Source organism: Bacteroidota bacterium (genome assembly GCA_030706745.1).
GTDB lineage: Bacteria > Bacteroidota > Ignavibacteria > Palsa-1295 > Palsa-1295 > PALSA-1295.
The window spans coordinates 115,344-230,686 of the sequence record JAUZNX010000001.1 but is presented as its reverse complement, the minus strand read 5'-3'; the positions used below and the strand labels follow the sequence as shown (position 1 = coordinate 230,686).

General features: G+C 53.5%; 114 protein-coding genes, 1 tRNA gene and 1 pseudogene (2 of these 116 cut by a window edge). 75 read left to right on the top strand and 41 right to left on the bottom strand.

Annotated elements, in window-relative coordinates:
* From Q8902_01090 to Q8902_01040, 11 genes are all read left to right on the top strand, one after another.
* A protein-coding gene (locus Q8902_01090; GenBank protein ID MDP4198149.1) for a hypothetical protein crosses the window boundary here: on the top strand, positions 1–535 show its 3' portion. It extends 305 nt beyond the left edge of the window; only the last 535 of its 840 coding nucleotides appear in the window; its start codon lies off the left edge, out of view; its stop codon occupies positions 533–535.
* Between the two features lie 232 nt (positions 536–767).
* On the top strand, positions 768–1,928 hold the full coding sequence (locus Q8902_01085) for an ABC transporter substrate-binding protein (protein ID MDP4198148.1): 1,161 nt from the start codon (positions 768–770) through the stop codon (positions 1,926–1,928).
* A gap of 75 nt (positions 1,929–2,003) precedes the next feature.
* Positions 2,004–2,909, top strand: coding sequence for a branched-chain amino acid ABC transporter permease (locus Q8902_01080; protein ID MDP4198147.1), 906 nt, complete (start codon positions 2,004–2,006; stop codon positions 2,907–2,909).
* A 125-nt stretch (positions 2,910–3,034) separates the two neighbouring features.
* Positions 3,035–4,021 (top strand): branched-chain amino acid ABC transporter permease, encoded by a 987-nt coding sequence (locus Q8902_01075; protein ID MDP4198146.1) that lies wholly within the window; start codon positions 3,035–3,037, stop codon positions 4,019–4,021.
* A gap of 3 nt (positions 4,022–4,024) precedes the next feature.
* On the top strand, positions 4,025–4,528 hold the full coding sequence (locus tag Q8902_01070; GenBank protein ID MDP4198145.1) for an HIT domain-containing protein: 504 nt from the start codon (positions 4,025–4,027) through the stop codon (positions 4,526–4,528).
* Between the two features lie 77 nt (positions 4,529–4,605).
* Positions 4,606–5,421, top strand: coding sequence for a hypothetical protein (locus Q8902_01065; GenBank protein ID MDP4198144.1), 816 nt, complete (start codon positions 4,606–4,608; stop codon positions 5,419–5,421).
* The gene (locus Q8902_01060; GenBank protein ID MDP4198143.1) at positions 5,418–5,642 is read left to right on the top strand and encodes a hypothetical protein; all 225 of its coding nucleotides are present in this window, start codon (positions 5,418–5,420) and stop codon (positions 5,640–5,642) included. Before Q8902_01065 ends, Q8902_01060 begins: the two co-directional genes overlap by 4 nt.
* 173 nt (positions 5,643–5,815) lie before the next feature.
* Positions 5,816–6,193, top strand: a complete 378-nt coding sequence (locus tag Q8902_01055; protein ID MDP4198142.1) for a helix-turn-helix transcriptional regulator — start codon at positions 5,816–5,818, stop codon at positions 6,191–6,193.
* A gap of 154 nt (positions 6,194–6,347) precedes the next feature.
* On the top strand, positions 6,348–6,902 hold the full coding sequence (locus Q8902_01050) for a hypothetical protein (protein ID MDP4198141.1): 555 nt from the start codon (positions 6,348–6,350) through the stop codon (positions 6,900–6,902).
* Positions 6,903–7,078: 176 nt separating this feature from the next.
* On the top strand, positions 7,079–7,453 hold the full coding sequence (locus tag Q8902_01045) for a response regulator (protein ID MDP4198140.1): 375 nt from the start codon (positions 7,079–7,081) through the stop codon (positions 7,451–7,453).
* A 12-nt stretch (positions 7,454–7,465) separates the two neighbouring features.
* Positions 7,466–7,951 (top strand): GNAT family N-acetyltransferase, encoded by a 486-nt coding sequence (locus tag Q8902_01040; GenBank protein MDP4198139.1) that lies wholly within the window; start codon positions 7,466–7,468, stop codon positions 7,949–7,951.
* Positions 7,952–8,240: 289 nt separating this feature from the next.
* On the opposite strand, the gene rseP is transcribed toward Q8902_01040, so the two are convergent.
* From rseP to Q8902_01025, 3 genes are all read right to left on the bottom strand, one after another.
* Complete coding sequence (gene rseP / locus Q8902_01035; GenBank protein MDP4198138.1) at positions 8,241–9,668, bottom strand: RIP metalloprotease RseP; 1,428 nt, start codon at positions 9,666–9,668, stop codon at positions 8,241–8,243.
* Positions 9,669–9,836: 168 nt separating this feature from the next.
* A complete protein-coding gene (locus Q8902_01030) occupies positions 9,837–11,024 on the bottom strand; it encodes a 1-deoxy-D-xylulose-5-phosphate reductoisomerase (protein MDP4198137.1) in 1,188 nt (395 codons plus the stop codon).
* A gap of 199 nt (positions 11,025–11,223) precedes the next feature.
* Positions 11,224–12,450, bottom strand: a complete 1,227-nt coding sequence (locus Q8902_01025) for a PP2C family protein-serine/threonine phosphatase (GenBank protein ID MDP4198136.1) — start codon at positions 12,448–12,450, stop codon at positions 11,224–11,226.
* 62 nt (positions 12,451–12,512) lie between these two features.
* Between Q8902_01025 and Q8902_01020 the strand changes: the two genes are divergently transcribed.
* Positions 12,513–13,937, top strand: a complete 1,425-nt coding sequence (locus tag Q8902_01020; protein MDP4198135.1) for a hypothetical protein — start codon at positions 12,513–12,515, stop codon at positions 13,935–13,937.
* A gap of 51 nt (positions 13,938–13,988) precedes the next feature.
* Here Q8902_01020 and Q8902_01015 read toward each other — a convergent pair.
* From Q8902_01015 to Q8902_01005, 3 genes are all read right to left on the bottom strand, one after another.
* Positions 13,989–14,061 (bottom strand) — tRNA-Gly (locus Q8902_01015).
* On the bottom strand, positions 14,052–15,452 hold the full coding sequence (locus Q8902_01010) for a DUF2851 family protein (GenBank protein MDP4198134.1): 1,401 nt from the start codon (positions 15,450–15,452) through the stop codon (positions 14,052–14,054). Before Q8902_01010 ends, Q8902_01015 begins: the two co-directional genes overlap by 10 nt.
* A 32-nt stretch (positions 15,453–15,484) precedes the next feature.
* Positions 15,485–17,551, bottom strand: a complete 2,067-nt coding sequence (locus Q8902_01005; GenBank protein MDP4198133.1) for a prolyl oligopeptidase family serine peptidase — start codon at positions 17,549–17,551, stop codon at positions 15,485–15,487.
* Between the two features lie 161 nt (positions 17,552–17,712).
* On the opposite strand from Q8902_01005, the gene Q8902_01000 reads away from it, so the two are divergent.
* From Q8902_01000 to Q8902_00990, 3 genes are read left to right on the top strand one after another with little or no spacing between them, the layout of a single operon-like run.
* Positions 17,713–20,097: an ATP-dependent DNA helicase RecG gene (locus Q8902_01000; GenBank protein ID MDP4198132.1), complete on the top strand. Its 2,385-nt coding sequence runs from the start codon at positions 17,713–17,715 to the stop codon at positions 20,095–20,097.
* A gap of 48 nt (positions 20,098–20,145) precedes the next feature.
* A complete protein-coding gene (locus Q8902_00995) occupies positions 20,146–21,108 on the top strand; it encodes a hypothetical protein (GenBank protein ID MDP4198131.1) in 963 nt (320 codons plus the stop codon).
* 51 nt (positions 21,109–21,159) lie between these two features.
* Positions 21,160–21,909 carry a hypothetical protein gene (locus Q8902_00990; protein MDP4198130.1) on the top strand — a complete coding sequence of 250 codons (750 nt, stop codon included), beginning with the start codon at positions 21,160–21,162 and terminating at the stop codon, positions 21,907–21,909.
* Between the two features lie 18 nt (positions 21,910–21,927).
* Here the strand turns inward: Q8902_00990 and Q8902_00985 are convergent, their stop codons facing one another.
* Complete coding sequence (locus Q8902_00985; protein ID MDP4198129.1) at positions 21,928–23,001, bottom strand: hypothetical protein; 1,074 nt, start codon at positions 22,999–23,001, stop codon at positions 21,928–21,930.
* 229 nt (positions 23,002–23,230) lie between these two features.
* Here Q8902_00985 and Q8902_00980 point away from each other — a divergent pair, with 229 nt between their 5' ends.
* Positions 23,231–23,563 (top strand): hypothetical protein, encoded by a 333-nt coding sequence (locus tag Q8902_00980; GenBank protein MDP4198128.1) that lies wholly within the window; start codon positions 23,231–23,233, stop codon positions 23,561–23,563.
* A gap of 153 nt (positions 23,564–23,716) precedes the next feature.
* Here Q8902_00980 and Q8902_00975 read toward each other — a convergent pair whose 3' ends face one another.
* A complete protein-coding gene (locus tag Q8902_00975) occupies positions 23,717–24,427 on the bottom strand; it encodes an SIMPL domain-containing protein (GenBank protein MDP4198127.1) in 711 nt (236 codons plus the stop codon).
* Positions 24,428–24,672: 245 nt separating this feature from the next.
* Here Q8902_00975 and Q8902_00970 point away from each other — a divergent pair, with 245 nt between their 5' ends.
* From Q8902_00970 to paaD, 8 genes are all read left to right on the top strand, one after another.
* The gene (locus tag Q8902_00970) at positions 24,673–25,764 is read left to right on the top strand and encodes an ATP-grasp domain-containing protein (GenBank protein ID MDP4198126.1); all 1,092 of its coding nucleotides are present in this window, start codon (positions 24,673–24,675) and stop codon (positions 25,762–25,764) included.
* A gap of 29 nt (positions 25,765–25,793) precedes the next feature.
* Complete coding sequence (locus Q8902_00965; GenBank protein ID MDP4198125.1) at positions 25,794–26,714, top strand: hypothetical protein; 921 nt, start codon at positions 25,794–25,796, stop codon at positions 26,712–26,714.
* A gap of 57 nt (positions 26,715–26,771) precedes the next feature.
* Complete coding sequence (locus tag Q8902_00960) at positions 26,772–27,344, top strand: TetR/AcrR family transcriptional regulator (protein MDP4198124.1); 573 nt, start codon at positions 26,772–26,774, stop codon at positions 27,342–27,344.
* Between the two features lie 2 nt (positions 27,345–27,346).
* The gene (gene paaA, locus Q8902_00955) at positions 27,347–28,339 is read left to right on the top strand and encodes a 1,2-phenylacetyl-CoA epoxidase subunit PaaA (protein ID MDP4198123.1); all 993 of its coding nucleotides are present in this window, start codon (positions 27,347–27,349) and stop codon (positions 28,337–28,339) included.
* 164 nt (positions 28,340–28,503) lie between these two features.
* Positions 28,504–29,385, top strand: coding sequence for a hypothetical protein (locus Q8902_00950; GenBank protein ID MDP4198122.1), 882 nt, complete (start codon positions 28,504–28,506; stop codon positions 29,383–29,385).
* Positions 29,385–29,801 carry a hypothetical protein gene (locus tag Q8902_00945; GenBank protein MDP4198121.1) on the top strand — a complete coding sequence of 139 codons (417 nt, stop codon included), beginning with the start codon at positions 29,385–29,387 and terminating at the stop codon, positions 29,799–29,801. The genes Q8902_00950 and Q8902_00945 overlap by 1 nt, the downstream gene beginning before the upstream one ends.
* Before the next feature lies 1 nt (position 29,802).
* Complete coding sequence (gene paaC, locus Q8902_00940; protein MDP4198120.1) at positions 29,803–30,552, top strand: 1,2-phenylacetyl-CoA epoxidase subunit PaaC; 750 nt, start codon at positions 29,803–29,805, stop codon at positions 30,550–30,552.
* A complete protein-coding gene (gene paaD / locus Q8902_00935) occupies positions 30,552–31,031 on the top strand; it encodes a 1,2-phenylacetyl-CoA epoxidase subunit PaaD (GenBank protein MDP4198119.1) in 480 nt (159 codons plus the stop codon). Before paaC ends, paaD begins: the two co-directional genes overlap by 1 nt.
* Positions 31,032–31,045: 14 nt before the next feature.
* Here paaD and Q8902_00930 read toward each other — a convergent pair whose 3' ends face one another.
* Complete coding sequence (locus tag Q8902_00930) at positions 31,046–31,840, bottom strand: hypothetical protein (protein MDP4198118.1); 795 nt, start codon at positions 31,838–31,840, stop codon at positions 31,046–31,048.
* Positions 31,841–32,089: 249 nt separating this feature from the next.
* Between Q8902_00930 and Q8902_00925 the strand changes: the two genes are divergently transcribed.
* Positions 32,090–32,764, top strand: a complete 675-nt coding sequence (locus Q8902_00925) for a hypothetical protein (GenBank protein MDP4198117.1) — start codon at positions 32,090–32,092, stop codon at positions 32,762–32,764.
* Positions 32,765–32,799: 35 nt separating this feature from the next.
* On the opposite strand, the gene Q8902_00920 is transcribed toward Q8902_00925, so the two are convergent.
* The 6 genes from Q8902_00920 to Q8902_00895 form a co-directional block, all read right to left on the bottom strand.
* Positions 32,800–33,231: a hypothetical protein gene (locus Q8902_00920; GenBank protein ID MDP4198116.1), complete on the bottom strand. Its 432-nt coding sequence runs from the start codon at positions 33,229–33,231 to the stop codon at positions 32,800–32,802.
* Positions 33,232–33,464: 233 nt separating this feature from the next.
* Positions 33,465–34,628: an ADP-forming succinate--CoA ligase subunit beta gene (sucC, locus tag Q8902_00915; GenBank protein MDP4198115.1), complete on the bottom strand. Its 1,164-nt coding sequence runs from the start codon at positions 34,626–34,628 to the stop codon at positions 33,465–33,467.
* 401 nt (positions 34,629–35,029) lie between these two features.
* Entirely contained in the window at positions 35,030–38,374 is a 3,345-nt protein-coding gene (locus Q8902_00910; GenBank protein MDP4198114.1) for a hypothetical protein, read from the bottom strand.
* Positions 38,375–38,377: 3 nt separating this feature from the next.
* Entirely contained in the window at positions 38,378–41,644 is a 3,267-nt protein-coding gene (locus Q8902_00905; protein ID MDP4198113.1) for a T9SS type A sorting domain-containing protein, read from the bottom strand.
* Between the two features lie 366 nt (positions 41,645–42,010).
* On the bottom strand, positions 42,011–43,657 hold the full coding sequence (locus Q8902_00900; GenBank protein MDP4198112.1) for a hypothetical protein: 1,647 nt from the start codon (positions 43,655–43,657) through the stop codon (positions 42,011–42,013).
* A gap of 31 nt (positions 43,658–43,688) precedes the next feature.
* Positions 43,689–44,795, bottom strand: a complete 1,107-nt coding sequence (locus tag Q8902_00895) for a hypothetical protein (GenBank protein ID MDP4198111.1) — start codon at positions 44,793–44,795, stop codon at positions 43,689–43,691.
* 252 nt (positions 44,796–45,047) lie between these two features.
* Here Q8902_00895 and Q8902_00890 point away from each other — a divergent pair, with 252 nt between their 5' ends.
* The 4 genes from Q8902_00890 to Q8902_00875 all read left to right on the top strand — a co-directional run bounded on the left by Q8902_00890 (position 45,048) and on the right by Q8902_00875 (position 48,886).
* Entirely contained in the window at positions 45,048–45,653 is a 606-nt protein-coding gene (locus Q8902_00890; GenBank protein MDP4198110.1) for an RNA polymerase sigma factor, read from the top strand.
* On the top strand, positions 45,650–46,147 hold the full coding sequence (locus tag Q8902_00885) for a hypothetical protein (protein ID MDP4198109.1): 498 nt from the start codon (positions 45,650–45,652) through the stop codon (positions 46,145–46,147). The genes Q8902_00890 and Q8902_00885 overlap by 4 nt, the downstream gene beginning before the upstream one ends.
* A gap of 141 nt (positions 46,148–46,288) precedes the next feature.
* Positions 46,289–48,226 (top strand): OmpA family protein, encoded by a 1,938-nt coding sequence (locus Q8902_00880; protein ID MDP4198108.1) that lies wholly within the window; start codon positions 46,289–46,291, stop codon positions 48,224–48,226.
* A gap of 39 nt (positions 48,227–48,265) precedes the next feature.
* Positions 48,266–48,886 carry a class I SAM-dependent methyltransferase gene (locus Q8902_00875; GenBank protein MDP4198107.1) on the top strand — a complete coding sequence of 207 codons (621 nt, stop codon included), beginning with the start codon at positions 48,266–48,268 and terminating at the stop codon, positions 48,884–48,886.
* A gap of 25 nt (positions 48,887–48,911) precedes the next feature.
* On the opposite strand, the gene Q8902_00870 is transcribed toward Q8902_00875, so the two are convergent.
* Complete coding sequence (locus Q8902_00870) at positions 48,912–49,958, bottom strand: hypothetical protein (protein ID MDP4198106.1); 1,047 nt, start codon at positions 49,956–49,958, stop codon at positions 48,912–48,914.
* Positions 49,959–50,165: 207 nt separating this feature from the next.
* On the opposite strand from Q8902_00870, the gene Q8902_00865 reads away from it, so the two are divergent.
* The 4 genes from Q8902_00865 to Q8902_00850 all read left to right on the top strand — a co-directional run bounded on the left by Q8902_00865 (position 50,166) and on the right by Q8902_00850 (position 55,563).
* Positions 50,166–53,426 (top strand): S41 family peptidase, encoded by a 3,261-nt coding sequence (locus tag Q8902_00865; GenBank protein ID MDP4198105.1) that lies wholly within the window; start codon positions 50,166–50,168, stop codon positions 53,424–53,426.
* Between the two features lie 141 nt (positions 53,427–53,567).
* Entirely contained in the window at positions 53,568–53,906 is a 339-nt protein-coding gene (locus tag Q8902_00860; GenBank protein ID MDP4198104.1) for a YciI family protein, read from the top strand.
* 64 nt (positions 53,907–53,970) lie between these two features.
* Complete coding sequence (locus tag Q8902_00855) at positions 53,971–54,279, top strand: YciI family protein (GenBank protein ID MDP4198103.1); 309 nt, start codon at positions 53,971–53,973, stop codon at positions 54,277–54,279.
* A 3-nt stretch (positions 54,280–54,282) separates the two neighbouring features.
* Positions 54,283–55,563, top strand: a complete 1,281-nt coding sequence (locus Q8902_00850) for a sigma-70 family RNA polymerase sigma factor (protein ID MDP4198102.1) — start codon at positions 54,283–54,285, stop codon at positions 55,561–55,563.
* 1 nt (position 55,564) lies between these two features.
* Here Q8902_00850 and Q8902_00845 read toward each other — a convergent pair whose 3' ends face one another.
* The 5 genes from Q8902_00845 to Q8902_00825 all read right to left on the bottom strand — a co-directional run bounded on the left by Q8902_00845 (position 55,565) and on the right by Q8902_00825 (position 59,432).
* Positions 55,565–56,326 carry a carboxypeptidase-like regulatory domain-containing protein gene (locus Q8902_00845; protein MDP4198101.1) on the bottom strand — a complete coding sequence of 254 codons (762 nt, stop codon included), beginning with the start codon at positions 56,324–56,326 and terminating at the stop codon, positions 55,565–55,567.
* 4 nt (positions 56,327–56,330) lie between these two features.
* Positions 56,331–57,089, bottom strand: a complete 759-nt coding sequence (locus tag Q8902_00840; protein MDP4198100.1) for a carboxypeptidase-like regulatory domain-containing protein — start codon at positions 57,087–57,089, stop codon at positions 56,331–56,333.
* Positions 57,067–57,876, bottom strand: coding sequence for a hypothetical protein (locus Q8902_00835; protein MDP4198099.1), 810 nt, complete (start codon positions 57,874–57,876; stop codon positions 57,067–57,069). Before Q8902_00835 ends, Q8902_00840 begins: the two co-directional genes overlap by 23 nt.
* Before the next feature lie 168 nt (positions 57,877–58,044).
* Positions 58,045–58,728 (bottom strand): hypothetical protein, encoded by a 684-nt coding sequence (locus Q8902_00830; GenBank protein MDP4198098.1) that lies wholly within the window; start codon positions 58,726–58,728, stop codon positions 58,045–58,047.
* 53 nt (positions 58,729–58,781) lie between these two features.
* Positions 58,782–59,432, bottom strand: coding sequence for a hypothetical protein (locus Q8902_00825; GenBank protein MDP4198097.1), 651 nt, complete (start codon positions 59,430–59,432; stop codon positions 58,782–58,784).
* A gap of 118 nt (positions 59,433–59,550) precedes the next feature.
* Between Q8902_00825 and Q8902_00820 the strand changes: the two genes are divergently transcribed.
* The 5 genes from Q8902_00820 to Q8902_00800 are packed head-to-tail and all read left to right on the top strand — an operon-like array spanning position 59,551 to position 62,089.
* A complete protein-coding gene (locus Q8902_00820) occupies positions 59,551–59,889 on the top strand; it encodes a metalloregulator ArsR/SmtB family transcription factor (protein MDP4198096.1) in 339 nt (112 codons plus the stop codon).
* A complete protein-coding gene (locus Q8902_00815) occupies positions 59,873–60,418 on the top strand; it encodes an SRPBCC domain-containing protein (protein MDP4198095.1) in 546 nt (181 codons plus the stop codon). Before Q8902_00820 ends, Q8902_00815 begins: the two co-directional genes overlap by 17 nt.
* Before the next feature lie 4 nt (positions 60,419–60,422).
* A complete protein-coding gene (locus Q8902_00810) occupies positions 60,423–60,911 on the top strand; it encodes an isoprenylcysteine carboxylmethyltransferase family protein (GenBank protein ID MDP4198094.1) in 489 nt (162 codons plus the stop codon).
* Positions 60,912–60,933: 22 nt separating this feature from the next.
* Positions 60,934–61,398, top strand: coding sequence for an SRPBCC family protein (locus tag Q8902_00805; protein ID MDP4198093.1), 465 nt, complete (start codon positions 60,934–60,936; stop codon positions 61,396–61,398).
* A 19-nt stretch (positions 61,399–61,417) separates the two neighbouring features.
* Positions 61,418–62,089 carry a dihydrofolate reductase family protein gene (locus Q8902_00800; GenBank protein MDP4198092.1) on the top strand — a complete coding sequence of 224 codons (672 nt, stop codon included), beginning with the start codon at positions 61,418–61,420 and terminating at the stop codon, positions 62,087–62,089.
* Positions 62,090–62,118: 29 nt separating this feature from the next.
* On the opposite strand, the gene Q8902_00795 is transcribed toward Q8902_00800, so the two are convergent.
* From Q8902_00795 to Q8902_00780, 4 genes are all read right to left on the bottom strand, one after another.
* Positions 62,119–64,590 (bottom strand): choice-of-anchor D domain-containing protein, encoded by a 2,472-nt coding sequence (locus tag Q8902_00795; GenBank protein ID MDP4198091.1) that lies wholly within the window; start codon positions 64,588–64,590, stop codon positions 62,119–62,121.
* Between the two features lie 263 nt (positions 64,591–64,853).
* A complete protein-coding gene (locus tag Q8902_00790; protein ID MDP4198090.1) occupies positions 64,854–65,819 on the bottom strand; it encodes a helix-turn-helix domain-containing protein in 966 nt (321 codons plus the stop codon).
* Between the two features lie 155 nt (positions 65,820–65,974).
* Positions 65,975–67,543, bottom strand: coding sequence for a tetratricopeptide repeat protein (locus Q8902_00785; protein ID MDP4198089.1), 1,569 nt, complete (start codon positions 67,541–67,543; stop codon positions 65,975–65,977).
* Entirely contained in the window at positions 67,533–68,198 is a 666-nt protein-coding gene (locus Q8902_00780) for a hypothetical protein (GenBank protein MDP4198088.1), read from the bottom strand. The genes Q8902_00785 and Q8902_00780 overlap by 11 nt, the downstream gene beginning before the upstream one ends.
* Before the next feature lie 242 nt (positions 68,199–68,440).
* Here Q8902_00780 and Q8902_00775 point away from each other — a divergent pair, with 242 nt between their 5' ends.
* The 11 genes from Q8902_00775 (at position 68,441) to Q8902_00725 (ending at position 74,334) form a co-directional block, all read left to right on the top strand.
* A complete protein-coding gene (locus tag Q8902_00775) occupies positions 68,441–68,887 on the top strand; it encodes a VOC family protein (protein MDP4198087.1) in 447 nt (148 codons plus the stop codon).
* Between the two features lie 184 nt (positions 68,888–69,071).
* The gene (locus Q8902_00770) at positions 69,072–69,461 is read left to right on the top strand and encodes a VOC family protein (protein ID MDP4198086.1); all 390 of its coding nucleotides are present in this window, start codon (positions 69,072–69,074) and stop codon (positions 69,459–69,461) included.
* A 35-nt stretch (positions 69,462–69,496) separates the two neighbouring features.
* Positions 69,497–69,679, top strand: a complete 183-nt coding sequence (locus Q8902_00765) for a hypothetical protein (GenBank protein MDP4198085.1) — start codon at positions 69,497–69,499, stop codon at positions 69,677–69,679.
* 34 nt (positions 69,680–69,713) lie between these two features.
* Complete coding sequence (locus tag Q8902_00760; GenBank protein MDP4198084.1) at positions 69,714–70,589, top strand: VOC family protein; 876 nt, start codon at positions 69,714–69,716, stop codon at positions 70,587–70,589.
* Between the two features lie 53 nt (positions 70,590–70,642).
* Entirely contained in the window at positions 70,643–71,062 is a 420-nt protein-coding gene (locus tag Q8902_00755; protein MDP4198083.1) for a YciI family protein, read from the top strand.
* A gap of 51 nt (positions 71,063–71,113) precedes the next feature.
* Positions 71,114–71,539, top strand: a complete 426-nt coding sequence (locus tag Q8902_00750) for a VOC family protein (GenBank protein MDP4198082.1) — start codon at positions 71,114–71,116, stop codon at positions 71,537–71,539.
* Positions 71,540–71,619: 80 nt separating this feature from the next.
* The gene (locus Q8902_00745) at positions 71,620–71,856 is read left to right on the top strand and encodes a hypothetical protein (protein ID MDP4198081.1); all 237 of its coding nucleotides are present in this window, start codon (positions 71,620–71,622) and stop codon (positions 71,854–71,856) included.
* The gene (locus Q8902_00740) at positions 71,856–72,257 is read left to right on the top strand and encodes a type II toxin-antitoxin system VapC family toxin (GenBank protein ID MDP4198080.1); all 402 of its coding nucleotides are present in this window, start codon (positions 71,856–71,858) and stop codon (positions 72,255–72,257) included. The genes Q8902_00745 and Q8902_00740 overlap by 1 nt, the downstream gene beginning before the upstream one ends.
* Positions 72,258–72,347: 90 nt before the next feature.
* On the top strand, positions 72,348–72,680 hold the full coding sequence (locus Q8902_00735) for a metalloregulator ArsR/SmtB family transcription factor (protein ID MDP4198079.1): 333 nt from the start codon (positions 72,348–72,350) through the stop codon (positions 72,678–72,680).
* 71 nt (positions 72,681–72,751) lie between these two features.
* A complete protein-coding gene (locus Q8902_00730) occupies positions 72,752–73,588 on the top strand; it encodes an arsenite methyltransferase (GenBank protein MDP4198078.1) in 837 nt (278 codons plus the stop codon).
* 311 nt (positions 73,589–73,899) lie between these two features.
* Complete coding sequence (locus Q8902_00725) at positions 73,900–74,334, top strand: hypothetical protein (GenBank protein MDP4198077.1); 435 nt, start codon at positions 73,900–73,902, stop codon at positions 74,332–74,334.
* Positions 74,335–74,395: 61 nt separating this feature from the next.
* Here the strand turns inward: Q8902_00725 and Q8902_00720 are convergent, their stop codons facing one another.
* Complete coding sequence (locus Q8902_00720) at positions 74,396–75,283, bottom strand: hypothetical protein (GenBank protein ID MDP4198076.1); 888 nt, start codon at positions 75,281–75,283, stop codon at positions 74,396–74,398.
* A 25-nt stretch (positions 75,284–75,308) separates the two neighbouring features.
* Positions 75,309–77,126 carry a single-stranded-DNA-specific exonuclease RecJ gene (recJ, locus tag Q8902_00715; GenBank protein ID MDP4198075.1) on the bottom strand — a complete coding sequence of 606 codons (1,818 nt, stop codon included), beginning with the start codon at positions 77,124–77,126 and terminating at the stop codon, positions 75,309–75,311.
* Between the two features lie 433 nt (positions 77,127–77,559).
* Here recJ and Q8902_00710 point away from each other — a divergent pair, with 433 nt between their 5' ends.
* Positions 77,560–78,177, top strand: coding sequence for a hypothetical protein (locus tag Q8902_00710; protein ID MDP4198074.1), 618 nt, complete (start codon positions 77,560–77,562; stop codon positions 78,175–78,177).
* Between the two features lie 128 nt (positions 78,178–78,305).
* On the opposite strand, the gene Q8902_00705 is transcribed toward Q8902_00710, so the two are convergent.
* Positions 78,306–79,277, bottom strand: a complete 972-nt coding sequence (locus tag Q8902_00705; protein MDP4198073.1) for a hypothetical protein — start codon at positions 79,275–79,277, stop codon at positions 78,306–78,308.
* 169 nt (positions 79,278–79,446) lie between these two features.
* A complete protein-coding gene (locus tag Q8902_00700; GenBank protein MDP4198072.1) occupies positions 79,447–80,487 on the bottom strand; it encodes a hypothetical protein in 1,041 nt (346 codons plus the stop codon).
* A 335-nt stretch (positions 80,488–80,822) separates the two neighbouring features.
* Between Q8902_00700 and Q8902_00695 the strand changes: the two genes are divergently transcribed.
* The 15 genes from Q8902_00695 (at position 80,823) to Q8902_00625 (ending at position 95,836) form a co-directional block, all read left to right on the top strand.
* Positions 80,823–81,632 carry a hypothetical protein gene (locus Q8902_00695; protein ID MDP4198071.1) on the top strand — a complete coding sequence of 270 codons (810 nt, stop codon included), beginning with the start codon at positions 80,823–80,825 and terminating at the stop codon, positions 81,630–81,632.
* Between the two features lie 113 nt (positions 81,633–81,745).
* On the top strand, positions 81,746–82,495 hold the full coding sequence (locus Q8902_00690) for a hypothetical protein (protein MDP4198070.1): 750 nt from the start codon (positions 81,746–81,748) through the stop codon (positions 82,493–82,495).
* Between the two features lie 62 nt (positions 82,496–82,557).
* Positions 82,558–83,778, top strand: coding sequence for an ABC transporter permease (locus tag Q8902_00685; protein ID MDP4198069.1), 1,221 nt, complete (start codon positions 82,558–82,560; stop codon positions 83,776–83,778).
* 98 nt (positions 83,779–83,876) lie between these two features.
* Entirely contained in the window at positions 83,877–84,074 is a 198-nt protein-coding gene (locus Q8902_00680) for a hypothetical protein (GenBank protein MDP4198068.1), read from the top strand.
* A gap of 154 nt (positions 84,075–84,228) precedes the next feature.
* Positions 84,229–85,011, top strand: coding sequence for a glucose 1-dehydrogenase (locus Q8902_00675; protein ID MDP4198067.1), 783 nt, complete (start codon positions 84,229–84,231; stop codon positions 85,009–85,011).
* A gap of 37 nt (positions 85,012–85,048) precedes the next feature.
* Positions 85,049–85,432, top strand: a complete 384-nt coding sequence (locus Q8902_00670) for a hypothetical protein (protein ID MDP4198066.1) — start codon at positions 85,049–85,051, stop codon at positions 85,430–85,432.
* A gap of 8 nt (positions 85,433–85,440) precedes the next feature.
* Positions 85,441–86,229 carry a 5-deoxy-glucuronate isomerase gene (locus Q8902_00665; GenBank protein MDP4198065.1) on the top strand — a complete coding sequence of 263 codons (789 nt, stop codon included), beginning with the start codon at positions 85,441–85,443 and terminating at the stop codon, positions 86,227–86,229.
* Positions 86,226–86,882 carry an RraA family protein gene (locus Q8902_00660; protein MDP4198064.1) on the top strand — a complete coding sequence of 219 codons (657 nt, stop codon included), beginning with the start codon at positions 86,226–86,228 and terminating at the stop codon, positions 86,880–86,882. Before Q8902_00665 ends, Q8902_00660 begins: the two co-directional genes overlap by 4 nt.
* 4 nt (positions 86,883–86,886) lie before the next feature.
* Entirely contained in the window at positions 86,887–87,519 is a 633-nt protein-coding gene (locus Q8902_00655) for a bifunctional 4-hydroxy-2-oxoglutarate aldolase/2-dehydro-3-deoxy-phosphogluconate aldolase (GenBank protein ID MDP4198063.1), read from the top strand.
* Between the two features lie 16 nt (positions 87,520–87,535).
* Positions 87,536–88,573, top strand: a complete 1,038-nt coding sequence (locus tag Q8902_00650; GenBank protein MDP4198062.1) for a glycoside hydrolase family 88 protein — start codon at positions 87,536–87,538, stop codon at positions 88,571–88,573.
* A gap of 122 nt (positions 88,574–88,695) precedes the next feature.
* Positions 88,696–90,414 (top strand): metallopeptidase TldD-related protein, encoded by a 1,719-nt coding sequence (locus Q8902_00645; protein ID MDP4198061.1) that lies wholly within the window; start codon positions 88,696–88,698, stop codon positions 90,412–90,414.
* Position 90,415: 1 nt separating this feature from the next.
* Positions 90,416–92,206, top strand: coding sequence for a metallopeptidase TldD-related protein (locus Q8902_00640; GenBank protein MDP4198060.1), 1,791 nt, complete (start codon positions 90,416–90,418; stop codon positions 92,204–92,206).
* A 193-nt stretch (positions 92,207–92,399) separates the two neighbouring features.
* Positions 92,400–93,593, top strand: a complete 1,194-nt coding sequence (locus Q8902_00635; protein MDP4198059.1) for a glycosyltransferase family 4 protein — start codon at positions 92,400–92,402, stop codon at positions 93,591–93,593.
* A gap of 20 nt (positions 93,594–93,613) precedes the next feature.
* A complete protein-coding gene (locus tag Q8902_00630; protein MDP4198058.1) occupies positions 93,614–94,816 on the top strand; it encodes a hypothetical protein in 1,203 nt (400 codons plus the stop codon).
* Between the two features lie 39 nt (positions 94,817–94,855).
* Positions 94,856–95,836 (top strand): glycosidase, encoded by a 981-nt coding sequence (locus Q8902_00625; GenBank protein MDP4198057.1) that lies wholly within the window; start codon positions 94,856–94,858, stop codon positions 95,834–95,836.
* Between the two features lie 8 nt (positions 95,837–95,844).
* Here the strand turns inward: Q8902_00625 and Q8902_00620 are convergent, their stop codons facing one another.
* The 6 genes from Q8902_00620 to Q8902_00595 form a co-directional block, all read right to left on the bottom strand.
* On the bottom strand, positions 95,845–96,825 hold the full coding sequence (locus Q8902_00620) for an efflux RND transporter periplasmic adaptor subunit (GenBank protein ID MDP4198056.1): 981 nt from the start codon (positions 96,823–96,825) through the stop codon (positions 95,845–95,847).
* A 102-nt stretch (positions 96,826–96,927) separates the two neighbouring features.
* Complete coding sequence (locus tag Q8902_00615) at positions 96,928–97,167, bottom strand: hypothetical protein (GenBank protein MDP4198055.1); 240 nt, start codon at positions 97,165–97,167, stop codon at positions 96,928–96,930.
* A gap of 313 nt (positions 97,168–97,480) precedes the next feature.
* Positions 97,481–98,659 carry an acyl-CoA dehydrogenase family protein gene (locus tag Q8902_00610; GenBank protein ID MDP4198054.1) on the bottom strand — a complete coding sequence of 393 codons (1,179 nt, stop codon included), beginning with the start codon at positions 98,657–98,659 and terminating at the stop codon, positions 97,481–97,483.
* A gap of 113 nt (positions 98,660–98,772) precedes the next feature.
* Positions 98,773–99,291 carry a DUF494 family protein gene (locus Q8902_00605; GenBank protein ID MDP4198053.1) on the bottom strand — a complete coding sequence of 173 codons (519 nt, stop codon included), beginning with the start codon at positions 99,289–99,291 and terminating at the stop codon, positions 98,773–98,775.
* A gap of 123 nt (positions 99,292–99,414) precedes the next feature.
* A complete protein-coding gene (gene ybeY, locus Q8902_00600) occupies positions 99,415–99,864 on the bottom strand; it encodes an rRNA maturation RNase YbeY (GenBank protein MDP4198052.1) in 450 nt (149 codons plus the stop codon).
* Positions 99,865–99,867: 3 nt separating this feature from the next.
* A complete protein-coding gene (locus tag Q8902_00595; GenBank protein ID MDP4198051.1) occupies positions 99,868–100,359 on the bottom strand; it encodes a hypothetical protein in 492 nt (163 codons plus the stop codon).
* 92 nt (positions 100,360–100,451) lie between these two features.
* Between Q8902_00595 and Q8902_00590 the strand changes: the two genes are divergently transcribed.
* The 7 genes and pseudogenes from Q8902_00590 (at position 100,452) to Q8902_00560 (ending at position 106,267) form a co-directional block, all read left to right on the top strand.
* Positions 100,452–101,168, top strand: a complete 717-nt coding sequence (locus Q8902_00590; GenBank protein ID MDP4198050.1) for a DNA alkylation repair protein — start codon at positions 100,452–100,454, stop codon at positions 101,166–101,168.
* The gene (mutS, locus tag Q8902_00585) at positions 101,162–103,867 is read left to right on the top strand and encodes a DNA mismatch repair protein MutS (protein MDP4198049.1); all 2,706 of its coding nucleotides are present in this window, start codon (positions 101,162–101,164) and stop codon (positions 103,865–103,867) included. The genes Q8902_00590 and mutS overlap by 7 nt, the downstream gene beginning before the upstream one ends.
* 40 nt (positions 103,868–103,907) lie before the next feature.
* Positions 103,908–104,076 (top strand): annotated as a pseudogene (locus tag Q8902_00580) (type II toxin-antitoxin system HicB family antitoxin).
* Between the two features lie 14 nt (positions 104,077–104,090).
* Positions 104,091–104,321: an addiction module protein gene (locus Q8902_00575; GenBank protein ID MDP4198048.1), complete on the top strand. Its 231-nt coding sequence runs from the start codon at positions 104,091–104,093 to the stop codon at positions 104,319–104,321.
* The gene (locus Q8902_00570; protein ID MDP4198047.1) at positions 104,318–104,452 is read left to right on the top strand and encodes a hypothetical protein; all 135 of its coding nucleotides are present in this window, start codon (positions 104,318–104,320) and stop codon (positions 104,450–104,452) included. The genes Q8902_00575 and Q8902_00570 overlap by 4 nt, the downstream gene beginning before the upstream one ends.
* A gap of 355 nt (positions 104,453–104,807) precedes the next feature.
* The gene (locus Q8902_00565) at positions 104,808–105,473 is read left to right on the top strand and encodes an SHOCT domain-containing protein (protein MDP4198046.1); all 666 of its coding nucleotides are present in this window, start codon (positions 104,808–104,810) and stop codon (positions 105,471–105,473) included.
* Positions 105,474–105,580: 107 nt separating this feature from the next.
* The gene (locus Q8902_00560) at positions 105,581–106,267 is read left to right on the top strand and encodes a hypothetical protein (GenBank protein MDP4198045.1); all 687 of its coding nucleotides are present in this window, start codon (positions 105,581–105,583) and stop codon (positions 106,265–106,267) included.
* Positions 106,268–106,273: 6 nt separating this feature from the next.
* Here the strand turns inward: Q8902_00560 and Q8902_00555 are convergent, their stop codons facing one another.
* Positions 106,274–107,233: a prohibitin family protein gene (locus tag Q8902_00555; protein MDP4198044.1), complete on the bottom strand. Its 960-nt coding sequence runs from the start codon at positions 107,231–107,233 to the stop codon at positions 106,274–106,276.
* A gap of 222 nt (positions 107,234–107,455) precedes the next feature.
* On the opposite strand from Q8902_00555, the gene Q8902_00550 reads away from it, so the two are divergent.
* Entirely contained in the window at positions 107,456–107,773 is a 318-nt protein-coding gene (locus tag Q8902_00550; GenBank protein MDP4198043.1) for a hypothetical protein, read from the top strand.
* 18 nt (positions 107,774–107,791) lie between these two features.
* Here Q8902_00550 and Q8902_00545 read toward each other — a convergent pair whose 3' ends face one another.
* Genes Q8902_00545 through Q8902_00535 form a run of 3 tightly spaced genes read right to left on the bottom strand, consistent with a single transcriptional unit; the run spans position 107,792 to position 110,138 of the window.
* Positions 107,792–108,415, bottom strand: coding sequence for a hypothetical protein (locus Q8902_00545; GenBank protein ID MDP4198042.1), 624 nt, complete (start codon positions 108,413–108,415; stop codon positions 107,792–107,794).
* 10 nt (positions 108,416–108,425) lie between these two features.
* Positions 108,426–108,815: a VOC family protein gene (locus Q8902_00540; GenBank protein MDP4198041.1), complete on the bottom strand. Its 390-nt coding sequence runs from the start codon at positions 108,813–108,815 to the stop codon at positions 108,426–108,428.
* Between the two features lie 9 nt (positions 108,816–108,824).
* Entirely contained in the window at positions 108,825–110,138 is a 1,314-nt protein-coding gene (locus Q8902_00535) for a YCF48-related protein (protein ID MDP4198040.1), read from the bottom strand.
* A 244-nt stretch (positions 110,139–110,382) separates the two neighbouring features.
* Here Q8902_00535 and Q8902_00530 point away from each other — a divergent pair, with 244 nt between their 5' ends.
* On the top strand, positions 110,383–112,443 hold the full coding sequence (locus Q8902_00530; protein MDP4198039.1) for a T9SS type A sorting domain-containing protein: 2,061 nt from the start codon (positions 110,383–110,385) through the stop codon (positions 112,441–112,443).
* A 15-nt stretch (positions 112,444–112,458) separates the two neighbouring features.
* On the opposite strand, the gene Q8902_00525 is transcribed toward Q8902_00530, so the two are convergent.
* Both Q8902_00525 and Q8902_00520 read right to left on the bottom strand, forming a co-directional pair.
* Positions 112,459–113,511, bottom strand: coding sequence for a DUF1028 domain-containing protein (locus Q8902_00525; protein ID MDP4198038.1), 1,053 nt, complete (start codon positions 113,509–113,511; stop codon positions 112,459–112,461).
* A gap of 39 nt (positions 113,512–113,550) precedes the next feature.
* Entirely contained in the window at positions 113,551–114,363 is an 813-nt protein-coding gene (locus tag Q8902_00520; protein ID MDP4198037.1) for a T9SS type A sorting domain-containing protein, read from the bottom strand.
* A gap of 162 nt (positions 114,364–114,525) precedes the next feature.
* Between Q8902_00520 and Q8902_00515 the strand changes: the two genes are divergently transcribed.
* A protein-coding gene (locus Q8902_00515) for an FAD-dependent oxidoreductase (protein ID MDP4198036.1) crosses the window boundary here: on the top strand, positions 114,526–115,343 show its beginning. It continues 1,063 nt past the right edge of the window; 818 of the gene's 1,881 nt are visible here — the first part of the coding sequence; it begins with the start codon at positions 114,526–114,528; its stop codon lies off the right edge, out of view.

Sequence of the window (115,343 nt, the reverse complement as noted above, 5' to 3'; positions counted from 1 at the left end):
CGATCGATCATTACACCAATTTCGAAACGTTGTCTTCGGAAACAGCGATGTCAAGAACAATGGATTGAGCAGTGTGGGTGACGGTTATCAATTTACATTTGATTCAATACCCTTTGTCTTGGATTCGCAGTCGGGGATCATAACGACGCTCGGACATTATTCCGGTTTCATTTCGGCATGGGCGCAATATTCGGAGAAACATGCTAATGGTATGGAGCAGGGAGGATGGAGTTATCAGGGATATCTAGGCGACAGCATTTCAATTCAAGTAATACCGATTCCCTCAGCCTCGGTGATTCGTCAGGTGGTTAGCATTCTGGGTATTTCAAATGACGGTCCCGATTTGCTCAGGGTTTCTTTCCCGGAAACCCAATCACCAAAAACCTTCTTGATTATCAATGTCCTCGGACAAGCAATGAAGACCATGCCAATTCCTATTGGAGAAACAAGTCTTCAAGTTTCAGTCTTTTCGTTTCCTCGCGGGTGCTATTTCGCACGGCTTGATAATCAACTGCTGAAGTTCATGCGTGAGTAGGAGCGTAGCTTAGTCATCGGGGGGCTGGGCACTCGTTTGCTTCCTACGTGAACCGACAACTCTATAATATACGACAGTTCATATTTCTGCGCCCGTTTTAGCCGCCCAGGCCCGTTTCCGCCGTATATTTACAGGACTTTATATTGACCACCCCCTGCCCCCTCCGGCAACCGGAGGGGGTGGCCTTTGACTCGCAAGAATGACACTGAACCAGGTATCGGGACGATCTTTTGTGCGTTCACTCGCTTTGTTGTGCGCTTCGGGCGCGTTTATCCTTGGCTGTAAAACTACGGGCGGACCGGCGGGCGCGGAAATTCCGATCGGCGAATTTGCATCGCTGACAGGCGGCACGGCGACCTTCGGGCAGTCGGTCCACAACGGCGATGTGCTCGCTGTCGATGAAATTAATGCCGGTGGCGGCGTGCTCGGCAAGAAGCTGAACCTGCTGACCGAAGACGATCAGTCGAAGACGGAAGAGGCTGTCGCGAGCGTGCAAAAGCTGGTGAATGCGGATCACGTTGTCGCGCTGCTCGGAGAAGTTGCCTCGAGCCGCTCGATGGCCGGTGCACCAATCGCGCAGCAATCGCACGTGCCCATGATCACTCCGGCCTCGACGAACGAGGATGTGACCAAGAAAGGCGATTACGTTTTTCGCATTTGCTTTATCGATCCATTCCAGGGACAGACCATGGCCCGCTTTGCCTTGAACTCTCTTGGCAAAAAGCGCGCGGCGGTGCTCATCGATGTCAAACAGGATTATTCCGTCGGACTCGATGAAGCATTCAAGCATACGTTTTCCACGAGCGGCGGCACGATCGTCAGCGAGCAATCGTATTCGACCGGCGATAAGGATTTTCACGCGCCACTTACGAGCATCAAGGGCAATCAGCCCGATGTGATCTTTGTCCCGGGATATTATACGGAAGTCGCACTGATCGTTCGTCAGGCGCGCGAGCTTGGCATCGAGTGCCCGATCCTGGGCGGCGATGGATGGGATTCGCCGGAACTGACGAAAGGTTCTGAAAAGGAATTCGGCAACACGTTCTTCTCGAATCACTTTGCGACCGAGGATCCCGACTCGACGGTCCAGAACTTTGTGAAGAAGTACGAGGACAAGTATCATTCGATGCCAGATGCGATGGCCGCATTGGGCTACGATGCAGCGCGCATCCTTGTCGACGCGATGAAGCGGGCCGGCTCGACGGACTCCGCCGCACTCCGCAAAGCGATCGCCGAGACGAAGGACTTCCCCGGCGTGACAGGCCACATCACGATCGATCCGAACCGCAACGCCTCCAAGCCGATCACGATCATCAAGATCGTTGACGGCAAGTTCCATTTCGCGCAGCGGATTGGACCGCAAGGCGAGGCGCTGACCCCGTTCGCTCCGTGATCCTGGTGCGATTTTGTCATTCCCGCGGTCGCGGGAATGACAGATAGGGAATCTTCGTAATCCAAGAAAATACACGTGCAGCTTCTACAGCAACTCGTCAATGGTGTGAGTTTAGGCGCGATCTACGCGCTGATTGCGCTTGGGTACACGATGATTTATGGTGTGCTCCGGTTTATCAATTTCGCGCATGGTGATGTGTTTATGGTCGGCTCGTATGTCGGCTATTTTGCGGCCACAGTTTGGGTCTCCCATTTGTTTCCGGTCGGGACGCTGCCGAATACGATCCTCGTGTTCTTGCTTGCAATGGTGATCTGCGCGGCGCTCGGCGCAACGATCGAATTCCTCGCCTATCGTCCGCTCCGCAATCGACCCAAGCTCACGGTACTCATTACCGCAATCGGCGTATCGCTGTTTCTAGAATACACCGGCCAACTGGTGTTCGGCCCCAATCCTCGCGGGTTTCCGGCGATTATCAAGAACCACCCGATCGTGCATACGGCATCGGTCACAATCGATACGGTGGAAGTCGTCGTGATTGCTGTTTCACTGGCGCTGATGCTTGCGCTCCGCGTCGTCGTGATGAAGACAAAGATCGGTACTGCCATGCGGGCCGTGAGCTTTAATCAGCAGGCGGCGAGCCTGATGGGCATCAATATTTCGCGGGTGATCACGTTTACGTTTATCATTGGCAGCGCGCTTGCCGGAGCGGGTGGAGTGCTGTATGCGTCGCAGTATCCTTCGATCGAGCCGCTCATGGGTATTCTGCCGGGCCTCAAGGCGTTCGTCGCTGCGGTGCTCGGCGGGATCGGAAATATTCCCGGTGCGGCGCTCGGCGGCATGATCATCGGCCTCGTCGAGACGTTTGTCTCCGGCACCGGCGCTTCGACGTATCGAGATGCTATCGCTTTCGCAATCCTGATTGCAATATTGGTATTTCGGCCAAGTGGCTTACTCGGTAAACGCGAAATCGAAAAGGTCTAGATGGTAATGAGTAACGCGTAAGCCATGAAGGAATGGCGCATTACGCGAATCCATCCTGAGAAAAGGCAAAACATAACCCGACTTCCGCGCGTTACGCGTTACCCATTACGCGTTACGGATTCAAAATGAGATCCTACCCCGCCTTGCTCCTTGCTATTGCCGTCATCATCGGCGCGTCGTTCCTGACGCCGATGCTGAATACGTATATCCTTGGCAGGATTATGTATATCGGCATCATGATTTCGATGGCGGTGAGCTTGAACCTGATCAACGGATTCACGGGACAATTCTCGCTGGGTCATGCTGGTTTCATGGCGATCGGCGCATATACCTCCGCCGTCGTGACCACGTGGGCGAGCACGCACGGTGGCGCAATTGCGGTCGGTAACGATCCCGCCATGTTTCTCATCGCACTCTTGCTCGGCGGAGTGCTCGCTGCTGTCGCGGGTCTCGGTGTCGGTATTCCGAGTCTTCGATTGCGTGGTGACTATCTGGCGATCGTCACGCTCGGGTTCAACGAGATCATCCGGGTGCTGATTCAAAATTTAGATTTCAAAATTGCCGGTGTCGATTATATTGGTGGCGCGCGAGGCTTTAGCGTGCTGCCGCTGACCACCTTCGTGTGGGTCTTTATCACCGCGGCGATCGTGGTGTTTTGCGTCGAGAATCTGGTGAATTCCACCTACGGTCGTGGCTTCCTTGCGGTGCGCGATGATGAAGTCGCCGCCGAAGCGATGGGTGTGGATACGACCAAATTCAAAGTCCGCGCGTTCGTAACCGGAGCATTCTTCGCCGGCGTAGGCGGCGGACTGTTTGCGCATTCCAACTACAATATCACGCCACTGGATTTCACCTTCCTGACTTCGATCGACATTGTGGTCATCGTAATCCTCGGCGGGATGGGTTCAACCGTCGGGGTGATTCTGGCGGCCATTATTTTGACGACGCTTTCGGAATTGCTCCGCTCGGTGCCGCAATATCGCATGATCATCTATTCGCTGCTCCTCATTATTCTGATGATCACGCGACCGCAAGGGCTACTCGGTCCAAAGACGATGGACAAGTTATTCAAGCGCCGCAAAAAGCAAGATCTCTCTCCAATTGAAGCTTAGAGAATGGAACAGCTCTTCTCTCCGTGGCGCAGTCAGTATATTGCATCCTTCGCGAACGAGTCGAACGACGATGGATGCGTGCTCTGCGCTGCATACGAATCCAGGAATGACGAGGAGTCACTGATCCTGCACCGAGGTTCGGATGCATTTGTTATTATGAACCGGTATCCCTATAATAGCGGACACCTGATGATCGTCCCAGTGCGGCATACCTCGGATTTTCAGGCGCTCACGCGCGCGGAAGAACTCGAGTGCCTGGATCTGATCAAGGTATCGGAACAGGCACTGGCGGAGTTATCCAAGCCCCAAGGATTTAATATCGGCATGAATCTTGGGCGTGTGGCTGGAGCGGGAATCGACGATCACCTTCACTGGCATATCGTCCCGCGCTGGAATGGCGATACGAATTTCTTTCCGGTGCTTGCCGACGTAAAAGTTGTAAGCGAAGATATGCACGCCCAGTGGCGGCGATTACGAGACCTGTTTTCCAAGGCAAAGCTACAGTGATTCCGAAGAAACCGGACGAATGGCAGTAACTTTGTACGCATTCGAGAGTTCTTATCAGTAGTGGTTATTTAACGGCAATGAAACTACCTATCTCGATTCTTCTCCTTTTTGCAGTGGTTTGCGGTACTTCTCTGCAATCGCGGGCGCAGATGAAGCCACTCAAGCTCATCACATACGATTCACTCGCGACGGACTCGGTGAACACGAATGGCATCGATAACCCCAGTGACGTCATGGGGTTCAACTATCATTCGTATGTTGTGCTCGCTACGGCCGGCGACTGGGTGTTCGCGAAATTCTACCACGGCAGCGACACGGCAGTCACCTTCCAGGTTGGCTCCACGATCGAATTCTACTGGCAACGGTCCACAGGCGATTCTTCGCGCGCATGGTTCATCCTTCGTCACTATGCGGAGAACTGGTTCAATCCCGATGGACCGGGTGACACGGTCTATATTACCCAACCCGCGACCAATACCCTGCAAATGTATTCGATGCCCGTGCTTCACGCCGGCTTTAATACGGTCGAGATTCATCGAGATACGGCGTCTGCCGCACATCCGGTTTTTATCAATGCCATCGTGCTTAAACAGCATGGCACGCTGGATTCCGGCTCACATGCGACAGGTGGCGTCAGTGAGCCACTCGCATCCGGCAATAGCTTCGTCTGCTTCCCGAATCCATTTATTGCCTCCTCCGGAACGACCTTGCATCCAACTTCGAGCGACGCCCGCTCGACTTATATCGTGATGGACCTGTTGGGCCGCGAAGTGCAACGGATCTCCGCCGATGGCGACGTTCGTCTGCGGCTCGATGCTCCGGGGACTTACTTCGTCCGACGTCGCGTCGGTAGCGAGTGGGTGGATGCGCCGCTGAGAATATCCGCACAATGAGCGCCGAGCTACTCCGCGCGGTGCTTCCGCGGCTCGCACTGTCAGTGCTCTTTCTCGCGGGTTGCGTATTCGCGTATTTCGAAAGTGTTTATCTCGGCGATCAGGCGCGGATGATCGCCGACTCCCGGATTGAATTCTGGATGTGGGCATTCCGCCTCGTGGCGGCGGCTTCGTTGGTCATGGCGGTCGGCTTGGCCGCAACATTGGCAAGATTCTCATAGACTTTCCTCCCCCGAATTGGCGTGGATTTGTCCAATATTTCATAATTTCACTTCGTTTCTGTTCAAAAGCTGAACTTATATCTCTAATTGATGGTATATTTGTCCGAATAGCAAAAAAATAGCTATTTCTGGCTGAATGGATACATTCAGTTGAGCTTTTCTACCAAACGCTTATGCCACAAGAGACACAAGGCGAACGCCTTCGCCGCGCACGAGATGAGCGGGGACTCAAGCAAGGTTATGTCGCGAAAACCGCGAACATTACTCAGGCTCACCTAAGCCGCATCGAAAACGATGAGTCGGGAGTGACGGACCACACGCTCAAACGCATTGCCGTAGCGATCGGGGTGCCGTTCGAAGATCTCGTCGTGCGCAAAGATCCGACGAAGGATCCGGGGCCAAGTGTGATTACGATCGAGGACGCACTTTCGAGCGAAGCCTCGATGATCCGGTTCTTGAATGGCGAGCGACCGGATAAGGAAACACTCGACTGGGTCCGCCGCTCGCTTGCGGTTATCCGCTCTGAAGTTCGCCGACGAAAAGAGTGGTAAACCTGGATTACGCTGATTATTTTCTGATTAACATGATCGACGGTTTTTTTGCGATAGCAGACAGACTCCAATAGAAGGCCATCAGCGAAATCAGAAAATAACCAGCGTAATCCAGGTTTTGTGCGTATCTTAGAGTATTCTTTGATAGGCACCTATGCATCCTGCGCTCCTGACCCAGCGCGAATCGATCCTCTCGTTGGCCGATGAGATTCGCGCCTCCTTCGATCCGTTCGATATTGATTTCGCCGCGCTTGCGTCCGGCATTATTCTCATTCGCACCGATGGACCCGTCGGCAAAGATGCAGGCTTCGCGCATATCGAGTATGTGCTGCGTCCGGCCAGCATCGAAAGCATTGCGCATCCTGGAGAGTCGGTTCGTGTTTGGGGCGCGAGCCGAAAGATCGCAGTCCGCTCGATTGCCATAAACCGAAATGCAGGTCTGCCCGAAGGTGAAATCTTCTGGCATGAGTACTATCATCTCTTCTTTTCACCGCGCGGCATCCAGCACGGCGAACAATTCGTGCATCAGTATTCGACCGAAGGCGCACTGCACTTTCGCGAAGAGCGCCGCGCCGATGAGTTCGCCGCCGCCATGCTTGTGCCTTCGCTTGCCGGCTGCGAAACTATCAGCGATATTATGGAGCAGCATGCTGTGAGCGAACGACTCGCAAGTGTCGCGGCCAGAATCTGGCAGCATCACCAGCTCTAGCGTCGAGCAAACCGTGATGCGTGGCAAGCGATAGTTTTCCGCGTCGGCGAGTACAGCTCGCCAGTGCACGTTACTCCGGAACTCTGTTCACTCTCTTTGATTTGAGGTATAGCGCTTCTTCTTTTCTTAGCTTTGTTCTGGCTTTATAAACCCTGTTATGTGACGAGGCCTTTGCCATGTCTCCAAAAATTAGAATTCTCTATGTGGAGGACCACGCCGATACACTCCACACTATTAGTTATGCCCTTGCACGTCAGGGCTTTGAGGTTTTGAACGCCACGTCTGTCGCGAGTGGAATTACAGTTGGCATCGCCGAAGAATTCGATATTCTGGTTGCTGACATCATACTGCCGGATGGCGATGGATGGGATGTGCTCAAGACGCTTCGAGAAACCAAGTCCTTCCCGGCAATCGCATTAACGGGCCACAGTCAGGGACGCGCCGAGATCCTCGCGCATGGGTTCGACCTCTGTGTCCTCAAGCCTTTTCATATCTCCACGCTGGTTGCTGCGGTCATGGATTTGTTCAGGGCTTCGGAAAGTCAGCACTAGAAACCATCTTCAATGTTACGACCAATGCCTGCGATCACGATTCGCCCCGCCAGAAAAGAAGATTCCGCGCGGCTCGCGGAGTTCATCCATGGGCTTGCAGATTTTGTGGGGGATGAGTGCGTCGTGACACCGGAGGCGATCGAGCGGCATCTATTCAGTGAGCGTCCGGCTGCGGAAGCGTTGATTGCCGAGTACGATAGTAAGCCCGAGGGCTTCGCACTCTTTTTTCCGACGTTCTCCACATTCCAGGGTCGTCCGAGCCTGTATCTCGAAGATTTCTTTGTCAATCCCAAGATGCGTGGCAAGGGGGTTGGGCTTGCCATGCTGGTTCGCCTGGCGCAGATCACACAGGAACGCGGGTATTGCCGTCTCGACTGGGCCGTGCTCGACTGGAACACGCGAGCCGCCGATTTTTATAAGCGCCTCGGCGCCGAAGCCATCGAGGAATTTACGATGTATCGCCTGACCGAAGAGGCGCTGGCAACGCTTACTGCGTAGGCCGGTGAAAGTGCAGGGACGTGCCGCGCACGTCCATACGATTATTTGCAGAATTCATCCAAAAATTGCGATGCCGGATGGGTCGAACCTCGTTATATTAGGTGGAGGGGGTCCTCTTCGTCAATTACGAATTACGAATGGGCTCAATATGGGCCTATTGGCAATGGGAAAACAGATAACTACCTATGAGACACACCATAAGTCGTTCATGAAAAATTTCCCAAAACGTAATATAAAAATATATAGCGTGTCTGAGGGAATTGGCTAAGCCCAGTCAGCGGAATCTGGGTTAAAGGCTTCGGATATCGTTGATGACCATAAAGAGCATCAGCGAAAGGAGAATTGCCACTCCGACACGTTGGAATCCGAGTTTGAACCGCTGCGAGAGTTCGTGACCGATCACGGCTTCGACCAGAATGATGAGCAAGTGTCCACCATCGAGCGCGGGAATCGGCAGGACGTTCAGCATCGCGAGCGATAGCGACAGCAGCGCCATAAAGAGCACGAAGGACTCGAAGCCGCCCTGCGCGCTTTGGGATGCCAACTGTGCAATCTTGATCGGACCGCCAAGGGCATGAGAAACAGGCGTCTTTCCTGTGATGACCGTGCCGATCATTTTTACTGTGAGCGCGGCATACGTGGAAAGCTGAGTCCACCCAATTCCAGCGGCTTGCGGGATGGAATAATCGACGTGTTTGCGGGGCCCAGTGTAGGGGGCGCCCATCACTTGAATGCCAATCTTGCCGGTGGCATCCGGCGTGATAGTTGTCGACATTACCTGTCCTTCACGGCGCCACTCCAACGGAATCGGCTTCAGCGGATTGGCACTGATGTGCGCGATGAGCGATTCCGATCCAGCAACGGTGTCGCCCTCGATGTGGGTGATGACATCACCAGCTTTAAGTCCCGCATGTTCTGCAGGAGTGTTCTTCAGGACTTCGCCAATACTCGGTGGACCGTAGCCGATTGGTGTCAGTCCGAGAGCAATGGCAATATCATCTGGCGAAGCCATCTTCGCTGTGTGATACGCCACTTCGAACTCGCGACCATCACGTGTGTATGTGATCGCAAAATCCTTCCCGACATGCTGGAGAATGGCATCGCGGCCAATCTCTTCCCAGTTGTCGACCGGCTTGCCATCAATGGCGACAATTTTATCACCGGGCATGACACCGGCAGCTTTCGATTGCGAGGCATGATCGACCGAGCCAACGGTCGTGGTCATGCGCATGTCTTCACCAATTGCGAAGTTATGTCCGGCGAAAATGCCCCATGCCAGGAGCGTATTCATAATCACGCCGGCGAGAATGACGATCGTCTTCTGCCACCAGGGCTTCGCGCGGAATTCCCAGGGCTGAATTTCGGCGGGGAGTGCCTCGCTCTGAGTTTCATCGATCATGCCCTCGATTTTAGCATATCCGCCGATGGGCAATGCGGAAAGGCGGTAATCGGTATTGGCGGTGAGCTGAATTTCCGTTTCCGGACGGAGTCCTCCGAAGGTGAGTCCGTCGATCTTATTCCACCCAAAGACACGCTGGCCCATGCCGATGGAATAGATCGGTACCCGCATGCCAAAAATGCGGCCGGCGATAAAATGACCGAATTCGTGAACGCTAACAAGTACGAAAATCGTAATGACGAAATAGAGGATCGCGCTGAGCACGCTAAGCGTGGGCGCGAGCAGTGTTCCGATTTCGCCGAGGATGAAATGTTCCAAATGTTACGAAAGGTGACTAAACTAATGTCTGATTACATGTCAATACGAGGAGGGCGAAACCTGACGATCCCTCTCGGGGAAGCAAGAGTTCGGGTGAGCGTTTTCTACTCAATTGTCTCTCCTCGCAGCCACGGCATGTCCGTGCGCTACTAGATTATCGAAGCAGTGCTACGTTAGGACACTGAAAGTAGTTTCGATGAGTTCCAGCGCCATTCCACGGGTCCGCGCGTCACAGGCGAAAATACGCTCCAGAGCGAGATCGGCACTTGCGCCAGAAAGCGCATTGGCTGTCAGGCCATCGGCCATTGTAAGGGCAGCCTGGATGAGCACGGGAATATCGGCAAACCGCAGTTTCCCGTCCAGAAACGCCTGAACGGCGACTTCATTTGCGGCATTCAGGATACACGGGAATAACCCGCCTTGCTCACCTGCCGATCGCGCAAGCTTTAGCGATGGAAATCGCTCGGCGTCCGGCGGCTCGAACTCGAGTGGACCGCAAGTGGCAAGATCGAGTCGGTCGTAGGCAATTGGCAATCGGTCCGGGGCCCCGAGCGCGTATTGGATCGGCAGGCGCATATCCGGGCGGCCAAGCTGTGCTTTCATGCTGCCATCGACAAATTCGACGAACGAGTGAATGATCGATTGCGGATGCACCACGATATCGACCTTCGAGATCGGCACATCGAACAGCCAACGTGCTTCGATGACTTCGAGTCCCTTGTTCATCAGCGTTGCCGAGTCGATCGTGATCTTGCGACCCATGACCCAGTTCGGATGCCGCAAGGCTTCTGTGACCGTAACGGATTCCATGCGTTCACGCGACCACGTTCGAAACGGGCCACCACTGGCAGTTAAGATGATGCGATGAATGCTCTCGGGTGTTTCGCCAAGGAGACACTGATAGATTGCAGAATGCTCGGAGTCAATCGGAAGAATCTCGCTGCCGGTGCGTGCGGCCAGCGGTGTGATTACTTCGCCAGCCACAACGAGCGACTCTTTATTCGCCAGGCAAATCCGCTTGCCTTGCTTGATCGCTTCAACCGTTCCGGCGAGTCCCGCAAACCCGGAGAGCGCACCCACGAATGTGTCGTAATCGTTGCGAGCAGCGATCTCGCGCAAGCCTTCCGGACCTGCGAGAATTTCGCAGTTCGGACGCATCGCGCGCAGACGCTCAGCAGCAGCAGGATCTGCAACGGCTACGGCCTTCGGACGGAATTCCGCAATCTGTTCGGCCAGCAATTCAACCCGACTGTGCGCCGCAAGATATTGCATGTGAAATCGATCGGGGCTACGACGAACGACGTCGAGCGTGTTGACGCCGATGGAGCCAGTCGAGCCAAATAAGGAGAGAACCACGATTTCGCTGATTAAGGGGATTATGTGGACAGTCTATCGGATTGTGAATTCAGAGAACACGAGTTCGCTGAGGAATACGCCGTCAAAACAATTTTGGAATAGTGATGTAGATAAATCCTTAAGGATGACAACGTCCCGACAATTGTCTGCAGTTGGCAACCATGGTTGCTACATCCCCTTAAATCCGGGTAGTCATGGTTCAAACCCTAATTGCTAGAACCGTAATGTCATCTTCGATCGTAAGTTGTGGAGATGCAACGATTCGCTCGAGTGTCCGCTGCAAATCGCCACGCAGCGCCGGGTGTTGCAGCAGTTCTTCAACGCCTTTTGCACCCACGAACTCCCCACTATACCGGGCTTCGGAGAGCCCGTCGGTATAGAAGAAGAGCAGGGACCCTGACTCGAGTTTGTAGTTCCGAGATTCATACGGGAACGTCGCGATGATTCCAAGCGGAATACCAGTGCTTTCCATGCTGTGCACGGTGCCGTTCGGCATGGCAATCGCAGGATTCGGATGGCCGCACACGATGGACTCGATCTCATGAGCATCAACATCCAGCAGTGCAAACGCGGCGGTGATGAACCGCTCGGGTGCCGTGCTTTCGGTCATGAGCCGATTCAGTTCTTTGACGACGTCGACCAGACTGAGCTGTCCCTTTCGGAGCATTGCCGCCAGGGCACGGAGTGCGGCCTGTAAGTTCGACATCGTTAGTGCTGCTCCGATGCCCTTGCCGACTACATCCGCAACACAAATCAAAATGCGATTCTCGCCCAACTGGATAGCATCGTAGTAATCGCCGCCGACCCACTCCGAAGGTCGACTAACTGCCGCAAGTTCTGCACCTGAAAGTTGTGGCAGAGTCTGCGGCAAGAGAGACTGCTGAATCTCGCGGGCAAGACGCAGTTCGGATTCAATCCGCTCGCGCTCGACGGTAGCCTGTTTCTCGCGCTCGAATAGCAGCGCGTTCGTCAGGGCGATCGAAGTTAGTGTGGCAAGTGATGCGAGATAGGTTGCTTCGGATTCGTCACGCAGATTTGGGTTGATCGATTTTCCAAGTCCGAGAACACCAAGATAGCCTGCAGTATGGATCGTGTCAGTGCCATTCGCGCCTACCAGTGGCACGAGCGTATAGGGGCGGGTCTTGTCAGCGAGCATTCGATCGAAACCATCGCCATCCAATTGCTTTGGCAAATCCTCATTGCTGAACCCGGCAAGTGCGACACGCTTGAAATCGTGACCATCATGTTGTATCGCCAGGTACGCGAATGCCTCCTTGATCAGCGACGTCCCCATCACGGTGCGGAGTACGCTACGGACAATGCCCTCCAGCCCAAGATCGGGCGTCAGAGTCCGCGCGAATTCGAGCAACGATGAGAGCGCATAGCGCTCTTGTTGCAGTTCTGTGGCAAGATCTGTGGAACCCATGTTATATTCGAGGAGTAATAACCATTTACTGCGAAAGCAGTTCGTCGCTAATCCCTTGTCCTATGAATCGGACCCTCGTACTAGCCGCTTTCATCAGTTCCTTGTCCTCGCTTGCCTCCGCGCAAGATACCGCATGGCATCCAACCATAGAATTTGCCCTTTCAGGTGTTCTCCTGAAACACGCTCCGGCATATCCACCAATCTTAAACGCGAAAGCTATCCCCGCGGTGATCCCAGAACCGTATGGTCAGGGGCCATTCGGTCCAACGTATTATTATAATGCCACCGACGCACCGCTCTATCATGGGGCACAGGAACTCGATCTCTTCGCCAATGGGACGATCTTGCCGGGCATCCATCTTCTTGGTGATATCATCGCAGAGCATCGTGGGTCGTCGTACGGAGTTTATTCGACAAAGAATATTATCGTTTATCCACGAATCACGTTCGCGTTGGATACTTCTATATTAATTCTTGCGAACCACTTCGATTTTCACATCACCTCCGGCAATTTCACAAACCTCAGAGCACTCAATGGCCTCCTTCTCTACAATGTCGATGCAACAGGTACTATCGGACACTTGGGATGGCATTCGTTGCATCTCAATTACTACCACATGGGTGATATGTTCGAAGGCATTGGCCTGAACGCGAACGATGCCATCGATTATACTATAAGTATGGACGATGTGCCGATACCTGGCGGCTGGCGGTCTCGGGTTGAGGGAGGATTGTTCCGCTACGATAATATATGGCACAAGCAGACTTGGGATACGCGATTATTAGATACGGTTATCCGTGGCGATACGGAGGAGTTTATTCTGACTCATGCCACGCCGGTACCATTTGTCATGGGCAATACCGGCTGGACCCTTGCCACAGGTATCGCCAACGACAGTCTCCATTTATATTCTGAATATCGATATCGCAATCCCCTGTCGCCAGTTGGCACGCTTGTTTCGAAATCAGCATTGCTCGCTGGAGCGTCGGATCATTTCAAGTCCGAACGATTCTCGCTTCAAGCGTGCGCGGAATATCGCTACTATGGCGCACTCTTCAACGACAATTATATCAACGAGGACGTGAAGTATCGCAGTGGTGGGTACGGTGCCACGATTGGGCCATATCTCTACCCGCTCACGCAATTCTTCCGGCCATTCAGTCAGTGGGCGGTCTTCACCGAATATCAAGGCCGCGATGTTGCCGGTTATAACCTGCAACTCGACTCGAAGTGGTTCTTTTACGACAGGTTCGCGCTAAACACATCGCTCGATCTCAACCTGATCAAACCGGCAGAACTATCGGCAATTATTTATCCATTCTACAATGTCGGCTTCTCGTGGGAGCCTGCGAAGAATACGGGCCTTTTTGCCTCGGCAACAAATCGGGAAATGAACCTCGACAAACATTACCCGACTCTCTACTTACTGAAAGATCCTTCCTTACAGCTCGAGGTGCGGTTCAATTTCGATCAGTCCAGATACTAATGAAAAAGCCGCTCATTCGAGCGGCTTTCAAGCATGATTGCACATGCGCAGAGCGGGAGACGGGACTTGAACCCGCGACATCAACCTTGGCAAGGTTGCACTCTACCAACTGAGTTACTCCCGCGATATTTTGCCCTTGTTCCATCCCTTTTCAGAAAGGCGGTGGCCAACAGGGCACTCAGAACAGCGGGCCGTATCGCAGAAGTTTCGCTTCAGCAGCAGGGCGCCTTGTTCGGAGCGGACGTTCACAACGCCTTCGCCTTCGAGAAGTTCCTGGCGAATGACATTCAGATATTCGGCACTGCTCCGGGTACGTGATTCTCCCCATTGATTGCGCAGCCACTTTTCACTTGGGGATGTGGCGGTGGACGAAGCAGACTGCCTGCTTGCCCCCTTCTGTGACCGTGCCTGTGCAATTCTCGCAGGCAGCACCACATTCAGCCAAATCCCCGAGGAGCGCTCCTCGCCCAGAAGTGATTGTGCCTCCGTCAAGGGAGGTGTTGCGAAAGATGACCGTCGCTCCCAGAATGGACTGTCGCCAAGGGTCACAGTTGGACCACCTGCAAAGAAATCATCGCGGAAATCCCATTCTGGTCGACCAAAATATTTCTCCGCCAGCAACGCGGCAAGCGCAAGCCGTCGACGTGGACTGTTGGCCGGTCGAATCCGAAAAAATGCCCAGTCGTTTTCCGCAAGGGTTTCGGGCAAACTCAGCACGACCTGGAGCGTATGCCACCGAGACTGAAGGTCAAGAAGATATTCGTTCGCTTCTGCGTCGAATGCCTCGGAAGGCTTCGCGAGCAATCCGGCAGCACCGAAAAACAATGCTTCGTATGTAAGCCGCAGTTGCGGTAACGAATTAGCTCGCACGAACTGCAGGTGCTGGAGCGGCACGAGTGCCGAGAGCTCCCGAAACGGTATACGGTTTTGAGAATACCCGAGCGCGTCCATCGTGAGTTGATAGACGCGTTCGAGGATGGTAGATGTACTGATGATTTCGGAATCTTGCAGAGCCACGCGATCGATGAGTTCGTCCAATCGCGCCTCGCCAAAACTCTCGATCACCTTGCGCTTATAGCGCATTGGTACGATCAGGTTGTGCGGAAAGCAAGGCAGCTCCGGCGATCGATCATACATCTTTCGAAAGAGCGCATCCCACAGCGCAGTCTGGTCAAGCGCGAGATTGGACGCCAGCACGAGCGTCGGCACTGGCGGTCCGGCCTCGAGTTCTTCACCATTGAGTACAACATGCAACACGACATTGGAATACCGCGCATCGGTGTGATGCTTGTGCTCGTGCCAGCCGCTGGCATTGGTGTGGAGTTCTACATCACCCGCGATCGCAAGGCTGTCAATTGCGATCCGGGCACCGAGAAAGTCCGGTCCGCCGCGGTGCTCGTTCTCGCGGCCTATCTCGAGGATGGAGAGCGGCGAGCCATCGGCCAGCACGAGTGGCCGGACGAGAAATGCCTCGTGGTCTTTCCAAATCTCGCGCTGAAGATATTCCGGGATCATCTATTTGGAGGATGTATGGTTCTTGCTGGCCATCATGCTTTTGTGCAATTCATAGCATGAAAGAGGAACGCAAAATCATCAGCGGTCTGCCCGATGAGGCTCGAGAGAGGTGTACCAGCACCGTGACCGGCTTTTGTCGCGACCGAAATGAGAACAGGCGCCGACCCTGCCTGGCATTCCTGCAAGCGGGCTGTGAATTTGAATGAATGAGCAGGAACGACCCGGTCGTCATGGTCGGCAGTTCGAACGAGCGTGGCGGGATAGTTCACCCCGGGCTTGATATTGTGCAGCGGCGAATATCGATGAAGATATTCAAATTCATCAGGATTGGAGCTAACGCCATATTCATAGGCCCAGTCCCATCCTACGGTGAACAAATGATAGCGAAGCATGTCCAGCACACCAACAGATGGAAATGCAACGCGACAAATGTCAGGCCGTTGTGTCATGACGGCGCCGACCAACAAGCCACCGTTTGAACTTCCTTTAATTGCTAACCGATCGGGAGACGTGTATCCAGCTTGAAAGAGGTGCTCAGCGGCTGCGATGAAGTCATCGAACACATTCTGCTTCTTCCACTTCATACCGGCTTCATGCCATGCTGCTCCATACTCGCCACCCCCCCGAACATTTGCCTGTACGAAGATACCGCCCTGCTCGAGAAGGGCGATAATCGCAGAGCTGAAGACAGGCTTGAGGCTATTATTGAAGCCACCATATGCCCTCAGAATCGTTGGATTCTGACCGTCGAGCTTCAAGTCATTCCGATGGACCACGAACATGGGCACTCGCGTCCCATCGTTGCTTGTGGCAAAGATTTGTCTTGTTATGTAGTCATCGATGCCAAACGGCACATTAGGCTGCAGGAAGACGCGCGAAACATTGGCGGTGATGTCATACTCATAGATCGTCCGTGGTGTTGTGAAATTGGAGAACTCAAAGAGCACCGTCTCATCCCCTTTCCTACCATAGAATTCGGATATACTGCCAATCCCAGGAAGATCGACATCGTACAACAGTGTGCCATCGAGCGCGTATACAACGGCGTGATGCGATGCATCCTTCAAATAGGTCACAATGAGCTTGCCGCCTGCAACTCGTGCATCTTCGATGGCTTCGTCTCTGGCAGGTACGATCGTACGCCAGTTGGCGGGATCGCTGTCGGCTGGATCCGCAGCGACGATTTTTGAGGTTGGCGCTCCATGGTCCGTTAGGAGGATGATCTCGCCATCGACCTCTTCCAACGGGTTAAAGATGTGCCCCGGCTCCGTACAGTATGGCTCAAACGATGCACCCGGCATCCGCGAGTCCCGAACGTAGAGAAGATTTCCGAATGCCGTGCCTTGCCAAACGAGAAGAAACTGCAGCGTTTCATCTGCTGTGGCACTTACCAAAAGAACCTGCTCCGGTTTCGACGGATTCTCATACACCAGCATGTCATCGCACTGCTCGGTGCCGAGGCGGTGGTAAAGAATCTTTGGGCGTTGGGTCAGGCTGGTGACCAAACCCGTGAGGTCGGCTGGTGCGCGATCGTAAGCGCAATAGAAAAATCCATCACGATGCCATGCCGGTGGGCTGTAACGAACTCTCTCGATTCGATCTGGAAGGTCCCGACCGGTTACCAGATCCCTAACGAATATCTGAGTCCAGTCCGAACCTGAGTCTGATACGGCATAGGCCAAATAACGCTTGTCACGAGAATATGTAACCGACGCCAACGCTTTCGTCCCATCCTCCGAGAAGGTGTTCGGATCGAGACAAACGCTCGGCGCCGAATCTCGATCATTTTGGACACAGAGAACAGGCTGATTTTGAAGACCTTCATTACGCAGGAAGAAGTACCGGTCGCCGATCTTGCGAGGCTCGCTGTATCTTGGATAATTTAAGAGCTGCTCAATGCGTCGACGCAATGTATCGCGGCCAGGAATCGCCTCGAAGTAGGACTCCGAAAGTGCATTTTGCTCGCGTACCCAAGCGGCCACCTCTTCTGCGCTCTCAGCTTCAAGCCAGCGGTAGGGATCGTGGACGATTGTACCAAAGTAATCGTCATATTGCTCGGTCTTGCGGGTCTGGGGATACTGCATTGTGCCGGCGGTCATGCTTCAAAAACATCTAAGATGAACTCTAACCACAGGTTGCGTGCGTTGGGTTCGTCGTGCAAGAAACATCAGAGTAACACTGCACCCTCTCGCCCGCGCGCCTGTTATCGAAACACATGGTGGAGGCCGCGCAAGCAAACGCATCTCACAGTTCAGCCCGCATGGAGGACACGCCCGAGGCGGCGCTGACATGGGCTATCCAAAAGTCCAAACTCGGGCAAGTCGAAGGTGCGCAGCGCGGAAGCCTTGCCTTGCGTAAAGAGATGGCCGTGGCGCTTCGATCTGTTCCGCGGTTGGGCACCAAGAAGATCGACGCGTTGATCGAGGCGGGATTTGAAAGACTTGAAGACTTGGCCTTCCATTATCCCGGCCGCTATCTCGATGCACGCCAACTGGTGCCGCTGAAAGAGTTGCGCAAATATCTGATGAAGCCGGTCAGTGTGCGTGGCCGCGTGCTTGCTTCCTCTGTCATTCCGGGACGCCATCGCGCCCGCGCGGCAATTGCGTTGCAGGATGATTCCGGCGGTGTGTTGCAACTCGTGTTCTTCGATTATCCCGAATGGCGCGCGAAGATGTTTCAGAAGGGACAGCAGTATCTCGTTGCCGGTTACGTTGGCATGTTTAATAGCACGCTCCAAATCGTACAGCCTCCATTCGTCGAGCACCTGGAACACCCCGAAGAGTTTATCGAAGGGCAGATGCTTCCGCTCTATTATCTCTCGAGCGCACTACGTAAGTCCGGATTTCGCGACAAGCAATTTAGGGAGATTATCCACACGGCAGTCCAATATTGCGAGTCACAGGGCCACTTCAAGGAGATCTTGCCGCGCGAGATATTGGAGCGGGAGAACCTGATCGGCCGGCCCGATGCAATCATCGAGGTGCATCATCCACAAAGTCCTGACCGATTAGAGGACGCACGCCGAAGACTGAAGTATGAAGAAGTATTCTTCCTCCAGTTGCGGCTGGCCGTCGAGCGCCGTCGCGTGCGGAGTGCCGCGAAGTCGGTCTTGAAGATCGATGTGTCGCGATTGCTTTCCGCCCTCGATGGTCAACAGGTAATCGATCCGGGTCCCGCCGAGCAGCTTCTGGTAACGTTGCCCTATCAGTTGACAGGCGACCAGAAGCAATCACTGCGCGACATTCTGAATGATATGTCGAAATCCGGCGGGCGCAACTACCCGATGAACCGCCTGCTGCAAGGGGATGTCGGCAGCGGCAAGACGATCGTCGCACTGCTTGCAATGTTGGCCGCCATCGAGCAAGGCTATCAGTGTGCGTTCATGGCGCCCACCGAAGTGCTCGCGCAACAGCACTATGCAACGCTCACCAATCTGCTGAAGGATACATCCATCGAATGTGTACTCCTCGTTGGTGGACAGGGCGCGAAGCTTCGCAAGAGCACTCTGAACGCTATCGTGAGTGGCCAGGCACACATCGCAATCGGTACCCACGCGCTGATTGAAAAAGGTGTGCGCTTCGAGCATCTCGGATTTATCGTCACCGATGAACAGCACCGCTTCGGAGTCGCGCAGCGCAAAGCACTGATCGAAAAGGCCTTCCATGATCACAATGCCCGAGTGGCGGATGAAAGCACTGTACCTTCATCCCTTATTCCTCGTACTTCATCCCTGCCGCCTGTGACTCCCGATGTACTTATCATGTCCGCCACACCCATCCCACGCACGCTGGCGCTAACGCTATATGGCGATATGGCCGTGAGTACCATCCGCGAAATGCCAGCCGGACGGAAGCCGATCAAGACCATGCTCTTTTTCGAACATGATCACCCCAAGATTTATGAGGCGGCGAAGCGACGGATTCGCGAACGCAACGAGCAAGTCTTTATTGTCTACCCCCTGCGTGAGAAATCCGAGAAAGTCGATTCCGAGGCGGCGGAGAAAGCATATGAGGTCCTGCGACACGGTGAGTTCAAAGATGTCCGTGTGGGGCTGGTGCATGGCAAGATGTCCGGCGCGGACAAGCAAGATGCGATGGAGCGCTTCCGCGACCATGCCTTTGATGTGCTCGTGGCGACGACGGTAATCGAAGTCGGCGTGGATGTTCCAAATGCGACCGTGATGATTATCGAGCATGCCGAGCGTTTTGGTCTGGCACAGCTTCATCAGCTTCGCGGCCGCGTTGGCCGTGGGAGCGCAGACTCCGCTTGTGTGCTCGTCGCAAGCGAGAAGCTTTCACCCGACCAACATGAGGGTTCGATGGAGACCAGCGAGCAACTCGAGCAATCTTCGCTCGCGCTCGAACGACTCAATACGTTGGTCCGAACGTCGGATGGCTTCGAGATTGCGAAAGCTGATCTCGCGATCCGTGGGACCGGCGAGATTCTCGGCGTCAAGCAGTCGGGTAAAGTCATGTTGAAGATGGCAAACCTCACGACCGACATCGCTATCGTAGAGCAGACGCTTCGGGATGCCGATGCGCTCGTCCATGAGGATCCCGAGCTACGCGAAGTTGGGCACGCGGCCACGCGGAATGAATTTCTTCGCCTCTATCGGGATGCCGAATCCTATTTGCATGTTGGATAGTTCTATACGTGCTGTGATTCTTTGGCCCGGATCGCGTTAAACAATGCCATGCTCCTGTTGCGGTTGAAAAAGCCCCTGCTCATTTGTTTCGTGCTCTCGCTGGTAGCACTGGCGATCTTGCTCTGCTCGCCGCATCGGATTCGGTTGGCGGTCGGATCGTACGTATCCATCGATTCTCTGGAGGTCATGCGGGCAGGGCCGCTCGACAATGATGCCATGCGATTTCTTCCGGTCATATCTAATGAAATGTTTCCTCGGCAGGATGCCACTGATGCCATTGCCATTCTGACTGTGTTCGATCGCTCCCATCCGGCAGTCGTGGGCGATGCGTTGCCGATGTTGGACGATCCCGATAGTTGCTTGCGCGCGCTCCAGCAGTCACGAGCGATCCATTGCTATAATGTCGATATTGGCATTGCGCGACTGCTTGCGCGATTTGGTTTTTACACGCGCTTATGGGATTTGGCAGGTAGGGACGGACTTGGCGGCAATGGACACAATCTTATCGAAGTGTGGGATGCGCCGGCCCAGTCATGGCGAACAATCGACCCCTACTATCACTGTTACTACACCATCGGTGCGAGCGATACTCCCGCGGGCTTTGCGGCGCTAAGGCGCGCATTGGTGGCTGGGGATCCATCGGTGCGAGCCATTCGGTACTTCGAATATCCGAACGAGCGGACTCCCGTGCGCGTCGTTTCCGAACTTCGGTTGCTCGTGCCGTGCTCGATCCTGCATGCGAACAACGACTTTGCTTGGCGCTATGCCCATCGCTATGGAGGCCTCACGCCGCTTGCGCCACTCCTTGACCGGTTGCCACTCCGCGCCGCGCGAGGCGCGCGCACCATGATGCTTGGCGCGAGGGACGCGCGCTATATCGTACAGGATGCTTACAGCCCGCACTTCGAGTTTAGCCTGATCCATTGGAGTGCGCGTGTGCTGCTCGGCCTCGTTCTATTGAGTGGACTCCTATTGATCCTTACGGCGATTGCGCGGAAGCGGCGAAGATAAAACCCGCTGCCCGAAGAGAAACCTCGTCAGAGGAATGCTCGTTACTCACCCATGCGTAAATCGGTTATTGGTTTTTTCGTCCTTTTCATATTTCCTTCGATCGTTCTGGCTCAAGGCTCTGGCGGCGTATTTATTCAGCCGCAACAACCAATTCGGATTGCCTCCGATGAGGGAACTCTTGCATTCGAACGGCCCAAATTGGATTTTGCGCCTCAAAGCATTGGTATCGAAAACTGCGCGAATGTGTCTCTCACAAACACGACCGATCATCCCCGTCTGTTGACGCAGCTCCGCTCGATGGACCCGCGCCATTTTTCGATTTCATCTCCATCGGCCGAAATGCTGCCGATTACGGTCGGTGCTAATACAAGTTTTTATATCAACATCTGCTTCAAAGCCGAAGAAACGAAAGCATACGCCAGCAAGGTCATAGCAATTTTCCAAAGCGATACGGTGCTTCTCACGCTATCTGGCAAGGGTGTGACGCCGCCCGAGGTAATGAAGCTGCCGGATGACGCCGCCATCACCGCTGTCAAGTTCAAGAAGCATCAATGGACGTTTCAGTTCGGTCTGAAATCTCGAGCCTATGTGAAGCTGACTCTCGAAAATATGACCGGCAAAGTGGTTCGGACATTCCCGTTCGAAGAATTAAAAACGCCGGGATACTATGAAGTGCCGTTCAATGGCAAGTCCGATGCTGACAAGAAGCTCGAGAAAGGAATGTACGTTCTGCGTCTCGAAGCCACCGATCCATCAAATGGAAAGAAGATACATTCCTCAAAAGTGGTGACAATCAGGTAGACTGAAGGCGTTAAGCGCTTAGTTCGAACGCGGCAACAGCGCGATGTGAATGGTGTCCTGAAATTTCATATCTCGCGTCGCAAACCGATCGCAGGATTGTGATTCCGTTACCTCGGTCATGGTTCGTTCATTCACTGCTTGCTGTGCCATGTTGCCATGTGTGCTGGCATCCAGATAATTGAGGATGTCATCCGTTGTAGGCAACGGCTTTGACTTTGCATCGGTCGGCACGAGCAGCGATTGTGTCGCAAGACTCCGGAGCAACTTCGGCCAAAGAGCCGCAAATAGCGAGTGGCTCGAATAAATATCGCCGCCTATGATATGGCCGTCAAAGACATAGATCGAGCCGCACGTTGCCGGATGATCGGTAACGATCTGAAGCAAGTCGGCTTCGAACTGGCGACGTTCAGAGGCAAGCGAAGGATGTTCCAGTGTCAGTTCAAGACTCGTGGGCGAAGTATTACGAGTGACGCTATCTCTCAACGAGCGAGTCAGTCCGGATTGAACGATTTCGACGTCCTTCCAGATGGCCTCCTGAGCTGCATCGACAACCTGATGGAATTCCGGCAATGCACTGAGGGATGAGAAGAGTCGTGCCTGCTCGGGATCGGGCGCAGTCAGGCCATTGAGATGAGGAGTGAGAAGTTTGGCAGTAAGCTCATGTTCCGCTATCTGGCGAAGATGCGGGACCGGGGCGATTTCTGGTGAAGCACTAAATGTTTCGATCGGTTCGACACCGCGCTTCGTCGATCGGCCTTGCTCAACACAATAGACATGAAGTTCGCGGGATGTATCGTGAGCGGCAACAATCATGTCACTGGCAAGCATGCGGTCCTGTTGCCCTCCTTTGATGATCTCACCGGACTGGATGAACAAATCGGTATCGGAGCAATTCTCGATCCAGAGCGTCTGACTATTGTTCTCGTGGAGGATAACCCGCCCCGACCGCAATGCGGCATCGAGTGTAAGATAGTGTTGCTGCCCGCTTTCAGGTAATTCAATCAGGTACACCGCAAGGCGACCATGCTGGACCGGGCTGCGGACAACGAGCGAATCATCCGAAGCTCGAAGACTGAAGGGAATAAGCAGCATCCAGAAAAAAGCTAGCAGTTCCTTTCCAATTCGAGCCCGAAAAGACAAAGTGCCCATCATGAACCTTCAACCACAGTCAGAGTATTGAAGAATCCCATTCATGATTTCGCAAGGCTCAACCCTATTGTATAAATGAAAGATCAGGAGCTTTACAGACAGAGCGATTGGCGTTCCGTTTGCATCCAATGATCCAGCTTCCGGTTTCCAGTTGATCGAGAAGCGCAAGCACATGAAAGCCTACCAACTATCTCGAAACGGTCGCAAATATCCTCTGTTCATTTTGGATACCGGCGGGCTGTTCTTGACTACTCTCGAGGAATTCAAACGCTCCTATGGACTTCATCGGTTGGACAGCCGAGAAGCCAAAGACTATCTGAATATACTGACGGATAGCCGAATGAGTCTATCCAAAGATAGAACGCGCCTGGATTTGAAGTGCAATCCAATGACGGACGATCTTGCACTAATCTTCAGTGAGTGGCTGACAAAGAAACCCGGGTTCCGCGCGGTCCCGGACATTGCCAAGGGGATACCGATCGAGGAGTTTGAATTTCCGTTCTGAACCTGGATTACGCTGATGATGCGGATTGATTATTGGATGAGCGTCTGAAGAATATCGGCGATTATCTTTCTGCTTTAGCGTAATCTTTCGGAGGACGAGTGCATATCCCTGAAATCATTCCGCGCAATCGGCATCATCAGTGCAATCCTGGTTCTATTTGAGTTCAAATACTACTTTAAGTTCTGCCTTTTCACTCATGGTGTTGGGCTGCGGAGCCGTCGCGCGGGACTCCCGTCGCTCTTCTTCTTCGCCGCGTCCAGCCGGCGCGGCCTTGGCGGCATCTTCGGTTTCAGATACAGAAACGATATCACCAAGCGTCTTGCCCATCTCTTTCGCAATGCCGGCGGCTTCCTTGCGAGCGTTTGCGATGGCGGCCTTAACGGCTTCGCCATGCAAGGAATAGCCGCCGCCACTCGAGAAACTGCCAACGGCAATTTGCGATGCTCCACTTGCCGTTGCGAGATCGATCATCCGAGCAAGATCATCGACATGATCGAGCGTGACTTCCAACGGCGTATCAATGCGATAGCCGATAATGCGAGTGCCATTCTGTCCATACTCATAGTTCGGGGTCAAGTGAAATGGCTGCTCGGTGATATCCTGCGCAGCAATACCCGCTCCCTCCAGTGCCTTCTTGAGACGTGCGACGACATCGTTTTGCCGAACAAAGAGGCCGGTGGCCGTGACATCACCGCTCGAAACGGTCAACGCAAGTGTGACGTGATCGGCAACGGCGCTTGAAGAGCCGCTGGCAAGGACCGTCAGCGTTCGATCCTGCGCGCTGGCGGTACTGGAGAACTCTGTTGTGAAGATCGCTGCGATCAGCAGACCCAAAAAGATTTGACAATAAAGCCGTGTATGCATGGGCGTTGTGTTAAACGAGTTTAGTATGAGCAATAATGGCTAACGAGTAACGAGACACAATTAATCGCATTGCCAATTCACAAATTTACATCGAAATCAAGCGCCACGTATTAAAATGCCATTCATCGATGGCGAGGGAGAGTGTACATGGCGCATCGATCGTTAATGATAACGCGAACGGTTCAAACTATTTTCTGATTTCACTATCTGTAGGAACGTACTCAATTTTAGAACATCTTTAACCCTTGGCTCGTCAGACCGTCGTTGCACTTCTTTATAACGATATCCCATCCACGCCTGCCGCGGAGGATCGATCGTCCGCGGATGCACCGGTCGATCTGACCGCCGAAGCACTCGGGTTCACGCCGTATTTCGATCTTGAAGATATTCCCGCCGAGCAGGAATATGCGAATATCGAAACGGCGCTCGTCGATGCTGGCTATAAGGTTGCGAGCTATAACGTGAAAGATCGGTTCGAACGGCTGTTTAAGTTTCTTGCGCGCCGCAAAATCGATGTGGTCTTTAATCTCGTTGAATTCTTCCATGGGCGTCCCGAGCAGGAGATGAACGTGGCTTCGTTCTATGAGTTACTCGAGATTCCCTATACTGGCGCGCCACCGTTCACGCTCGCGTTATGTCAGAATAAACCGCTTGCGAAGGCGATCCTTCGCTCTCGCGATCTGCCGACGCCGCGCTCGATCACCATTCGCACAATGGATGATTTCAAGTCGCGGCATAACCTTCATTATCCACTGATCGTCAAGCCCGCTTGCGAAGATGGCTCCGGAGGCATCGAGAACGCGAGTATTGTTAGTTCGATGAAGGCTCTGAAGGCACGTACCGAATTCGTCCTTGAAGATTTTAAGATGGACGTGCTGATCGAAGAATATATCGAAGGTCGCGAGTTGAACGTGGCTGTGCTTGGTAATGGCGCTTCGCGCCGCGCGTTGCCGATCTCCGAGATCACATTCGAAGACATGCCCGAGCACCTCTATAAAATCGTTAGCTTCCAGGCGAAGTGGGATACGCTCCACGAGGCATACCACAAGACAATCCCTTCATGTCCCGCCGATCTGCCACCGGAAACAGCCAAGCGTGCCCAGGATCTGGCCATGAAAGCAACCGACGCACTTGGCACCCGCGACTATGCGCGCGTCGATATGCGGATGAATAAAGATGGCGAGTTGTTTATCCTCGAAGTCAATCCAAACCCGAATCTCTCCGAAGGCACCGGCATCGCTCGCAGCGCCAAGGCCGCGCGGATTCCCTTCAAGGATTTGCTCGGCACCATCGTCGAGAGCGCGCTGGAACGGGCGAAGCATCGGGAAGCGGCGTAACTTTCTCGGGTGTCTTGGGTTATTGGGATATGAGACGATGCATTCTGTGTGGACTTGTTCTTTTCCTTCCGGTCGTCCTGCTTGCAAGGACAGAAGCTGATTCCCTAAAACCGCACCCGCACATGAAGTGGGTTGCGCGAGACTCCAATGCGCTGTGGGTTCACGCCGGACCAGATACTGGGCGCATCATGCTTTCGATGAAGCCATATGGCGCCTTTATGGGGCATGTTATCTCCCGAGATTCGAATTGGGTCGTTTTGATTAATGAGTCTGGCCTCAAACAGGAGATTCAGGCTTCGCATGTTAAAGGAGTTTCGGATTGGAAGGAAGTATCGGATACCGAATTCTACAAGCCCATGATGCTTCGACCCATTCAGCATCCGAGGTTAGAAGCCTATTTCGCTCCAGTGCTTATGGGTGGGATGTCGCTGCCGAACTCGGGAATGAAGGGCGAGATCGGTTGGGAGGCAGTCGGGATTTTGGGTATTCGCATTCCGAGCATTCTCGGCCACTTTTTAGGTGAGTTCGTTGCGGCCGGTTATGAGACACGAGCATTTTTCAATGAGAGGTCTGCTATCGATACTGGCTGGATATTGCAGTATCTTACTCTCACGCCGGGCTTGAGCTATCGCGGACTTGTAAGTCTTGGTCTTTCGATCGAGTGGCCAATTAATGGCAAAGCGATCACCCACATTGGAAGCGATCCTCTCTCGACTGCGAAATACGCGGGCGCTTCACTGATGAATGTTGTATTGGAGCCGAGACTTGTGATCGGGCTCCCACTTGCCACGCACGACGACCATGCTCTTCTGTTGCTGATTGCTGGCGGTTATCCTCTCACCGGCGTTTTTGGCAGTGAAGATTTCATACACGGATTGCGCTTGCCGGAAGTCTCTGTCGGAATTAGCTATGTGTTGCCGCTTTTCTCACGGTTCACTGGCTTGCTATAGATTAGAGAACCATTTTCCAGCCCCCTGGTTTGTAACTAACTAACGTTAGTTATTGTCGTGAAAACTGTCGCCAGAAGAGATCAGATTCGCCTGAAAGCTCAGACATTGTTCCGCGAGCGCGGATACAGCGCGACATCCATGCGCGATCTTGCCGATGGGATCGGGATCGAGGCTGCGAGCCTCTACAATCATATCGGTTCGAAAGAAGAAATCCTCCGCGACATTTGCTTCGCAATGGCCGAATCATTTTTTGCGGCAATCGAGCCCGTGATGCGTAGCTCGATCGATCCAAAGGAAAAGCTCCGCGCTGCGATGGAAGCTCACTTCGGAGTGATTACCTTTAACGCGGATGCCTCCGCCGTGTTCCTGCACGAGTGGCGGCACATGGGCGAGCCCTACATCACCGATTTCAAATTGATGCGGCGCCGGTACGAACGAATGTTCCGTTCGATTCTTGAAGAAGGAATGGATCGCGGCTTGTTCAGACGCATCGATCCAATCCTCGCAACCCATACCCTCCTTTCCGCGACCAATTGGACATACGAGTCGTATCGCACGCAGCGGAAACCCACTCTGGAAGAGCTGAACCAGATCACCACAATATTGATCGAAGGAATAATCGCCAGATAACTATGTACGGAAACGCCTACATCGAACCAGATGCAAAGCCTGCTCAGAATGGACAGGCCGAAGATCCCGCTAAGTTAGCCGAGTTCGAAGCTCGCATTGCGCGTGGCGAAAAGATCGAGCCGGACGACTGGATGCCCGCGGAATATCGCCGCCAACTTCTGCGCATGATCGAGCAGCACGCCCATTCCGAGATCATCGGCGCGCTGCCGGAAGGGACGTGGATCACACGCGCGCCAACGCTCAAGCGCAAACTCGCGCTGATTGCCAAAGTGCAGGATGAAGTCGGGCACGGGCACTTGCTCTACTCCGCCGCCGAAACGCTCGGCAAAACGCGCGAGGCGATGATCAACGATCTCATTTCGGGCAAGTCGAAGTATAGCAATATCTTCAACTATCCCGCGAAGACGTGGGCCGACATTGCCGTGATCGGCTTTTTGGTCGATGCCGGCGCGATCGTCAACCAGCTTGCAAACGCGAAGGGCAGCTACGGCCCATACTGCCGCGCGCTTGAGAGAATCTGCTATGAAGAGTCTTTTCATCTCAAGCAAGGCTACGATGCGTTCGTCGCGCTGGCAGTCGGGACGCCGGTGCAGCGCGAGATGCTGCAGGACGCGCTGAACCGCTGGTGGTTTCCGCCGATGATGCACTTCTTCGGTCCGCCGGACACGATCTCGGTCCACACCGAAAAGCTGATGCGCTGGAAAGTGAAGATGGCGAGCAACGAAGAGATGCGGCAGGACTTCATCGAGCAGTATGTGCCGAAGATTTGGGAGCTTGGAATGACACTGCCCGACCCCGCACTCCGCAAGGACGAAGCGACCGGCAAGTGGGAATACACGCAGCCCGACTGGGATGAATTCTTCCGCGTCATCAATGGCGATGGCCCGTGCAACAAGGAGCGCCTGGCCGTCCGCCGCTACGCCGAGGAGAACGGCCGCTGGGTCCGCGAGGCGCTAATGAGTACGACGCAGAAACGGATGGTACCGTACGCCTAAGAGACATGCGGCTGGCTTTGCTCATATCTTGCAGTTGTGCCTTGCTACTTGTAGCAGCCAAAACACGTGCGCAACAATGGCCTGAACATGTGGAGCCTGGGATAGACTTCTTCAGGCTTAATCCTAACGTTATCAAATGGGTCCGTTCACATCGATTGCAGTGGGTGAGAAAGATTGAAAAATGGAATCGGGCCAACTTAATCGATACATCGCAAACTACATTTGAGATTGTTGGCGACACCATCATTACAACAACAACAGAATCGCACGGTACATACCGGTCCATCATGAAGTTTGATTCGAACGACACTGTCCGTTATGAACACGCTTTGGGGACCGGTGGAGGAAGCATCGCAACGTACGATTCTTGGGGCAGGCACCTTTACGAGGAGAGCTGGGTCACCGGCGGCAGTCCTCTGATTACAGCATGGCAGTATTCTTTGTCGGGTAATGTGCTCACGATAAAGGATAGTAGCAAGATGTCTCATGGCATCGAGATTCAATATTATGGTCCGCATCATAGAATTGATAGCAGCATACAGATGCGGAAGGACAAGACGCTAAAAGACAGGGAACATTGGAACAAGTGGGACTTCATCGAAAAGCGCAAGAACGTGTTTGATGCGGACGGTCACTTAGTTCTTTCATACTTGTATCATACAAGGCCCTCCAGGCCAGATCGAGTTGATAGCATGTTCTATTACTCCAATGGGGCACTTGTCAGGACAGTCACTTACGAATTGAAGTGTTCGGACGATAACTTGCTTCCGCCTTGCCTCTGCGAGGAGGCCAGATATGATGAGCGCGGTAATTACATTTTTTCTGCCCACCTGTCCGGACGGTATTCGGATTGTGGTTCAGGATTAGATACTTTCACGTCGTCGTATGCTTACGATTCTGCAGGTCGCCCACTGACATGGGATGCTGGTTACGAGCGAAATGAGTACGTTTGGAAAGATAATCAGCCTTTGAGCGAACGGACGTTCGATGAAAAGGGTGAGCTACGCTGTGAGCAACATTTCGAGTACGACTTTTTGAAACAGTAATGATACAAAGTCTTGACCCCCGCATCCGCCGCGCCGATTTGGAGCACTCACCTGCTTCCGGCGGCCTCGAGCAGAACGAGCATTGGGAGACCTACGCGATCTTCCATCAGGATAAGCGCGGCGCGGCACACGAGTTCGTCGGCATCGTCCACGCGCCTGATCCGGAGTTGGCGCTCGTCTTTGCAAAGGAGCAATTCGGCCGCCGCAAGAAGACGGTGAACCTCTGGGCTGTCCGCTCGTCGGACATCTACACCTTCCAGCATGAGGACGACGATATGTTCGCGACCGCGCCGGAGAAGACCTACCGCGATGCCTCCGGCTATCCGGTCCGCAAGCGCATCAACAAATATCTCGACGAAATAAAGCAACTCGCGGCGAACAAGTACCTTGATATGATGGAAAAGGAGTCTGGCTAACATGAGCGAAGCGATCAAAGACCTACTATACCGGATGGCCGATGACGAGCTGGTGCTCGGCCATCGCAACAGCGAGTGGACCGGACTCGGACCAATCCTCGAAGAGGACATCGCGTTCAGCTCCATCGCGCAGGACCAGATCGGTCACGCAGTCGCGAACTACCAACTGCTGCACGAGGAGTTCGGCGAGTCGCTTCCGGACGCCATCGCATTCAGCCGGGGTGAGAGGCAATTTCATTCCTCGCAGTTCACCGAGCTTCCAATTGGCGATTACGCGTTTAGTCTTATACGGCATTTCTTGTTCGATCATGCCGAGATGTTGCGATACGAGATGCTGACAGTATCATCGTTCGCACCGCTTGCCGCGCTCGCTCGCAAGATCAAAGGCGAACTCAAGTATCACGTGCTCCATGCCGATCTTTGGGTTTCCAAACTCGGTCAGGGCACCGAAGAGAGTCGCGCACGCATGCAGACGGCACTCACCGAAGCGTGGCCGTATGCGCTTGGAATGTTCGAGCCGTGCGATTACGAAGAAGTTCTCGTCACTAACGGCGTATTCTCCGGTGAAGATAAGTTGCAGGTACTGTGGCAGGAGACGATCGTGCCGATCATCGAACGGGCTGGCCTCGTGATTCCGACTGCCATCGAGCCGAAGTATGGTGGGCGTCATGGATACCACACCGAGCATCTGCAACCGCTCCTCGATGAGATGACGGAAGTGTATCGGTTAGATCCAGCGGCGATATGGTAATGCAAGCGCGCGATAGAGTCTATGAAGTTCTCGGGACCGTTATGGACCCCGAGATTCCGACGCTCTCCGTTCTCGATCTCGGAATGATTACGAACGTGCAGGTGAGCGATGATGGCGTACGCGTCCGGTTACTACCGACGTTTGTATCGTGTCCCGCGACGAGTTACATCCGCGCGAACATCAAAGAGGCACTCGCGCGCTCGGGATTTCCGAACTCCGAGGTGGAGATGGAGACTGAGCTATCGTGGTCCAGCGATCGTGTCACAGATCGCGGTCGTCAATTGCTCGAAGCGTTTGGTCTCGGCGCGCCAGTGCAAATCGATGGAATGCTCGATCTTGCAGCGATCGAATCGGTAGCGTGCCCACATTGCGGCAGTGCGAACACCTCCATGCAATCGATGTTCGGCTCGACGCTCTGCCGCTCGATCCATTACTGCAACGATTGCAGGCAAGGGTTCGAGCGCTTCAAGCCGTTGTAACAGAGTGTTGCGGCTTATTCGGTCACAATGAATTTCGCACACGTTCCTCCCAAGCGAGCGAAATAACAGCCAGCGCAAAGGTTCATAATCTGAACCGACCCGCCTTCGAAGTTTGCACGGTAGATGATTCTTCCAAGATCATCGAAGATCTCGATCGGTTCGTTCGGTCCGTTGCGTTCAGCTTCAATTTGTACTGCGCCGCCTGCGATTGAAACGATGCGGATACCGCTGTTCGCATTCTGCATACGAACACCACTCGATGCTGTCAACACCTCAAACGTAGTAAGTCCGGAGTCGCTACCGCTGCCACTGCTTTGCGTCAGGTTACCACCGAAGCCCTCAGGACCTCCCGGGTGACTCCAGGAATAACTACTCGTCGTTTGACACACATAGCTTCCGGGATCGATCGTCAGGATTGGACCAGCCGACTGTGCGACTGGCAGACTATCGATCGCGATCGTGAATTGATACGTCTCGCGGTCGGTCGCATAATACGGGCTGCCGCTGCCGGTAATGCGAAGATGGCGTATCGCAGTGGAAGTGCGATCGAAGATGGCGGTTGCGTAGGCGTCAAGTGAGCCGGCGCGTACCGTCTGCGCGATCGAATCTCCAATGATCGACAGGGTATCGCCGAACCACACTGTAAGCGTCCTCGTCTCGGTGCCGCCGTAGACAATGGTATCCCACTTGGACCAGCCGCCCCATGACCCTGTATCATGCATTGTAACCACGGCCTGAAACTGCAGTCGGTCTTGTCCCCGTGCAACGAGGGGGACAATAAGAGCTGATAGTAGCCAGAATGACTTCATAGAAGCCTCCTTTCTCAGCAGAAATAGCACGGGACAACCCCCAAAAGTTGCGTGCAGCAGTTTGGGCTGCAATCAAGGCTTCGAGCGCCTCAAGCGGCTGCAATGATTGTCGATAAGTCGGCTGTTTATGCTTGTGAAATGAATGTGCATGCCTCTCTAGTATTAATCATTTTGGTGGCGCCTCTCGCGGGTTGCAAGCACCATACCACGAGAGAGCATGGGTCTATCGTTCGGTACACAACGGTGGAGTTGAACCCACTCCCTCCGGGACGGTATGACGCCATCTTCTCTTGCTATGAGATTGCAGCCGAGCAAAGGTGTTTCGCGAACGCAACATTTTTTAACGATAGCGGTCGCATGTATATTGATGACACCGCTCGCACATACCATGTTCCACGAACAATTCAAGTCACTTTGAATGGTCACAGCATCAAGGGTTTTGACGAACGTGTTCCGGTCGGATGGCCGGAGCCGCTGAGTTGGAGAATTACTGGGAATGACCGATATCCATCTGTCACTCGCACAATTCAGTCGGACTCGGCAATCGAGTTCTTCTCTCCAAGCGCGGACACTCTGAACGCCTTTGACAGCATTGTCGTCAGATATCATGCACCGAAGAGCATCGATAGTGTTCTGTTTCATTATTCGTACTTCGGTGATTGTGTTTACAAACGTGATACAACGAAGACCGAACATTCCGGACAGTCCTATTACTATAAGGTGCGGAATGAAAGCAACCTGCAGAATGGCGGCAGGTATGTTATCCCACCGCTCAAGGTGTTTGATTATATTAAATCGTTCAAGCCAGAAAAGCTCATGATTCAGATCATGTGGGCGCGCGGTGACAGCGTGCATGTTGGGGATTACGTGTATGGATTCGAAGCTTCGGGCCACAATACGCGTTTCTATAGGCTGAAGCCCTGACGAATATCCAAGCGCGTCAAACCATTTTAGAACACCTACTTCCTTTTCCGTTTGGCCTCTCCAGTGGGAGTCCTGCAATCATACAGTTGAACACTCACGCTCACACCTTTGTCTTTGAACATCAACTTCGTCGGCGTCCAACCCGGAGCTCGATCGATGTTCATCCAGGCGCTGAGGCAATCGGGTGCGCCTTGCACGCACACGTTGTAGTTCACCCCTCGCTTAAATCGGATCTTTGCAATGACAGAATTCGGATTAGCACCACCGTTCTTCCCGCACGAGGTGTAGTTATCCATTCCACCCTTCGCGCCAGGAGTCATCATCACTTGCGCCTGACCGGCATTCAGCGTCGCGATCAACCGAGGATGCGGACCGGTGATCTTGATCGGAAAGCACGATTGTGCTCGAAGGCCACCAGCAACAGCTACGAGCATCGCGACGAGTACTGTGGTTAGTAATACCCTCATTGGCGGTTGAATACTATGTGGATGAAAGCAACCGACTCCCTACCTGCATCTTCCCTCAGGAACTCGCGAACCAGTATGCAATCAAAGCGCACCATGCCAGTACAAACAAAATGATCCCGAACCATGCCGCAACGAATTTCCGCACTTGCGATGATGGCGCATCGCTCGGGATCGTCGTAATCCCGAGCGCGATACTAATCCCGCGAAAAAAACGTGCGGCCAGTCCGATCATCTTACGCGGCCAACGCCGCTGTCACTTTCTTCGCCGCATCGGCCATACCTTTGGCGACCAAGAAATTCATTCCGCTCTTCTGAAGGATCATACCGGCTTCCTCGGCATTGGTACCCTCCAATCGCACCACGATCGGTACGTGCGGCTTCACGATCTTCGACGCCTCGACCACTCCGGTCGCAACACGATCGCACCGGACGATGCCGCCGAAGATGTTGATGAGGATCGCTTTGACATGGGGATCCGAAAGGATAATCCGGAAGCCGCTCGCGACCGTATCCTTGTTCGCTCCGCCGCCGACATCGAGGAAATTCGCCGGCTCACCACCGGCCAGCTTGATGATGTCCATCGTCGCCATTGCAAGTCCGGCGCCATTGACCATGCAGCCCACATTGCCATCGAGCTTGATGTAATTCAGGTTCGATCGCGATGCTTCGACTTCGAGCGGATCTTCTTCCGCAATATCGCGAAGCGCTGCAAAATCAGGGTGACGGAAGAGCGCGTTGTCATCGAAATTTACCTTCGCATCGAGCGCCATCATCTTCGCGTCCTTCGTCAGCACCAACGGATTGATCTCGAAGAGCGACGCATCGGTATCTTCGTAGGCCCGGTACAACGCCTTGAGGAAGGCCACGCATTGCTTGAACGCCTCGCCGCTGAGTCCCAACGCGAAGGCCAACTCGCGCGCTTCGAAATCGCGGAAGCCAACCGCCGGATCGACGAAGATCTTCACGATCTTCTCTGGCGTCTCATGCGCGACCTTCTCGATCTCCATTCCGCCTTCGGTCGAGACCATCACGACATTCTTGCCGGTGCCGCGATCGAGCACGATGCCGGCATAATACTCTTTCAATATATCGACGCCCTGCTCGATGAGCAGCCGCTGGACCTTACGGCCTTCCGGACCCGTCTGGTGCGTGATGAGCGTCATACCAAGAATGCTTTGCGCGAGCACTCGCACATCTTCCAAGGATCGGCCAATCTTCACGCCGCCGCCTTTGCCGCGGCCGCCCGCATGAATCTGCGCCTTGACGACGGCGATCTCCGTCGGCAGCTTCTCGGCCGCCGTGACTGCCTCGTCAACCGTGTACGCGACGTAGCCAATCGGCACCGGCACGCCATACTTTTTCAGAATCTCTTTTGCTTGATGTTCGTGGATTTTCATTCGGAGGTTAAATATTGAGCCGTGCAAAAATACGAACGGAATCGATGCTGAGCCTGGATAGTACGTTTCCTCTTGCAAGAAGCGTCGGACTGCCGTTTCCAAGATAATTTAGCAGCTTGCCCTCTGCAATAGGTGCTCAATGTTAAAGTAATACTTTAATTCTCTCTTTTGAATTGTCATTTAATGAACGCCCAGCCCGCACTCGAAAAGTGAATCTCTATTTCTTTTCAATGAGCCAATGGTGCCCCTGAAGGCAGAAACAATATACGTCACCGAAACCACGAGTGCAAGAAAAATCTTTGCACGGCTGAAGAATTCATGGAAGCACTCGAAAAGCAAATCGCCCCTCTCTGAGGGGCGATTTTTTGTCGGAGCATTTCCGGCGCCGATGTTGAGGTCTGCTACTCTTTTACAAGCTTGATCGTCCGCACTTCGCCGGTGCCGAGCGTGATGCGGAGATAATACGTGCCGGAGGCGCAGCGCGAGAAGTCGATGGGGATTTGGTGCTGGCCCGATTCGAACAGGCCTGCACCCGTTTTTTGAAGCGATGGACATGGCGTATTGTTGCCCATCACATCGAATATCTCCACCCTCACATACTCCGCGTCCGAGAGATCGAACCGAAGCGTGGTTATGTCATGCAGCGGGTTCTCCGATACCGAGTACGACGAGACATGCTTCCCAAAATCCCCGCCGCTCGGAACCCACGCATACTTGAAGTGGATCGCCAATAATGAGTCTAAACCGAGATCCCGCATGGAAGGAAGCGTGGTATCATATGGCACCGTCGTGTCGTTCAACCACGATTCACGCTGAGAATTACGAGTCGCCTTGTATGATCCCCAAAGGAAATGCTGTGCATCACAACTCGTATTATGCATCAGCCAGGCATAAACCGCAAGCGTGCAGTTCTGATCTTTCCAGAGTTGAGTTTCACCAGTATCGCTTGCGTATCCATTAACGGTTGCCGCAATTTCCTGAACGCAAATGCAAAAATAGTAGGGATTCGTGGTATTCAAGTAAAGGACAGATTCAAGCCAATCTCTATATTTGGTATGGAGTCCCGTATCCATTCCCGAAAGCCAACGCGCAGCATCAGTGATCTCCGTGAACACATTGGTTACGTTTGCGTCATTAGAACAGGTCTCGACGAATTGTTTTCCCGAATCGTATACGATTTGCCATTCCTGATATTCGTCATAATGTTGAATTCTCTTATAAAAATCAGCGCAGGAGGCCGAATCAGGAGATGCGGCCAAAGGCTGACTCCCCTTTTTGCCTGCGATGCAACCGGGCACGTACCCAGCATCCGCGGGACAGTTCTTGCCGTTAGGCGGCAGCGATTCAGGGGCAGGTCCGTAAACCGTCGTCCAAGTATTACTGTTGCTTACATCAATGTGAGTACTTCCCAATGTAGCCCACACAACATTTGGGTAGGGCTTAGGGGTAACGGTGGTAGTGGCTGCGGCCCAGTAATTTCCCCCAACTTCCCCGTACCCCTCGGTAGACCCATTCGCATAGATTAGAAAGAATCCGCTTGAACCTGAAATCGAGCTTATTGTAATATTATTCTGGCCCTTCTCTATGTCGAAAGTACCACCTGCAATCGAATGGTGTGGGCATTCTATGCATATTGGCGAACAGAGTTCGGATTCCGCGGAATAATAGCCTTGGGTGCTGAGGCTATTGAATGCTCCAAATGTAGCGGTAAGAGGATCGATGGACATGCGCGCCAGCGATTGGCCGTTGTTTCCATTCTGTACGTCGAGCGCAATTTCCAAACTTGTAGTCAGGTCGTTATAGGTCAGAAACGGCTTATTGTGATCGTAGAGTGCAACTCCGACGTCATTGCCGGTAATGGTATTCAGACTAATGGCTCCGATCAAGCCGTTCGCCACTATCCCAAAATACTCGACTGCACCGTCATAGGTCGTATTTACGATGCCTTGAATTGTATTGCTGCAAAGCACAGAATAGGTCTGTGGCGGGCTACCAATCCACCCACCGACGGCAGGAATGGGAGTTAGGAGCGAAATTCCAGCCGGATAACCGTTATCGGTTATGAGATTTCCGACCACCATCGAGGTCGTGTTCTCCAGTCCGATTGCAGCGTCTGTCCAACCCAGCGTATTCCAGTCGCTAGTCGCTTCCGCTTCGAGTTCAGCATGAAACTGACTCTCCGTGAATGTATTATTGTTGATTTTTGGCGTTACCATTTCTGGGTCTCCAAAGCGGGCAAGGTCGTTCCAGTCAAAGCCCTTCGCATAAACACCATAAGGTTCGTCAACAAACGTAGGCGGGTCCGTCGATAGTGGATTCGAATATGTTCCAAACACGCTGCCAGCGAACTGCTTGAAGTCGTTAGAGGTAACCGCCATAGCGCCATAGGCCGCGTCGAGTGGGGTCTGGTCGTTATCCAAAAATATGCACTTGCCCCGGATCTGATCGAATGAGCTGCCACTGACGGTGAAAGTGCATGTTTGCTCGGGGTCCAACAGGTGAATCTGACTGGCGATGCCAGTGCAGGATTCGATGTCCCAATGTTGTGGGTTTGTGAATACCGGAGATGTGCGGTTCGCGAAGCCAAAATCAAGTTCGCTCAACCCGTTGTGATCCGTGTTCTCGAATCGAAAACCATTTGCATAAAATTGATCGTCACTCGTTCCTTCTACGTAGCCAGGTTTGACCGTCATGATTGCCTGTTTGGAATTCCTAAAGACAGTGATGGAATTCGTACCATCGAACGGAATATTCCCAATCATCGCGCCATTGTATCCACCGACACCGCCCGAGCCATCCCCGGTAAGGAGGGTCCGTCCGAGAAGCGTCAGATGTCCGGTTGCCGATGGATTTGCGGATGTCGCTAATGGATACAGATTCGCCTCAAAATTGACATCAACTTCGCCAGACGGGAAGCCAGAGCCATCGTAGGGTCCGACGATCAACTTGCCGTTCGCGCCGGTGAAAAAATCCGCGCCGCCATGGATGATGAGATGACCGGGGAAATATCCGCCAGCTTCGCAGCCACAATTCGATCCCTGAACGTCGATCGTTCCGCCGCTGTTCGGGCCTGTCGAATTTGCCGTTCCATTCGTGAAAGGAGTGTAAAGTCCCGTTTGCACGGTTGGAGAGGAGTGAGTCGCAATACGGCCATAGTAATCCCACTTGCCATGCACCTCGATGCCCTGCTCGGTGCCTGGAAAGTTAAAGTACACATACGGCATGCTTGCCAGCGTGGAGGTGTTCTCAGCATCGGCGTTGCCAACATAAAGCTTAACGTTGTCGCCAGAAAAATTGAGTTGGCCCACGTATGGATTGAGCGTTGTGACATCGATTGGCTGATATAAGCCGCTATTCACGTCGGTTGTGGAAAAGCCATAATTTGGATCGGTCCAAATGGACATTGTTGGCCACGTAATCTCAGCTTCCACAGTACCGCCGTGCGCCGTGCCATCACTGACGGTGCATTGATCGGTTACCAGCGTGTTCTCTTCGATGTCTTCATCGAACGCGCGGTTCATATCCCGTGCGTAGTAATGAATATTGGTCGCCGTCCGCCAGTGGACGTGAATGCCCATTTGGTTGACCGCGGCAACGTAGCTTGTCACGGGATCCGGTATCAAAACATGGCTCGCGTCCTGCGTAAGCGTCAGGCGCGTATCGGCTGCTAGAGAATCGATGGGCGGGACCGCGCTGCTGGCCGGAGCGAGTCCGGCCAGCGCGAGCGCGATGATAAGTGATTTCATTAGTTATTCTTTCACTAACTTGATCGTCCGCACTTCGTTGTTTGCGGTCGATATGCGGAGGTAATACGTGCCGGGCGGCTGCGAGGACATACCGAGCGGCACGACGCGCTGGCCGCTCTCGAAGATGCCTTCGAAGCCCGCCTTCTGCACCCTATTTCCAAGCAAATCGAATAGCTCGATATGAAGATAAGCCTCGCGATTAATCGTGAGTGAAATGCTTGTCTCATTCGGGAAGGGATTAGCAAGCACATGCGCATCCGCAATGATCTGCGGACCGAGCGCCTCAAAGGATACACCAGCAGCGGCGTCTTGGAGCAGTGAGTCCAAACCCAAATCGTGAAGCGATGGAAGTGTACTATCGAATTTGGCCGTGGTGTCCCTCGCCCAAACCGTGCCATACCACGCGCTGACCTGACCATGACGGGTCATGTCGTACGCCCTGGACCAGCTCGGATCCTTCCCACACCGTGGGTTATCGATAAGGAACTTCAGAATTGACAATTCCGCAGGGGCCGATCCAGGCCAAACGGCAGCTAAGACCGAGATACAATCACAGTACCAGCCGTCGGCGGGGTTCAAGAACCGCTCGGACAGCAACCAGGAACGGAGTTGATAGAGGCTGTCCTGAGTCATGAAGCCGTTCGAATCCGAGCCGTGCATGGTCCGTTGGCCGGCAGCAGATCCAAACGTCTGCCAGGCTTGGTCGTATCCCGCGAGTTCATAACAATGCTGAAGATACCAATGCATGGTGTCATAGCAGAGCAGCCATTGCTGCTGACCATCCCAAATTTCACCCCATCCGCCGGCCAGGTCGCAACTATCCCACACGGTATCGGCAGTTATGGAGAGTGGCACCACGCGGCCAACGGGAAACTGCAGCCCGGTAGTATCATGTGAAAATGGTGCGCCACAATCCAATGGAAATGTATACGAGCTTGCCGAGGTGAGAAAGTTTGTGCCAGAAGTAAGCGTATAGTTGAAATTCGGCCAGTACGTTGCACTGTGAGTATTCGGGTCCTGGCCGCCCCAATAATTGTTTGACGCGTCCCGTAGGATCGTATTGCTCGCCCCGGCAATGAGCGTAGCAGCTGGCCCGGTACCCTGATAAATGTTATTGTCGCCATACTGAGTCCACGTAGCCTGGACCGTACCCGCGTCATTTGGCCCGACGTTAAAATCCGTGCCACCATGGACGTTGAGGATGGCTGGCATGCCGGATGCTCCTTCAAGATCGATAGTGCCAGTCCCGGCGCCATCGCCCGTACCATCCGTAAAGGGTGTACCCGAGCCTGTTTGAATTCCGCTGGAATTATGCGTGGCATAAAGACCGTAGTAATCGAAGGTCGAAGTTGGATTGACCGTCACTCCCTGGTTTGTGCCCAAGAAGTCAAAGTAGAAGAATGGCATGACGGCAAGAGTAGCGTTGCAAGGAGGTAGAGTGAGTCCACCATTACATGGTTCATTTACCGCGCTTCCCACTGTTAGCTTGACTCCATCGCCGACAAATTGTAATTCGCCGACATGCTCATTGTGCAGACCAAGCGCCCTCGGAGAATACAGACCGCTCAATCCGTCTGCGCTCGGTGGCCCATAGTTCGGATCGGTCCAAACGGACATCACTCCAAAGCCTTTGACGGCTGCTCCCACCGCTCCGCCATGCGCCGTGCCATCGGTGACGGTGCATTGATCGGTCACTAACGTGTTCTCTTCGATGTCCTCATCGAACGCGCGGTTCAGATCCCGCGCATAGTAATGCATGTTGGTTGAGGTCCGCCAGTGGACGTGAATGCCCATTTGGTTGACTGCGGCAACGTAGTTCGTCACGGGATCCGGGATCAAGACATGGCTCGCGTCTTGCGTGAGCGTCAGGCGCGTATCGGCTGCGAGGGGATCGATAGGCGCGGGATGGGTAACCCCATTATCCGAACCGCGAACGATTTCAAGCGGCGAAAACGCCGGTGGAGTGGTCTGATACACACAATGGAATTGATCGAACTCGCGCCATGTCGGGATCGGGTCAGTACTGTTATCGCCATTATCATACGGATTGGCGAAGGCGGCGATGGGCTTATCGAGGATCGGCCATCCCGGTGCAGAGGGATTCCCGCTTGGGGGAATGGGCGATGCCGGACTCAGCAGGTCGCCTTCGACATACGCGGCAAAGCCAATCGGCAGATTCGGATTGTCTTCATTGTATAAGATGAGTGTCCCCCCGTCAAAATCCACATTGGCATAGAGGGCGTGGTGCGCTGCCAAACTTCCCGGGACGCTGCTGACCAGGACGCGAAGGTGATTGACAAATCCATACGCTTGAAGCGCGCCCGTGCCCGGCATACGGAATTGGTTCACGACCGGACGGGGGTTGAATGCTCCCGAGCCGTTATCCCATGTGAACCACCGGACCATTCCGCTGGTCGGCAGTGCCGAAATATAGGCAACATCGAAGGCCGGCGTTGTACCGCCGTTGCGGTTCTGGCGCGGGTCGCAGGAAATCGTAGGTCGCACGCCCTGTCCTGCTGATCTCGGCCACGTAGGAAGCGTGGTTTGAGTTGCGAGATCGACGACCGTTACCCAAATTTCGTTCGTCGTAATACCAAGACTGAAGTTCTCCGTCGAGCACCACGCGATATAGAGATATCGAGCATCGGAGGCAACGTCGAACTCGTCTTGATAGGGTAAGGCAGTCACAACTGTATGCGTGTTCGTGGGCGTGCCGGTCCAGGTTTTGACAAGCGGAAAAACGTGAGGTGCTGGCGCCGTTACCACATTCATTGGAGGAGCGGGGTTCGAACAAAACGAAAGCGAAATATCCACGTCGGTGCTTGCGAATCCGTGGACAGCGAAGAACGTGCGGGTGGTCGTTGCGTCGGGCCAGACATAGGATACCGCACCATCCAGGTTGGCCGTCGCCTTCGGCTCTGTCGGCACGACTCCTCCGGCCAGCGCAGCACTTTGCACCACGCCAGGCGGAATGCAGGTTGGATGGTTTGTGGCAGGTTCGAACTTAAGTGACGGCCTGTAAAGGCCATTCGCAAGCAAGTACCAGCCTGCGGGATAGGATGCGCCGTTCGCGGTTGAACTCAGCGTCCATTGCCCATAGGCATTCGCCGCCAGGCAGTCCATGGATAAGACCGGAACGGGATCGGTCGCGCCGGTTGGGCCCCAACTATCACCATCCGCGACCGACTGCTGCCGGAATTGATATTCGGAATTCGATTGTCCTCTTGCCCCGGCAAAGCAAGCAGCAACGAGTGCGAGCGCGATAATCATGGTGCGAACGGATGCAAATGCTGTGCGGAGGCAGTGCCACCCCGAAAACTATTGGCTTTTCTCATGACTCAATATGGTTAGGATGTGAACGAATCGGAACGGGCGGAGGGAGCCGGTGTCAGGGCTGGCGGGAACGCGAAATGGGGCCAGAGCGGGCATCGGGACGAGCGTCGTCCGAAGCAACCACCACAAAGGTACGAAGAAATTTGGAAAGATGTATTCTTTCCAATGATGACTAAATGAAGCCCTAAAGCTTACAGCCCCTCAAAGGGCAATTGTTATTGCTCGCTCGTTAGCATTGCGCTTCGGAATGTGGCTCGCCGAGCATGCGTCGCGCGGCCGATCATGGCTTTTGAGATTCCGGTATCAGCGTTCGCGATCATACCTCACGATGATTCCGCAATCACTGTGCTTTGGAGAGCTCGACAATCGGCTGCTAAGATCGACGGGCTCATTCCGAAGCTCGATCACATGAGGACGAAGCACTGAGTGACGCACGGCCGTGAGGACCCAGGAGGAAAGAGAGTCACGATCGGAACATACTTCCATTTGTGGCCCGGACTTGAGCGGAGCAATTGTCAGAGTACCTCCTGTGTCGAGCGAGGAAATCAGATTGCGGAGAAGGAGTGAATCCTGATGGTGCAACTCTGCAGTAGCTGGTTTAAGAAACAGATATTCTTGTTTGTGAATGCGAGATGCAACCCGATCCACATTCGTAACAAGTTCAAGGCTGTCGCTCACCGAACGCACCGCGCCGTGAGCATCCGTGACAGTCAACTCGGCAACGATAGGAGCGGGATGTGCGGATTCTTTTCCATCACTGCTCCGAAGTTCGATTGCAGCGGACCTCGCGTTGGATTGTGTTGAATCCAGGTTCGAATATTCCGCGAGCATTCGTCCGGCCTGCGTCATTCGAACCGACCATCCTCTAATTCCTGCTTCGGACTCGACAAATCGCGAGGCAGACAAATCAGGGACAATGTAGCTCCGAATGAGTCGAGATTCCGCTTTGGGAATGTGCATCTTTCCGGGAGTTACCGTATATTCTTCAATGAGGGTATCGACCTCGCGAACGGTCGCGCTCCTTGCGGTGACACCATTGATTTCGAGATGGATCGAGGCATGAATGTGATCGGCAGATACAGGCTTCGCAACGATAGAATCTTTGGAGCTGACGATTACAGATCTCTGAATTGGTTTCGGTGCGATGGCCGCGTTCCTGCTCGCGTTCGAGCTGCTCGTACCAAACAGAAGCGAGACGGAAATTCCGGCACTGAAACTCTCGCCGGCATAGCCAGCAAGTATTTCCGTGATGTCCGCCAAGCCAAAGAGCCGAGTCTTGAGAGCGATTCCACCACCAAGCGAAACAGAGTATCCCACAAATGCGGGAATCGCAACCCGGAATGCGCCGGAGCTGATCGCGCTGCCTGTCGCGACGGTATCTCTCGTGCTGCCGTTTGTAAACGTGGCGCCCGATGGAGTGAGTATCTCTCGCCAATCTGTTAGCGCATTCTGCACGCGCAATCCCATCTGCGAGCCGAGACCAACATCCACACTTGGAGAAAGATGGTAGGCTGCGAGGCCGGTTAGGCTCGCAGTCCCATAGCGCGACGAGAGATGAAATTGCTGTGTACCGGGTGTGGACAAGGAATTGTCTGATGAAGTGTAACCGTCAGACGTGAACTCACCAACGCTCGACTCATATTGACCGAGAAGCGAAAGGCCAATGTAATGCGAGAAGAGCGACGCGAAATCCAACTCTGCTCCTGCGCCGAACGTGTGGGCATAAGACGTACCCAGACCGCTCGAGCCAAACCTATTAATGATCGCGCGATGGACATTGAGCGGAGACCCAAACGTGTATGATATGGTAGGTCCGAGCGAGAACGAGTGCAGGCTGTCCTGCTGGGCAATCGATGCCATAGGGGCGCAAATCAGCCAGACCAGAACGAGGACAACCGGCGCCCGTTTCAGGAGCGCCGGAAGTCGAACAAAAAGGTGTGGAGCGGTCAAAGTGTTATTACCTTCCGATGTGATCAACGTTTCACCGAAGCCATATCGGGAAATAACCGGATGCTGCAAGCGTCTTCTTCGAGTGTGTTGCTATATTGATCGAGACGATCGAAGGCGTTACGTCGATCGTCGACGTGAAGTTCTGCGTGTAGACGATCTTCTTGCCGTCCGGCGACCAGGAGGCGAAGGCATTATTAAGCGCATCATTCGTGAGATTGATCTTGGTAGCACCGAGATCCGAGGTGAGCATAATATCTCCCCCAACCGAAGACGAACTACTCGAATACGCAAGGGTCTTCCCATCTGGGGACCAGGTTGGGATGACTCCAGTATCGATCAGGATAGGTGAACTGCCGTCAGAATTCATCACCCTGACGAGCCCGCCGTCGGTGAAAGCGAGTTTGTTGAATTTGGACCAGTCGACAGTCCAAAGACCCAAATCTCCACCGCCAATGACATGTGTCGCAATCGTGGTCGCGGAACTTCCATCTATCGTACTAACCACAAGATTGCCCCACTGATCACTACCGGAATTGTCGAGGAAGGCAATTCTGGTCCCATCTGGCGAGAAGCATGGAATTGCCGCTTGTGCTACAAATGTCGAAACGAAGTGTGGATCCACCGCGACCACGCTGTCTCCGGACGATTGCAGCGTCATGACGAGAAGTCTTCTGCTTCCGGCTGGCGCACCTCCTCGCATCAGTATCGCAACGTGCGAGCCATCCGGCGAAATAATTGGGAATGCCACGAGGGCATCTCCAGAATCTTGATATACAATCGAATTGAGGGTTCCAGCATTGTTGGTTACTACTACGTCATTCACCCCATTCGGCCAAGTTGTGTCCACGGCAATCCAAACGAATCGGCCGTCACCGCAACTCCAGACGCCACTTGTGTTCACCGATGGCAAGGTCGCTTGTAGGTTACGAATAAAACTGCCGATCGAGTCGATGAGCGTTACCGGGCCTAACCCATCTCTAACTCGGATGTCCCCTGCATTATAGACTAGTCGTCCCATGCCTTCATCGGATGTCGAAGAGGGAGGTCCGCCGGGTGGATCAACAGGCCCAACTTTGTCCCGACAGCTTGCGGCGAGCAGCGAAGCGACAAGGAGGAAAAGAAATGTCCGTGTAAACATAGTATGGATTGAAAAATTGAACACTGCGTCGGATGGCTTCCGTCCCCGACCGATTTCGTGCCGCATGACGATTGGGGCGGGCTAATCCTTACACGAAAAACCAATGTAAGGAATGCGTCGCCTCAATCGTCATGGTGACAAGAACCAGGAATAAGGATGGATGCCAGCGCGTTTACATTCGTCGGATTGCCAACCGGACCACATGTTGAGGTCCGGGCATCTCGCGTTCGACTTCTGAAACCTATCCCTTCCATGACTCCCAAGGCCTCGATCGCGATCACCCAGGCAAGTGATGAGGAGTTGTTTCAAGGGTTTTTGTGTGGCGAAGAGCGCGCTTTCACACATCTTTTCGAGCGTCACAACAGAAAAATCTTTTATTATTGCGCAAAGCTCCTCGGAGATCCGCAGGCTGCCGAAGACATCACGCAGGCGATGTGGGAGAAGGTGATCGACATGCGAGCGCAATCGCAACCGGCAAGGGTGCAGAATTTCATCGGGTTGCTCTTCCGAATCGCACGCAACCTCGCACTCGATTATCTGAAGCATCGACGTGTGCAGTCGCCGTTGGATGCGAATTCGGAACTGCTGGGTGCGCGCTCGTCGCACGATGTTGAACTGTCCGGGCAGGAGCAAATCGTGCTGGAGTGCCTCGAAGCATTGCCACTCGGCTCACGAGAGGTGCTGGTCTTACATTATTATAGCGGCTATAGCTTCGAAGAGATTGCCAAATTGCTGGGCAAGAAACCGAATGCGATCTGGACGCGCGCTTCGCGTGCGCGCGCCGATCTTAAAGTATTGGTCGAACGGCGGCTCACGCAGAGGGCGAAGCGGAGCATGCGTGAAAAGGAAACGACATGAAACACGTTGAAGACTCGGATACAGAACGATTGATCGACCGTGCATTCGAGCATGACCGGATGCGCATCCATGAACCCGCGAATACGCCATCCGCATCGCTTATGCAGAAGCTGACTTCTGGCGCGCCACCACCAGTCGCTCGTCTTGGATTGTTTGGGTCGGCGGCAGCGAAGTGGGCGATCGTTCTTGCGCTGGGTTCGGCCACGGCCAGTGTATTGTACTTCATGCTGGGTACACCAACGACATCTCCAACACTTATTCAGACTCCGCACCGCCCGGATGCCGTTATCGAGCGCAACGAATCGCCAACCGGATTGGGTACGAGCACTCCCTCGAAACAACCGATGCAGACCCACTCGTTTAAATCACTCTCGTCCGAGGTTTCCCAACCCTCAAGCTCAACCATTTCCGAAGATAGTCTCCTGCGCCAGCAAGTCGCGCATCCTACTATTACTTCGGCCCTGGACAGCGCTCGTCTGACCATCCATCGATAGAGATGGTCTCGGCCGCTAAAGATTGATCCCGTCTTGCTCTCATTCTCAAGTCTCATGCAAGCACTTGGGATTGGCACGATTTCGGTTGGGTTTGCCGTCTGGAAATATTGAGTTCTTGAGGCACACCTAAACCCTAAACGCATGAAACAGGGAGTCACCTTTATGGCGATCGCGCTGATCGCTGTCGTCGGCTTTTTATCAAACGCAACCGCGCAGAGCTATCCCGGACGATTGTCCTTTGGGTTCGATGCGGAGGGCAACAAGTATTGGGGCAATTTCACCGACAATCAATTCTGGTTTTCGGGGGATGCCTTCTTTCGTTATAATGTCATCGATGCGCTTTCGGTGCATCTGGCTGTGAACGGCGGACAACTTCGCTACAAAACAAACGAACAAAATTTGAAGTCTTATCCGCAGTATTTTGGTCCGTTCGGTGGCGGCGTTGGCACCGGCGTGTATCCGAATACGGGTGGTCAGGTGGCGCGCGAGGAGATCAATGCGATCCGTCACATCGGATATCAGGCGATGCTTTCGGTCAATTTCTTCCCGACTCAGAAATTCGTCCCGTATCTCATCGGTGGAGTGGAATTCCTCAATTTCGAGCCGCGCAATCTCAATCAGCAGCTTGCGCTGCCGAACAACCGCAATAACGTTTACCAAAAGAATGTCACTGGCGGAGTGGCTGGACTGGGATTCGAGATGTACATCACCGATGATGCCACATTCAACGGCAAAGGCTTGCTGCACCTGACCGGCACGGACTATCTCGATGACTTTTCCGATCCCACACCAACGGCGAGCCACGCGCAGGATGTCTTCGCCACGTTCGGCCTCGGCTTCAGCTACTATATCTTCGGCAATCTCGATTCCGATCACGATGGCCTGACCGATGCCGAAGAGCGGAATATTTATCACACCGATCCATTCAATCCGGATACGGATGGCGATGGGCTTTCGGATTATGATGAAGTCAAAAAGTACCACACCGATCCGCTCAAAGCCGATAGCGATGGTGATGGCCTGACGGACCAGGAAGAGATTATGGTCTATCATACCGATCCGCTGAATCCGGATTCCGATGGCGATGGACTGAGCGATGGACAGGAAGTAAAGGCCTATCATACCGACCCACATAATCCCGATACCGATGGTGATGGTCTGAAAGATGGCGAAGAAGTCACCACGTACCATACCGATCCGCTCAATAAAGATACCGATGGCGACGGCTTGACCGATGGCGATGAAGTCCAGAAGTACAATACCTCACCGACGAAGCTCGACTCCGATGGCGATGGACTGAGCGATGGCGACGAAGTGCTGAAATACCACACCGATCCGACAAAGCCGGATACCGATGGCGATGGCCTGACCGATGGGCAGGAAGTGAGCCAGTATCACACCGATCCGCTGAAAGTCGATACCGATGGTGACCGGTTGAACGACGGTGACGAAGTGATGAAGTATCATACCGATCCGCTCAAAGCCGATACCGACGGCGACGGGCTGACTGACGGCGAGGAAGTACTCAATACGCACACCGATCCACTCAAGGCCGATACCGATGGCGACGGCATTAACGACAAGCTGGACAAATGCCCGCTCATCCCGGGCGTCCCGCCGGATGGATGCCCTCCAAAACCACCAGTAAACACCGTGACGAATTTCCCTGGCGTGCTCTTCATCGTGAACACAGATAATTTCGACATGACCGTGCCAGGCACGCTCGAGAATCTCAACCGCATCAAAGCGCTGGTCGATCAATGCAAGGATATCAACGTGGAGATCGAGGGACATGCCAGCGGCGAGGGCGATCCCAAGCGCAATCAAGAGCTTTCGGATATGCGCGCGGCGCGTGTGAAGGCGTGGCTCATCGAGCAAGGCGTCGATTCCAACAAGATCGTTCGCACGGTCGGTTATGGCTCATCGCGACCGCTCATTCCAGAACCCGAAGGTACGAAGGTGACAAAGGGCAAGAAGGGCAAAAAGACCGTGACCAAAGGTGTTTCGGCGGAGCAACTGGAAGCAGCGCGCAAACAAAATCGCCGAATCGCGGTGCGCGTCGTGAAGACCTGCCAGTGATATCGATTGGAGTGGTGTCGGTAATTCGTATTTTTGTGAATGACCGACACCGTTCCTCACAGCAGATTCGATAATGCGTACACCGGCGATGCACCGCCGTGGGATATTCCAGGCCCGCAGAAGGCCTTCGTGGATATTGCCGACCAAATTCATGGCCGCGTGCTCGATTCCGGCTGCGGCACCGGCGAGAACGCGCTCTATTTCGCCGCGCGAGGATGCACGGTGACGGGCATCGACTTCGCGGAACCGGCCATCCGTCGCGCGAAAGAAAAATCACGCGAGCGCGGGATTGCTGTCAACTTCCTTGTTAAGGATGCGCTCACATTGACAGAGTGGGACGAGCAGTTCGATAACATTCTCGATAGCGGCGTCTTCCACGTGTTTGGCGATGTCGATGCGGAGAAATACGTCAGGAGTCTAGCACACGTGCTAAAGCCGGGCGGCCGGCTATTCCTTATTTGTTTCAGCGATGCCGAGCCCGGAACACACGGACCAAACCGGATTCCGAAGCAGATGATCTACGACCGCTTCGGCGCGGGATGGACCATCGAGTCTGTGACTGCGACCCGCTTCAGCGTCCGCCCGGAGAACGATGGCACGACATTCAGCAAGGGCGGACCCCATGCGTGGTTTGCGATCATTCGCAGAACGAACGACTAGTCGCGAGAGCCAGCGCCATACCTGCCTACCTCAACTTGTAGTCTACCAATTCGAAGACATAACCGGGGCGGGAGTTTGGCCGCCAGGGATGTACTGACCGGAGGTAGGTACCAAGGGACGGCGCGTACCATGCCATTGTCGTATCGGATGAATTATACCCAACTGAGCGCACGAATGAGTTCACGTATTGCATCTTGACGGCAGCGAAGGTGCCAGCCGGAACCGTAATGCTCTCGCTTCCAAATGACTGATAACTGTGCGTGACTTGGGTATGAACTCCACCCACAACGGTATCGAGCAGAACGGTTATGATCGGACTCGATCCTGAACTTGCACCCACAGGTATCCGCTGCCAGCACGGATAGGTCCAGCCTTCCGTATTCGAGACCTCCTGGGAGGATAACCACTCGCTGATATCGCCATTCGATTCGTAGTTCACCGTATCGTCCGCGATAAAGTTAATGTCTTTTTCCGCCTGGATAATATCACTGACATTGTTCTTGCCAAACCTGCTGAGGCCAGTGAGGCGAACAGTATTTGTATCGGGCCAGTCCGAGCCGGGCAGTTTCACGCCAGAGCTGTCAATCTCGTAGATATTATAATAGAATATGCTTCCTGCGTTGGGCACTGTGGTCGGACCAGTGGATACGCTATGATGGTATCCACGGCCCTTGAGCGTCAATAGATATGTTTTAGGCGAGCCATCGGTCACGATTGTGTCTGTCGCGCTTTGCGCGAGCGTATCGATGGGCTGGAATCGGTAGCGCACAACGGCCGAAGCGCCGGGCTTCAACGTGATTGCGGCCGTATCGAACAACAGGAACCGACCGTTCGAGAGCGAATGGTGCAGGATATGAATCGTGTCTTTACCGGAGTTGGTGAGCGATATAGTCGAATCGGCAAAGTTGCCGGGCGGTATGTTGCCGAAATCGAGCGTGCTCACAAACGTGAGTGTACCTTTGCCGCCATTGCCGGCGCCACTTCCGGAGTTGGGATCCGTGGGTGTTGGACTGCTGGAGCAGCCGACAAAACACACGACAATAAGAGAGATCAAAGTCAGGCGTTCAATCATAAAGCCAATCAATTTCAGAGCTTCGCGTTTAGTTCAACAGATTCCCCATGAGAAATCGGGTGAACGCTTGGCTGGGCGAATCCATGAAGATATCACGCGCAACAAGTGTGCGGCTTCGCTCGTTAGAGCGTGATCGTTTTTCGAGATGATCCCTGGCCTGATCGGTGATCACGAGAGAATGCGTTCATGTTCTTAGATATTTTTCGGATGAGGCAACTTTATCTCGCGCTCTTTTCCATCGTCATTTCTGGTTCGTCGTTATTTGCACAAACCAGTGCTATAGATAATCATCCCCTATGGATGCGGTATCCCGCGATTTCACCGGACGGGAACACGATCGCCTTCGAATATCAGGGTGACATTTATACTGTGCCGAGTGCCGGCGGGCGCGCAACGGCGATCGTTACGCATGATGCATACGACTTTAGTCCGGTCTGGTCGCCGGATGGGAAATCGATCGCGTACGCCAGCGACCGCAATGGCAATTTTGATGTATTCCTTGTACCCGCAGTTGGCGGCATTTCGAAGCAACTCACAGTTCACACTGCAAGCGAAGTTCCGACGTGCTTTACACCGAACGGCGACTCCGTGCTGTTCTCGGCCGCACGGATGGATGATGTCCACAATGCACAATTCCCCATTGGCGTCCTGACGGAACTCTATGAGGTCTCGACCAATGGCGGCATGCCGCGGCAAATCCTGACTACGCCGGCGCAACTCGCGCAACTGGACCGCGGAGGAAATCGCATTTTGTATCAGGACCGCAAAGGATACGAGAACGAATGGCGCAAACATGAAAAGGCCTCCATCGCGCGCGATATCTGGCTCTACGACCGGTCCACGAACCATCACACAAAACTTTCGAACTTCATTGGTGAAGACCGAAATCCGGTTTGGAGTCCCGATGAAAATGAGGTCTATTATCTTTCGGAGAAGAGTGGTTCGCTGAATATCTGGAAACTCCCGATCGCACACCCAGAACAGACCACTCAAGTCACATCGTTTGAGAAGAATCCCATCCGTTTTTTGAGCATTGCCCGGACTGGCACGATGGCCTTCGGATTCAACGGCGAAATCTACACCCTTCCCGCAGGTGGCACCACACCCACCAAGGTTTCGATTGAAATTATGCCGACGGAGAAATCCAACAGTACCAATTTCTCAACGCTGACATCCGGCGCTACTGAATTCGCGGTCTCGCCGAATGGAAAAGAATTCGCATTTGTCATTCGCGGCGATATCTTCGTGGCCTCGATGGACTACGATGTTACCAAGCGGATCACGAACACCCCCGAGCAGGAGCGGAGCGTGAGTTTCAGTCCGGATGGTCGATCGCTCCTGTATGCCAGCGAGCGCGGTCATAGCTGGAAGATTTTTGAGACAACGATCGAACACAAAGAAGAGCCATATTTCTATGCTTCGACAACACTCAAAGAGACGCCGGTGATTGCGACCGAGCGCGAGTGCTTCCAGCCGCATTATTCACCCGATGGCAAAGAGGTCGCGTATCTCGAAGAGCGGACGAATCTCAAGGTTATCAATCTGAAGACCCATGCGATACGGACAATCATGGATTCGACTCACAATTATTCCTATACCGACGGAGACCAGTGGTACGAGTGGTCGCCGGACGGGAAATGGTTTTTGGTGCAGTTCATCGATCACAACCGATGGTCCAATGAAGTCGGACTGATCGACGCGCAGGGCAAGGGGTCGATCACCAATTTGACGAACAGTGGCTATGATGATACTCATCCGACCTGGTCCAAGGATGGCACGATGATCTATTGGTTCAGCGACCGGCAAGGCTTGCGCAGCCACGGCAATAATTCTGGCGAGACGGATGTGTTCGGGATGTTTCTCACACAGGCGGCCTGGGATCGCTTTCGCATGACGCGAGAGGAATTCGACCTGGCACGGCTGGCCGAAAAAGATACGAAAGATTCTGCCGACAACAAAGCTGGCAAGAAGAAGGAATCGAAAGACTCTTTAGAGAAGAAGAAGGTCCTGGCACCAATTACGATCGATCTGAAAAATATTGAGGACCGCATGGCGCGATTGACAATCAATTCGTCACGGATGTCGGATGCGGTACTCTCACATGATGGCGAGCGGCTATACTACATTACGAGCTACCCAAAGGGTGGAGCGCTCTGGGTCCATATCTTCCGCGATGGCGAAACGAAAATGCTGACGAAACTTGCCGCCGCGGGGGGACAGCTTGTGATGGACGATGCCGGTAAAGAATTGTACCTTCTGAATAACGGCAACATTACAAAGATTGATACCGCCAACGGGAGTGAGAAGCACGTCGGATACAAGGCCGGTATGGAGCTGAACAGCCCGGAGGAGCGCGCCTACATGTTCGAGCACGTCTGGCGGCAAGTACTCAAGAAATTCTATGTTGAGAATCTAAATGGCGTGGATTGGACCTATTATAAGGCCGCCTATTCTCGATTTCTCCCATACATCAACAATAATTATGATTTCGCGGAGATGTTAAGCGAATTGCTGGGCGAGCTCAACGCCTCGCACACCGGGTCTGGATATCGCCCGCCGAATCCCGAACAAAATGCCACGGCATCGCTTGGAGCGTTCTTCGATCAGAATTATACCGGCAATGGCATCCGCATTCAGGAGATCATCGAGCGCGGACCGCTCGATGTGTCTGCTTCCAAGACACGAGCCGGCACGATCATCCGCGCAATTGACGATCAAAAGATCACTCCGGCCGTCGATTTCAATCTATACCTGAACCGGAAGGCCGGCAAACCGACTCGCCTCGCACTCTATAATCCAGAAAAGGATTCATCGTGGGAAGAGATTGTCAAACCAGTCTCGCGAGATGAAGAAGGCGAGTTGTTGTATCAAAGGTGGATCAAGTCGCGACGATTGGAAGTCGATAGCCTCTCGCATGGCACGATCGGGTACGTTCACGTTCGGAGCATGGGGGATGACAGCTACCGTCACGCCTATTCAGAAATTCTTGGACGTGAGAATGACAAATCTGCCATGATTGTCGACACGCGTTTCAATGGCGGAGGCTGGCTGCATGATGAACTTGCGACACTGCTGAGCGGCAAGGAGTATGTCAAGTTTTTTCCGCGCCATCAGGATCTTGGCGGCGAACCGACCGAAAAGTGGTCGAAGCCGTCCGTCGTATTGATTAGTGAGAGCAATTACAGCGACGCGCATTTCTTTCCATATACATATCGCGCGCTTGGGATTGGCAAGCTCGTCGGGATGCCCGTGCCCGGCACGGCGACCGCAGTCTGGTGGGAGACACTTCAAGATAACACCCTCTATTTCGGAATCCCACAAGTTGGCGTGCTCGATATGCAAGGTAAGTATCTCGAAGGCCAAGAGCTGGAACCCGATTATCTGGTCAACAACGACCCGGAATCCGTTGCAAAAGGACGCGATCTCCAATTGGAAAAGGCCGTCGAGGTCCTGATGAAAAAGGAATAGGGTATGAATCGGCAAGCATAGATTCTTGCAGGCTACGCGAATTCTTGTCCGGGTTTTGGCCCGCCGTTCGTTATAGAGATACAATTCACGCTTCCGGTGTTTTCCGGGAGCAGTCGTCTAATCTTCTATCGATCAAAACCTATGAACGAATTCGTACTTCTCTATCGCGGCGGGATGAGCGCGGGCACGCCATCGCCCGAGCAAATGGAAGCAATCATGCAGCGCTGGCAAACGTGGTTTGCAAAGCTGGGTGAAGAGGGCAAACTCAAGGACTGGGGCGCACCGCTTCAGCGCGAAGGAAAGCACGTTGCGGCTGGCGGTGTCGTTACCGATGGTCCATTCACCGACGGCAAGGAGATCGTCGGCGGCTATTCAATCATCAAGGCCCGCGATCTTGCCGAGGCCGCGACGATTGCGAAGGGCTGCCCGGCCTTCGACACTGGTGGCAGTGTCGAAGTCCGGCCGGTTGCTCCAATGTAATCACAGTCAAAGTAATTGTTTGACAACGCTCCCAATTGCGGGAGCGTTGTCCGCTTTTTTGAGCATGAGTGACAAGAAGCATTATTTTCTCAAGCTGAACCCTCCGCGTGCGTCCTTCACGGTCGATATGACGCCGGAGGAACGCGCGATTATGCAGAAGCACGTTGCATACTGGGCGCCTTACGTTCAGGATGGAACGGTCATCGTGCTGGGGCCGGTCTTCGATCCGAAGGGAGGGTGGGGAATGGCGGTCATTGGCGTCGAGAGTGAAGATCAACTCAATGCGTTGCTTGCGAACGATCCCGCGAACGGACTCAATAGTTACGAGGTCTTTCCGATGCGGGCAAATTACCGCCAGCCACTAACATCATAGCCGATGAGCGCCCAGGTCGATGCGGTTGTCGAGCATTTGTTTCGCCAGGAGGCGGGCAAGCTTGCATCCTCGCTGGCGCGCGCATTTGGGCTGTCACGACTCGATGCGGTCGAGGACATCGTTCAGGATACCCTGCTCGTTGCACTCCGCGACTGGTCCTTTCGCGGTATTCCCGAAAACCCAACGGCATGGCTGCATCGCGTTGCAAAGAACAAGGCCATCGATCACATCCGCAAGCGCCATCGTGCTTCCGAAGAACCACTGGAACTCGTGCCGGGCCTGAGAACGGCAGCTTACGCACTCGAACTCGAGCGGGATTTGCTGGCTTGGGCGGACGATCGCTCATCCATTGAAGACTCGCAGCTTCGAATGATGTTTGTCTGCTGTCATCCAGGTTTACCAGTCGAGTCCCAAGTTGCACTCACACTTAAAACACTCTGCGGATTCAGCGTGCGGGAAATTGCGAGCGCGTTCTTTACACAGGAAGCGACGATCGAAAAGCGCCTTGGCCGGGCGCGAAAATATTTCCGCGATCATCATGTCGCGCTCGATGCAACGGCCGGTACCGACCTGCAAGCCCGCCGCGATGCCGTGCTCTCCTCTCTATACTTGCTCTTCAACGAAGGCTACAAGCGCACAGATAGCGAAGGGTTACTCGACCGCGATCTCTGCCTCGAAGCACTGCGGCTTGCCTTGCTCGTGACTGAGCATCCTGTTGTATGCTCACCGGATGCCTCCGCACTTGTCGCGCTCATGTCTCTTCTGGCTGCGCGATTCGATACACGCACGAATGAGCGCGGCGAGATCGTACGCTTGCCCGATCAGGACCGTTCCAAATGGAACCGCGATCTCATCGAGCGCGGGTTTTACTATCTCGCGCGCTCCGAGCCGGACAAGTACTCTTCGACGTACCATCTCGAAGCGGCGATCCAATCGTTGCTTGTCACGGCCGCCTCATTCGAAGAAACAGAATGGCCTGCTATTCTCGGTCTCTACCGCAGACTCTATTTGCTCAGGCCGAGCCCGATCGTGGCAATGCACATGTCTGTTTCACTTGGCATGGTCCATGGTCCGGACGCAGCGATCGAATTGCTCGAAGGGCTTTCACTCGCGGACTATTACCTTTACTTTGCGATTCTCGGCGATGCCTACTCGCGTGCCGGACGGCTCTCGGATGCCGCGTCGGCGTTCACGCGAGCAATCGAATTGACGAAAAACGCGAGGGAGAAGACCTTAATTGAGGCGCGGCTGGCGGCAGTAACAATCAACCTTGCCGCAACTTGAGCTATCGCATCGAGAGCTTGACCACGTTCGATTTCGGGCCCGGAGTGGCTACACGATATTGGTTGTGGACTGGGTCATAGTAAAGGCTGGCGCCCTCTTGATTATCACCGCCGTTGCATTTACAGACGGAGTAGTAGAGCGTCGTTCCGGGCTTCAGCCCAAGTCCCCAAAGGTCGGAAAATCGGTGCCAGGTCATCCAATTACTTTTGACATGCCCCAAGCTCTGCCACATGATAAGATGAACGTCCGCCGGTTGGACGTCGGCCGACGTGTCGAGGAACTCCGAGTAGCCGGTCAGAGTGTCAAACGAGAAGTAGCATGAGAATTGGTCGGCCCAGTTCTCTTGTGCGAAGGTGTCGATGCGGAGCGAATCAACCTCGATATTGCCAGTGGGAATGGCGCATAAATAAGGCTGGTTCTGGTTCATTGCTGCTGAAGGAACCCATGTCAGGCCACCGGGTGTAACTTGAATATTGAAGAGACTTGTTTTTCCAAAACCATCTTTCGACGCGGTGATCTCATGCGTTCCAATCGGGACACCAGACAGGGACCAGTACCCATCCGTGTCGGTCAGTGTGCTGTCAGAACCATCGTCGAGAACCACCGTGATGCCCTCACTCGGCAAAGAGGCATTCCAATTTGAATAGATTTTGACTCGTCCCTTCAAATCGCCACGATAGGTCGCAGGTGGATCATTCGTGGAGTTGCACGCTGTCGCAATCAATAGAAGGGAAAGCAATATATTCGTTCTCGATTTCATCATTACGTCACGGTACGATGAATGGAAGGCTATTTGACTTCTGGCTCGGAGAGATGGGTAGCATCTGACCACTGGAAGGATCATAGAAATCTGTCGGCTGATAGCCCGTATTTCCAAACACGCTGAGGAAGACTTTGGCCCCCGAGCTTAAGGTCCACAATTGCGAGACCGATACGCTATATTTCCATGTCCCCTCGGATTGAACCTCACTTCCCAGCCCATATTGAGTGTAGTGTGGCATATTAGGGAATAGGTTCGAATCCACATCCAAAACCGGGTAGATGTAACAGGATTCGTGATAATTGTCAATCCGTCCGAAGATATCCAAGGTCTTCTGCGAAGCTGGCCCTCCCACACGAACCGAGTCGATGTATAGATGATAGCGAGGGGTAGGACCTATCGTGACTGGTGAAAGGAAGTAGGTGCCTGGTCCCGTAACATGTATGTCAAACCACTTCATCGTGCCATATCCCGGTCTGGTTGCATCGACCTCATACGTTCCGATTGGGATGTTATTAATCCTCCATTGTCCGGACGGATCGGTCAGGCATGTTGCAGCAAGGGCCGGAATCGTAATTGTGACACTGTCTGAACGGGTTGGATAAGAGACAGAGTCCAATAGCTGAACATGCCCGGAAAGTGTGCCTTTCTCATCCGGCGCGCTATTCTCTGATACGTGGGTGCACGCCATTGCGAGCAACCCACCCACAACTAGCAGAAAAAAGGATCGTACAAAATACATGTTACCACGGATAGTTGGTTTCATACGGCGCGGATACCTCTCCAGCCGAGAAGACTTGTCCCTGACCCGTGTGAGGGTTAAAAGTCATTCCGCTCGAGTAGTTGTTTCCATTCGTACTACTGTGAATCTGAGACCGCACACTGACCGCGCAGGCCGTGAAATAGAGCTTCATGCCATGTCCGAATTTTACACTGTCGAGTGCGGACATGCCAGTGTATGCCGTCCAAACACTATCGCCTGTTGACCCGCCGATCGGACCGGCAAAATGCGGAGCCTTGGTGGGCACACCGGGAACGGTATCAATGAAGCAAAAGACGTCCAGAGGTGGATTGTCGAAGTTACCAGCCGTCATAGATCCTTTCACCATTAGAGGCCAAATCGTGCTGGAATTTGCAGTCCAGACCACGCTATTAATTCTGACTTGCTTCGTTGGCGTCGGTCCGAGCGAACCCATTCCCAAAACCGTGGTCTCTCCGCTCGCCATCTCGCCAAAATAAATGAGCGTATCATAACCGGTCGAAGTCGCGTAAACATCATACGTCCCAAATGGGATGTTTGGAATCGACCAATGGCCGAAGGTATCGCTTGTGGTTGATACATGAAGCGAAGGAATGAACACCGTGACGGGCTGATGTACGGTGTCAGTCCAACCAGCAAAGAGGTGGACCGTGCCTTTGAATGTTCCAAGTGGGAATTTCTCCTGTGGGCCGTCCACAGAATGGCATCCGATAAATGCCCCAAATGGGAGCAATCCGATAATGATCGCGGCTAGCCAGTGTGCCCTCAGGGACGAATGAAGTATACGGGTCAAAGAGAAACCTCCATATTTAAAACGCGGAATCTCGCTTCGGTTACAAAAATAGTGGAAGAATTAATTCTAACTCCCTCTATTCACCCAGATTTGGCCTCTTTTGGCATGCTCGTAACCATCATTACTCTATTTTCCCAGCCGGTATCACACCAACACCGGATAGATCCGTTACTTGCCTAATTTATAGCTCATCATCGTTCTCGTGAATGAAAGGCTATCGTCCGAAAGGAGTTGATCCTTGACGAAGAACTGAATCGCTGGTGAGTACCAATAAATGTGAGTAATAACGGTCGTTTCAACTGGGGACTGTGGGTCACCGGAAGATGCTACAATTGTGATTCTCTTTTCGACTTTGGAGCATCGGAAGGTTTCACCGGCTGCCTCCACGTTCTCCATTCCGTCAAATTGTGTATGTGAGGTAACCGAGCCAATCACAATAACACCATTCTTCTTGGTCGGTGTTTGAATACCACCGTGTGATGGATCATACGACCGATGCGTGGCAATAGGTAAAGCGGTAGAATCGCAGTAGCATGCTGTGTCAGTTCCGAGGACTCGTAAGTCACCGGGAGCAACGACCTGATAGCGGTCGTGGTCCATTGTGGTAAAGAAACCGTCGATTGAATCCGAACGCCGCACCACGTCGAAGATATTGTTTGCGGCGGACAGGATGGAATCTCGCTCGACGAGATGAACGTCGCCGTGTCCCGCGAAAGCAGGCCGAACGACGGCATAAGTGTACTCACTGGGAGCAGTTGGCATGATGGCCGGCTCGGCGGGTTCAGGTCCGTTCGATGACTTGCACGATGCGAGCAAAAACAATAGGGAAAAAACAACAAACGATTTCTTCATGGCGCGTTAGTGATGGTGGATACGACTACTCTATCTTCATGCGATTGAATTCTTCAGTGGCCAAGCTTATATGAGGTGAGCACTCGCGTGTAATTCTTGCTCTTCGCATCGCCAGAAACGCTTTGCTCCTTCAGGAAATAGCCGACGTTCGCAGAATACCAGTACGTGATTGACGCGCTGAAGCCGACCGCTCCTGAGGCGGGATCGGCAGGTATAACGTGCGTTTCCCGGCTCGTCTTCGTACACGGATACACCGAGTCGCCCATCCGAATTGTGTCTGTGCCAAGATACGTGTACTTGTTGGCGACTTCCTCATTGCAGGCAATGCCATTCAAGGTAGCAGGCCCCGTCGTCGTAATGGTGTAGGTACTTTGCGTGTGAACCGGATAGATAGCATCGCATCCGCATTGTGACATGAGATCGCCATCGCTCCGAACGATGAGCGTGTCATCTTTCGCTGTGGAAAAGCCTGCCAAGACGTCCGATGTTCGGTGTGCGATGAATCCGCCGGGGCAAGTCGACATCCTGACGCGCTCGAGGAGGGTGTCGGGCTGGCTATCGCTACCCGTACCGAAATAGCTATAGCTGTATGCACTTCCATCCGGCGGGATGACAGCAGGCGGCTGCAATGTGGCTGGTGGATCCAGGCTGAACATCCTGCAAGCGCCGAATACGAGCGCAACGAGAGACAATGACCATTTCATAAATTGTAAGGGAACGTGAAGGTTACTATTAGGAAGAACCGCGAAGGGGGGTATTGGTTACACTTTAAAATCAATAAATCTTAGGAAACCGAACGGTTACGTATTGAGTTAAGGGGTTATGCGACGCGACGTTTTTCAAGCGATAGCCGATCCCACGCGGCGAGCGATTCTCGCTCTGCTTGCGGTACAGACATTGACCGTGAGCGGCATTGCTGAGCACTTCAACGTCACCCGCCCCGCTGTATCGAAGCACCTGAAGATCCTTGCCGAATGCGGATTAGTCAGCGTCACCCAACATGGCCGGGAGCGGTATTGCGAGGCCAAACTCAAAAAGCTGGATGAGGTATCTAACTGGGTCGAGCGATACCGAGAGATGTGGGAGCAACGGCTCGACCGGTTGGAGATATATTTAGCGGAATTGCAAGCAAACGATAAATCCAATGGCAACACAATCTGATTTCACCGTCACAACTGCGCCGAAGGAAGTTATCATGACGCGCACGTTCGATGCGCCACTCGAACTTGTCTTCGACGCGTTCACTTTGAAGGAGCATATTGAGAAGTGGTTCGGGCCGCACGGCTTCGAGACCACGGCCGAATCCGATCCGCGACCTGGCGGCGCGTTCCGAATCGTGATGCACGCGACCGATGCGTTGCCGCCGGAGTTCGCGGGGGACTATCCGATGCGCGGCGTGTACAAAGAATTCGTTCGCCCGGAGCGGATCGTCTGGGAGAGTTCGCTCGTAGAACACTCGGAGGAGTGGAAGGCGCAACTCAAAGCGCATTGCCACACGAAGAGTGATGATGTGTTCTCAGCGATGGCAACGATTACCTTCGAAGACCTTGGTGGCAAGACCAAACTGACGATTCGCTCGACGTTCGCGAGTGATGCGATCCGCAATGGCTATGTCGAGACCGGCATGAACCAGGGCTGGTCTGAGAGCCTCGACCGATTGGACGTTCTCGTGCAACGCACAAATCGCTAACGGCATGTCACTTCATAGTTGGTTACACAATGAGCGTGGCGAGTGGTACGTCCTTTTGCAGGTACTGCTCATGGCCATGGTGTTCGTGGCCCATAGAATAGATGCACCTGAACGCCATCTTGTCGAGATTCGCCTTGATGCTCCCTACTTGCTCGGCGCCGTGCTGGCTATTGCCGGGGTGACGATCGCGTTGTTGGGAGTGGGAGCGCTCGGACGGTCGCTCTCGCCGTATCCAAGGCCAAAAGCGGAAGCGGAGTTGCACGAGCGCGGTGTCTATGGCATCGTCCGGCACCCGATCTATAGCGGCATCGTGCTCTGGTCGCTCGGCTGGAGCGTCATGTACCTGAGTCTTGCGACGCTTGCCGCCGCACTCGTGCTATTTGCATTCTTCGACATCAAGGCGCGCCGCGAAGAGCGGTGGCTCGAACAAAAGTTTACGGGTTATACTGCATACAAACAGCGAGTCCGAAAGCTGATCCCATTCGTCTATTGATTTCGACTAACTCAATTCTTATATGAACGATCTGATGACCGAAGCTGAACCGACAACCGACCGTGAGATGAGCGCCACACGCATACTCGATGCGCCACGCGATCTCGTCTGGAAAGTGCTTACCGATCCTGAACACATCAAGCACTGGTGGGGGCCGAACGGGTTTACCCTAACAACGCACGAATTCGAAATGCGCACCGGCGGCGAATGGAACTTCACCATGCACGGACCCGACGGCACCGATTACATCAATGAGATGGTCTTCGCGGAAATCGTCCCTAATGAGCGGATCGTTTTTACACATGGCCCTGCACCACAGTTTCAAATGTTGATTCAACTCTTCGACCGAGACGGCAAAACGGAACTCCGATGGAGCAATGTCTTCGAGAACGAAGAGGATTATAAGCGCGCGGTGGAGGTATTCCATGCAATAGAAGGACTGGAACAGAATCTTGGACGACTGGAAGCATATCTCAACACATTCTAATTGTAACAACCAAAACAAGATGTCTAAAGTACGAGTACACGCATTTACTCTTTCCATCGAGGGCTACGGAGCAGGGCCACATCAAGACCTGGAGAGTCCGCTCGGCATCGGCGGCAAAACGCTGCACGGATGGATGGTCGAAACTCGAACATTCCACGAGATGATAGGAAAGGACGGTGGGACAACAGGAATCAATGACGAATTGACGAAGCGTGGCTTCGAGAATATCGGAGCCGAGATCTTAGGCCGCAATATGTTTGGCCCAGTCCGCGGTCCCTGGCCCGACAACGAATGGAAAGGATGGTGGGGCGCAAACCCGCCGTATCATTGCGACGTGTTCGTGCTGACGCATCACGCTCGCCCATCCGTGAAGATGGAAGGCGGCACCACATTTCATTTCGTCACTGATGGCATCCATGCAGCGTTGGAACGAGCGAGAGAGGCGGCCAACGGCAAAGATATCCGGATCGGCGGCGGCGTTGCGACGATTCGGCAATACCTAAAGGCGGGACTAATTGACGAGATGCATCTTGCTATTTCGCCGGTACTGCTTGGCTCGGGCGAACACCTGCTGTCCGGGATCGACCTACCTGTGCTTGGCTATGAGTGTACCGAGCAGGTTACCACAAGTCAGGCTATGCATCTGATCATCACCAAACGTCTCAGCGCGAGCAAGGCAGGACGGGAATGAACGTCGTCTCGCAGGTCATGCGAGAGACTTCACTTCCGCATGAGGATTGGGACCACCATTTCCTCGTTCGCTGTACGGACTTTCAGGAAATATGCACCGGGCGTTATCTTGCCAAGATTAATGCTGATTTGGCGGTCGCCATCAAGGAGATGTCCGTCGAAGACGGTTGCCAGCTCGCGGCCAATCATATCAAGCAGTAAGATTGTGATACGGCCATCCTCGCCCAGGTGAATTGGCACCGTCACATCGCCGCTGGAAGGATTCGGATACGGGGCGCCAAGTATGATGGAGTGAGTCACTAAGTCGCTCTGTACTCCGCTGCTTCCCGACGTGCCTGCGAGCGCGATACGATCGGGGGAACCTGCGGCATTACTCGCGATCGACAGGTTACCGGAAACCGGACCGGCTGATACCGGCGCAAAATGTACCGTAAGCGTGGTCGTGGAAAATGCGGGAATCCCGGATGGCGGATCTATGACCGAGAAGGCGGCATTGTCCGAAGTGATACTTGTGATGGTGTCGTCGATGGCGCCGTTGTTATTGATAAGTATAGTAGTATCACGCGACTGGCCAACGGCAACCGGACCAAAATCTACCGAACTGACCGAAGAGGTGAATTCGGCGATGCCTGGCTTGGCGACCAACGCGAAGATTCCATCGCTGGTCGTCGCATACGTTGTATCACCATAGGAGTAAAGCCCACTCACCTTCATCCCACCAAAGCCGGCATAGGTCCAGGATGCACCAACATTAGTCGTAAAGTAAATCCCACTTCCGGGACCGGTCACGCTCCAATCCACGAAGAGAATATTGTTAGAATCTACTGAGAATGCATCGGGATATGCATACTGAATCCCAGGCGGGGAAGCGATCAATTGCCAGGTACCCGAAACATGGTGATACAGATCGGAGCCCGTACTGCCGAACATCGATCCATCAGGTCCCGCAGTCATGTGACTAAAGTAAATTCCTGATCCGAGCCCTATCGTATCCGCAATCCAGGAACCTCCCGAAATCGGGCGTCTTGAGACGGTACCTGGAAATCCAACCCCGCTCAGGTATAGCATGCCATGCCAATCAGAGGACATCGAGTTCGCATAACTATGTGTCTGCGGTGTGTAACCAGCAGTATCTCCCATCCAGCTACCTCCACGAGGTTTTACGAAGATCGTATTTCGAAAACTGCTCCCATACGCGGAGGATGCCAAATGCTGAGTGCCGAATTCGTCCACATACCAAACGTTCGCATTTTGCATAGGCACTCCAAGAGTATCAGCTTGCCAGCTTGCGCCGCGATCACTCGAAATGAACAACGGGAGCGCAGATGTCAACCCAATATCGAGCGCATAGACATTGCTGATTCCATCCTGATACAGAGAAGTCCGGGAAGAGAAGCCGCTGGTAGGATACGATTTAGACCAAATGGTGTCACCGGCTTTGATCGAAAAAACACCGAGCGCATCACTCGCCATGAAGAATCCGGGACTGGTCTTAGCAAAGCCATGGAATGTCTCAGCATTGATGCCTCGATTGGCTGCGGTCCACGTTGTCCCCCGATCTGTACTCGCGTACACTCCCGCTGTCGTCCCGGCAATGAGGATGGTGTCCCCAGATATGCTGGTGATCGCAACGCTTGCATTGGTCTGCGCGGTAATGCCAGCGGAAATCGATTGCCATGTTTGCAGGCCATCGCTGGACTTGAGCAGCACAAGATTTCCTTGCGCATCCTGACCGTAGATGAAGTCATCGCCGAAACTATCATCGGAGGCGCCCCGCATCGTCGCGACCGTCGCGTCGTTTCGCCATGATGAACCATGATCGACGCTGATAAATATCCCTTGCGAGCCGTTGTTGCTGACGATCATCCGGTCGCGCCGATCGATGAAGATCTGCTTGAGATTATCCGAGCCAGAACCAGTGAGCGAGGTTACTTTCGTCCATGTACTGCCCGTTGGAGTCTGGATAAATAGCCCAGCGGCAGTCGTGGCATAGACATTCTGTTCGGAATCGAGGTAGAAGTCCCCGATGCGGATCGGCTTGCCAAACTGCGATGGTAGTCCGGCCGTGTCCGGCGTCCAAATGGCATGACTGCTATCGCGACTGACATCGATGTACGAACTCGACAGCGCATAGAGTGCATCACCTTTTATTTTGGTCCATGAATCTGAACCAACAGAGCCGAGGTGTGCTTGATACACGGGACTAAAGTAAGTATAGACATTCCCGTCGAAATGCTCCTGGATCCAGTAGATATCACCATTACTGAGAAGGATGAGAATTCCGTGCGGACGCGTATTATCTTTGGTGTAGAATGCATCCACAATCGTCGTACCCGAAGGCGCGGTAAAGTCGCCGATCCACGTATCGACCTCGAAGGGCAAAGATGGGATCAGACCTTCCCTTCGGAACCGATAGAGATGCCTCGTCGTGGCACAGAACCAAGCATTCGCTCCACCAGAACTCGTGTTGACGATTGGCTCGCCCTGCAGTCGACCGTTCATAGGGATCGATTGTGCCTCCCCGCGATACGGCACGCTGAGCATAGTGGCGGTGAGTAGGAACAATGATGCATAACGACAGCGAACAACCCGTGGCAGCGACAAGAAATGGCAAGACATATGCGTTTCGATCAGCTTGAATGAAGCAAAATCAATCTCACAAAGATACAACAGATTTGCATTTGAGTAAGTACTTCTTACGATCAACTCGACAATTCAGAATAGGCGCAGTGACTTAGAATCTCAACATTTGTCACGGAAACCTCTCAATTGTACTTATTCCGGTAATCAATCGGCGACAAACCCGTGATCTTCTTGAATGTCGTCCGGAATGCCTTGGTGTCGGAGTAGCCGACATCATACATCACTTCGCTGACATTCTTGCGGTTGGTTTCGAGGCTCTTCTTCGCCGCTTCGATTTTCACCCGCTGCATATACTCGACGACAGTATTCGAGGTCGCTTTTTTGAATCGACGCTCGAATGTTCGGCGGCCCATCGCCGACATCGCAGCCAGTTGCTCGATCGTAATCTTCTTTTGAAAATTACCTTCGATAAAGGCTTGGGCTTCTTTGATCGGCTCGTCTTCATGGTCCTTCTGGCCCGTGAAAATGATGAACGGTGATTGGGTGTCGCGATCGATTTCAATTTCGTAAATCTTCGCACACGCGATTGCCACGTCGCGGCCCGCATACTTATCAATGAGGTACATAATCAGATTCCAAAACGAATTCGCGCCGCCGCTGGAATAGACGCCGCCTTCATCGGTGATAACCTTCTCGGAGACGAGATCGACGGACGGAAACATCTTTCTAAAATCATTTTGCGCTAACCAATGTGTCGCGCACTTCTTTCCATCGACGAGTCCGGTCGCAGCGAGCAGAAATGCGCCGACACACAGGCTCGCGACTTCCGCTCCATTCTTGTATTGCTCGACGATCCACGGGAAGAACTCGCGGTTGATCGCTATGACCTCATTCCAATCGCCATTCACGGCCGGGATGATGATTGTGTCCGGTTGGTACGCATCCGCAATCGTCACGTCGGGTCGCACGGTAAACAGCCGGTCGTATACCTGGGCGTCAGCGCTCAGCCCAACGAGCTTTACGTCAAACAGCGGTGGTTTCCCCATTCGCAGCAAAACTTCGTTTGCGCGATTGAAGCCAATGTACGATCCTTCGATGCAGCCCAGTGCGACAGCCCCACGCGGTACAAGAATAGCGATATTCTTCATGAAAAGAACTTGGATTTCGCAGATTGATATGGATTACGCGGATTGATGCCGCGATCCAAAAATACGAAATTCCATTGTCGCAATCAACCCCCAAGGATGCCATTTTTGCACCCTCGCGATGAGAGTCGGTATTCACCACCGCGCCTGGAATAGATCTAAACGTTACCACTCAAGAATTCGCCCAGATGGTCCCCGGTCTTTAGCCCCAGTTTCTTACGGATATTGAAGCGATGGTTCTCCAGAGTCCGCTCGGAGAGACTCAAAAGTTTGGCGATTTCCGGATTGATGAGGCCCACACGGACCAGTGCACATACTCGAACCTCCTGGGACGTCAGTTCAGGAAACTTGATTTCGAGATTCGTCCGGAAGCCAGGATGAAGCATCGTTAGCTGTGCCTCGAACTTCGGCCAGTCGATCTCCTGCCGCGGAAGTGCTCGGATGATCTCCTGGATTTCATTCAAGGTATTGATGGGATCCGCAAGTCTCCGAACCGCCTCCCGAATGCCATCGCGAATTTTCTGGACGAGCTCAGCCTGTGCCGCGACAGAGAGGAGCTGCATCGCAATCTGCTGTTCGAGTTTCTCGGCGCGTAGTTTCTGCAATTCCATAGCGTGCCGCTCGCGTTGGGTCGCAATTAAGATCTGGGCAGCGCCAAGTTTATCCTGGAGTTGTTCCGAATCACGCTCCTCGCGGCTGCGCTCGCGCTCTCGATCGTGATGGACGACCATTCTCCAGTCGCCCATCGCTTCGTAGGCGCTCGAGTAGGTCTCGTGGAGGCGCCATGCGAACCGCTTGCTTCCGGATTCCTGAAGATATTTCGAAGCCGATTCCAGCATCGACAGCGCTTCCGCCGGGTTGCCCGAGCGTGTCTCCAGATCTGCAATCGACATCTGGCAGGATGCAAGACTACTGAGCCGCCCCTGAGCGAGATAGAGATTGGAAGCAAGATGCATTCGCTCGCGTGCGGCTGGAATCTCGCCCAATTCCATCTCGCAATAACCTATCTTTGCCGTGAGATTAGCAACATTAATCGGATCGTCGAGCTGCTCAACCAGTTCCAGCGCTTTGAGGTTGATCTCCTTTGCAAGCATAGCATCTCCCAGGTGCAGATGCATCGAGGCGCTCCATGCATAGTTCAGGGAAAGGGCGCGTTCCAGCTGCGGCGTGGCGATCGAGCCCGAACGGACCGAAGCGAGCGCCTTCTCGAAAAATTCGAGCGCGGCTCGATATCGGCATGAATCCGCAAGCAGCGTTCCCATCCTGTGCAGCGCGACGTGCTCTTCGGGCGTCCCGAGTAACTCGTCCAGAGCGGCTCTCGCGTGATCCATGGCGAGATCGTGCATCTCCCATTGCTGATAGACCCACGCCAGATCGGTCCGTGCCAGACCCGCACCGATGCGATCGCCAATTTCCAGCGCGATCGCAAGCGCGCGGTCGTGGTATGTCTTCGCGGAAGGATAGTCCTCACGGCGCTCTTCGATGACGCCGCGCGTGTTCGTCGCACGCCCTTCGATTTCGCGTTCACCCGTGGCCCGGGCGTTTGCGATGAGTCCATCGAATTCACTCGCTGCTTCCAATAGCCGGCCTTGCTGGCGCAGTGCATCGGCCGCGGTGAACCATGCCTGCAACTTGTCTTTCGTTACGGGTTGCTCATCGATTGGGTTCAGAATGGCCGGACGTTCCATGATAGTGGAAACAGGAAATGCTTCCAGCTTAGTGCGCATATCGTGTTCTGGCCGCGGTTCCAGCCGCCACTCCCGCATCTTGGTCGCGTGCGCTTGTTTGAGCAGTGCGGGTTGTCGAATCTTCCAGCGGTTCCGTGCCCCTTCCACTAAGTCTGAGCGTTGGCGCAACAACTCCATGTGCGAGCACAAACGACACTACTGTGGCATACGTCTTCTCCGCAGTTGGAGCGAACTGGAATACAACGGTCCCTCTCTGGTGCGGCGGAATCGTAACCCGTGCAAAGAGTATATTGAATCCATTTTCGGATGCACGATCGATCGATAGAATGTCCATCGTATCACTGCCCGTATTCGTGAATGAGAACGTTTGTTGTTCAGTCTGGCCAACGGGCACAGCTCCAAAGTTGAGTCGCTTGGGGCTAGTTGTCGTGAATATTGCCCGAGCGCCATCTCCGCGCAACCGTGCTGCGCATCGTTCGTCCGATAGGCCGATAGTTGGAACTGCGCAACTGGATTCCGCATCGTTTGTCAGAACCTCGATCGGACTCACGATCGCCGGGGCAGAGTAGTTAATTGCCGGGTGTAATGTCGCACCCTGCGCGACAGCTTCTGATGCTATCACGCAAAGAAGCATCTGCGCCAGCGCCAGGATCGAGGGTCCGTACTGTCTTGTGCGAATGATGTAGTTTTTCATAGTGTCTCAAGAAAAAGAGTGACTAAGTCTTCGGCGTATTGCCATCGACAAGTGCAAACTACGGCCAGTCTCGGAAAATCGGTTACTCACGCGGGTACTCAATCTTCCATCATGCTACCGGAATGGCCTTAGAGTCGTTGTCGCAATTAGCCCCTTAGAATGCCGCTTTTGCAGCTCACCCCCCTTCATAGCAAAGCTGTAAGTTTGCACTCGTTAGCTCAAACGGGCACAAAATGGCGAAAATGACTCAAATTAACGCATACGTGACTTTTGAGGGCAATTGTCGTGAAGCAATGTCTTTCTATCACAACTGCTTGGGTGGTGAGTTACTAATCCAGACCATAGGCGGATCGAGCATCGAAGACCAATGCCCGACAAGCATGAAAGACCAGATTTTGCATGCATCGCTCTGCTCGGATGCGCTGACCCTCATGGGCTCGGATATGATCGGGCCGGACGGCTTCCATCAAGGAAATAACATTGCGCTTGCACTCCATTGCAGTACCGAGGAGGAGATCGAGACATTCTTCTCGAAGCTTTCTTTGGGTGGTCGAGTCATTCACCCGCTCAGCGTGGAATTCTGGGGGGCGACATTCGGTATGGTTACCGATCGGTTTGGCATCCGCTGGATGCTGAGCTACGACGAAACGCTGCATGTCGTGCTACACACAAAAAATGGCAAAAAATAACGCGATCGTAACATGCAAGTTGGAATAGTTTCTGTTTTGAGGGCGGGGCTAAGTCGGGAACGAGTGTTTCATTACATCACCGTGGCTTTGCTCTTCCTCGATGGTGTCATCGGATCCATCGTATTCTTGGACGAATCTTAGAGTTCACATTCTACACCAACTAATTTATCAAAGGAGTAACATCATGAATCCAGTAGTACATTTCGAAATGCCGGCAAAAGACCGCAAACGCATGAGCGAATTTTACACCAAAGCGTTTGGCTGGAAGACCCAACAATTCGGTGAGGACATGGGCAATTACGTGCTCGTCGAAACAGCCGAAGGCGATGGGAACGGCCGGCCAAAGCAAGGAATCAACGGTGGCTTCTACGATCGCACCGAGGATCCGGTCTCTCATGCGCCATCGATCGTTATCGGCGTCGAGAACCTCCAAGACCATCTTAAAAAAGTGACGGCTGCAGGCGGCAAGATTATCGGTGAACCAACAGAGATTCCCGGCGTCGGCAAATGGGTATCGTTTCTTGATACCGAAGGCAATCGCGTCAGCATGCTACAGCCAAACGCAATGGGCTAACGCACAGGATCCATGCAAAAAAGCACACCTTGTCTGTGGTTCGACACACAAGCGGAAGAGGCTGCGAACTTTTACGTCAGCCTCTTCAAGAACTCGAAGATACTGAGGATCCTTTTGACCGATGCGGCCCTGCGAAGGCCAGTCGCGTAATGAAGGCGATGCTCGGGATGCGGAAGCTCGATATTGCCGCACTCGAAGCTGCGCTCAATAAAGGCTAACGTTCTTTCAACATACGTTCAGTAAATTCTACCAATGCAAAAAATCAATCCGTTCCTGTGGTTCAACGATAACGCTGTCGACGCAGCCAACGTATACACGAGCGCGTTTAAGAATGCGAAGACCGTGAGCACGATGCCGGGACAAGCGCCAACGCTGGGTGGTAAGCCAATGGGTGTGACCGTCGAACTGGCTGGCACGACCTTCATCCTGTTCAACGGCGGACCACAGTATCACCCGAATCCATCGATTTCGTTCTATGCCATGTGCGAAACAGAGGAAGAGGTTGAGACACTCTGGAGCACCCTCTCCAAAGATGGAAAGATCATGATGGAAATGAACGCCTACCCGTGGAGCGAGAAGTATGGATGGACCGAGGACAAGTTCGGAGTCTCCTGGCAAATCGGACTTACGCGCAGAACATCGCGGGTTGTGCCGACCCTGATGTATAATGGCGCGCAGCAAGGCAAGGCGGAAGAGGCAGTGAAATTCTATGTTTCGCAGTTTCCGAGTTCAAGCATCGATCACGTCGCACGCTATGAACCTGACGAGGAGGGACCGACGGGGCAAATCAAGCACGCCGGCTTCAAACTGAACGATCAGATCTTCGCGGCGATGGATAGCGGCCATCCGATGGACGTACCCTTTACACCGGGCATCTCGCTCTTCATCAATTGCGACACGCAGGAAGAAGTCGATCGATTATGGGACAAACTCGGAGAGGGAGGGCGCTACGATCGCTGCGGCTGGCTCCAGGATAAATATGGAGTATCGTGGCAAATCATACCGACACTTCTCGGCAAGCTCATGGGCGACAAAGACCCGAAAAGAGCCGGGAACGTCATGCAGGCGATGCTCGGAATGAACAAAATCGATATGAAAGGACTCGAAGAAGCTTATCACAAATCGTAACGCCTAACGCGTTACTTAGCATTGTTTACCTAACACACAACAAGGAGGATACCATGCGATTTCTTGTCATCGTCAAAGCATCGAAAGCATCGGAACGTGGAGATATGCCATCAACCGAAATGCTCACAGCAATGGGCAGATTCAATCAGCAGTTGGTCGATGCGGGCATCATGCTCGCTGCCGACGGTCTTCATCCATCATCGAAAGGCGCGCGAGTTCACTTCGGTAAGAACCAGACCGTTACGAAGGGACCATTCACCAACACAAATGATCTCGTCGCCGGCTACTGGGTTTGGCGGTTGCCATCGCTCGATGATGCGATCGCCTGGCTCAAGCGTGCGCCGTTTTTAGAGGGCGATGAAGTCGAGATTCGCCCGATTTTCGAAGCTGAAGATTTCGGCGAGCAGCTCACACAGGAGTTGCGCGAGCAGGAGCGCCGTCAGGGGCAGAAGATCGCGGAGTACGCGGGATAACAATCGACAACGCTTCAGAACAATATCATTTTTGTCTAACCAATCACAACCATGAAGATCGTCAATCCATATTTCAATTTCCCGGGCAAGACCGAGGAAGCATTCAACTTTTACAAGTCCGTGTTTGGTGGCGAGTTCCTGTTCCTGCAGCGGTTCAAGGATACTCCGCAGGCGGGTCCCATCTCGCCGGATGAGGCGAACGGCATCATGCACGTCTCGCTCAAAGTAGGCGAGAGCACACTGATGGGTACGGATGCCGTCGAATCCGCCGGACATAAAGTAACCATGGGGAACAACGTGAATCTATCCCTCGAGACCGACAGCCGCGAGGAAGCCGATCGCATCTTTAAGGGACTCTCACCCGGCGCCTCGAACATCATGCCGCTTCAGGACATGTTCTGGGGATCCTATTGGGGCTCGCTGAAGGACAAATACGGCGTCTGCTGGATGGTCAATTACACCAAGCCGAAGCAGTAACACCCGCGCATCGTTGATTGGAACAAACGTTCTGTGGAAGCTGGTTACCCATATAACCAGCTTCCCAGAAATATTCGTTTATGAAGACAACGATCGACCTCCCAGATGACCTGATGCACCGTGTGAGGATTCGTGCCGTGCACGAGCAGAAGAAGCTCAAAGACGTGCTCGCTGAGGCCATCGGTGCATGGCTCGAACAAGGCCGAGTGCGATCGGCCGTGAAATCGCGGAAGCTCCCGAAACCAGTCCCCCTGAAAGGACGCGGACCACTGACGATTGAAGAGATCGAAGCTGCCATCAATTGGGGCAGAGAATAATGCTCGTCGTCGATGCGAACATTCTGGCCTATCTGCTGATCGAAGGCGACCGTAATCAAGCCGCGTTGAAATTATTGGATCGCGATTCCGACTGGCATAGTGAAGCATTCGTACTGACCGAATTGACCAATGTCCTCGTCACCTGCATTCGCACGAACGCGTTGACACTCGAACAATCCATCGGCGTCCTTGAACGCGCCGAAGCGACGCTGAAAGCGAAGCTTCATTTCGTTTCTCATTTCGATGCCCTTCGGATCGCCAATGAATTCGGAGTTACGGCCTACGATGCACGCTACCTCGTCCTTGCTCGCAAACTTGGCCTTCGCCTTGTGACCGAAGATAGAAAACTTCGCAAAGCCGCGCCAGCACTGACCCAATCGCTCGATGACGCCCTCAAGTAGTACTTAGTCCTCTTGAGCATCCTTGCGATATTTTTACGAATAAGACGCACCCGCTGAAACATATCGTAATATTACGATGTATAAGGCCGTATGGGAGCAACCAAATCAGACGAATTCTCCGTAAAGGACAACCGGATCGCCACGTATTCCAAAGCGCTGGCCCATCCGGCGCGAGTGGCGATTCTGCGGCTGCTGATCGAGCGTCGCGCGTGTATGTGCGGAGACATTGTCGATGAGTTGCCGATCGCACAGAGTACTGTATCGCAGCACCTGAAGGCGCTCAAGGATGCCGGCCTGATCCAGGGCGATATCGAAGGCGCGAAAGTTTGCTACTGTATAAACGAAACGGAATGGAAGGCGGCGCAGGAATTCCTCGCGGCGTTCTTCGGCTCCTACGATGCCTCCCTGGTCGCGTGTTGCTGAATCTAACCGCATCCATCGGCCAATTACGATAATGATTACCTCCTCTGATTCATCCTCAATATAACAACATCATGGAAACCAGCGAACAACTCAAAGAACTCGTTCGAACGAAGTACAGCCAAATCGCCCAGCAGAGCAAGGCGAGCAATGAATCATCCTGCTGCGGCGCGGGTGGATGCTCGACTGAGGTCGCAACCATCATGAGCGATGATTACACGGCGCTCTCGGGCTATGCACCCGAAGCAGACCTTGGCCTGGGATGCGGACTGCCCACGCAATTTGCGAAGATCAAGTCCGGCGATACGGTGATCGATCTCGGTTCCGGCGCCGGTAACGATTGCTTCGTGGCGCGCGCCGAGACCGGCGAGACCGGCACTATCATCGGTATTGATTTTACACTGGCTATGATCGAGAAGGCCCGCGCGAATGCAGAGCGGCTGGGATTCGATAACGTGCAATTTCGCACTGGTGACATCGAGCATATTCCGGTCACTGCGGATGTGGCCGATGTCGTCGTGAGCAACTGCGTGCTCAATCTGGTGCCGAACAAAGACGCGGTGTTCCAGGAAATATTTCGGGTGCTCAAGCCTGGCGGTCATTTCAGCATCTCGGATGTCGTGCTCTTAGGAGAACTACCCGAGCCGCTGCAAAAGGATGCAGAGATGTACGCCGGATGCGTGGCCGGAGCAATTCAGAAGCAAGAGTATCTCGGACTGATTGCCAAAAACGGATTTACGAATGTAACGATCCAAAAGGAGAAGCCCATCGTCATTCCGAATGATATTCTCAGGACCTATCTCAGCAAAGAGGCGGCGGAGAAATTCGGTTCAAGCGAGTCCGGCATTTTCAGCATTACGGTTTATGCAAAGAAGCCCGCGGCCTCCTGTTGCGGCTGCGGCACCTACTAAGCCAGTAGGAAAGCCCACGCCTTGGAAAGGCGGGGGATGGATTGAAGGAGCCTTGTGTCCACCAAATCCCCATTGACTTCTCGCGCTGCGCCTCCGGTACGAACTATCTCCGCATTACGCTCGGCACTGGCGAAGTGCGGACGATTAAGTTAGTGAAAGAATAGCGCCGAAATTACGGGCGGAGCGTCAGTCCGCCTGCCCATATTCTCTGTCGTAATCCTCCTGCGACGATGGCCTCTGTAATTTGCAGGCGTGCCAACGTGTCTCTTATGGTGAGTCTTTAGTTTAACGCATGAAAGGATACGATAGTCATGAGAAGGTTTGCCTTTTTGCTGGCGGCCGGCGCGCTTACGGCGTCCATCGCTGCCTGTTCGAACGACCTGAGCGCGTTGCTCAACGGGTCCGGTACATTGGATAGCATCATACGACACTCGCGACAGGATTCCACGCGCGGTCATGGCCGCGATTCGACGCACATGGGACGCGACTCTACAAATGATGGGCGGGATTCAACCGATACGCGGCGTGATTCAACAGATGTTCGGCACGATACAACGAGTGGCCATCATGGTTCGGACGGGAGAAGTGATACCACCGAAGTGAGACATGATGGAAACGGAGGTCAAGACACGACCACCGTGCGGCATGATGATGGGCGAGACAGCTCGCGCATCGAGCGCAGTGGCGGGTCGGACACCACGCGTCATGGCGGTGATGGTAATGATCATCATGGTGGACACCACTAAGACGCGGGCCGTACAGTGAGAGGAAGGGAGGCGAAAGCCTCCCTTCTTTTTCGTCGTCCGTCTATTGAAACAGCACCGTGAGCGTCTGCGGTGCGGTCGCCTCCCAGAAGTGGAGCGTGCTCGTTATCACGGTCCCGGGTTGGTGACTTTCGGAATACCGATCGTATTTTACGTAGTTCGTATCATTGAGCAGTGCACCGTTCAGCGTTGCAGTGATCTTGTTGTTCACGACCTGCATTGGAATATTTCGAAGCCTCACCGTCATGTGGCTATCGGACGTAGAACCTTGAGACAGATTGTTCGAGCGATCCGAGTAATGCAGGAACATCTCGACGATCTTGCTCGCGTTGGCATCGAGGATGACGTATCCGGTCGTGGCCTGCCAGTCTGTCGCGGGAGCAGTACCATAGTTTGTCGAATCCGCGAAGACCAGCTTCCCGTTTTGCTCGACCAATTTTCCCGAACCGGTCGCAAGTAACTCGTTGTACTCCATATCCGTGATTTGCGGCGGCGTACCATCATACGTGATGACCTGCCGGTCGATCAAATGAGTATGCTCAAGATCGATGGTCGCTCGCATCCCAACGAATTGGTCCAAAACGGATGGTTGCGGGGAGACCACCGTGAGGATGCCGGGTGCTTGTTTGCCGTTAAGTACAACCGCGCCAGTGACAGTAGTATCGGTGGCCCGGAAAATGATCGAGGTGTCGGTCTGCTCTAAGATGCTCACGCCGGTTCCACCGACCCTGAGATGTGTTGCCGCCGCAGTCGTTGGAAAATGCTTTCCACTGAGCGTGACCACCGTGACATTGCGCACAGCAGTATCTGGCGAAAACGAAAGAACGGTCAGCGTTGTGTCGTTACCGCCGTTGCTGCTTCCAGGACCGCTCGAACTGGAACAACTGGCAAGCGTGACGATCGACATGACAAGGAATAGGGATTTTATCATACGCATTTGTTGGACAGGAATTACACTACCGAAAATCTTTCACCACTAATTGCGGTGTCACGCGGCCCATATACTCATTCTCTTCGAGATAATAGATCATCTCGAGATCTTTGCGTCCGCGGCCGTTGGGGCCGAGCAATTCTCGTAAGCGCTCGCCTAAGCCAAACCCGATCGCTTCCATTGCCCCGCCACCAATTGTAAACGGGATGAGATTTTGAGCGAGGCCGGTTGCACTGCTGCCATTGGTAGCTACCGTGCTTGGACGAACTTGAAACTTAAGGTGCGGCGTCGTCTTCCCAACGATTCGGGGATAGCCAACGACCTCTACATCCTTCGAATAAAATGCCGGGCGCATGTTATCCGGACCGTACGGTTGGAATTGGCGGATGATTGCGAAGTACTTCGGATTGAGTTCGCCAAGATCGATCGCAGCATCCGCCCGGATTTCCGGCTCGAGCATTTCCGCCGTAATGAGTTCGCTGGCGACATCGTTGATCGCCGTTCGAAATTCCGCGACTCGTTCAATCGTAATGGAAACACCGGCGGCGTATTTGTGACCCCCGAATGTCACGACCTTGTCTTCACAGCGTTTGATGGCCGAGTGAATATCGAACCCCGGAATGGAACGCGCGCTGCCCTTCGCGACGCCATCGATCGTCGTCAGCAGCACGACCGGCAAGTGATACCGCTCGACCAGCCGAGATGCCACAATGCCGATCACCCCGGCATGCCATCCGGGATTGTGCAGCACGATAATGCGGTCGCTGGTGCGGTTCAACATGCCATCGACGACGTGGCACGCTTCGAAAAACGCTTCTTCATCGATACGCCGGCGGTTGGAGTTTTCAAATTCGAGTTCGGCTGCATGATGATGCGCCTCATCGTCCGTCCGCGACATGAGTAGTTTCACGGCGCGCCCGCCATCGCCTAAGCGTCCGGCGGCATTGATGCGCGGCGCAAGACCGAAGACGACCTGACTCGTGCCAATCTTGCCGGGCTTGAGCTGCGCGGCCTGGATGAGCGCGCGAATACCCGGCCGTGGCCGCTCGTTGATCTCCTGAAGTCCGAACGATGTCAGAATCCGGTTTTCCCCTTGCAGCGACACGATGTCCGCCGAGCTTGCCATGGCCACGAAATCGAGAAATTGCGTCGAAGAATCGACACCAAGGTCTAATGACTTCGAAATCGCCTGGATGAGTTTAAAACCGACACCGCAACCGCACAGATGCTTGTAGGGATAGTTGCACGAGCCTTTGATCGGATTCAGGATCGCATACGCTTCGGGAAGTCGCGCTATTCCGGCATCGCGCACCGGCTCGTGATGATCGCAAATGATAATATCCGCACCACGCGAACGCGCATAGGCGACCGCATCGATCGATGTGATGCCGCAGTCGATGGTGATGATCAGACTCGGCGCGGTCTCGGGTGCACTAAAGCACCGGTCGATTCCGGCCACGGAGAGACCGTACCCTTCGGTGAACCGGTCGGGAATATGGTAAGAGGCGTACACTCCGATCGATTCGAAGAAGAGCATCAGCATTGCTGTGCTCGTCGTACCATCGACATCGTAATCACCATAAATGGTGATCCGCTCCCCTTCCTGAATAGCCTGAATGATCCGCGTGACGGCACGCGACATATCGTCCATCAGGAATGGATCGTGGACGCGTTCGAGGGACGGACGGAAATATTCCCGCGCCGTTTCGAAGGTCCGCACGTTCCGTGCTACGAGGATGCTGGCGATGCTTTCTGGTACATTGATCGATCGACTGAGTTCACGCGTATGTTCGAGGGCCTCCCCGGTTCCGGATGGATCAGGCAGGCGCCAACGGTAACGCACAGTTGTAACCTTTCTTTTTTAACTGTTGCAGTAAACGCGGGACGCGGGAGATAATTCGCGGGCAGGCGATGAGCACAGGAAGAAAGCCCCAGCGGGGCGAGATATTTACTCCAGCGGGAAAGCACTTAGCAACATAATGCTGCCCGCCGCGACGGGCAATTTGGCTGGGGGTGTGGGTGTGATGCATAATGCACTTAGCAACACTAAAAGGAACCCATCGTCGAACGTTTTTTTTAGTAATTTTGTCAAGAATCGCACAGCTTACGCTGTATATCACGAATAGCAATGAGCGAACGCGAAGTCAAACAATATCTCGCTGCAATGGAGCGTACTTCCAAGAAAATCTTGGCCAGTAAGAAATCCGCTCGCGCCTTCCTGATGCGAGCTGGGATCGTTGATGCGAAAGGTGAGTTGACCGCGCACTATAAACCTCGTGTACAACACTCGTCCAAATCTCATCCTCGCGTTTCACGGGTGCGATCGAAAGCTTAGGGACCGGCTCGTCCTCAGTCCGAGCGAACTGCGTCCGAGCACCGAGCTCTTTGATTGGCTCGGTTCGGGAATGTACTTTTGGGAAAGTGACCCAACGCGTGCAATGCGGTGGGCGGAAGACTTAAAGAAAAATCCGCGTCACGCAGACCAAAAGGTTCAAACACCCGCGGTGCTCGGTGCGGTGATCTCGTTGAACAACTGCCTCGATCTGCTCGACGTCCGGTCTATTGAACTGGTAAAACGGGCGTATACTGATTATCTGAAAACCTCCAAGCTGGCCGGCGTCACGATTCCTCAAAACATCGGAGGGGTTGAGCAAAAGGCACGCTATCTCGACTGTGCCGTTATTAACTCGCTTCACCAACGAATCGAGGAGGGTGAGGTACCTTTTGACAACCTGACAACATTTGACTCCGTCCGTGCGATGTTCCCAGAAGGCGAGCCTCTCTATCCAAATGCGGGCTTCCGTAAACAGAATCACATTCAGATTTGCATCCGCAATGCAGATTGTGTCAAAGGCCTCTTTGTACCGCGCAAGTCACACGGCATGATCGTGTAAATAATGCGGCCCGCCGTGGCGGGCATTCGGCGGGGGTGTGGGAGTGCTGCATTAAAGCTACTTCAGCTTCCCCATCACATTCAACCAAATGGTGGGTCCAGCCATCTCGATCTTAACAAGTTGCCCTCTTACTCCGCATCTTGAGCATTTTGCTCATTAGGGCCGCCATCCTCATCATCATCGCCTTCAGTGTTAAGTGATGACTCTGCAGAAATAAGCAGAGCGGGTTTGTGCCGCACAAGAGCCTGCCGGGTAGCATGGTAGTCCTCTTCATAAGGTGCGACACCATTCGCTACGAGAGAATCAAATGCACCAGCAAGTTTTGGTGTTAAACTTTCGGCGGTTGGCCTTGCGTCCGCGCTTAAGCCTTTAATCGCTTCTTGGATTGAAGCTTTCGAGAGCGAGCCACGTATCTCGAATGTGGCTGTATCGGCGGGGAGACTTTTCAAATTCAAATAGAAAAAGGTCAACGCAGTACTAATCGCAATACATACTTGCGACCCAGTGTTGATCTTCATATGCCAGTCACTGCCTGACTCCGCTAACAGAATTCTCGGTTCGACGATTGATGTCGAATACACTCGCGAAAAGTACTTATTTAATTGGCGAGTAGAGTGGGCTATGGACTCGACCCTACTAAGCAGAATGCCGTTGCCATCAAAATCAACAACGACCAAATCGAGGGTGCTTGCATTCGGACCTGCGGCTTCGCCTCCGAGCAGGAGGGTTGCAGCATTGTGAAGGCCGAGCAGCGTTTCTATTGCAGCCTGCTGCATTACCATCGGCGAATACAATTGGCTTTGCCTGAGTTGGGCGGCATTGCTAAGCGCTCTTATTCCTGCCAGATTGGCCATTGCTTCCGGTGCGAAGTAACCCACCAGCTTCATAGATTTGAAAACTGCCTCAACGGCTGGATTTAAACGTGCAGATGCTAGCGCGATACTCAGTTTGTACGTGAACGCAATAAACTGAGTGACGAACTCTGGCGAGAAGCTACTCTCGCCAGAATTGAGGAAGTAGCTCAATTTGTCGTGATACTCTTGGAGGGTACCACGTAACTTTTCGAATTCGAGAGCACGAATAAATTGACTTGGAAGCATAGCGGCACATTAAGTAACAGTCATATGCGAACGCACCCGCATGTGCATTGGTGCTGCATCAACATTGGTCACAGTTGAAGCCAGCACCATTAGGGACAAGACCCTCTCATATTGCAGCCGCGCATTCGGATGGGTTGTGGGAGTGCTACAATATCCAACCGAGGCAAGATTAGTAAACTGCAAACGGGACGAGCGCAACCTCGTATTGTTTTTTTTCCTCTGAAACGGCAGACAAAATTTTACCAAACACCCGGACGTTTACAATTTTACCGTTACTCATGTTTGCGGCGTACGTTTTTTCGATAAGTGCCTTTGGTGTTGTGAACACGATGGTGACAGCGTGCTTGACGCGCGAGGAGACTGGATGAACGAACACCCACTTGAAGCTCTCACCTAGGTCGAGCAACTCAAACGGGCCCTCGAGGAAGTGCTCCCCTGTGGCTTTCTCCAGTTTATCCATCGTGCTTTTCGCGGCAGAAACATGAAGTTCCTCTCGCTTAGCAGACACCTCCGCTTCGACTAGTGTTAGCCCATAATGCTTGCTATGTTTTACGAATTCCTCGAAGCGTCTTAAGCTAGTATCTTGAATTTCCTCCAACAGTTCAAGCCCCATAGGAAAACGTTTGTTCGTCAAAGCCAACTCTTGGTACTCATAAAATTTTCTTTCAAGGGGCGGCTCAACGGGTTTTAGCTTATCGGTTTGCTCTCGTTCGGCCTTACGTGACACATTTCCGCCTATGCCCTTAAGTTTCGCACCAATAGACCCCTTCGTTTCGGCGCCACTTCTTATCTCACGATCAGTCAGCTTAAAACCATCCTCTTGGTCGGCACATAAATTCTTTAGAACCTCATCATCCTTATAAAGAAAAACCGGCAGATTCCCGTTCAAAAACTTATCCTGTTTTTGCGCCAAGGCGGTGTCCTTTTTGCGCCCCGGTTGGTAATGAGCAAGCACATTCCTGTCCTGCCTACTCTGTTCCTTCATCGCGTTAATTGCGCCGTCAATAAGCCGACTTTCGCGCCGATCGGAGTAGGATTTGTAAAGATAGAGAGCAACCCCGATCCCGATTGCAACCGCAGCATTAACCCACCATGGGACAGGATGCTCCGTGAATCCTAACAAACGACCTAAATGAATCCAGTCGAAAAAAGTCCAACTGGTGAAACCCATGATCGTCACACCCAACGCATCGCGTAATCTTGTCCGCATAAAGAAAATGAGGTTTTATTCTCAACACTCATGTCCCCACTCTCATTCGCAGAAACAGTACTGAAGCTTAACGTCTGGCTGAATCTGGCGGAGATCTTCGAGGGGGTTGGAAATAAAGAGCGGAAGGTGTTGGTGCACTCATGTACCGGCGCGGGTAAGTCCGCTACACATGCCATGTTATGCATCTGATGCTTCGACACGTATCCCGATTCGGTCGTGCTGGAGGCCCCGATCTACCCGCAAAAAATAATTTGCGATTTTTCTTGACATCGGGTTTTGAATGTCTTATATTAGCACCGTTCATTATGGGCACCTATTTAGAAAGGCAACAAATTATGTCATTAATGGAATCGGGTCCGGTCGAGACCGGTGCGATGCAAGCCAGGCTGATGGATGCGGTGCGGCAGCCATTGAAATTGGATCAAATCTTCGATGCCGCGCGCGCAGGCGCCGGGCATCCGCGCGAGAGACTCATTACGTATCAGGACGACTTTCACCAATATCATGCGTTCGAAGGGACACTCACGCTCATTATGAGCCGCGAACTGAAGAAGTCGGTCGAGGTGGCGAGTGCGGTCGCGCTGCACCTGGCGCTGAAATATCCGAAAAAACCGGTGCTGCTCTTCAACACCTTCGCAAGCGCGGAGTTGCTTACGTCGGGCTTCGTCAATGCGATGCACTTGCTCCGCTTGAAGATTCCGTGGACGTTTCAGCAATACGTTAAGGACGCGAAGCCGGGCGATTTCGACGACTCGATCGAACTGCCATCGCCGGATAACCTCTTCGTGCTCGACTGCCCGACTTCCACGCTGACGCCGGAACTGCTGGAAGCCGAGATCGCGCGGGTCGGCGCTCAAATCGTATTACTCAATTCGCTGGAATTCGCGGCGTTTTCGGATTACCGGAAGCGTGCCGTGGCAGAGGGTCTGCTTGCTTTACGCAATCGCCTAAACTTGTCAGTATTCGTGTTTTCGCACGAGCTTCGTCCCATCTCTCCGCATTGCGGTGGCCGTGGGGCGCTTGGGTTACTCAGCGCCTTTACGGACTCGGTCTGGCCGATTCTTAATGAATGGGAGCGGAAGAAATGGGTAAAACGCTTCAAAAACGACGATGATTATGAATATGAAATTCAAAAAACAAAATAGCAACCACCTCAACCACCCCCCGGCCCCCTCCTTTTCCGCTTCGCTCCATAGGAGGGGGAGTAAGAGGGGAAGATAGTCGGCACGGTCGTTGCGCTTTGGAGGTGATTATGCCGATGAAAGATATTATCCGGACGGCGGTCAGGGAATCGAGGAGCCGGACGCCGAAACCAGCCAAGAAGAAAATTTACACGCTTCGTGGCCCGAAGCAGGCGGTCGCAGCCAGCGCGCTGAAGGTGCTCGGAGCGCTCAACGCACTGAACAAGGTGCTCGGCTCGATCACCGGCCACGCGCGTAAAGTAGTTTTTAAGAATCTGCTGCCGGAATGGCTCACCGATGTCGTGAAAGGTGGACGCGAAGCGAATGCCTTCACCGTGACGACAGACGATGCCAAAGCGCTCATCGTGCCGATGAAGAAATATGCGATCATCGATGAAGCCCGCGCCGAAAAGATCATGGAGCTGAAAGATAAGTTCGGCGTCGAAATTGACATTGAAGAGATCAAGCACTTCGAGTTCAATCCGCAACTCGTGCATGACATCCCTGAAGACAAGATGGACGCGCTGGTCGATGAGCTAAAGAAAGTCTTGCTGAAGAGCGAGGCGATTCCGGCAAACGTAAAGAAAGATATTCGTAGCGGACGAACGCCGGTCATCGAAGAGCACACTGAATACCGCTATGGCGAAGACATCCTCACGAATCTGACGAAGCTCTCGAAGGGCGATCCGAAAAAAGCTGAAGCGATCATAGAAGCCGTGCAGCCAGTGATGTCCGTGCGGTCGTTCGAAATGGAAGATCGTGAAGTGCAGGTCGGCGAAGCGTTGGATTTGATTAAGGAAAGCCTTGCGGAGTCAGACGTCGAATGAGCGCGTGATAATGGTGGCGATCAACTTTCGCCATGCGGTCGCTGTTGGATGTTTTCCTCCGCATGATCACACAACTCGCGAGCAGCGTATCGATGGCCCTTCAGTCGCTTGCGAGCAACAAGATGCGTGCATTACTGACAATGCTCGGGATCATCATTGGAGTGGGCTCGGTGATCACGATGACAGCGATCGGACAAGGCGCCGCGCAGATTGTGGCCGCGCAGATCAACTCGATGGGCACGAACATGTTGCAGATCGATCCGGGACCAACGATGTCAGGCGGTATTTCCTCCGGCGCCGGCGGCAGCATTCGGCTGACGGACAAAGACGCGGAAGCGGTGAAGCAATCACCCTACCTGGATGAGGTAGCGGCATCGGTCGATACGAGAGCGCAAGTCATTGCCGGAAATGCGAATTGGTTGACGCGCATCACAGGTTCAACTCCAGCGATTCTACCGATACGAAATTATGTCGTCGAGCGCGGCAGCATGTTTACCGAAGCCGACGCGAAGACGGGCCGGAAAGTCTGCTTACTCGGAAAGACTGTCGCGACAAACCTCTTCGGGGATATCGACGCCATTGGCCAGACGATCCGTATCAAGAACGTCCCTTGCATGGTCATCGGCATTTTGAAAGAGAAAGGCGTCAATAGCTTCGGCCAAGATCAGGACGACAATGTCCTTGCTCCATTAGCGACAGTTCAACGGCGCATCATGGGAATCACGTGGCTCGAAGATATTTTTGTGAGTACGATTTCGCCCGACGTGACACAGCAAGCGATTGCGGATGTATCTCGCATTCTGCGCATCGAGCATCGGCTGCAACCAACGGACAATCAGGATTTCCGCGTGCGCTCGCAGGTCGAAATGGCGCAGGCTGCCGCCGAGACGACTGCAACGATGACGAATCTGTTAAGCATGGCCGCAATAATTTCGTTGGTTGTCGGTGGAATTGGCATTATGAATATCATGCTCGTCAGCGTAACGGAGCGCACCCGGGAGATTGGCATTCGCAAGTCCATCGGTGCCAAAGGCTTCAATATCCTGCTGCAGTTCTTGACCGAAGCCGTGACCTTGAGTCTTGTGGGCGGTGCGATCGGTATCCTCCTGGGCTATGTTGCAAGCTCGGTTGTGTCATCACAGAATGGCTGGAGTTTGATGATCTCTTCCAGCGCAGTCGGGCTCTCATTCAGCGCGGCGACATTTGTCGGAGTCTTCTTCGGTTGGTATCCGGCGCGGAAAGCGGCCAGAATGAACCCGATCGAAGCGCTTCGGCATGAATAGTCCACTTTGCGGAAGATTGAGGCCACTAATCCTGGCAAGGCGGTGTTCGCGGCCAAGTACGTATGCCCAGGAGGGCTTATCCTTTTAACCCGAGCAATATGAAACTCAGCAAGATTTCCATCGACACCAAGGAAGCCCTGAATCGCCTTGCACATCCCACATTTTTCGATCACGCGGAGCGACAAAGCGCCTACGAGATCGTCATGCGTGATGGCAGCGAAAAGCAGAAAACGAGTGCAGCACAAGCATTGCGTCTCTGGCCGATTGATGGGCTGAAGGCCAAAGTGGTGGTTTAGGTTTGGAGAACCTTGCACTGTTCAGCGAGCAAATTGCTCCTGAATGGAGTTGCACTCCATTATCCCGGCGGATGACATGTCCCTTCCGCTCGTTCCCAATCTCGAAGAAAGGGAAATCCATTTGTATGGCTAGGATTGCGTCGTATTTTTGAGGATGTCTTACCTCGAACAACTTTTTTCACTCGAAGGAAAAGTCGCACTTGTGACCGGCGCATCGCGCGGATTGGGTCGCGCCGCCGCGGTTGCGCTCGCGGGTGCGGGTGCAACTGTTGCACTGATCGGGCGGGATCAGGCGGCGCTGAAAGAGGTCCAGCAGCAAATTGCTGCCAATCGCTCGGAGCAGACCGATCGGTCATATTCAATTGCGTGCGATGTCAAAGACCCCGAGAAGATGATGGAAGCCTTGGCAACGATCATCCAACGCTCAGGCACGATCGATATCCTCATCAACAACGCAGGCATCATTCGCCGATCCCCGGCTACCGACTACACTGCCCACGATTGGTATGATGTGATCGACACCAATCTGAATGCGGTATTCAGTTGGGCGCAAGCCATCGGCAAAGTGATGGTCGATCAAGGCAGTGGCAAGATCATCAATATGGCATCTCTCATGTCATTTCAAGGCGGCTTGAACATCGCAGCGTATGCAGCTGCAAAAGGCGGCGTTGCGCAGCTTACGAAGGCGCTCGCGAATGAGTGGGCCAAGTATAATATTAACGTTAACGCCATAGCACCAGGCTATATGCTGACCAATGCGACTGCGGCGCTTCGCTCGAATGCCGAACGGAGCAAGCAAGTCTTCTCGCGGATTCCCGCTGCTCGCTGGGGCGAACCGGAAGACCTTGCTGGCGCCATCATCTACCTTGCCTCGTCCGCTTCCGACTACGTCAATGGGCACGTGCTTGTGGTCGATGGAGGATGGCTGGGATATTAGAAATACTGCAATGAAGTACATATTTATATTTCTCTTCATGCTTGAATGCTCGCTGGCGCATGCTCAAGGTACTCGCACCCCGACTGCTGCTGTACGGAAAATATTTCGCGAATATGTCCAGTGCGGACAGGAGGAATCGATGGACTTGGACGAGAACAAGGAAGCCATGCGGCAGGCCTTAGTGGCACTGAAGGAAACATGCCAAAGAAAGGATCTGCCGCTCCTTATCAACGTTTGGATGTATTACGACCCGACCGATTTCCCAACGGATAGTCTCATCCGACCGGTATTTTTTGAGCACAGGGCAGATTCTCTGGCTTCAATCGGCTATCGGTTGAAACATCGGAAGAAATGGGAACGTCATGACGATTGGGCTCCTATCTCGGATTTGATCGAACTGAAAAAGGAATTATCGAAATGAAGAATAGTATGAATTGGCTCGTTCGAAATACAGTTGCCCTGAAAGGCCGCAACATTGCGATCACGCCTGCGACCTCAGCGTTCAAGGCGATCCACGCCGGCCGCATTATCCTTGATAAATCCACGCCGCGTGCATCCGGCCAAAATGAAGGCCGAGAGACTACGTTGCTCTGTTTGCATGGAAGCGGGACTGTGCGGGTGGGATCGGAAGAGCATAGAATCAATAGATTCGATGGAATCTATGTGGGCAGGGGCGAGGCCTTTGAAGTCTCGACCGACGATTTCCTCGATCTTGTCGAAGGCTCCGCGCCAACAAAGAAGGTGCATCCTACTAAGTTTGTTAGCTTCGAGCGAGATGTGAAGAACAGCGATTCGCTCACACTGCATGTCGGTGCCGAACCATACTACCGCGACATCCACAAAGTACTCGCGGAGAACGTGCAAGGTTCGCGCTTGCTGATGGGAGTGACGATGTCCAAACCCGGCAACTGGACGAGTTGGCCGCCCCATGAGCATGCTGCAACCCGCGAAGAACTCTATCTCTTCTTCGATATGCCTCGACCGGGATTCGGAACGCAGTTCGTGTATTCGAATCTTGAGAATCCCGAGTTCGTCCAGCCCGTGTATGAGAATGATGCTGTCGCGATCGTCGAAGGGTATCATCCAAACGTCGCCGCGCCTGGCTACCCGATCAACTTTTGCTGGATCCTCTGTTCACTGGAGGATGATACCTGGCGCTCATTGGGCGGAGTCAATGTGCAACCCGGATTTGAGCAAATGCCAACGGGATTGAGATGATCGTCAATCCAGAAGTTCTTCGCTCGTTCGGTCGCTTCTTTACGCCGCTCGTCAGCGATGTAATGGACCGGCTGGGTATTCCTTCGCACGTGCTTGCACATGAGATCCAATCCATTCCATTCGATCCCACTCTGAAAGTGGCTGGCGTTGCGTATCCCTGCCGGGTGGTCCCGACCAAAGAATATGTCGAGATCGACAAGCTCCTGGCGATGGTCGATTCGATTCCAGAGCATGCGTTTGTGATCGTCGCTTCTGATGCCGATATCGATGCGGCGCTGTGGGGCGGGCTGATGTCCACGCGCGCGAAGGCGCGTGGCGCGGTCGCAGCGGCGGTGAACGGCGGCATTCGCGATTTCGAGCAGATCGCCAAATTGGACTTCCCTGTATTCGGATCGTATCGCTGCATCAAGGATATTCGCCGTCGTGGATACATGGCCGAGTATAACGTGACCGTTACAATAGGCGACGTTCGTATTGAGCCTTGCGATGTGGTCTTCGGCGATGCGAATGGAGTCGTCGTGATTCCTCAGGCACACTTCGAGCGCGTCTATGTCGAACTGATGAAGTCGATCGAAGGCGAGCACAAGACGGCGCAAGGACTCACCGAAGGCCGCGCCGCGCGTGAGCTATTTTCGGAGTTCGAGACGTTTTAGGCACATGACCAAAGGCGCAAGCATTCAACGCATTCTTAAAGAGAAGGTCTTCGCCGTGCTGCGGCTGAAGCGGACGGTGGGAATCGAGCGCATCGTCGAAGCGATCCTCGAAGGTGGCATCACAACGGTCGAGATTACGCTGAATTCGGGCGATGCGCTGGAAGCAATTCATCGCGTCGCCAAAGAATTTCCGTTGTGTCTGTTGGGCGCCGGCACTGTTATCGGAGTTGAAGCTGCAACACAAGCGATTGAGAGCGGCGCGAAATTTTTAGTAAGCCCCGTGACCGACCTTGATATGCTCGCCGTTGCCCAACAAGTTGGCCTTGTTTCAATGGCCGGTGCCCTGACACCCACCGAAGCGTGGCAAGCATCGCAGTCGGGATCCGATTTCGTGAAGCTTTTTCCACTTGTGGGACTTGGTCCACAATATCTGCGCGCGATGCGAGGACCATTTCCGGATATTCGATTCGTACCGACCAATGGCGTCACGCCAGACAACGTATCGGACTGGTTCGCCGCGGGTGCATCTGCCGTTGGTATCGGAACACCACTCGTCAGCGATCGCGATATGGATGACAGTGCACTCAGTACTATCACGCAGCGGGCTCGTCAGATCGTGTCGGCGGCAAGGGGTTAATATAACCGGCTGAGCAATGTCGAAGACTTTTTCCAAAGCCATAAGTTATCCGTTACCCATAATAAGGACGGTCAGCGAGTCATTCATCGCGCGCTACCGTCCGGAATCGCAATCCACGGACTGGGGGCAATCGCTTGCAATGTACGGGCTGCTTGCAGGACTTCGCGTCGATGACAATCCGAATGTCCGTGCGTACCTTCGCCATTGGCTTGCATTCCATCTGGCCGAGCGCGTTCAAATCAATTATTTCTGTGGCTCGTGGAGTATAGGTCTGCTTTATCCCGATGTCATGCGGGAGTTTCCGGAATTCCAGATTCAGCTTCGAGATACCGCGCTTCGGATTTACGAGTTTATTCGCTGCAAAGCATTGCGCAATGGTGAAGGAATACTGTTGCACAATATCGATCTTCCGAATATCTATATTGACACTGTCTATTATTCAGCAGTCGTGCTCTCGAAGATCGGTCCGGCGCTTGGACTTCCCTGGGAGGACGATGCCATTAAGCAGATTGTGCTCCATCTCGATCGGTTGCAGGATGGCGAGAAGCCATTCTTTATTCACTGCCAGGAGAACAACGGCGGCAATCGCTCTGAAGGCAGTTGGGCGCGTGGCAATGGCTGGGTGATGATGACGCTTGCAGAAGTGCTCCCAAAGTTGGACAAGAAATCCGCACGCTACAAGGATTTGCTAGCGGTCTTCCAGAAACTCTCTTCAGCTATTGCACTGTACCAAACGAAGGGTGGGCTCTGGCGGACGATCATTGATGATCCGAAGGCGTATGAAGAGGTGTCTGCTTCTGCCATGTATCTCTTCGCATATGCACGTGCGCGAAGGATCGGACAAATCGGTCGGATGGGTACAATCAGTCTCATGGAGAAGGCCAAGCGAGGTATCGAAGGCGCCGTTGACGAGACTGGCCGCGTCCTTGGTGTTTCCGAAGGTACCTGGCCCGGGACGGCCGAGTACTACAAGTCACTGGCGACTGGCGAATGGTGGTGGGGTACCGGTTCATTTTTGCTGGCTATGGCTGAATTGGCGACGCTCGATGGATGAGCTAGAACTCATACACTGCCCCCCTGAAGTTTGAACTCTTCCGACCGGATTTGCGCTTCGATATGCTCATACTGTTGGCCTTTTTCGTTCGGGGGCCACAAGATTTTACCCAACCGTTAGACATGCACCCAGTTCTTCGATTTCGCGCCTTTTGGCCCGTACTTTTGCTCGCTCTGTTGACAGCAATGCCGGCCAAAAGCCAGACTGCTACGAGCGACCCCATAATTCAGACGCTGTCGAAAGAGCTCGCTCGCGAGCAATCCGCTCTCGGAAAGCAAGCCACTCCGCCCTACTATATGAGTTACAATGTGGGCGACGAGCAGACCGTCAGCATGACGGCGAGCTATGGCTCGATCGTGAAGTCCGATTCGAGCCGCCATCGGATGTTGCTCGTTGATTTGCGAGTTGGAGATTACTCGCTCGATAATACCCATCAAATCCGCGCCTCGAACGATATGTTTGCGCGAGGCGGGGCGCGCATGATTCCGTTCGAGAATAACGATGAAGCACTGAGGCTCGCGCTGTGGCGCGAGACGGATCAGGCTTACAAGGCCGCTACCGAACGCTTGCAGCAAGTGCGGACGAACAAGACCGTCAAAGTTGCAGAAGAAGATACGTCTGGTGATTTCAGTAAAGCGGATGCCTCGAACCACTATTATGAAGCTCCGATAGAGATGTCGAGCTACTTCAGGAACAGATCAGCCTGGGAAGCGCGACTTCGACGATACTCCGCACTCTTTGCGGGGCAGAAGGATATATTCGAAGCCAAAGCGACGCTCGAAGCAAATATTGTCCGCAAGTATTTTGTTTCGACGGAAGGTGGTGAAATCGCCTCCAATCAGCTTTATGTCCGCGTGATGGTCATGGCAACGGCGAAGGCCGATGATGGGATGGAGTTGCCGCTTTACAAAAGCTACTTCGCGTTCAAACCCGAGGACCTTCCTTCGGATGATACGATTTTGAGCGACGTTCGTCAAATGATCGCGATGTTGATGAAAATGCGGAATGCGCCGATTGTCGATCCTTATGCAGGGCCCGCAATCCTCTCGGGTGGAGCGGCTGGCGTGTTTTTTCATGAAATTTTTGGCCACCGCGTTGAGGGGCATCGGCAAAAGAATGAAGCCGAAGGACAGACGTTCAAGAAGAAGATCGGACAAAGAATTTTGCCCGCGTTTATGGATGTCTACTTCGATCCCAACCAAAAGCAATACCGAGGGACCGACTTGCTCGGATGCTACGAATATGATGACGAGGGTGTCCGAGGTCAGCGGGTCAATGTTGTCGATAGCGGCGTACTCGAGAATTTTCTGATGTCGCGCTCACCGATTGAAGGGTTCTCACATTCGAACGGTCATGCTCGCGCGCAGCCAGGCAAGCTTCCGGTGGCGCGGCAATCGAATCTTGTCGTTATTGCACGGCAGACTGTACCCGTCGATTCGTTGCGTGCGCTGCTCATTGCGGAGTGCAAGCGCGCCGGTAAGCCATACGGTTTATGGTTTCAGCAAGTGGAAGGTGGGTTCACTTTGACCGGTCGCACGATCCCAAATGCATTCAACGTGTTGCCCATTCTCGTATATCGCGTCTATGCCGATGGCCGTCCAGACGAACTCGTTCGTGGGGTTGATTTAATTGGCACACCGCTGGCCACGTTTGAACGGATCATTGCCGCCGGTAACGATGGTGAAACATTCAATGGCATTTGTGGAGCGGAGTCCGGATGGGTTCCGGTATCTGCTTCAAGCCCGAGTCTGCTCGTCCGTGAGATCGAAGTACAGAAGAAACAGAAATCGCAGGAGCGTCTACCCATCCTTCCCGCACCCGATGCGATCAAAGCAAACTAACATGAAGATTATCAAACGCATATCGGTCGCACTGGTCGCGTTGGAGCTCTCCACCGTTGCAGTCCGCGCACAGGTTTCGGAAAAGACGATCACGACTGTCGAACGCGCAATGTCGGATGAGCTTGCGCGGGCCAAAGCGGACCTCAAGCTCAAAGGCCTGATCGATCCATTCTTCATCTCCTATACCGTGGGTGATCAGGATAAGCTCGAGATCACAGCGTCCAACGGGTCGCTATCGCGATCGGAGGAGACGCATGCGCGCCGCGAATCCGTTCGCTTGCTCGTGAACAACTATCAGTTCAATGACGAGAATTTCTCGGACAATACCGGCTTCTTTAGTTTTAGCTCTGCACCGGATAATACCTTACCACTCGACGACGATTACGAAGGCATTCGCCGCGTCCTTTGGCTTTCGACCGACGATCTCTTCAAAAGTGCGAATGAGAGTTTTACAAAGAAGCAAGCAGCTCTCGAGCACAAACAGCTCGCACCGGAGCTGAAAGACTTGCCCGATTTCGCGCCGGCGCCGGGCATACAGATTTCCGAGCCGCCCACCGCAGTCCACTATGACCGCCCTGCGCTCGAGGCGATGGCAAAAGCGGCCAGTGGTGTCTTCGCCAACTATACCGCGGTGCAAAGCTCGAGCATTTCGATTAGTATCACGAATGGTTACGAATGGATTGCAAATACCGAAGGGACCCGTGTACGCAAGCCAGTCTCATTGGCGCAGATTCGGTTACAGGCATCCGGTCAGGCTGTCGATGACGGCGAACCGCTTTCACTTTCGAGGACTTTCGTTGCCAAGCTTCCCGATGAGCTGCCGCCTAACGCTAAGATCATCGAGGCTGCGACTCAACTCGCAACGGAATTGCGCGCACTGGCAGTCGCCCCGCGATTCGACGCGGAGTACACCGGACCGGTGCTATTCGAAGATGACGCCGCCGCTGATTTTATCGCGGATAATGTGGTGTCGCGATTGACCGCGCATCGAGAGGATGTATTCGGCAACGATGTCTCCGCTATTTTTTCCAGTGCCAAGCGGTCGTCTCTAAAAGAGAAACTTGCCACGCGAATTCTGCCGAAGACTGTTTCCCTTGATGATCGGCCGTTGTTGCAGAAATCAGGATCCCTCGATCTCCTCGGGTACTATCCTTTCGATGACGAAGGTGTCGCGCCAGTCAGCGATCTCAAACTCGTGGACAAAGGGATTCTGAAGACGCTCTATATGACGCGCACGCCGACCAAAGAGCTTCGAGAGCCCAATGGTCATGCACGCTCTGTGATTGGCGGGCTGCCGGGCCTGACTGAAAATGTGCCGGCACCCGGTGTCGTCGACTATCGAGATGCGAATGCAGTAAAGCGATCTCAGCTTCGCCACGATCTTCTCACACGCGCCAAAGATGATGGGTATGACTATGCTTTGGTGGTGCGCTCTATCGAGGGTGGCATGCCGGGTGAGGACGCCGGATTTTCCTTGCAGGACATGCTCGCAGGCGGAAAAATGATCGTGCCCTCTCTCATCTATAAGGTGTATTCCGATGGACATGAGCAACTCGTTCGAGGAGCCGAAATTGGTCTGCCAACAATTCGGGATCTCCGCGAAATCATCTCTTCGAAGGAAAGCGCGACTCGGAACATGCTGATTGCTGGTGGTACGGGCGGGCTATTTAGTTTCGGCTCCAAAGTCCCTGCAACGCTGATCGGGCCCACGGCGGTACTTGCTCCTGAACTCGAGGTTCAGAAGAAAAAAGGTGAGGCCTATCCGACACTGCCTGTCGTTGCAAGGCCCTGATCCTCCTGCCCGGATGAGATCATAATCAGATCCGGTTCTCATGAGTGCTATTTAATATGAAAGGCCGCTTTCAGCTTTCTGAAAGCGGCTGATTGTTTTTGTAATGGCTCTTGTGCCACAAGTAGCCTTGGTACAAGGATTGCGACTGATGTTCCTAAAGACTATCTATCGTAACTCTTAGGGACAAGGCCACATGGAAGTCGGGTATCAGTCACCAGCAATCGCAGTCATCGGCAATCATTTGCCTCGACAATGCGGAATCGCGACGTTCACGACGGATTTGTGTGAAGCCCTTGCCGCTGAAGGGTCTGGTACGGAATGCATTGTCATCGCCGTCACGGATACGGAGGAGGGTTACAAATATCCTCCCGCAGTTCGCTTCGAACTTGTTGAGTCAAATCCGGAGTCATATTTGCAGGCCGCATCTTTTCTCAATGTGAGCGGTGCGAATATTGTCTCCCTGCAACATGAGTACGGAATTTTCGGAGGTCCTGACGGATCGTATATTATCCCGTTATTGGAGCGGTTGCGAATCCCAGTGGTTACCACGCTTCACACCGTTCTTGAGCGACCCTCAAAAGGGCAATATGATGTGCTGAAGCAAATTGCAGCACTCTCAAGCAGGCTCATCGTAATGACGCAACGATCAGTGGACATTCTGACTCGAGAATATGACATTCCACACGGACAGATCGACTTCATTCCTCACGGTGTCCTGGATACTCCATTCCTCGAACCGGACGATGGGAAAAAGGCACTTGGCTTTGAAGGGAAAAAACTACTCCTGACATCCGGGCTTCTATCCCCAAATAAGGGAATCGAGCACGTCATTGACGCCATGCCAAGAATTCTCAAACGGCATCCGAACGCGATGTATGTGGTATTAGGATCGACGCACCCGAATGTCAAACGCAATGCGAAGGAGGGATACCGAGACTCGCTGGTCGAGTTAGCGCGCGAACTTGGCGTGCTCCAGCACGTCTACTTCCATAATGCCTTCGTCGATCGTAAGGAGTTCGGCGATTTCATGGACGCTGCCGATATTTTTATCACTCCATATAACTCAGCGGGTCAGGCCGTATCCGGAGTGCTCTCACAGGCGCTGGGAACGGGGAAAGCAATCATATCAACGCCATATCTCTATGCAAAAGAAATGTTGAGCCATGGCCGAGGCATTTTAGTGCGGTTTCACAACTCTCGCGCGATTGCCAGGGAAGTTATTGATCTCTTGAATCATCCATTTCGCTCGATGAAATTGCGACATGCCGCCTATGAGGCCGGTCGCGAGATGATCTGGTCGCGCGTGGCCCGCGCATATTTTGTCAGCTTTCAACGGGCTCTTGCTACCGTGCGGAATACCGGTAGGATTCCACAGTGGACAAAGTGAAGTCTATTTCAGAGTGAAGGATGCGAACTAACATGGAGCGACCAAATGGACAGTCCGGTCTAGGCAGCAGCGAGAGACATGCGCTCGTCGCGAATCCGCATCATGCAAGTGGGTTTCCATCCCCATCTGGGGAATCAGATCCGCTACCAGTTTGGGTGCTTCCTGAGGTCGAACTCAACCATTTGCTTGACCTGACCGATGACACCGGACTCTTACAGCATGCAGTTTTCGATATTCCGAACTACCAAGAAGGGTATACCACCGATGACAACGCACGTGCCGCGATGCTTGCATTATTGCTCGAGCCATATCGAAATGAAGATATTCAGTCGGTTCGCGCATTTCTTCGTAATACCCCACGCTATGTCGCCGTGCTATTCTTTGCATTCAATCGATCGAACGGCCGGTTTCGCAATTTTCTTTCGTACGATCGACGGTGGTTGGAGGAGGCCGGCTCTGAGGATAGTCACGGTCGAGCAGTTCGAACGCTGGGGATGATGGCTGCACAGGCCGCTTCGCAATCTCAACGGGAGGCGGCACAATGGTTATTCAAAGAGGCGCTTCCCACGGTAATACGGTTTACCAGCCCGCGCGCCTGGGCCTCCGCGATTCTTGGCATTATCGAGTTCAGTGCCCGATCGGCACTCACGCGTTCTCCATTTGAACAATACGTTCGTGGCACTGGGGAAATGCTTGCAGGACGCCTGCTCGAGCTCTATCGGAACAACGCAACGAACGACTGGCCATGGTTCGAGGAAATTCTCACCTACGCAAACGCGGAGTTGCCTCAAGCTCTTGTCACCGCTGGGCGCTGGATGGAGGACGTGGAAATGCTCGACATCGGACTTCAATCATTGGACTGGATCGTCAGGCAGCAGCATTCAGGGTCCGGCTGTTTTTCGCCAATTGGTACGGATGGCTTTTATGCCCGCAATGGCAAGCGATCCCATTGGGACCAGCAGCCAATTGAGGCATATAGCACCATTGTTGCCGCCATCGCAGCCTTTCACGCTACGGGTGACACGCGATGGAGAAACGAGGCCGAAATAGCATTCCACTGGTTTCTTGGCGCGAATGATCTGGGTTTGCAGGTTTGCGATCCTCAAACGGGCGCATGTTTTGACGGCCTACATCCCGACCGTGTGAATCGCAACAAGGGTGCAGAATCCACACTATGCTATGCTCTCTCACTGGTAGCAATGAGAGGAGCTAATGAGAGCTAGGACAGATTTTTTTTCATTTGGCATTAACGAGACTTGATTATGTCTTACGAACCATTATTTCACCGTTATGCAGGCAATCCGATCTTAACGCCTCAGAAGTGGCCGTATCGGATCAATACCGTTTTCAATCCCGGAGCGACGAAGCTCAAAGACGGCACGACACTTCTGCTTTGCCGCGTGGAGGACCATACCGGTCTTTCGCACCTAACTGTGGCAAAATCCCGTAACGGAATAGACAACTGGGAGATCGATCCGACGCCCACAATGTTGCCCGACCCGCACAATTATCCGGAGGAAATGTGGGGCATCGAAGATCCCCGTATCACCTTCGTGCCCGAGTTGGATAAATATGTGGTTACGTACGTCGCGTACTCAATCGAGGGACCGGGAGTATCGCTCGCAATGACCTCAGATTTCCGACGCTTCGAGCGGCTTGGCGATGTCATGCCGCCCGAAAATAAAGACGCGGTGATTCTACCGAATCGCGTGCATGGGCGCTGGGCAATGATTCATCGTCCTTCGACGGCGTTTGGAAATCATATCTGGATGTCTTACTCGCCGGACCTCATCCATTGGGGCGGTCACGTGCTGGCACTTCCGGCGCGCAGAGGGGGATGGTGGGACTCCGATCGCATTGGTATGGCTTCTCCGCCAATTGAAACGCCAGAAGGATGGATCATGATCTATCATGGCGTTCGCAATACTGCCAGTGGGAAGATTTATCGTCTGGGTCTTGCTTTGTTTGACAGAGAGAATCCCGACCAATGTCTTCTGCGTGGTGATGAATGGATCTTCGGTCCGGAAGAGCGATATGAAGTGGATGGTGAAGTCAAGAACGTCGTGTTTCCATGTGGTCAGACGATCGGCGATGACGGAGACACCATATATCTGTACTATGGCGTCTGTGATAACTCCATTGCCCTCGCCACCGGTAGCATTAAGACATTACTCGATTGGCTTCAGAAAAATGGACGACCACCCGGAGACCCTGTGGGTAAAGGGGCGAGTCTCGAAGCCTGAGTCGCCGATCAATGCGATCCAGGTTCTAAATGTATTGTCGCATCCGCCGGCAGACCTTTCTTGAGTTCGCCGGTGGGATTCGGAATTTCTATCTTTACGCCGAAGACTAATTTAACACGATCATCTTTGGTCTGAATATTCTTTGGGGTGAACTCCGCTTCCGGTGAGATGTAAGTCACCCGACCCTGGAAGGTCTTCTTCGGCATGCCGTCAACGCGGACGTCTACGGATTCACCAAGCTTGACGCGCGGCAATTCTGCCTCGATCAAATAGATCATCAAATAGACCTTGGACAGGTCGGTGATGGTTGCGACCGTCGCGCCTTGTGCGGCAAGTTCGCCTTGCTGCAAAACCTTCTGTGTCACGATTCCTCGGATCGGGGACGTGATGTAGGAATCATCGATCATCTTGCGAACGCGGTCGCGTTCGGCTTCGAGTTGCTGCACGCGAGCAGCCGCACCGGTAACCTCCTCCGGGCGGGCGAGGTGCTTCAGCTTGGCCGCGTTTTCTTCAGCCTGGACGAGCTGGCTTTGGGTCACGCGGAAATGGGCTTCGGCTTGATCGACTTGTTGCCTCGTGGCTGCATTACCTTTTTCAAGGTTGTGCATGCGTTCGAGATCGTCAGCGGCTAATCTCCGGTTGGTCTGAGCCTGAGCAACGGCTTCCTCCGCTTGCTTGATATCCTCGCGCCGCGCACCGTTTTCGGTCAACGTATATTGAGCTCGTCCGGCCCCGACCGCAGCGTCCGCGCTGCGAAGCTGAATATCGAGGGCCGAATGATCCTGCACTGCAATCAAACTACCTGAGTCAACGCGAGTACCTTCATCGATGTAGAGCGCAGCGATTTGCCCGGGAGTCTTTGCGGCGACATTCACATCGGTGGTTTCGATGGTACCACTGGCCGTGAGTTCATTGGGATTTTCGGATTTCGAGCAGCCGGAAAACAAGAGCCCGGTGGCAAGCAAAACCGCGGAGAGAGACTTTAGCATGGCACAAAAATAACACGCGCCGAACGCGGCGCGTGTGTTTACCTAAAGTCGCTGGTCAAAAATCCTGCCCGCGCAGCCGCGCTTCTTTGGCTCTCCCTCGACTTATTTGGAGGATTCGACTTGAGCAAGCTCGACCGGATTGCCCCATCCGTATTTGCCAAGGCTGGTTGTATCCCGCTGGCCGGTGAAGGTTATCCGAAGACCTTCGACATGATAAGCCCCATCGAGATTCCGTGGTTCATACTGGCGGCCATCATCGGCCAGAATACCGAAGAACCCGCCGCCCAGTTCGCGATAGACCACACGGCCACCAGTTGCGACAGACGTGGAATGAACGGACATTTGATTCCCGGCGGAAGAAGTTGGAACGATATTTTCGCAAGACGCGAATACAAAACCTGCACTTACAAGCGCCACAAAAACCGATGTACTGACAATTGACCTGAACATAATATCATGAGAGCTAGTGAGCGTTACAAGAAACTGAGATTGTCTCCCTTTCTCTAATAACCCACGAGCAGGCCAAAAGTCACACCCCAGCCTGATGTTTCAACATTAATTCTTAATCAGGTCACAACGGGGAAAATTCATTTTGAGGCTTGAATCGCGTGAGGATTGAACGATTCAAGCGATATCGTGACCGCTACGGCAGAGCTTAGTTCTGCGCGTTTTCTTCGATCACTTTGCGCGCGATGACCATGCGTTGCACTTCACTCGTGCCTTCGCCGATAGTGAGCAATTTTGAATCGCGCCAGAATTTCTCGACCGGATACTCCTTGATATATCCGTAGCCACCGTGGATTTGAATTGCTTCTTCGGAGAGATTAACGGCGGCTTCACTTGCAAATAATTTCGCCATGCTAGCGGCCTTGCCAAAGGGTTGACCGGCATCGCGCAGCCAGGCCGCCTTGTAGGTCAGTGCTCGAGCCGCTTCGAGCTTCATCCCCATTTGCGCGAGCTTGAATTGTATTGCTTGCTGTGCCGCGATCGGTTTGCCAAATTGTTCGCGCGTTTGTGCGTAGGCGATCGCGGCTTCGAATGCGCCTTGAGCAGTACCAAGTGCGAGTGCCGCGATAGAGATGCGACCACCATCCAGAATTTGCAGCGCCTGCACGAACCCTTCGCCCTCGGCACCAATGCGGTTCCTTGCCGGAACCCGCACATTGTCCATCACGAGGCTCGATGTATCCGAGCAGCGCATTCCGAGTTTATTCTCTTTCTTCGACGCATAGAACCCGGGCATTGACTTATCGAGAACGAACGCAGAAATACCGCGTGCACCTTTACCGGGTTCGGTCACCGCCATAATAACTGTCGTATCCCCGACGGTCCCGTGTGTAATGAAGTTCTTCGCGCCATTGAGAATGTAATGATCGCCATCGCGGACAGCGACGGTTCGCGTGCCGCCTGCGTCCGAACCGGCAGATGGCTCGGTGAGTCCCCACGCCCCAAGGATTTCGCCTCGCGCCAATGGCGGCATATACTTGGCGCGAATCTCATCACTCGCAAATTTATTGATGTGCGCCGAGCAGAGGCCATTATGCGCGGCGACAGAGAGTGCGACGGCCGGATCTACTCGTGCGATCTCTTCAATGATAATCGAATTTTCTTGCGCACCGAGTCCTGCTCCGCCAAGCTCCGTCGAGACCAGCGTGCCCAAAAATCCCAAGGCGCCCATCTTCTTGAAGGCATCCATCGGGAATTCCTGGGACTCGTCCCACTCATTGCGGTGGGGCTTTAGCTCTGTTTCGGCAAAATCGCGCGCGAGGTCGCGAATAGCGGCTTGGTCTTCAGTAAGCGTAAAATCGGGTGACTCGGTTAGCGTATCGAACATGCTGGGCTATCTTAGAATAAGTTGCCCCGAAACACCGGCGAGCAGGCTTTCATCTCGCATATGTTCTGAATGCGAGCCTGATTTAGGAGGATTTTATCAGTCTTGCCGAAAGGCTATTGCACGCGATCGCTCGCCGTCAGCATCACGCGGCTATGCGGACGAGCAGTTTCATCATAACCGAATACGGTAGCCGCTACCAGGTCCCGCACGTCTTCGAGAGAGACGCTGGGAATACCGGCCATCATAATCCGGTCGATGACAAATTCATGATCGAAGTCATTCAGCAAGCCCAACTCATGCATCTGCATCAGATAGCCCTGGGCATCCGGTTCGATCACGGACCGCTCGACATCGTGCAAAACACGATGCGAGGTACTGGGCCGAGATAGTACTGGTGATGAATAAACCAGTGGACCGTCCTGCGCCGAGACTTCGACGGCAAGCTTATCGAATAGCCAGGAGAACGCCGCGGATATTTCGGTTTGGCTGAAGCCGCGTTGGGAAAGCGGCTTCAAATCAATTTCAGTCAGCGCCTTCTTGGCGCGCATCTCTGAAAGCAAAAAGACCAATATTTCCATGATTCGCTCTCGTCCAGCGATTGGACTTGCATTCATCTCGGTACGTTCTTCCATATTGGTCATGCATCCTCCGTCACATAAAGAGAGCTGAACAGGCTCCGGCGTGGAGGCATCGCGTCACACGCCGAACAGGGCTATGAACATTAAGATCACAGATGACAATCATCAATGACCCAATCATTCACGCAACTTGGCTAGATACCAACGCTCACGTGCGCGCATTTGTTTCTTTTGAAGGGGTGTTTTATCTTTCATCCCAGCAAGATGGAGCATGCCGTGGATGACTAAATGTTCGAGCTCCTGGAGGAGGGACACATGATATCGCCGGGCATTTTCACGCGCCCGATCAACACTCAGATAGATCTCTGCTTGCAGCAACTCTGCCGCCCTCTCGATTTCGAAGGTAATAATGTCCGTGAGCCAATCATGTCCTAGTGCACTTCGATTGAGCTCGAGCAATTCGGCATCCGAAAGAAGGATAGCGTGAAGTTCCACCTCTTCAATGGAAGCAAACTCAATCGTTGCGGCAAGTTTGGCAGCCTGCTTCAGTCTGGCCGTATATGTCGCATTTGCCCGCTTGGATCGATCACGAGATCGAGATTCGCTGAGCAGAAAATGAAAGTGCACGTCCTAAGCAGAACGGAATACTTCCGCATGTTCGCCAAATACCTTAAGCGCCACGGCGGCCCGCAGATCGCGCTCGGCAATTTCCGACAGATCCATCGTCGCAAGCATTTCGGCGACATTCATATAGACCTGAATTACGCCATGCGAGCTGATTGTCAACATCGACACTTGCTCACCGGCGTGATTAAAGAAAGCCGCCTCTTCGGTCGCTTCCAGCATCCGAATCTCATCGACTCCATGCAATTCGACCATTCCGAGGGCCGAGTGCACCATGACGGTTGCTCCGAGATCCGTCTCAAAGAAATTTATTTCCAAGAGAGGACTTTCCCCTGCAACGGGTCCAGCTCCGTCGGCCGAATGCCCGGAATGGTAGACAAGCACGCTGGCCTCGCGGCTTTCAGAGCTTAACCGGGACGGGCCACCAGTGGCATGCGTAACCGGTATTCCTTCAAGGATATCGGCCAGGCGTTCGATGAGTTTTGGTTCGAGTAGCATTTTCAGTTATGCGAAAATACGGATAAATTCGGTGGGAGATTCGCACAAGTTATTTGCGGGCGGCGTTTGGCCTTCGTATCTTAGCCATTATTATGATGAGCACCCCGACCCCAAACGCGATCATGATGGAGCTTTCTTCCATGGGAAGTGAGCAGAATAAGAAGGTTTTGGCCAAACACGGCGCGCGTGAACCGTTCTTTGGTGTGAAAGTCGGCGACATGAAGAAGATTGTAAAGCGCATAAAAAAGAATCATGAGATATCGCTTGAACTCTACGCTACCGGCAACTACGACGCCATGTATCTGGCCGGGTTGATCGCGGATGAAACGCGAATTTCCCGGGCGGATCTGAACCGCTGGGCCAAAGAGTCCTATGCCGGGATCAGCGAGTATACGGTCCCATGGGTTGCTTCCGAGAGTCCGCACGGTTGGGAGTTGGCGCTCGAATGGATTGAATCCGATAAGGCGAATATGGCAGCCGCCGGGTGGTCCTCCCTTTCGAACTGGGTGGCATTGCGGCCTGACGCAGAACTGGACCAGACGAAGCTTGGTCACCTCCTCGACCGCGTGAAACAGGAAGTGCATAGTGCTCCCAATCGTGTCCGCTATGCGATGAATTGCTATGTCATTGCCGCAGGGAGCTATGTATCCGCTTTGACCTCGAAGGCGAAAGAAATTGCGAAGGCGGTTGGACCGATTACGGTGGAGATGGGTGCCACTTCCTGCACGGTGCCTTCGGCGTTCGATTACATTCTGAAGATCGAAAACATGGGTCGTATTGGGAAGAAGAAGAAACAAGCAAGATGCTAACTACCAACGAAGAAGTACTGACGCCCGCGAAAGCCGACAAGCTCACGCCGCTGATGAAGCAGTATAACTCTATCAAGGCGAAGTATCCGGAGACGGTCCTCTTTTTCCGGATGGGCGATTTTTTCGAGACGTTTGGCCCGGATGCGATCACGACGGCGAAAGTCACCGGCATCGTGCTGACGAAGCGCGGCAATGGTTCGGCCAGTGAAATCGAATTGGCTGGTTTCCCCCATCACCAGCTCGATACTTATCTGCCAAAGATGATTCGCGCCGGCTACCGCGTCGCCGTATGCGAGCAGCTCGAAGATCCTAAGCTGGCCAAAGGAATCGTCCAGCGCGGCGTGGTGGAAGTGGTTACGCCCGGCGTTGCAACGAGCGAAAAGATTTTGGAGATTGAACGGAATACCTATGCGGGCGCGATCGTATTGCAGTCTGGTGTAGCCGGAATTGCCTATGCCGATGTCTCGACCGGCGAGTTCGTTGCCGGCGAAATACCAGAAGCACAATTGGCCGAGCATCTCGAAACAATCGGGATGCGAGAGCTGCTCGTCGCTCGCAAAGATATCAGCAAGACTGAGCTAGCTCCCTATTTCGTCGCACTCTCGAACAAACCAGCAATCACGCGTCGTGAAGATTGGATCTTCCACTTTGAAACCGCACGCGAGTTACTCTTGCAGCATTTTCAGACAGCTTCACTCAAAGGCTTCGGCATCGACGATCTCACGGTCGGCATCACCGCCGCCGGCGCTGTGCTCGATTATCTCCGCGAGACCCGAAGCCAGTCGAGCCTCTCGCACGTGACGCGTGTCTCGCGATACGAGCCAAAGGATTATCTTGCGCTGGACGCGAGCACCCGCCGGAATCTCGAACTATTTTCGTCTCTGCAGGGCGGCAATCCAAATGCTTCGCTGCTTGGCGCTTTGGATGAAACGTCATCACCCATGGGCGCGCGAATGCTTCGGCGCTGGCTGGCTCGGCCGCTCCGCAGTCACGAGCGCATCACTCAGCGGCTCGCGGCGGTCGAAACGATGAATGCCAATCGTGAGGCGCGCGATAAGTTGTGCCAGGAACTGCGCGAGCTGGGTGATATCGAGCGCCTTGTTGGCCGCTTTGCCGGAGCACGCATTCTTCAACCGCGGGATTTTCTGGCTCTTAAATTCTCGCTCTGGCATCTGCCCGAAATTCAGAAGGCTCTGGCTGGGCTCATTCGCGACCAAGCAGAGGTAACCGACACAGACAAGAGCATTCTTGGTACTATTGCGAAGGAGCTTCGTGCGTTGCCAGAGTTGGCGGAAGAACTGGATCGCTTCGTTTCAACCGAGCCGCCGGCCACCGTCGCGCACTTGGGCGTCATCCGCGATGGTGCGAACCCAGATCTCGATGAGCTTCGCGCGCTCACGCGAAACAGTCGCGAACGTCTGCTTGCGATCCAGGCGCGCGAACGCGAACGCACCGGCATTGCTACGCTGAAGGTCGATTACAATAATGTCTTCGGCTATTACATCGAAGTCTCGAAGGCGAATCAAGCTAAAGTACCGGCGGATTACGAGCGGCGTCAAACCATGACGAATGCCGAGCGCTACATCACGCCCGAGCTGAAGGAATACGAAGCGAAGATACTTGGCGCCGAAGAACGGATGATGGTGATCGAGCGCGAAATGATCGAGGTGCTCCGCGCTCGGATCATTCAAGATATTTCGCCGCTCACGCACAACGCTGAATTACTTGCGGTCATCGATGTGCTCGCCACATTCTCTGTGCTCGCAACAAAGCACCGATGGACGCGCCCAGAGTTCAATACGATTGGCGAATTCGCAATCGAGATGGGCAGGCATCCCGTTGTCGAGAAGTTGCTGCCAGTCGGCGAGCGGTTCACGGCGAATAGCGTGTTATTCAAGCCCGGCGAGTTCGAGTTCTATGTCATCACTGGTCCGAATATGTCGGGCAAATCGGTCTATCTCCGGCAGTGTGGGGTGTTGGCCTATCTTGCTCATGTCGGGTCGTTCGTGCCAGCCGAGCGCGCGAACTTCCCCAGGATGGACCGCATCTTCACGCGCGTCGGCGCAAGCGATAACGTGGCAAGTGGTGAATCGACATTCTTGGTCGAGATGAATGAAGCCGCAAACATGCTTAACAATGCGACGGCAGACTCACTTTTGCTTTTCGACGAACTTGGTCGCGGCACATCAACATTCGATGGCCTTTCGATCGCTTGGGCCGTGAGCGAGTACATTCACGACAATCTTCCCGGCGCGCGAACACTCTTCGCCACTCATTATCACGAACTCAATGCGCTGGCGGAGCGCCATGCGCACATCCACAACTTGAAGGTGGAGGTCCGCGAGGCCGAAGGCAAAGTCCATTTTCTGCACAAGATTGCGCCGGGACATGCGGATCACTCGTATGGCATCGAAGTCGCGGCAATGGCCGGTATCCCGCCGGAAGTAATCGACCGCGCGCGCGAAATCCTCCGATCTTTGGAAGCGACCGAACTCGTCATCGCCGAAGCGAATATTCAGCGCGAGATCCCGTTCGTCGAGCACTCCACCCGAGCCGAGCAGGAAGCGCGCCTCAAGCAAGCTTTCGGCGATGAGCATGTGGATGCCGTCGCTGCCGACCTCCGCGCACTCGATCTCAACACACTCACGCCCATCGAGGCGATTAATAAGATTGCGGAGTGGAAGAAGAAGCTAGAATAGCCACCGCGAACTGTACCTATGTGGCGGGAGTTTTTTTATCATGAGTAGAACCATAGTTGTCACAGCGGTCGTCCACCAGGAGGATGACTGGTTTTGTTGCCGATTGTCCCAAACTTGGCACCGTGAGCCAGGGACGAACGTTCGATGAGGCGGTCAAGAATCTCCGCGAGGCGACCGATTTGTACCTTGAGGAATTTGGAGTACAATAGACTTTGATGAGTTTATGGATAAACATTTAGAATCCGTAACACAGGACGCTCTCTCGCTCTCGCTGCAAGAGCGGGGCATTCTTGCAACTCGCCTCCTTGACAGCATGGATGTGACAGCTACGAACGAGATTCAAGCCTCATGGCTCGATGTTGCTGAAGAGAGGCTCCGCGAGATTGATGAAGGCCGCGTGCAACCGATCAGTGAGGATGAGGTTGAACGACGCATTCGCGCTCGCCTTCCGTGACGCTGTCTTATCACCCAGCGGCCGTTGAAGAATATGAACACGCCGTGGATTTCTACGCGGAGATCAGTCCGCAACTTGCCGCGCGTTTCATCACCGAGATTCAAAGCCGCATCGCGCTCATCAAGGAATAGCCGGAACGATGGAAGCGATTGAGAGGCGAAGTCCGGGCTGTGCAAGCAAGAATCTTCCCATTTCAAGTTCTCTATCGTGTCAAGGAAGACCGAATTACCGTCGTGGCCATCATGCACGAGAAACGAAGGCCCGGCTATTGGCTGGGCCGGTTGCCGTGAATGGCTCCCGCCGAACCGGTGAGACGCTACGCCGCCGAACTCCGAGCGCTCGATCTAACTACACTCATGCCGATCCAGGCGATCAACAAGATTGCGGAGTGGAAGAAGAATATTGAGTAAAGTCGAAGAGTTCATTCGCTCTTAGGCCGGACGCGATTATTTTCGTAGTTTTGCGGACAACTATATAATTCCTCCAATGAAATTCTTGAATTCTGAAACAACGAAGGCTATTGGGAATGTCTCGCCATTCGGCAATTTGATCGGGAAGGTGTACTATCTTTCCGGTGTCGAACAATTCGATCCGCTTATCAAGGAAAAAGTGGATGATCTCTCACGATCCACCACGTTCAATAAACACGAGCGCGGCTTTGAACTGATGGTTGGTTCTATTTTCAAAAGGGAAAAGATCGCTATACCATTTGACTCAATAAAATCTATCTCGCTCGAGTCGCGTCAACATATTGAGCAGCAGAAAGAGAAGTCAGTTGTTGGGCGAGCCCTTCTCGGAGGCTTGTTGCTAGGACCTATCGGTGCAATGGTTGGAGGAATGAGCGGGCTGCAACCTAGTGGCTCCAGCATTGTCGCCGATCACATACTTACTTTTTCATTCGATGATAATGGTGAGGATTACGTGATTCTCTTTCATGTTCACGAGAAGGATAAGTCGGCCGTTGAGAAGTTCTTCGCCAAAACGCTTTCTGAGAAGTTTCAAACGAACATCATTCCGCCGGAGCCGGAAGTGGTAGGAGGTGTGCCAAAGCTCGACATAGTCGAGCAGCTTTCGAAGCTTGCTGTGTTGAAGGATAAGGGAATATTGACCGAAGAGGAATTCCTGGCTCAGAAGTCTAAGATGTTGGCATGATCATGTGTATTACTGACGGAGGAATAAAAGCAAGAGATTTCATTCCAGGAATCGGTGGAGTGCTCATCGCATTGCTTTCATATTGGCTCGGCATTCGCTCGGAGCGAATGAAGCGCAAGAGGCTTGTTCGCCGGTTAACTAAAGCACTCAACATCGGTGAACCACGGAGAGAAGGCGATGGATTCACTGTTCGCGTAGAAGTCAATGGTGAGGATTATCCCATACATCTAGCCAGAGCTGTCATCACAATCGAGCACGGACACAATGACGTGATCGAGCCTGAGGGTTTCAAGACATTTATTAGGAAAGGATCTATTGTCACTGTGGTGGAGGATGCCCTTCCATGGTCAATGACAATTGATGGCAAGTACCAGGCTACTCGAAACATCCTTCCTGATGAGTCTTCGTCTCTCTCGATTTTCAGATTAGACAATAAGCTTACGTTTCGATCCATTGAACTCCAAGAATCTGAAGCTAAAAAAAACAAACCCGACTACTACTTAACACTCCCGAATCCGGAGAACTATGAACTCCTCGTTGTTGGGTCGGAGGTCGGCTTCAACGTAGGTGATGAAACTGCAAGGGTGGCATTGGCGAGAAAGGACTACAAGTTTTGGATCACTATTTTGAGCGAGGATACTCGCGCAAAAGCATGGGAATTCCTCTATTCTAATCAGCCACAGCCCACTGTCCGCAAAATAGGGCCAATCGACATTGGCGAGCTTAGAATGATTCAAGATCGCCTCCGTTACGCGCTGAATCAGCAACTTGACGCGAAGGCGCCAATCCTGTGAGCCGCTTTACTTGTTCGGATTCACATTCAGCATCGGTGTGAGCTTGGAGTCGAATGGCGTGATGACAAAGGTCGAGTTCTTCGAGTTGACGAGTTCTTTGAGCGTTGAAATGTAATTGTATTGTAGATATTGGTTCGTGAGCGAACCGGCGATGATCTTCTGCGCGTCCGAAATGCCGCCGGCCTCGACTCGTTTCCGATCCGCTTCCTGGCGCTCGCGCTGCAGGACGTACTGCATCTTCTGCGACTCTTGCTCGGCCGCAATCTTCTCGTCGATCGCGGTACGGACTTTCTCAGGTAGCAAAATGTCGCGGAGGAGCACACCCTCGAGCACGATACCCCTGTTCTTGAAAGCCGCGAGTAACTTGCTTTTGACGAGCCCGGTATATTCGTCGCGCCGGCTGGCATAGAGATCGGTTGCGAGATAATTCACCGCCGCATCGCGCAATGCCGAGCGAATCTCGGGGCGCACGACCTTTTCCACATAATCGAGACCAATCGAGTTGTAAACTTTCGGTGCACTCTCCGGCGAGAGATGATACTGCACGGTCACTTCGAGCGTCAGCGTAAGTCCGTCCTGACTCAGTACCTGAATGGCATCGTCACCTTTGATCTGCCCTTCATTTGTCTTTGCGGACATGGTGTACGCCTGGGTTCGCTGGTCCATTTGGACCACATTGATGAGCGGATTAATGACATGAAAGCCACTTTCGAGCACATCCTGCTGCACATCGCCGAAAAACACCTGAACCCCGACTTCACCCGGATCGATAGTCACAAACGAGCCAATTGCGATAACCAGGAGAGCAATCACGAAGAAGATTGGCGCGGCCATACCAGCGATTCTGCCCACATTTGCCTGATTCAACTGACCACCAGCCGAGACGGAACCGACACGGGACTTCCGAAGGTAAAGAAGTAATATTCCAATCCCGATGAGAATGAGTGCGAAGAATAACGATGCCATGACGATGAGAATTAATAATTATAAGCGCAATTCCGTTACAAAGGTACGATGAAGAACCGGGATTACGCCGGTGATGGGGATTGCGCGGATTGATTTTTCAGAATTATTACTAAGTAGTGTCATTGCGGCGCGGCAGAAGGCCGACGAAGCAATTCCGACTATGAAGGCTATCTCTTCCCAGAATGAGGTCGATTCACAAGGACTTCTTTGAAACTTCTTGATATGACAAACACAGAAGCCCACTATAATGAGATTGCCTCGCAACTTGCGGAGGAAGGTGCAGTGCCAAGCCAAATGTTCGGCATGCCGACGCTGAAGATCAAGGGCAAAGCATTCGCCGGACTCACAGGTGAAGCAATGGTCTTCAAGCTCACTGGCGAAGCGCACAGTCGCGCACTTGCCACAAAAGGAGCGAAGCTCTTCGAGCCGATGGCTGGACGTCCAATGAAGGAGTGGGTCGTCGTCCCGCTCACAAGTGCGAATCTGTGGCCGAGCATTGCAAAGGAAGCCCTGGACTACGTTGCCAGGCTGAGGAAGTAAACTAAATTGGAAAATTAGCTATGGAAGGCGATGAAGGACTTTCTCCATCCTTATCGTTTTCGACTTATGCTCTCGGATTTCAGGCAGCCGGTGTGCGACAATCTTCTTGAGAGTATCGCGATCCTCGCCCTTGGCAACTGGCTCGGCTTTTTCCACATACGTCGGCCATTGATTGATGGGGGCCGTCCGAATGATATCGAGCATCAGTGGTACGCACTCTCGCGCATGTTTACCGGCCGAGAGCGTTGCGAGAATCGTGATTGCATGATCGCGTGCAATGACGGACTCGCCATCGGCAGCTTTCAGAATTGCCGCGAGATGCGCGTGTACTTCTTCCGGCTTCACACTCGCACAGCAATCGAGCGCGCACATTCCGCCCCAGACAAGGCGCTGATGCTTGCTCGTTAGAAGTGTGGCAAATTCATCTGTGTACTCCGCGATCAGTTTCGGCTCGCGCTCACCTATTTCATAGAGCGTTTTAATACAGTCAGACGCAAGACGTTTGTTCTTGTCGGCTAAATGCTCGACAAGCTCGCGCACTGCCTTCACGTCTCGCGTAAGAGTGATGTCCTCGGCAAGCGCGATGTCTGCGGCGTTATCCCGCTCGCCACGCGAAGAAGAGAGGCGTTCGATAACATTCATAGGAGAATTATTATGGGAGTGCTCTGGCAAACGCAATAATGTGCTCATCCGGGTCGGCAAGATAAACAACATCATGCCCCCAATCACGCCGCGCCAGGGGACTCAGCAGTCGCGCGCCGGATTCGATGGCGAGCGATGCATACAGATTCGGATCATCCACAGTCAGATATAGCTCGCATCTCGGAATATCGCGGGTGAGTTCTGGATTTTTGATTGAGTCACCGAGTAATCGCTTAATGCCACGCGAGGGCATGAGTCCCAGCGTGGCGTCACCGATTTGGAATTCCGTCATGCCGGGAACATCGAGCGCCGGGGTAAGTCCTAAGATGGCAGCATAAAAATCGCGGCTGTGTGCTTGATCGGCAACGTAGAGAATCACCTCGAACGAGCGAATAGTCATGAGTCTTGCCTATTGCACGATGGAGAGCAGGATAATCCCGCCATCACCAACGATGACCGCGTGTACCGCATCCGAGAATGCCGAGCCATGGTAGGCGATGGCTCCTGTAGATTGATTTTTCCATGTCTGGCCGGTATCGGCAGTGACGAGGATGGTGCCTTGCTCGCCTACTGCAACGCCATGTCCGGCATCGGCAAACGAGGTGGAGAACAAGCTGTTCGTGACGCCACTCATTTGTGTTTGATATGCTTGATCCTGATTGCGCATCGAGATAAAGCCGCTATCACCCACTATGAACACATGGCTATTATCCGGCGCCCAGGCCGACCAGAGATTGATATCGCGGTACGTGGGCCGGTCGCCATTCCAGCCTTCTCCGCCACTTTGTGTCGTAAGCGTATACGCATGCTTGCCGACGGTCAAGCCGATATTCTTGTCGGAGAATGCGACGGCATACAGCGTATCGACGCCAAATTGAAGCCCCTGATCTGTCCACGTAATCCCCCGATCTGTGCTCCGCTCCAGAATGCCTTCGGTGTGGCTACCGGGATAGAAGCCGGCCAGTTCGATTGTCGTGGAGTCGGGACAGGAGATCGAGCGAACATTGCCCAAATACGAATATGCACGCTTCCAGGTGAGTCCGCCATCCTTTGTCATGAGAAGCACTCCACTATCGCCAGCGACAACTCCATTCAATGCATCGTAAAAGTGGACGCAATACAGATCGACGTTTGATGGTTTAGGCAGCGTACTCCACGTATTGCCACCGTCCGAGCTTCGCAGAAATGTCCCTTCGAATCCAACGGCAAACATCAGCGCCGGACTGCCGGCATAGCAGACCGCTTGCAAGTTCTTTTGGGTCCCGCTCGGGACGTTGCGCCAGCCGACGATCGCACTGTTACCCGCACTTCCTGCCAGCAGTGCGAAATTTGCATGGACAGTCTTCGCATTGAGGATAGTGACCGGACGCGTGAGCGTGATGTAACCCGGCTTTGCGATTGTGACGGTCGTTATGCCCATCGCAACGCTGTCGAACTCGACCGCGCCCGAAGCATCGGTCTGCTTGCTTTTGCCGGATGGCGATAGTGTCACGATTGCCCCGAGCACCGCGATATGCGTGGCGCTATCCGTCACGGTCCCGGTGAATATTCCGCGCCCGGCGGCACCGGCGCTATTATCACTTCCCGGATCGGTGGTCGTGCTGCTGGAGCAACTCGATAGCCATACAAGACTAACAACGAGGAGTGCCGGAATCAGCGCGCGAGAGTGTAAGCGAACAATAGAGGGGATACGATGCGGGAATATCATGGGCGAATAGGACATGGGAACGTCAAAAGAATCATGTACTAAGTTTGCAGATAATAACCGCTCGGATATCTAAGATGTTGCCTGTTTCTTTATCCACTATGTGACGAGCCACTTCGCGTCCTTGATGATGAGTCATGGGGTGATCGTGTGGGAGTCTCTCGGGATATACTCAACTGGCATATTTTCCGATGTTGATTGGTTCTTTATGCAAACATACATTGCTGTGTCAGCCCCTGAACATTCTTTTTTGTCAACGACCATGAGGCGACGTCTCTCGCTAATCGGTGTGGTTCTCACACTCATACTCTCTGTTGCGCCGTGTGCGAACGCGCAGTGGGTGCAAACCAATGGCCCATCCGGCGGTCGCGTGTTCAGCATCCTCGCGAGTGGCTTGAATCTCTTCGCGGGGACAGAACGCGGCGTATTTCTCTCAACCGACAACGCGGAAAGTTGGACGCCCACCGACAATGGGCTCACTCCGTTCGCGATTTCCCTTGCTGGCAACGATACGAACCTGTTCGAAGGATTAGCCTCTGGTGGCATTTTCCGTTCAACCAACAGCGGTGCGACATGGAACGCAATCAATAGTCCTTTCTCCCAGGGATATGAAGTGAGAGCGCTTGCAGCAAGCGGCACACATCTCTTCGCTGGTGGTAGTAATGGAGGGTTTCGTTCGACCGATAACGGGACCTCTTGGACTCAGGTCATCCCATACTCTGTTCTGGCCTTAGTCGTCAGCGGAACAAACGTCTTTGCGGGGACCGATGGAGGAGGTGTCTATGCTTCGTACGATGCCGGAGGCACATGGGCGGACGCTAATACCGGGTTAAATCAGACGCATGTTGGAAGCCTTGCCGCGAATGGTACAGATGTGATTGCTGGGACTGCTGATGGGGTCTTTCGCTCTACGAATAATGGCGCAAGCTGGATTGATGTTAATTCAAGTCTGACACACAGCAATATTTTTGCACTTGCCGTAAGTGGTTCGAGTATCTATGCGGGCACTGCTGCTGGCATATTCCTTTCGACCAACAACGGTTCAAGCTGGAGCGCAGTAAATACCGGATTGACGAGTCTATTCATCCATGTGCTCATCGCAAATGGAACGAACGTCTATGCCGGAACGGAGGGAGCCGGTTGTTATCGCTTGTCAAATGGCGGCACTCGCTGGCAAGCCTCCAGTACGGGCTTGCCCATTATTGGAGTGCTTTCGCTTCTCGTGAGCGGGCCGGATCTCTATGCCGGTACATACGATGCAGGCGTGTTTCGCTCGACCGATAACGGCATGAGCTGGACAGCATCGCGCGACGGCGCGACCTTCTCGATTGCCAACGTCCTTGGGATCAGCGGTGCAACCCTTTTTGCAGGTACCTACGGCGACGGCTTGTTTCGCTCGACTGACAGCGGCGAGAGTTGGGAGCCTTCGGTTACCGGTTTGCCAAAATCGCCGATAATAGCATTCGTTGCGAGTGGCCCAGCAATCTTCGTCGGCACGCAGGATAGCGGGGTATACCGCTCGACTGACACTGGCCACACTTGGACTGAATCCAATGCCAGCCCACTGAGTATTCAAGTCTACGCACTTGTCATTGTGGGGCCCAATCTCGTTGCAGGAACGCAGCATGGCGTGTTCCGCTCGAGTGACATCGGCACACATTGGACGAAAGTCGGTAGCGGATTGACGGACTCGATGGTGCTCGTGTTCGCATTAACGGGCAGCAACCTTTTTGCGGGAACATCCCAGGGCGGCATCTTTCGTTCGACCGACAGCGGCACTAGTTGGACGCCGGCAAGTTCAGGTTTGCCCATTCCGTATCCGTACATCAATACCTTTGCCGTCAGTGGCACAAATCTCTTTACAAAGGCTGGCAAGCTTATGCTCTCGACCGATAGCGGGACAAGCTGGACTTCCATCGAAAGCGGAATGGTCAATGACTCGATCGAGTCGCTCGCTGTCGGCAGTACCGATCTCTTTGCTGGGAATGTTGATGTCGGCGGTGTTTGGCGCCGCCCTCTTGCAGAGATGATCCCCGCGAATGCCGTCAATGTCTTGCCACGTGCGGAACACTCGATCATCGGGTATCCAAACCCATTCACCCAATCCACCACCATCAGCGTTTCAACACCGGAGAGTGGAATAGCGGACGTGACCATCGTGAACCTCCTCGGCACGGAAGTAAAACGGATATTCTCCGGTGAGTTAGGCGCTGGCGAACATAGCTTCTCGTGGGATGCGCACGAGTTTGCGCCGGGTATATATGAGTGCGTTATCACGACGAATGGCGTTGTGGCTCGCGTGCCGATCGTCCTCGCGCGATAGCAGGCGGAGGGATCATCACTCCACGATAACCTTGCCCGCTCCCAGCATAACCGATTGCGGCACACTGCCGCGCGGCTGGCCATAGAGCCGGTAGAAATAGACGCCGGAGGCGAGACCGCTCCGGTCCGCTGTGACGCGGAAGATACCATCGCCACCATCCGCGGGATTCAGGACGATCCGTTTCATAGCAGTCCCGACGCAGTTGATGAGCGTGAGCGAAATAGAACTCACATTCGTGATGCCGTGGATCGTAAACGCGATATGCGTCTCATCTGCGGATGCTGTAACCCTCACAGATCCAGTTTGTACCGGCGTATTAGTCACGCCGGAACTTGCTTTCCATTGATTGTAGAGATGTTGCAGCGAGTCGATCGGTTCGACGCCGGTTGGTACAGCCGGAACGTTGAGGTCTAGTGAGAATGAAGTCAGCCCGTCGGTCTTCTTGGCAACTCGGAGAAAGGAGGATTTTGACGACGTTCCATCGGCGATGCATCGGGTATCGGCGCCGGGTATCTTCGCGCCCTGGAGTCCGGCCATAAGCCGATCGGCCAGCGGGCCGGTGGCTGCGAGGAAATTCGACTCGATTTGCTCGAGCACGGTGCTGTCCTTTAGGATATTGCCTTGGATGCAATAGTAGGGACCCACGATGTGGTTTTTGTAGTCCATGCAGCTATCACCAGTGAATCCAGCGCTGTGGACCGGACCGGCCAATGTCACCACCCCGTATTGCCGGAAGGCGGGCGTGCCTTCGGCATCGTTGGCCCGAAGCGAATCGATAATCTCTGAAGGCGTGTGATGTGCCTCCATGAGATCGTATCCAAAACTCTGATTATCGCTATTCCAGTAGGCCTGCGTGTGGATAGCGCCAATGCCGGGATGAACATCGCTGATAATGATGCTGCTCTGGATGCAACTCGCACCAGCACTGCCAACCTCACCAGTCACCGTATCGACAGCGACGATAGAAAAGGTGTCCTGCGCTCGAACCGATTGGCTGATACATATAAAGGCAAATGACAGGCTCCAGATCAGGACGCCGAGGAATGTCCGAACGTAGTTGGCTTGCATGGGTGCAAACTTACGACGTTCGGACCGGAAAGCAATCTATTACTTCATCCAGACGATCCGCTTGGACGGGCTTTCGCCTTTGTCCGTTACGAGCTTATAGAAATAGGAGCCGCTCGGGAGATCGGTGGCTTCGATCAAGAGATCGCTGAAGACATTCGTCACGTGATACCGCTTCACCTCGCGGCCATCCTCGCTCGTGAGTATCATTTCGCCGCTCGCGACGCCTTTCGGCAGATCGTACGCGATGCGCACGCGGCCGCTCGCGGGATTGGGATAGGCGGAAGTGGGAAGCACGGCATCGGGCAGTGATGAGGAGGCATTGATGATTCCCGCTTTTTGTGGGCAGGGCGGGAGTTTGCCCGGGAGGGAATAGACTTCTACAATTGAGTCTGCGAAACCTCTACCTACAATCATCTTCGTTCCACCTGGGGTGGATCTGATGCCCAAGACGGCTCCCTCAATTTCTTGGGAAGCTTGAACGGCGCCCAAATAGCACGTATCGCAAGAGAACAGAACCGTGCCATCCTCCTTGAAAGCTCGCAATCCTTGTGTCGGATAGCTTGACAAGAGGACTTGATAAGAGCTATCAAGTGCAAAAAGATGCTTCGCAATCATTTGGATTCGAATCCAGAGATCTGATGGGACAAGAATGACGCGATCAAGGGAATGATCGAGATTGAAGATCGATATTGAATCCTTTCTGTTGAAACTTACATACTTCCAAACTCCAGAATCCACTTCGACCAAGCAAAATCCATTGTCAGTCGTATTTTGATAGCTATGCTCCAGCGTGATCTGCGTCCGCGCCGAGACGGCGAACAGCAGAAGAAAAAGTGTAACGAAGTATTTCATGATGCTTGGGAGTGATGAATGATACTCGTAACAACCTCGGGCGGGCGATTTTGTTACACATGAGCCTCGGCCCGAAGGTCGAGCTACACCCACTACCCCGAACGCCAGCCCCGTCCACTCTGTTAGCGAACCCGTCGTCAAAAATCAGACGTTTGAACTCACGTGAAGCCCACAGACACACAGAATCCGGATTATTTTCATAAAGTAGTCGATTGCCAATGGGCGTGCCCGGCGCACACGAACGTGCCGGAGTATATCCGCATGATCGCGCAGGGGCGGTTTTCGGATGCCTACATGGTCAACCGCGAGTCGAACGTGTTTCCCGGAATTCTCGGACGCACGTGTGACCGTCCCTGCGAGCCGGCCTGCCGCCGCGAGCGCGTTGACGGCAAGCCCGTCGCGATTTGCCGCTTGAAGCGCGTCGCCGCCGATCATCGGGATGACATTTCGGATCGCCTCCCCAAAATTCCGACCGCGAAGAACGGCAAGCGCATCGCCTGTATCGGCGCGGGACCGGCATCGCTCACGGTCGCGAACGATCTCATGCCGCTGGGCTACGAAGTCACGATCTTCGAAGCGATGGATAAACCGGGTGGACTCATGCGCTCGAATATCCCCTCCTTCCGTCTGCCCGCACACGTGCTCGATGAAGAGATCGCGATGATTGTCGATATGGGCGTGGATGTCAGATATAATTCGCCAGTTAGGAGTCTCAAGGGACTGCTTAACGGCGACCAATCGGCCGTAGGGCTTAATGGCATCAACCCGTCTTCGAATAATAAATCAAATTCAAAACGGGCTAACGCCATTAGCCCCTACGAATTCGAAAAATTCGACGCGATTTTCGTTGGCTCCGGCGCACCACGCGGTAAAGATCTCGAACTTCCCGGACGCAAAGAGGCTGCCGCGAACATCCACATTGGCATCGACTGGCTGTTTTCGATTGCGTTCGAGCACATCAAGTCGATTGGCGAGCGCGT

Coding starts and splice junctions, on each gene's coding strand:
- Q8902_01010 (MDP4198134.1), bottom strand. CDS start 15,452: ATGATCCCGGAATATCTTCAGCGCGAGATTTGGAAAGACCACGAGGCA.
- Q8902_00910 (MDP4198114.1), bottom strand. CDS start 38,374: ATGAAATCACTTATCATCGCGCTCGCGCTGGCCGGACTCGCTCCGGCC.
- Q8902_00720 (MDP4198076.1), bottom strand. CDS start 75,283: ATGATAAAATCCCTATTCCTTGTCATGTCGATCGTCACGCTTGCCAGT.
- Q8902_00620 (MDP4198056.1), bottom strand. CDS start 96,825: ATGCTAAAGTCTCTCTCCGCGGTTTTGCTTGCCACCGGGCTCTTGTTT.
- Q8902_00815 (MDP4198095.1), top strand. CDS start 59,873: ATGGCAACACAATCTGATTTCACCGTCACAACTGCGCCGAAGGAAGTT.
- Q8902_00895 (MDP4198111.1), bottom strand. CDS start 44,795: ATGTTTACACGGACATTTCTTTTCCTCCTTGTCGCTTCGCTGCTCGCC.
- Q8902_00695 (MDP4198071.1), top strand. CDS start 80,823: ATGTCATTAATGGAATCGGGTCCGGTCGAGACCGGTGCGATGCAAGCC.
- Q8902_00590 (MDP4198050.1), top strand. CDS start 100,452: ATGATGAGCACCCCGACCCCAAACGCGATCATGATGGAGCTTTCTTCC.
- Q8902_00785 (MDP4198089.1), bottom strand. CDS start 67,543: ATGCGCACTAAGCTGGAAGCATTTCCTGTTTCCACTATCATGGAACGT.
- Q8902_00530 (MDP4198039.1), top strand. CDS start 110,383: ATGAGGCGACGTCTCTCGCTAATCGGTGTGGTTCTCACACTCATACTC.
- Q8902_00825 (MDP4198097.1), bottom strand. CDS start 59,432: ATGAAATGGTCATTGTCTCTCGTTGCGCTCGTATTCGGCGCTTGCAGG.
- Q8902_00930 (MDP4198118.1), bottom strand. CDS start 31,840: ATGAAGTCATTCTGGCTACTATCAGCTCTTATTGTCCCCCTCGTTGCA.
- Q8902_00705 (MDP4198073.1), bottom strand. CDS start 79,277: ATGCTTCCAAGTCAATTTATTCGTGCTCTCGAATTCGAAAAGTTACGT.
- Q8902_00980 (MDP4198128.1), top strand. CDS start 23,231: ATGAAAGCCTACCAACTATCTCGAAACGGTCGCAAATATCCTCTGTTC.
- Q8902_00725 (MDP4198077.1), top strand. CDS start 73,900: ATGAGAAGGTTTGCCTTTTTGCTGGCGGCCGGCGCGCTTACGGCGTCC.
- Q8902_00700 (MDP4198072.1), bottom strand. CDS start 80,487: ATGCGGACAAGATTACGCGATGCGTTGGGTGTGACGATCATGGGTTTC.
- paaD (MDP4198119.1), top strand. CDS start 30,552: ATGCAAGCGCGCGATAGAGTCTATGAAGTTCTCGGGACCGTTATGGAC.
- Q8902_00885 (MDP4198109.1), top strand. CDS start 45,650: ATGAAACACGTTGAAGACTCGGATACAGAACGATTGATCGACCGTGCA.
- Q8902_00865 (MDP4198105.1), top strand. CDS start 50,166: ATGAGGCAACTTTATCTCGCGCTCTTTTCCATCGTCATTTCTGGTTCG.
- Q8902_00675 (MDP4198067.1), top strand. CDS start 84,229: ATGTCTTACCTCGAACAACTTTTTTCACTCGAAGGAAAAGTCGCACTT.
- Q8902_00595 (MDP4198051.1), bottom strand. CDS start 100,359: ATGCTACTCGAACCAAAACTCATCGAACGCCTGGCCGATATCCTTGAA.
- Q8902_01075 (MDP4198146.1), top strand. CDS start 3,035: ATGAGATCCTACCCCGCCTTGCTCCTTGCTATTGCCGTCATCATCGGC.
- Q8902_00995 (MDP4198131.1), top strand. CDS start 20,146: ATGCTCCTGTTGCGGTTGAAAAAGCCCCTGCTCATTTGTTTCGTGCTC.
- Q8902_00735 (MDP4198079.1), top strand. CDS start 72,348: ATGGGAGCAACCAAATCAGACGAATTCTCCGTAAAGGACAACCGGATC.
- Q8902_00880 (MDP4198108.1), top strand. CDS start 46,289: ATGAAACAGGGAGTCACCTTTATGGCGATCGCGCTGATCGCTGTCGTC.
- paaA (MDP4198123.1), top strand. CDS start 27,347: ATGTACGGAAACGCCTACATCGAACCAGATGCAAAGCCTGCTCAGAAT.
- Q8902_00820 (MDP4198096.1), top strand. CDS start 59,551: ATGCGACGCGACGTTTTTCAAGCGATAGCCGATCCCACGCGGCGAGCG.
- Q8902_01020 (MDP4198135.1), top strand. CDS start 12,513: ATGAATCGGACCCTCGTACTAGCCGCTTTCATCAGTTCCTTGTCCTCG.
- Q8902_00670 (MDP4198066.1), top strand. CDS start 85,049: ATGCTTGAATGCTCGCTGGCGCATGCTCAAGGTACTCGCACCCCGACT.
- Q8902_01045 (MDP4198140.1), top strand. CDS start 7,079: ATGTCTCCAAAAATTAGAATTCTCTATGTGGAGGACCACGCCGATACA.
- Q8902_00875 (MDP4198107.1), top strand. CDS start 48,266: ATGACCGACACCGTTCCTCACAGCAGATTCGATAATGCGTACACCGGC.
- Q8902_00690 (MDP4198070.1), top strand. CDS start 81,746: ATGAAAGATATTATCCGGACGGCGGTCAGGGAATCGAGGAGCCGGACG.
- Q8902_00860 (MDP4198104.1), top strand. CDS start 53,568: ATGAACGAATTCGTACTTCTCTATCGCGGCGGGATGAGCGCGGGCACG.
- Q8902_00550 (MDP4198043.1), top strand. CDS start 107,456: ATGACAAACACAGAAGCCCACTATAATGAGATTGCCTCGCAACTTGCG.
- Q8902_00625 (MDP4198057.1), top strand. CDS start 94,856: ATGTCTTACGAACCATTATTTCACCGTTATGCAGGCAATCCGATCTTA.
- Q8902_00630 (MDP4198058.1), top strand. CDS start 93,614: ATGCGAACTAACATGGAGCGACCAAATGGACAGTCCGGTCTAGGCAGC.
- Q8902_01065 (MDP4198144.1), top strand. CDS start 4,606: ATGAAACTACCTATCTCGATTCTTCTCCTTTTTGCAGTGGTTTGCGGT.
- Q8902_00525 (MDP4198038.1), bottom strand. CDS start 113,511: ATGCAAGCCAACTACGTTCGGACATTCCTCGGCGTCCTGATCTGGAGC.
- Q8902_00540 (MDP4198041.1), bottom strand. CDS start 108,815: ATGACTATTCGCTCGTTCGAGGTGATTCTCTACGTTGCCGATCAAGCA.
- Q8902_00535 (MDP4198040.1), bottom strand. CDS start 110,138: ATGTCCTATTCGCCCATGATATTCCCGCATCGTATCCCCTCTATTGTT.
- Q8902_01060 (MDP4198143.1), top strand. CDS start 5,418: ATGAGCGCCGAGCTACTCCGCGCGGTGCTTCCGCGGCTCGCACTGTCA.
- Q8902_00790 (MDP4198090.1), bottom strand. CDS start 65,819: ATGAAGAATATCGCTATTCTTGTACCGCGTGGGGCTGTCGCACTGGGC.
- Q8902_00840 (MDP4198100.1), bottom strand. CDS start 57,089: ATGAAACCAACTATCCGTGGTAACATGTATTTTGTACGATCCTTTTTT.
- Q8902_01040 (MDP4198139.1), top strand. CDS start 7,466: ATGTTACGACCAATGCCTGCGATCACGATTCGCCCCGCCAGAAAAGAA.
- Q8902_00855 (MDP4198103.1), top strand. CDS start 53,971: ATGAGTGACAAGAAGCATTATTTTCTCAAGCTGAACCCTCCGCGTGCG.
- Q8902_00850 (MDP4198102.1), top strand. CDS start 54,283: ATGAGCGCCCAGGTCGATGCGGTTGTCGAGCATTTGTTTCGCCAGGAG.
- Q8902_00650 (MDP4198062.1), top strand. CDS start 87,536: ATGTCGAAGACTTTTTCCAAAGCCATAAGTTATCCGTTACCCATAATA.
- Q8902_00740 (MDP4198080.1), top strand. CDS start 71,856: ATGCTCGTCGTCGATGCGAACATTCTGGCCTATCTGCTGATCGAAGGC.
- Q8902_01070 (MDP4198145.1), top strand. CDS start 4,025: ATGGAACAGCTCTTCTCTCCGTGGCGCAGTCAGTATATTGCATCCTTC.
- Q8902_00745 (MDP4198081.1), top strand. CDS start 71,620: ATGAAGACAACGATCGACCTCCCAGATGACCTGATGCACCGTGTGAGG.
- Q8902_01025 (MDP4198136.1), bottom strand. CDS start 12,450: ATGGGTTCCACAGATCTTGCCACAGAACTGCAACAAGAGCGCTATGCG.
- Q8902_00750 (MDP4198082.1), top strand. CDS start 71,114: ATGAAGATCGTCAATCCATATTTCAATTTCCCGGGCAAGACCGAGGAA.
- Q8902_00780 (MDP4198088.1), bottom strand. CDS start 68,198: ATGAAAAACTACATCATTCGCACAAGACAGTACGGACCCTCGATCCTG.
- Q8902_00615 (MDP4198055.1), bottom strand. CDS start 97,167: ATGTCCGTTCATTCCACGTCTGTCGCAACTGGTGGCCGTGTGGTCTAT.
- Q8902_00920 (MDP4198116.1), bottom strand. CDS start 33,231: ATGAGGGTATTACTAACCACAGTACTCGTCGCGATGCTCGTAGCTGTT.
- Q8902_00560 (MDP4198045.1), top strand. CDS start 105,581: ATGAAGCGCAAGAGGCTTGTTCGCCGGTTAACTAAAGCACTCAACATC.
- Q8902_00655 (MDP4198063.1), top strand. CDS start 86,887: ATGACCAAAGGCGCAAGCATTCAACGCATTCTTAAAGAGAAGGTCTTC.
- mutS (MDP4198049.1), top strand. CDS start 101,162: ATGCTAACTACCAACGAAGAAGTACTGACGCCCGCGAAAGCCGACAAG.
- Q8902_00760 (MDP4198084.1), top strand. CDS start 69,714: ATGCAAAAAATCAATCCGTTCCTGTGGTTCAACGATAACGCTGTCGAC.
- Q8902_00845 (MDP4198101.1), bottom strand. CDS start 56,326: ATGATGAAATCGAGAACGAATATATTGCTTTCCCTTCTATTGATTGCG.
- Q8902_00985 (MDP4198129.1), bottom strand. CDS start 23,001: ATGCTGCTTATTCCCTTCAGTCTTCGAGCTTCGGATGATTCGCTCGTT.
- Q8902_01055 (MDP4198142.1), top strand. CDS start 5,816: ATGCCACAAGAGACACAAGGCGAACGCCTTCGCCGCGCACGAGATGAG.
- Q8902_01005 (MDP4198133.1), bottom strand. CDS start 17,551: ATGACCGCCGGCACAATGCAGTATCCCCAGACCCGCAAGACCGAGCAA.
- Q8902_00905 (MDP4198113.1), bottom strand. CDS start 41,644: ATGATTATCGCGCTCGCACTCGTTGCTGCTTGCTTTGCCGGGGCAAGA.
- Q8902_00990 (MDP4198130.1), top strand. CDS start 21,160: ATGCGTAAATCGGTTATTGGTTTTTTCGTCCTTTTCATATTTCCTTCG.
- Q8902_00640 (MDP4198060.1), top strand. CDS start 90,416: ATGAAGATTATCAAACGCATATCGGTCGCACTGGTCGCGTTGGAGCTC.
- Q8902_00795 (MDP4198091.1), bottom strand. CDS start 64,590: ATGAACGGTCGACTGCAGGGCGAGCCAATCGTCAACACGAGTTCTGGT.
- Q8902_00545 (MDP4198042.1), bottom strand. CDS start 108,415: ATGAATGTTATCGAACGCCTCTCTTCTTCGCGTGGCGAGCGGGATAAC.
- Q8902_00805 (MDP4198093.1), top strand. CDS start 60,934: ATGAACGATCTGATGACCGAAGCTGAACCGACAACCGACCGTGAGATG.
- Q8902_00810 (MDP4198094.1), top strand. CDS start 60,423: ATGTCACTTCATAGTTGGTTACACAATGAGCGTGGCGAGTGGTACGTC.
- Q8902_00680 (MDP4198068.1), top strand. CDS start 83,877: ATGAAACTCAGCAAGATTTCCATCGACACCAAGGAAGCCCTGAATCGC.
- Q8902_00800 (MDP4198092.1), top strand. CDS start 61,418: ATGTCTAAAGTACGAGTACACGCATTTACTCTTTCCATCGAGGGCTAC.
- Q8902_01050 (MDP4198141.1), top strand. CDS start 6,348: ATGCATCCTGCGCTCCTGACCCAGCGCGAATCGATCCTCTCGTTGGCC.
- Q8902_00665 (MDP4198065.1), top strand. CDS start 85,441: ATGAATTGGCTCGTTCGAAATACAGTTGCCCTGAAAGGCCGCAACATT.
- sucC (MDP4198115.1), bottom strand. CDS start 34,628: ATGAAAATCCACGAACATCAAGCAAAAGAGATTCTGAAAAAGTATGGC.
- Q8902_00635 (MDP4198059.1), top strand. CDS start 92,400: ATGGAAGTCGGGTATCAGTCACCAGCAATCGCAGTCATCGGCAATCAT.
- Q8902_00660 (MDP4198064.1), top strand. CDS start 86,226: ATGATCGTCAATCCAGAAGTTCTTCGCTCGTTCGGTCGCTTCTTTACG.
- Q8902_00755 (MDP4198083.1), top strand. CDS start 70,643: ATGCGATTTCTTGTCATCGTCAAAGCATCGAAAGCATCGGAACGTGGA.
- Q8902_00520 (MDP4198037.1), bottom strand. CDS start 114,363: ATGAAATACTTCGTTACACTTTTTCTTCTGCTGTTCGCCGTCTCGGCG.
- Q8902_00730 (MDP4198078.1), top strand. CDS start 72,752: ATGGAAACCAGCGAACAACTCAAAGAACTCGTTCGAACGAAGTACAGC.
- Q8902_00685 (MDP4198069.1), top strand. CDS start 82,558: ATGATCACACAACTCGCGAGCAGCGTATCGATGGCCCTTCAGTCGCTT.
- Q8902_00975 (MDP4198127.1), bottom strand. CDS start 24,427: ATGCATACACGGCTTTATTGTCAAATCTTTTTGGGTCTGCTGATCGCA.
- Q8902_00945 (MDP4198121.1), top strand. CDS start 29,385: ATGATACAAAGTCTTGACCCCCGCATCCGCCGCGCCGATTTGGAGCAC.
- Q8902_00645 (MDP4198061.1), top strand. CDS start 88,696: ATGCACCCAGTTCTTCGATTTCGCGCCTTTTGGCCCGTACTTTTGCTC.
- Q8902_00565 (MDP4198046.1), top strand. CDS start 104,808: ATGAAATTCTTGAATTCTGAAACAACGAAGGCTATTGGGAATGTCTCG.
- Q8902_00890 (MDP4198110.1), top strand. CDS start 45,048: ATGACTCCCAAGGCCTCGATCGCGATCACCCAGGCAAGTGATGAGGAG.
- Q8902_00830 (MDP4198098.1), bottom strand. CDS start 58,728: ATGAAGAAATCGTTTGTTGTTTTTTCCCTATTGTTTTTGCTCGCATCG.
- Q8902_01000 (MDP4198132.1), top strand. CDS start 17,713: ATGGAGGACACGCCCGAGGCGGCGCTGACATGGGCTATCCAAAAGTCC.
- Q8902_00610 (MDP4198054.1), bottom strand. CDS start 98,659: ATGTTCGATACGCTAACCGAGTCACCCGATTTTACGCTTACTGAAGAC.
- Q8902_00775 (MDP4198087.1), top strand. CDS start 68,441: ATGACTCAAATTAACGCATACGTGACTTTTGAGGGCAATTGTCGTGAA.
- paaC (MDP4198120.1), top strand. CDS start 29,803: ATGAGCGAAGCGATCAAAGACCTACTATACCGGATGGCCGATGACGAG.
- Q8902_00870 (MDP4198106.1), bottom strand. CDS start 49,958: ATGATTGAACGCCTGACTTTGATCTCTCTTATTGTCGTGTGTTTTGTC.
- Q8902_00575 (MDP4198048.1), top strand. CDS start 104,091: ATGGATAAACATTTAGAATCCGTAACACAGGACGCTCTCTCGCTCTCG.
- Q8902_00555 (MDP4198044.1), bottom strand. CDS start 107,233: ATGGCATCGTTATTCTTCGCACTCATTCTCATCGGGATTGGAATATTA.
- Q8902_00965 (MDP4198125.1), top strand. CDS start 25,794: ATGAGACGATGCATTCTGTGTGGACTTGTTCTTTTCCTTCCGGTCGTC.
- Q8902_00605 (MDP4198053.1), bottom strand. CDS start 99,291: ATGGAAGAACGTACCGAGATGAATGCAAGTCCAATCGCTGGACGAGAG.
- Q8902_00770 (MDP4198086.1), top strand. CDS start 69,072: ATGAATCCAGTAGTACATTTCGAAATGCCGGCAAAAGACCGCAAACGC.